The organism is Parabacteroides hominis (assembly GCF_014287585.1).
Classification (GTDB): domain Bacteria; phylum Bacteroidota; class Bacteroidia; order Bacteroidales; family Tannerellaceae; genus Parabacteroides; species Parabacteroides hominis.
Genome location: NZ_JACOOJ010000019.1, coordinates 1 through 95,433, shown reverse-complemented (window position 1 = coordinate 95,433; position 95,433 = coordinate 1). Strand labels below are relative to the sequence as shown.

The following is a 95,433-nucleotide window of genomic DNA, read 5'->3' as shown; positions in this document are numbered from 1 at the left end:
AGAAGCAGTGCGGAACATAACGCGGTTTGCACCTGTACCGTAGATGTACGGAAGTTCTTTGTTTGCATCCTTTGCAGCAGCAGAGTCTACAGAGTTCCACATATACAGACGGCTTGCAGGAGTTTCTTCTTCTGCCTTAACACCCTTCGTGATGTAGTAAGTGTAAGGAGCAGCATTGTCATAATGAGCGGTATCCAACCAGAAGATAAAGTCTAAGTTGCTATAAGCATCAGCCTTCAAATCACCTTCGCGAACAGCGATACCCTGATTAGCAGCGTTAACAGCTGCATAGTCGCCATTGATAGCCTGGATGCGTACGTGCTTCGGCAGAGATTTGTAAGAAGCAGGAGCAGACTGCGGTTTAACGATGAACATGTCGTTGCGAGCGGTCAGAGGTTCGCCGGAGATTGTCTTGTACTGAGTGCTTACAACCAGTTTCAGTTTCTCAGGAGTTGCTGTTTCATCATACAATACGTAAGTAGAATCAGCATCAACAGCGATCATAGTGAACTGAACCGGAGTACCGTTAGCTTCGCCATATTTACCGTTAGAGAATACATATCCTCTTGTTTCATCATAGATGATAAATGCGCTGTCGGCATCCATAACGGTGTAAGTTACTTTCTTCAAAGCATCAGCTACGCCATATTTGCTTTCAGCAGAAGGAACTAATGTATAAAGAACTTCACCTTCCGGAGCAGCTACTTTCAGTGTAGAGTCTTTTGTCATTACAATGCTCTGTCCTTCCAATACGTCTGCTGCAGAAGTGATGGTGAACTTGTTGTTCTTAGCATCGTTAGCTGTGATATATTTGTAGCCGATATAAGCGTTGTCTGCGTCTACGTCTTCGGCTGCTACCAACTGGATTGTGTCGCCGCCGATAGCGAAGATGTTGTTGTCTTTGTCTACAACGTTAGTTACACCCTGCCACTTAGCATCTGTTGTTGCACGGTTTTCAACTGTGTAATTGCCTTTGTCAACGCCAGCAGCTTTAGAAACTACGAATTGAGCAAACGGATTGAATGCCTGAGTTTTTGCTACATACTTAGCAGGATTAACTGGGCTTGCATCAAAGTATAAGCCATAATATTTGTTAGCAACACCTGCACTCTGTTCTTTCTTTGCATCAATTACATAATACAGACCTTCAGCGATTGTAGCATCACCACCGATTGTTGCGTCTTTGTCGGATGTTTTGATAGTGGCGATCAGGTTGCCGTTAGTTGCTGTAGCAGATGTGATTTCACCGATAGTCAAAACCTTTGTGTTAGAAAGTTTGCGGATTACCACTTGCTTAGCAGGATCAACAGCTTCTACTGTCATAGGAGATACGCCGTCTACATAGCTCGGTTTTTGAAGAGTTTTTGTAGTAACATCATCCTGCGCCAACCATGTCAAATCTTCGATATCCTTCAAATATGCTTTTACTGCAGCAACTAATCCCTCTTCTAATGCCTTAGTAGCGGCATTGGTGGAATATTTAACGGCGGCAATAGCATCGGTAACGTTTTTGGTTGAAATCGGATTTGGCTCAGAATCATTGCCTACAAAAGCATCTACAGCATCCTTAAGTGTCATTGAGGTATTATATACAGCCTGAGCTTCATCTGTATAATTGTTTTCTTTACCGTTTCCATAAGTCTCATAAATATTTTGACCTTTAGCTTTCAACGTTGTCGCAACAGCAATTTCAGTCTGTGTAAACTGCGGTGCAATCACCATAGAATCATTCGGAATGAAATAAGTCACCTTGAAAGCAGCGGTTGCCGAATGATGCTTGGCAGCCAAACGAGTATCGAAAGCAGGAGAAGCAGCATTCGGTTCAACAGCGATAGTGTCAACAATTAACTTATTGAAATCTTTCGATGGGTCATAAAAATTATAATCGACCAACAGATATTCTTTCTGAACTGTTTCTTCTGTTGCCGGAGCAATTACCCGTTTGTGTTCTTTTCCGTTTGTAAGATATAGAACATCGACATCGCCACTGAATGCAGATCCATCATTTTTGATTTTTGCATCAATAGCTTCCCACTTATTATCAGTCAACACATTCTTTTCAGTAGAAGATACATTCTCATCCGTAAAGAACAAACGACCAGCATTTGCTTTTACCAATGTGTTGAAGTCATTAGCTTTCAATATGACCTCCTTATCAGAAACTTCACCCATGTACAAAGTCGCATTGGCAGGAACAGTCGTTGTCTTTTCAGCAGCAAAAGTTAATGCACCTTCATTTGTTCCAATAGTAAAAATAGAGTCACCTTTAACAGCATAAAGACCGTTGCCTGATGCATAAGCCCATTCAGTGTTACCACCTTTTTCATTTGCAGTAATGTTAGCAGAACGTCCGCCACCATCGACATCCGATTGCAACTTAACTGACAACAATTGGCCAGACAAGCGGTTTGTAAATGAATAAGTATAAGTTGTTCCTGCCTGAGTAGTATGAGGAATCAACTTAACCTGCCATAAAGTACCCAGTAATTTATCAATATTACCGGACCAATCTGATGCTTCTACTTTTGCAAAGTCACCTTTATCATCCATTGCCAGGTAAGTGACTCCATCAGTTTCCGTTGACAAATGGATGAACTGACCGTCTTTCAAATCTGTAGGGGTAATATTTACCGCCATCACATTTGCAGACAGTCCACCTGCTACCAGAGCGGTAGCTAAAAGAGTAGAAAATCTCTTGTTCATAATCATTAAAAATTAATTGTTAATAAAATAGTGTTTAAAAATCCAACAACTAATTTCACGAAGGGGAGAACAACTCCCCGCGAATGATTATGAACGGGCATAAAAAAACGCGGGTCTATTGTCTATTATCAAACATAAGGCATCTGCAAAGCCCGTATACCAATAATAAAACAATAGCCCGCGCCTTATACGATATAACACACTCTTCCCATAACAATGGTAGATGAACTTATACGTAACCAGCGCAAGCATTTACTGTCTATTATTCCGGTATACTTAAAAATTTTGCAGATTTTTATGTTTGGAATAATCTCCGTAAAATGCTTACAATATGTAATTGATCCCGCGCTCCGTGAGCCGCTGCCCACTACGGAATCGTTGCAAAGGTAAATAGGTTTTCCGAATCAACAAGAAAAAATGCTCGTAATTTTCCAAAATATGTGGGTTACAGGACAAAACAATACTCTTTGGGCTTAGTTTAGGGATAAAATACGAGTACCTGATATACTTTGAATGAAGTGAAAAACAGTCTTAAACAGTATATTGATAGGTATTGATAACCAGTCTATTGCAGTTTCCCCCTGAAGGAAACGGAAATTCCCTCGGCAGGAAACGAGAGTTTCCTATGCTGGAAACATAAGTTCCCTCGTTAGGAAACGAGAGTTTCCCAGTAAGGGAACTGCATGAAAGTAAAAAGGCAATGGAACTAAATCATGCTGAAAGGAATCTGGGCAACTGCACCAAAATATGAGTCTGTGAAGTTGTTCCTATAGATGCCTGTCGCTTCCCGAAAAGGCAGGCATCGGTTGCCGGATAGATGCCTGCCTTTTTGCTGCTACCCTACAGGCTTTTCCCGGACAGGCTAAAGGCTGTATTTTTTAGCCTATAACCTGTATTTTATGGGACAGGAACCAATCCGATCCCTTATATGACAAAAACAGAAAACAGGGTTCACGGCGGTAAAAGGCTAATGGCCAGCGATTTGTTGTGAAGGCTGTGAAGGCTGTGAAACCGAATTACGATCATCCAATCCTATCGATCGATCCCGCCTTTTTTTACCTTGCATTCACAGGGTTCACAGCAACATGCTGATCTACAGAGTTTCCCGGACAGTGTGAACCCTAATTAAATAAAACAATCAGGGGGTATTTAGAGGATAATCTAAGAATATTTGAACCACGAAAAATGATTTATCAGTGAGCTAACAGACAAAGCTGCGCCTTATGCCGCAGGCTCTCTTTTGCCGTCTGCTTCAGCAGACGGTTTAAAAGGCCTGGAGGCTAAGCCTCTTCCCTTGTGGGCTTTAGCCCCTTTATGGATTATATTTAAAGGGGTTAAAACCCACAGAGGAACCGGCAAAGCCGGAACAATCATCTATCCGTCTGCTGAAGCAGACGGCAAAAGAGAACCTGCGGCACAAGACGCCTTGTCTGTTTGCTCACCCATAAATCATCATTTCTGTTTCAAACTTGCCAATATCCGAAACATTCTTCCCAATCCGTTGTCCGTTTATAAATAATATGTATATTTGTGGATTACGTATAATAACTAATAAAACAGTAACTATGAAAAAGGAAGAGTCAGATCTGAAAATCATGGAAGAGATGGAAAGAAAAAAGTTGCAGGACAGGTATATTCGCTTCGATTGGGCCATCAAGCGTTTGTTGCGCCAGAAGGCCAATTTCGATGTGCTCGATGGTTTCCTGACCGTGATGTTGAACGAAGAAATCAAGATCGTCGAAATCCTCGAAAGCGAAGGCAACCAGGAAAGCGCCGACGACAAGTTCAACCGCGTCGACATCAAAGCCTTGAACAGCAAAGGCGAAATCATCCTCGTCGAGATACAGAACACACGCGAACTGCATTACTTGGAACGCATCCTCTACGGCGTGGCCAAAGCCATCACCGAACATATCTCCATAGGTGAAGGCTACGAGAAAATCAAGAAAGTCTACTCCATCAGCATCCTTTATTTCGACATCGGTATCGGTACGGATTATATCTATCACGGCCAGAACCATTTCATCGGCGTGCATACGGGCGACCACCTGCGTGTCAACACGCGTGAACGTGATGTAATCGTCTCGCATCTTCCCGCCGAAATCTTCCCCGAATATATCTTAGTCCGTGTAAACGAGTTCGACAAAGTGGCTCTCACCCCTTTGGACGAATGGATCGAATACCTGAAAGACGGCACGATCCGTCCGGACACGACCGCACCCGGCCTGAAGGAAGCCCGCGAGAAGTTAAAATATTACTCGATGTCGCCCCAGGAACGCCTTATCTACGACCGCCATCTCGACGCCATCATGATCCAAAACGACGTGATCGACACCGCCAAATGGGAAGGGAGGATAGAAGGTAAAGCGGAAGGCAAAGCCGAGGGAATCGCCGAAGGAAAAGCGGAAGGCCTTGCAGAGGGAAAAGCCGTAGGCCTTGCCGAAGGCATGCGCCAAGTCGCTGCCAGAATGAAAGATACGGGCGTAGACGTCGCTACCATAGCAAAGTGTACCGGCTTAAGCGAAGAAATAATTTTGTCTTTATAAGGGGGCTATTCGTCTCTCGTTATTGCACGGTTTCCCAAAATCTCTGTTGTGAATCCGGACGAAAGGGAAGCAGGGGCAAGGCGATAGCTGACAAATGCAATGCGCTTACTGTCCGGCGCCCAGGAATTGACATTGATTGTTCCCTGTCCGCCGAATAGTTTGACTAACGTTTTCGGCTCTCCTCCCATGGCTGGCATAAGCCTGAGTTCCACATTCTTATTGGGAAGATGTTGTCCCGGTTCCAGGTCTCCTTTGTAATAAGTGATAAAGATAACGGATTTACCGTCGGGTGAGACATGGGGAAACCAGGAGTTACGGGTCTCATCGAACGTCATTTGGGTTTGTTCGGAGCCGTCTTTCTTCATTCTCCATACTTGCATCAGGCCGGTACGGACGGAATTGAACCAGATATAGTCTCCGCAAGGGGAATATTCGGGACCGTCGTCCAATCCTTCGGCTGTCGTGAGGCGTATTTCTTCTCCGCCCTCGACGGGGATGACATAGACATCGAAATTACCATTCCGTTCGGCACAATAGGCGAGTTGCCGTCCGTCCGGGCTCCATCCGTGCAGGTAACTGGGAGCCATCGGGGTGATCAGGCGGGGCGTTCCTCCCTGTATCGGAAGGGTGTAGACGCGGGATTTGCCATCTTCCTTCGTCCCGTGGCTGATGGCTATCTGCTTGCCGTCGGCTGCTATGACATGGTCGTTGTTGCATCGGGTGGCGAAGCCGGTGTCGATCATTTCCGGTTCGCCGGGTGAATCGGGTGAGAGTTTATACAGTTTGCCTCCGCTGTTATAGACGAGCCACCGTCCGTCGGGTGTCCAGTTGGGGGCTTCGACACGGTAAGGGAATTCTTTGACTATGGTGCGTTGACCGTTTGTCACGTCCAGCACTTCCAGTATGCTGGTTACGCTGTTCTGCTGGGCGGATGCGAGCGACGCGAAGGCCGCTAAAAGAATCATGCAACAGGTTTTCATAATGAATGAGAATTAATAGAACGCTGAAAGATACGAAAATTAGCCGGGCCGGTAATAACCGTAAGGGATTAATTCTTCTTTTTCCTTGATTTCTTTCAGGTAGCATTGGTCCAGGAGCAGGATGCGGTTTACTATTTTGTGCACTTCCCTGAAATTGTGGTCTGTCAGGATAATGCCTCTTGTCCGGGCACTTTCGGCGATGTGCATGCGTATTTCTTCCGCCGCAATGGGAGAGAGGCCGTTGAACGGCTCGTCAAGCAGGAGGTAAGGGGCTTTGCTGTAGAGGATAAGTTTGATTTCCAGATAACGCTGTTCGCCTCCCGAAAGATGGGCGATCTTGTTGTTGCGGACTTTGAACAGGAACCGGTCGCCGAGGAATTGCTTATATTGTTCTTTTGGGATGTAAAGCTCGACCGCTTGTGCTATGGTCAGATGGGGCGGGATAAAGTCGTGTTGAGGCAGATAGGCCACCATACCCGTTCGGTAGGCTGCTCCTTTGATCACTTTCCCATTTATGCGGATAAAGCTCCTGTCGCCTTTCAACGTCCCGAAAATAATGTTCAGCAAGGTCGATTTCCCGCTTCCGTTATGTCCGAACAGGGCGATGATATCCCCCGGACGGCAGCAGAGGTAGACGTCCGACAGGACAGTCTTCTCTTTGAATGCTTTCACGACGCTATCGACTTCCAGACAAGTACACATAACCGGATGATTTGATTAAGGATCAGACATAATGATGCGGAGATCACAAATGTGGCGACCAGAAGCTCTGCCTTGCTGATGCCTTTGTTGTAGAAAAAGAAGTATTTCTCCTTATACGACACTTCTTTATAAAGCAAATCCATCCCCAGCCCGAACGTGGGGATGAACAGCAGTGCGCTACCGACAAAATCCCTTGAATGGAGGATAAAAACCACGAAAGCAAGCGCCATCCCGATGACGATGCTGGTCAGCAACGTAGTGCGAAAGAAGGTCAGATAGAGGCGGAAGCGGGTCATTCAGTAAATAAGTAGTGTTACCATTTATTATACAGCACCACTTCGCGCAATCCCCGTACGCTCATGGTCGGGAACCAGATGTCGTCTGCTGTCAGGCCGCATTCTTCGACTGCCTGCAAGCAATATTCCAGTTTGCCGAAATCGGCATCGACATTATTCGTGCCGAAGGTGAACTTGATTCCACGTTCTTTGGCTTTGCGGATGATGTCGAAGCTCGGAATCTTGTAGCGTGCGTTGATTTCGAGTGCGATGTCGTGCTTTACCAATACGTCCAGGACGCGGTCGACACGCTCGTCAGTCCAGTATTTGGCATACTCTGCATTCAACTCTTCGGGCAGGAAGGTCGGATTGGCATAGATGTCAGCCGGTTCGTTAGTGAGTATTTTTACGGTCTGGTCGACCAGATGATCCATGTATTGTTCTTTTGTGACACCGTCGTAGTGCACCTCTTCCGGACGGTAGATTCGAGACAGCCGGCCTTTATGGTCCACAATGGTCATGCCGTCGGTAAAGAGATAGTCGAATACGCCTAAAGCCTCCTGTGAGAAGGTGGCTGTCCATTTACGCCCTTCGCCCTGTACGCCGCGCAGGAAAGGCATGTCTTTTACTTCGTTGTAGTATTCATACACTTCCTTGTCGTCGGCAAGCATACGTCCTACGCCACCTTCGCCAGCGTTAGGAGCTACGCCGTAGTTGATGCCGTAGTTCATCGACATGGCTTGCGCCATCTCTTTCGTAAGGCCGCCTTTCAAGTGCACGTGGTAGTCTATAACAGGGAAATTCTGCTGTTGGAAACGGATCACGGCATCGTTCTGCTCGTTTATTTGCGGCATTGTGTCGGATTTGTTCACTGCGTCTTTTTTCAGGCGTGTCATTTGGAGGTTGCGGAAGGTTACGTTTCCGTTTACGCCCTGCAACGCGATGGAACCGCGGCTGAGCAGGCGTCCGGCATATTCTTTTGTACGATAGGGATGTTCAGGCTCGGTATAACATACTACTGTCGTGTCGTTTATGGCAACCGATATGTTATGTCCGCGTACGGCGATCTCGAAATCGAACCATTTTCCGTCTTCTGCCAATGAACGGTAGAGGTTGCGCACGGATGTGAGGCTTCCGCTTTTGCGTGTGCCGTCGATGGCCCCGTTCCGGAATGCCACCTCATAGCCTGACTTCCCGTCGGTATGGAACAGCAAGGCCGCTTCCGCATTGTTTTCGGTGAGTGCTTGTCCGGTGAGCACGAAGTTTACATACTCGCCCTCGGCGAACCAGGTCGTTCCGGAGGCCACGGTTATTTCATTGCCGTCGGCAGTCCCCATTTCGGGACTGCTGAAACGGTTTAATGGTTCTGCAACGTTATATCGCACGCATCCGGCGAATACCCAGATGCTGATCAAAGCAATTGCTACTACTGTGCTGGTTTTCTGTATCATAATGTATTTTATTTAGAATGTTATACGTTGAAACGGAAGTGCATGATATCGCCGTCCTGAACGATATATTCTTTTCCCTCGACGCTCATCTTTCCGGCTTCTTTTACGGCTGATTCCGAGCCGTAGGAGATATAATCCTCATATTTGATGACTTCGGCACGGATAAAGCCTTTTTCGAAGTCGGTATGGATCACACCGGCGCATTGCGGAGCTTTCCAGCCTTTATGGAACGTCCAGGCACGACATTCGTCGGGACCAGCTGTCAGGAATGTTTGCAGGTTCAAGAGTTTGTAAGCGGACTTGATCAGGCGGGCAACGCCGGATTCTTCCAGACCGATCTCCTGTAAGAACATTTGGCGTTCCTCGTAGGTGTCGAACTCGGCGATTTCGCTTTCGATCTTGGCTGCCACGATCAGGATTTCGGCATCCTCGTCTTTTACGGCTTCGCGGACAGCATCCACATATTTATTGCCGTTGACTGCGCTTGCTTCATCTACGTTGCAGACATACATCACCGGTTTGTCGGTCAACAGGAACAGATCGTGTGCGATCTTCTGCTCGTCTTTCGTATCGAAAGAGACGGTGCGTGCGCTTTTACCCTGTTCCAGTGCTTCCTTGTATTTGCAAAGCACTTCATAAGCGATTTTAGCCTGCTTGTCACCGCCGGTCTGAGCTTGTTTCTGCACTTTGGCGATACGGCTGTCGATGGTTTCCAAGTCTTTGATCTGCAATTCGGCGTCGATGATTTCCTTATCGCGCACCGGATCGACACGGCCGTCGACATGAACGATATTGTCATCGTCGAAGCAACGCAATACGTGCAGGATTGCATCTGTTTCGCGGATATTGGCGAGGAATTTGTTTCCCAATCCTTCCCCTTTGCTGGCGCCTTTTACGAGGCCGGCGATGTCTACGATTTCTACCGTAGTAGGGATAACACGTTGGGGATGTTCGATTTCTGCCAGCTTGTTCAGACGTTCGTCCGGTACGGTAATAACGCCGACATTCGGTTCTATCGTACAGAAGGGGAAGTTAGCAGACTGTGCTTTTGCATTCGATAAGCAGTTGAAAAGAGTAGACTTTCCTACGTTGGGAAGTCCTACGATGCCACATTGTAATGCCATTCTATTTTGTTGTTATGATTTATTCAAACTCTGTTTTCAGACTGCAAAGATAAGGATTCTTTTGTATTTATGTTGACGGATAGCAGGCGAACCGAATATTTTACTTATGTTTGTGTACCTTTTAATTAATGTATTATGAACAGAAAACTTAAAGCTCTTCTTTGTGTTTTGTCATGTTCTCTTATGACGACCTATGCACAACAAAAGCCGGAATGGATGAATCCGGAAGTGAATGCTGTCAACCGTGCCCCGATGCACGCGCATTATTTCGCCTATGAAACGGAAGATGCGGCCCTGCAGGGTGAACAGCAAAAGTCCTCCAACTTTATGTCGATTGACGGAACCTGGAAATTCAACTGGGTGAGGGATGCCGATCAACGGCCGCTCGACTTCTATAAAGTTGATTTTAACGACAAAGGATGGGATGACTTCTCCGTTCCCGGCTTGTGGGAGATGAACGGCTATGGTGATCCGCTGTATATCGAAAGCGGATATGCCTGGTGCTATCAGTTCGAGAGCGATCCGCCTTATGTGCCGGTCGAAAATAATCATGTCGGTTCATACCGCCGGGAGATCGAACTGCCTGCCGGCTGGAAGGGGAAAGAGGTTTTTGCTCATTTCGGTTCCGTTACGTCCAATATGTATCTGTGGGTAAACGGTAAATTTGTCGGATATAGTGAAGACAGCAAGTTGGAAGCCGAGTTCAACCTGACTAAATACCTGAAACCGGGTAAGAACCTGATTGCTTTCCAAGTGTTCCGCTGGTGTGACGGGACTTATCTGGAAGACCAGGATTTCGTACGCCTTTCCGGAGTAGCCCGCAACTGCTATCTCTATGCCCGTAATCCGAAATATATCGAAGATATCCGGATTACCCCCGATCTGGATGCACACTATAAAGACGGGACAGTCCAGGTGGCTCTCAACTTGAAAGGAAGTGCTGTTGTGGACCTGAAACTGGCGGATGCCGAAGGTAATGTGGTTGCTTCCGAAGAGTTGAAGGGCAATGGTAAACTGAATACCTCTTTCGCTATCAAGGATGCCCGGAAATGGTCTGCCGAGACACCTTATCTGTATACGTTGACCGCTACTTTGAAAGACGGAAACCGGGTACTCGAAGTAATTCCGCAGAAGGTAGGCATCCGGAAAGTCGAATTGCGCAATAACCAGGTTTGGGTGAACGGTTCGCCGGTCCTGATCAAAGGTGTGAACCGCCATGAGATCGATCCGGACAGGGGTTACTGGGTGACACCCGAACGGATGCTCCAGGATATCCGGATTATGAAAGAAAATAATATCAATGCCGTTCGTACCTGCCATTATCCGGATGATAACCTGTGGTACGATTTATGCGATGAATACGGCCTGTATATGGTTGCCGAAGCCAATGTGGAATCGCATGGCATGGGGTACGGCGAAAAGACGCTGGCCAAGAATCCGGCGTTTAAGAAGGCTCATTTGGAGAGGAACGAACGGAATGTGCAGCGTAACTTCAACCATCCGTCCATTATCTTCTGGTCATTGGGAAATGAAGCCGGTTTCGGCCCTAACTTCGAAGCCTGCTACCGTTGGGTGAAAGCGGAAGATCCGTCACGTGCCGTACAGTACGAACAGGCGGAGGAGAATGAGTTTACCGATATCTATTGCCCGATGTATATCCCGTTTGACAGTTGCCTGAAACACCTGCGCGGTAATTACGGCAAACCGCTTATCCAGTGTGAGTATGCGCATGCAATGGGTAATTCCGAAGGCGGCTTCAAGGAGTATTGGGACCTGATCCGGAAAGAACCGGAATATCAGGGTGGCTTTATCTGGGACTTCGTCGACCAGTCTCCCCGTATGTTTACAAAAGAGGGCGTACAGTATTTCGGTTATGGAGGCGACTTCAATAAATACGATGCTTCGGGACAGAACTTCCTCGATAACGGTCTGATCAATCCTGACCGCCGCCTGAATCCGCATATGGATGAGGTACGCCACATCTACCAGGATATCTGGGTAACTCCGAAGGACCTCGAAAAGGGTGAAATCTCCGTTTATAACGAATACTTCTTCCGTGATCTGGGTGCTTATTACCTGGAATGGCAGTTGCTTGCCGACGGTGTGCCGGTACAGAACGGTATTGTCCCCAATTTGGAAGTTAAGCCGCATGAGACGAAGACAATGCATCTGGATTACGACCTTTCGCGTATCTGTAAGGACAAGGAAGTATTGTTGAATGTGGCTTTCCGTTTGAAACAGTCCGAAACTCTTTTGCCTTCCGGTTATCCGGTTGCCAAGAACCAGCTTTCGATCCGTCCGTACAAAACTCCTTCCATCGACAATGCAAACCTGGTGGAGAGCAATCAGCCTGTGATCACACCGGCCATTCAAGAAAATGATATCAACTACCTGATCGTGGAAGGGGATAACTACCGTGCCGAGTTTGCGAAGAAAGACGGGTTCCTGACGCTGTACACGGTGAATGGTGTCCCGATGATGAAGGAGGGCGGCAAGCTGACACCTAACTTCTGGCGGGCTCCGACCGATAACGAGATGGGAGGCAATATGCAGAAACTATATGCCGTCTGGCGTAATCCGCAAATCAAACTGGATAAGATCACCCGGAAAGCTGAGAACGGCCAGGCACTGATCGAGGCGGCTTATACCATGCCCGAAGTCTCTGCCAAGTTGTATCTGACTTATCAGATCAATAATAAAGGAACCATGAAAGTAACTCAGAAAATGGTTGCCGATGCTTCTGCCGACGTTCCGGATATGTTCCGTTTCGGTATGCGCCTGCAAATGCCGAAGTGCATGGATCGGATCTCTTATTATGGCCGCGGCCCGATAGAAAACTATCCGGACCGCAATAATTCGACCGATCTGGGAAGGTATAAACAGACGGTTGCCGAGCAGTTCTATCCTTATATCCGTCCGCAGGAAACAGGTACGAAGAGCGATATACGCTGGTGGAAGCAGCAGTCGGTTGCCGGTGACGGACTGAAATTCTTTTCCGGCAAGCCGGTTCTGATGTCAGCCATGAATTATACGGTGGAAGACCTGGACGACGGACCGGAAAAAGGGCAACGCCACTCCGAACTCGTTCCGCAGGTTGATTATACGAATGTCCTGATCGATCTGAGCCAGAAAGGATTGGGATGCATCACCAGCTGGGGCAAACGTGCTTTGCCGCTCGAACCTTACCGGATTCATTATGGTAATTATGAATTCTCGTTTATCATGCAACCGGTGTTCGGCGATTATGAATAGTTTTTACGGCTATCGTAACAGGGCGTTTATGATAGCCGTAACAATAAAGCCTCATCCTTCCTGCTCGGTGCAGGGTTCGGATGAGGCTCTTCATTTAACATTCAGAAAAAATATTGTTTGAGCGAATAAGCGGGAGAGGATTTGAGTATTTTAGTAATCCAGTATGGCCCGAACCTGCCGCTTTTCCTTTTTGGGGCATATATCGAGGCTGCTGTTTGCCATATTGAACGCTATTCCCAAGTCGATCACACTGTTGTCTTTGCACCAGTATTCCTCGTCGTATAGCAGGGTTCCCTGGCGCTTGGCAAGAAGCAGGTTAAATTCCCGTTGCCTGGTGTGCAGCAATACCAAATTGAGCATATCCGGCAAATGCCAGTTGTCTAACGTCCCTTCTGAAATAGATTCGCAATAGATCAGGGCATCGAAATAATCGAGTGTCTGTTCCCGTATTTCCATTACCGAACCTTTATAAGGGATTATATCGGGTTCTATATGCTGACCGGAAGAATCTACCCCGGCCTGTATAACCACGCCGTTCGCATAAATATCTCCGACTGCCGGAGCACGGAAGGGGGGAAGATGGATGCCTTGCGCGATCTGATACCCTTTTTCGGGGTAATAGTAAATGAAATGGCTTAGGGATGTCGTGAGGCGGATGGAACGGATGTGACTGGCTTCATCCGGGATAGCGATTGAAATACCCCGATTCAGTATCTCTGTATCCGGTGTTATGTAATGATACAGGGGAGCCTGTTCGGATGTGAATTCGAACGCCGCCTTTTGTACGGATGCCGGAAGATTGTCTGGGAATATGAAATACATAATTTTCCAATTGCTCCATCTGTTCCCTAAGATGGAAAACATAATAAAAGCGTGGGAACTGCCATCTATCCAAGCAAGAGGTATCGCCAAACACCTATCCAGCAGATAGACAACAGCCCACGCTTGATGTTTATATATTTATGTATATATACAAAAAACGTGAGGCAATTGTTGTCTACTGTCCTCGCTGGATGAAAAATTGGCGATTTTCTTGCTTAAGGACAATATGATAACGCTTCTGTTTTACTATGTGTATTGCAACTCTTTGCAATAAAGTTCACTACAAAGATAGTGTATAAATGATATGATTTATAAACTTTATGTGTTTTTGTTAATGGGCTTCCAGCCAGTTCACCCCTTCACCGCAGTCGGCGATCAGGGGAACTTGCAGTTTGATTGCATTTTCCATTTCATCCAACACGATTTGTTTCACTTTTTCCAGTTCGTCTTTGTAGACGTTAAAGTTCAATTCATCGTGTACCTGCAGGATCATCTTGCTTTTCAGCCCTTCTGTTTCGAAGCGGTTGAAGATGCGAACCATGGCAACCTTGATGATGTCGGCTGCACTGCCCTGGATCGGGGCGTTGATCGCGTTTCGTTCGGCATATCCCCGCACGATGGCGTTATGGGAGTTGATATCCGGCAGGAAACGTTTGCGCTTGTAGATGGTCTCTACATATCCTTTTTCTTTTGCTACCTCGATGCTTTCGTCCATATAGGCGCGGATGTCCGGATAAGTCTTGAAGTAGCCTTCGATCAGTTCCTTCGACTCTGCACGGGGGATGTTCAGCCGTTCGGCTAACCCGAATACGGAGATTCCGTAAATGATGCCGAAATTAGCCGTTTTCGCTTTCCGGCGCATGTCGGAAGTAACTTCTTCGACCGGAATACCGTATATCTTGGCGGCTGTGGCGGCATGGATGTCGGCTCCGCTACGGAAGGCTTCTATCATGTGGGCATCCTGGCTAAGGTGTGCCATGATACGAAGTTCGATCTGCGAATAGTCGGCGGAGAAGAAGATACAGTCTTCGTTTTCGGCTGTAAAAGCCTTCCTGATTTCGCGTCCCAATTCATCGCGTACCGGAATATTCTGCAGGTTCGGGTTGGTGGAACTGAGGCGGCCGGTCGAGGTGACTGCCTGGTTGTAGGACGTATGGATCTTGCCGGTTTCCGGGTTGATCAGTTCGGGCAGTGCGTCGATATAGGTGCTGAGCAGCTTCTTCAGCCCGCGATATTCGAGCAGCTTTTCCACGACGGGATGTTTGGAACGCATTTTCTCCAGTATCTCTTCGCTCGTGCTGTAGCTGCCTGTCTTCGTTTTCCTCGCTTTTTCTTCTATCTTGAGATGGTCGAAAAGAACTTCGCCGACCTGGCGGGCGGAATTGATGTTAAACTTCATGCCTGCCAGTTCGTAAATCTCTTTCTCCAACTTCTTGAGTGCGGCTGTCAGTTCTTCGGATGATTGTTTCAGGGCGACGGTGTCGAGCGTCACTCCCGTATATTCCATTTCGGCCAGTACATATATTAAAGGCATCTCGATATCATAGAAAAGGGATTCGAGTCCTTCTTTTTCCAGACAGGGGGCAAAATAGTTTTTCAGCTTGAGCGTAATGTCCGCATCCTCGGCTGCATATTCCGCTACCTGGGTGACTGGGACATCGCGCATGGAAATTTGTTTTCTGCCTCTCGGACCGATCAGTTCCTCGATACGTACCGTTGTATATTTAAGGTATGTTTCGGCAAGGTAGTCCATGCCGTGACGCAGTTCCGGATTCAGAAGGTAGTGGGCGATCATCGTATCGAATAGAGGGCCGGCTACCCGGATTCCGTATTTGCGGACGACAAGGATGTCGAATTTTATGTTTTGTCCGATCTTGAGCGATTTCGGATTTTGCAGGGCGGGGGAGAAGTGGGCAAGAACTTTGTCTGCCTCTTCGCGTCTTGCCGGAACGGGGACGTACCAGGCCTCGTTTTCCTTCACGGCGAACGACATTCCGACCAATCCGGCCTTCAATGGGTCTATACCATCTGTTTCCGTGTCAAAAGCAAAAAAATCCTGTTCGTCCAGAAATCGCCCTAATTCTATTCTTTTTTCCTCTGTATCAACAAGATGGTAGGTGTGAGGAGTGGATTTTAAGTTCGCGAGAGTCGAATATTTGGAAACAGCCGTAGGTTCGGTCGCAAATTCTTCAAAGAGCGAGCCTTGAATCGGGCCTGCGGGTACGGCTTTTTTCCTTGTGCCGGTTTTTGCCGGAGCAGGTGCGGCTTTGAACTCCGTTTTGACTTTTTCCGGCTCTCCGCCCATCCTGTTAATAAATGTTCTGAATTCTAATTCGGTGTAAATCTCTACGAGACGTTCTTCGTTCATCTTTTCCCGGATGCATTTGGCGGCATCGAACTGGATCGGGACATCCGTCTTGATTGTTGCCAGGAACTTGGAGAAACGAATTTGCTCCATGTTCTCCGTGACCTTCTTTTGAAGGGAACCTTTCAGCTTGTCGGTATTCTCCAAAAGATTTTCGATCGTTCCGAATTCGGTCAATAATTTCTGGGCGGTCTTTTCACCGACACCCGGACATCCGGGGATGTTGTCGGAACTGTCGCCCATCAGCCCTAAAAGGTCGATCACCTGGTCGACGGATGTCAGGCCGTATTTGCCCAGCACTTCGGGTACGCCCATAATCTCGTAGTCACCGCCGAAGCGGGGGCGGTACATGAATATATGTTCGGATACCAACTGGCCGTAGTCTTTGTCAGGTGTCATCATATAAACTTCGAAACCTTCTTTTTCTGCTTGCTTGGCAACCGTGCCGATAACATCGTCGGCCTCATAGCGCGGAACTTCCAGTATCGGGATATTGTAGGCTTCTATGATGTCTTTGATGAAAGGGACCGACTTGCGGATATCTTCCGGTGTCTCTTGCCGTTGCGCCTTGTACTGTTCGTAGGCTTCGTGGCGGAAAGTCGGGCCTTTCGGGTCGAAGCCTACCGCAATATGGGTCGGGTTTTCACGTTTCAGGACATCTTCCAGGCTGTTGATAAAACCAAAGATGGCCGAAGTGTTCATACCTTTGGAGTTGATACGCGGATTCTTGATAAAAGCGTAGTAAGACCGATAAATCAATGCATATGCATCTATGAGGAATAACTTCATCTCTTTTAACACGTTTTAGTGTGACAATTGTCGGTAAATGTACGAAAAAACTCGCTTACTCGATACTTTTTGTTACTTTTGCGCATCTTAGGATCAATTATGAAGGATAGAAGTAAAATAGAACAACCGGTTGCCGTAGAGTTTAAACGTTTTAATGATGAGTTTGCTGCTTCGCTGCGAAGTGAAACGAATCGTTTGCAATCGGCTATTGACCAGATACTGAATGCGAGCGGAAAACACGTCCGCCCCTTATTGGTACTTTTGACAGCTAAAGCATGCGGGCAGGTGACGGATAATACGATTAATTCGGCTGTTTTGCTGGAATTGCTTCATACTGCCACGCTTATCCATGATGATGTGATCGACGAGACAAAACAGCGTCGCGGCGTTCCTTCCCTGAATGCCATATTCGACAACCGTATTTCTGTCTTAGTGGGCGATTATGTCCTTTCCACCGCGTTGATCCGTTCTATCCAGACAGGTAATCTGCAAATCATAGGTATTGTTTCCAATCTCGGCCGCGATCTTTCGGAAGGGGAGATCAAGCAGTTGGAAACGGCCGAAGAAAGCATTATCGACGAATCCTGCTATATGCAGGTGATACGGAAAAAGACGGCCATGTTGCTTTCCGCTTGTGCCGAGATCGGTTCCATCTCTGCCGGGGCATCCGGTGAAATGGTGGAAAAATGCCGTGAGTTCGGCGAATACTTAGGTTACTGTTTCCAGATCAAAGATGATATCTTCGACTACTTCAAAGAGGCGAATATCGGCAAACCGACCGGCAACGATATCCGGGAGGGAAAGGTTACGCTTCCTTTGCTGCATGCTTTGCAGACGGGCAGGAGGGAAGAGGTGGACAATTTCCTTCATATCATAAATGAAAAAGACTTTACCACAGAGAATATAGATTTGCTGATTGATTTTGCGAAAGCGAACGGAGGTATCGAATATGCCGAACAGCGTATGCAGGAATATCGTGATAAAGCGGTCGAGGTTTTGATGACACTCCCTGAATCGGAAGCACGCGAAGGATTGCTGCTACTTGCCGATTACATCGTAGAGCGCCGTAAATAGGTTTTCGGTTTCTCGCGGTTTATCTGTCACTCTATCACTTTTCTCCTTGTATCCTTCGTATATCAACATGTCTTGAGTGTGATAGATGTCCTTTTCATCTATCACTGGTGTGTCACTCTCTATCACACTTTTCTTTCTATTCGTCCCTTCTCCCAAAGCCGAACCTTTCAAAGGGTGGATGGCACAGATTGCAAGTGAAAGAATCCTCTCCGTTGAATGCGCATAGCACCTTGGAGAAACTTCCGGAAGATACGGAAAAAGATGAATAAACTGCTTATATAAATACGACGACACCCGGATGTAGGCGATCCCTACATCCGGGTGTTCGTTTAGGGTAGATCCGGGTGTAGCGGGAGGGAACATCCGGATGTAGCCTAATTTATGTCGTTATCTTTGGAAGAAAAGACTATGGGTTTGTGAGAAATATCCCGTTGCTTTTCTTATTTTCCCAAACGGTGTTCGATGTCTTCTACCAAACTGCTGGCTCCTATGCGGAACAAGTCTTTATTCAACCAATCGTTTCCTAATACTTCCTTGACGATGGTATAGTAGCGGACAGCCTCTTCTGCCGTACGGATACCGCCTGCGACTTTAATGCCAACACGCTTTCCCGTGATGGAATGGTACTTTTTCAGAACTTGGCACATCGTGTAAACGGCTTCCGGAGTGGCGCCCGGATAGCCCTTCCCTGTCGACGTCTTGATGAAGTCCGCACCGGAATAGACCGCGAGGACAGCCGCTTTCTGAATGCTTTCGGGAGTCTGGAGAGCACCTGTTTCGAGGATGACTTTCAGTTTGGCATCACGGCAGTTCTCTTTGATCTCCTGAAGTTCTTCGGTAAGTTCGTCATAGTTCTCTTCAAGGAAATAGCCTAAGTTCATGACAACATCGATTTCATCGGCTCCCTGCATGACGGCCATTGCCGTCTCGGCAATCTTTATTTCCATGAAGGTCTGCGAGGAGGGGAAACCGCCTGCTACGGATGCAATCTTTACCTCCTGTGCGGAGAGGGCCTCTTTTACCGTTTCTACAAACAGGGGATAGGTGCAGATGGCGGCAACGTTGGGTACGTCGGGGCGGGTTCCTTCGAAATCGTTCACTTTGTCGACCAGCTTCCAGATGCTCTCTTTCGTGTCGATACTGGTGAGGGAAGTCAGGTCGATGAAACCGTGAATCTGCTTCAAAATGTCGGGAGTGAAGTTGTCGTTCCCATGTTTTCCGAGCAGTGTTTTTACCTGTCCGGCGACTTCTTCCGTCGTGCCGGCCGCCTCGAATTTGGCGAATGCCTGCTGGTATTTATTGGTGTGGAGATGTTCGGTGTCTTCATCGTGGTGGTGATGTCCGCATCTACATTCGTGATCGTGTTCGTGTACCATAATCTTATAGCTTTTTATTGTTTATATGTCGTTCTTTATCGCGGTTCGTTTTCTTTTGCAGATTCTTTTCGAAAGCAGCAGTCAGATCGACGCCTGTCTGGTTGGCAAGGCAGAGCAATACCCATAGGACATCGGCCATTTCATCGCCTAAATCACGGTGTTTGTCGCTCTCCTTGAAAGACTGTTCGCCGTATGTGCGGGCCATGATGCGGGCCAGTTCGCCGACTTCTTCGGTCAGGATGGTCATATTCGTCAGTTCGTTGAAGTAGCGGACGCCATACGTTTTGATCCAGCTGTCCACCTGCTCCTGTGCCTGTTTAAGCGTAATTTCTGCCATATCTTTTTATTCTTTGTTTTGTGAGTCGATCCAGATCGTGACAGGACCGTCGTTCACCAGTTCCACTTTCATGTCGGCGCCAAACGTGCCGGTCTGCACTTCCTTTCCGATCTGCAAGCCCATCTCGGCGCAAAAGGCCTCGTACATCGGAATGGCTATGTCCGGTTTGGAAGCATGGATATAGGAAGGGCGGTTCCCCTTCTTTGTGGAGGCGTGGAGGGTAAACTGGCTTACCACCATCACTTCCCCTTCCGTTTCGATTACAGAGCGGTTCATAACGCCGTTTTCATCGTCAAAGATGCGCAGGTTGGCAATCTTCTTGCACAACCATTCGATATCCTCCTGCGTGTCGCGGTCTTCAATGCCGACCAGAACGAGCAGGCCTTTCCCGATTTTGGACTTCAGCTGTCCGTCTATGATTACGGAGGCATGTTGTACCCGTTGTATCAATGTTCTCATATCTTTATTTTAAACCATTTAATAATGCTTTTGTTTTGGCTTCTCCGATCACTTCTTTCAGTTCGTCGAAGCTGGCTTCGCGTATTCGCTTTACGCTCTTAAAATGACGTAAAAGTAATACTTTTGTCTTTTCTCCGATCCCTTTTATCGCATCCAATTCGGATTTTGTCTGACTCTTGCTTCGCTTATCCTTGTGGAAAGCGATGGCGAAACGATGCACCTCGTCTTGTATTTGCGTGAAGAATTTGAACATGAAACTTTGTATCGGCATACCGATCGTTTCGGGAGGGAAGCCGAACAGGAGTTCCGAAGTCCGGTGTTTCCCGTCTTTTGCCAGCCCGGCAATCGGAATATCCAAGTGCAGTTCGTCCTGGATCACTTCGCGCACGACTTCCATTTGCCCCTTTCCACCGTCGGTGATGATCAGGTCGGGCAGGGGAGCCTCTTCGGCGATGGCACGCTGGTAACGGCGGCGCACGACCTCTTTCATGGAGGCGTAGTCGTCCGGACCGACAACCGTTTTGATGTTGTATTTCCGGTAATCTTTTTTCGATGGTTTCGCCATTTTGAAGACGACACATGCAGCCACCGCATCGCTTCCCTGTATATTGGAGTTGTCGAAACACTCGATATGAGCCGGTAATTTGGAGAGATGAAGCGTGTCCTGTATCTCTTTTAAAAGACGTGTGCTGCGTTGCTCCGGATTCAGTTTTTCCGCCTGTTTCAGCTTGTCGACCTTATATTGCTTTACGTTCATCTCCGATAATTCCACCAGCTTCTTTTTGTCTCCGCGCTGCGGAACGGTGATCGAAACGTTTTCCAGTTCTATATCCAGCGGAAAAGGAACGATGATTTCGCGTGCAGTGCTTTTAAAGCGGTTGCGCATTTCGATGATGCCTAAGCTGAGCAGGTCCTCTTTTGACTCGTCCAAGCGCTTTTTATATTCGAACGTATAGGCTTGCACGATCGCCCCGTTGCCGATATGCAGGTAATTGATGTAGGCGGAATTCTCGTTTTCGGCCAATGAGAATACATCTATATTGTGGAGCATCGGGGTAACCACTGTCGACTTGGAGCGGTAATTCTCGATGACTTCATACTTTTCTTTGATCTTTTGCGCCTCCTCGAACCGCAATTCTCCTGCCAGTCTTTGCATCTCTTCGTACAGATGCTTGCTTATCTGCGAAATATTCCCGCGTAGGATTTCCTTTATCTCGGAAATGTTTTGCTGGTATTCCTCTAATGTCTGCAACCCTTCGCAAGGCCCTTTGCATCGCTTGATATGGTATTCGAGGCAAACTTTATACCGTCCTTCCGCGATGGATTCGGGAGTAAGCGGGTATTTGCAGGTTCGCAAAGGATATAGCTCTTTCAGCATTTGCAGCATGACCTTTGCCGTATAGATGGAAGGGTAGGGACCGTAATAGCGCGAGCCGTCCCGTACGATATTCCGGGTTTGGAATACGCGCGGGAAATATTCGTTCTTGACAACGATGGACGGATAGGTCTTGTCGTCTTTCAGCAGCACGTTGTACCGGGGGCGATATTGCTTGATCAGGTTATTCTCCAAAAGAAGCGCATCTTCTTCCGTGTCGACAACAAAGTATTTGATGTCCCGTATCTGCTTAACCAGGACACGCGTTTTGTTGCTGTCGTGCTCTTTGTTGAAATAGGAGGAAACGCGACGCTTCAGGTTCTTTGCTTTGCCTACATAGATGATCGTTCCCTTCTCGTCGAAGTATTGGTAGCAGCCTGGCGATTCCGGTATGACGGAAAGGATGTTTTTTATATGTTCCTCGGTTGCGCTCATTTCTTTTTGCTTATGTTTCTGTCCTATTTTCAGTCTTTTACGCTATTGTTGTTAAAGTAAATGTTTCACGTGGAACATTCCGTCTTTAGCGCCCTAACATCACCAAAAGGATGTTTATGTCGCTCGGTGAGATACCCGGAATGCGGCTTGCCTGGGCAATTGTGTCCGGATCTATCCGTGTTAGTTTCTGGCGGGCTTCCGTAGACAAAGACTGGATCGAATTGTAGTCGAACTTGCCTTTGATGTGGATATTCTCCAGACGGTTTATCTTGTCGGCGATGATCTGCTCGCGGCGGATATAGCCGCTATACTTGATTAAGATTTCTGCCGCTTCGATGATCTCTTCCTTTCGTGAAACAGGAACCTTGTCCAGTTCTGTCCGGAATGCCGGAACCAGTTCCGCGATATTCTCCAACGTGATTTGAGGACGCGGAATCAGTTCGATCAACTTGCATCCGTGTGCGAGCGGGGTAGTGCCCAAAGCCTCCAGGCCGCTGTTTATATATTGCGGTTTGATGGAGTAGTTTTCTGCGAAAGAAATGATCGCGTCCCGGCTTGCCTTCTTCTCGTTCAGCAGTTCGTAGCGGTCCTGCTTTGCCAAACCGAGATGATACGACTTTTCCGTCAAACGCATGTCCGCATCATCCTGGCGGAGCAGGATGCGGTATTCTGCACGAGAGGTAAACATGCGGTAGGGTTCGTCGACGCCTTTCGTGACAAGATCGTCGATCAGTACGCCGATATAGGCTTCGTCTCGTCCTAACACGAACGGTTCTCCGCCGTGGCAATTGATATGTGCGTTTATGCCGGCCACCAATCCTTGTCCGCCGGCTTCCTCATATCCGGTCGTCCCGTTGATCTGTCCGGCAAAGAAGAGGTTGCGGATTAGTTTTGTTTCCAAATTATGGTGGAGCTGCGTCGGATCGAAGAAATCATATTCGATAGCATATCCCGGACGGTAGATCTGTATGTCCCGGAATGCCGGTATCTGTTGCAAGGCACGTAGCTGGATATCCAACGGAAGGGAGGAGGAGAAGCCGTTCAGGTAGTATTCCTGTGTCGTTTCGCCTTCCGGTTCCAGGAAGAGTTGGTGCTGGGGCTTGTCCGCAAACGTCACGATTTTCGTCTCGATGCTCGGACAGTAGCGCGGGCCGATGCTCTGGATCTGTCCGTTATACAACGGGGAGTCGGGGAGGCCTTCGCGCAGGACTGCATGGCAGGCTTCGTTGGTGAACGTTGTCCAACAGCTTAGCTGTTTCAGAACGCGGTGCGAGGTGTCCATATAAGAAAACTTATGGAAGTCGTTTTCTCCGGGCTGTTCCGCCATTTCATCGAAGTGTACGCTCCGTGCATCGATACGCACAGGCGTTCCGGTCTTCATCCGTTCGGATTTGATGCCTAATGAGACCAGTTGTTCGGTCAGTCCGGTTGCAGCCGGCTCGGCTATACGACCGCCTCTGATCTGTGTCCGTCCGATATGCATGAGCCCGTTCAGGAAAGTCCCGTTTGTCAGGACCACGCTTTTCGCATGGAACTCGACTCCCATATCCGTTTTTACGCCGCATACGGTATTCCCGTCGAGCAACAGTTCGCGTACGGTATCCTGCCAGATATACAGGTTCGGCAGGTTTTCCAGTATTCCCCGCCAGCATTCGATGAAACGGGCGCGGTCGCTCTGGGAGCGCGGGCTCCACATCGCCGGTCCCTTGCTTTGGTTCAGCATACGGAACTGGATGGCTGTCCGGTCCGTCACGATTCCCATATATCCGCCTAAAGCGTCGATTTCGCGGACAATCTGTCCTTTGGCTATGCCTCCGACAGCCGGATTGCAACTCATCTGCGCAATCTTGTTCATGTCCATTGTAATGAGAAGCGTCTTCGAACCCATATTGGCGGCCGCCGCTGCGGCTTCACAGCCTGCATGGCCGGCACCTACCACGATCACATCGTAATTGAAAGTCATTGTCCTAATTGTCTTTGTTTCTTTTGCAAAGATAATAGTTTGTACGGGATTTTTGTTATATTTGTGAGTCTTGGAATATCTAAGTAATCTAAAGGAATAAGAGTATGGAAACCCGGATATCTTCTTCTTCGATGGACAATGCCAATAAAATAAAAACGTCTGTCATGCTTCTGCTTTTATATGGCATCTGTATATTTCCGGCTTGGGATGGCAATCTGTCTGTTTTGTTAGGTTTGTTTGCCGTCAGTTCGATCCTTTGTATGCTTACTCGAGGATTTATGCCAAACCGTTTTATCGTGGATGGAGAAAAACTGGTGATAGATGCGTATTTTCGGAAGACGTATATAAACATAGAGGAAATCCTTTCGGCTCGCGAGGTCGACCGGCTGGATTTAGGAATAATGATCCGTTCATTTGGTGTCAGTTGGTTGTTTGGTGATCTCGGATATTTTTCTTCTACTGCTATCGGACGTGTAAAAGTTTTTGCCCGGCGTTCTGATAACCGTATTCTGATTACGACTTCCTGCCGTGGTAACTTTATCATTGCACCCGATGATCCTGAATTTATCCATTATCTGAACCAAGCGATACTTTGGAGATAGGGAGAAACAATACGATCCTATCCTATCATAACCGCCAGTGCAGCGTTTTACTGGTTCTGAGCATCTTATACTTATGATTATAAGTCTAAAAGAAATGTTATGAAAAAGTATGTACTTTTGTTAGGGCTGTTGATACAAGCTGTGTCGGTTTTGGCCCAGGAGGCGTCTGCCGGGAAGTCGATGTTCTCCGTTCATGCAGGGCCTTCCTGGTATTTGGGGAAAATGATCGGGATCACGAACAATTCCGACGCTTATCGGAATGGTTTACGGAATGGGATCGCCTGGGATGCCGACTATTATTTCTTGGGAGATAAATATATCTTCGGTTCGTTTAAGCTCGCTCCCGGACTTGTCTATCAGGGCGGGTGCTATAAAAACACTCATGACGAAAGTTCCGACAAGATACTGATGCATTATATTGCGCCTCAGCTTGCCTTGTTTATGGTTAAGCAGAAGTACAATCTGTCTTTATCGACCGGGGTGGGATATCAGCATTATAAAGATAGAAGTTTTGTGTACGGCAAGCCGCGGGATGTGTCAATGAATAAACTGGCCTATAATCTGTCGGCGGGAGGCGAGTATCGTCTTTCTCCGCTGGTGGGGATTTCTGCAAAATTGAATTGGATCGTTACCTCCTCCGAGAGCTATTCGGTCAGATATCACGGCCAGAAATGGCAGGTCGAATCTCCTGAATTGAGCGGTGGCGGAGGATGTTTCTCCCAATTATCCTTATTGTTCGGTATGAATTTACACTTTTAATCAGATACGGTTATGAGACATCTGTTATTTATCTGTTTGTTGCTATTTTGTGTGGCCTGTGAAGAGAATGAATCGGTCGACCCGACGGTCATGCCCGAAGCTACTACGACCGGGGCGAATACATTCGGTTGCCTGGTCGACGGCTGGGTGTATACAAGCGGCCGGTGGGGATTGCCTGGTGCGGAATATTTGGAGCGGGAAGATGGTTCCAGCATGACGGTTTCGGCGCAGGTCGGCATCGGTTCGTATATCCGTTTTACGATTGCCGATCCTAAGCAGGGCGAGACGCTTCCTTGTGTGAATGTATCTTTTGAAAATCAAAATATGGAAGATGGCAAGGCCTACATCTCCCGTATGTCGGACGGTGTGTTTAGCGGCACTTTCGAAGGAGGGCGCATTACGAAAGGCCGTTTCGATCTGAAATATAATAAGTAGAGACGCACGGCCGTGCGTCTCTACCCGTTTATAATTGCTTTAATACTTCCATCACATAGTTCCGCCGTTGGCGGGAAATGCTGACCGAGGCCCCGTCCTTCATGCGTATATATCCACCGTCGCTTTTGATGAAACTTTTGATTTCATCTAAGTTGATCAGATGCGATTGGTGGACGCGGAGGAAGTTGTAGGGTGTCAGCAATTCGTCGAACTCCTTGAGGGTTTTCGATACGATCAGTTTTTCCCCTGACTTCAGATAGAAGGTCGTGTAGTTGCTTTCCGATTCGCAACGGATGATGGAACCGATTTCTACAAACTCTATCTTATCGGCGACCGACAGGGCTATTTTCTTTTGCTTGTCCAATACCTGCGTGTTTTGCAGGAGGTTCTGCATCCGTCTGTTTTCCTGTTTCCGGAGGACGACCTGGACCGCCTTGTCTACGGCATGCGTCAGTTCTTCCGGGTCGATAGGTTTTAGTAGATAGTCGAGCGCGCTGAAGCGGATGGCCTGGATCGCATAGCTGTCGTAGGCCGTGACGAAGATCACTTCGAAAGGAATCTCCGGAAGACTGCCTAAGAGGGAGAAGCCGGTATCGTCGCCTAACCGGATATCTAAGAAAAGGATATCCGGTTTAGCTTCGGGCAGCACGGTACGGGCTTCGGTGACGGAGCTGCAAATGGCCGATATCCTGATTTGCGGACAATGCCTCCCGATCATGCGAAGCAGGTTCTCCCGGTTCCCTTGCTCGTCATCTACGATTGCTGCGGTTATTTTTGTATCCATATTTTGTCTTATAAAGGAATGGATAGCCGGACATGGCAACCGGAAACAGATTCCTTCTTCTGCCTGTTTTCGATCGTTATGCCGATTTCCGTATTGTACAAATCCTTTAATATCTCGAACTCGTTGCTGATGGCACGGATACCGAAGCCGCCTTCCGCTTCTGCTTCCATTCCGGGACCGTCGTCGATGATGTCGATGACCAACAACTGGTCTTGCAAAGATAATCGAATTATGATTTCTCCCGTACCGCGCGGAGCGATTCCGTGTTTGACGGCATTTTCGACGAAAGGCTGTATCAGCATCCCCGGAATCTCGATCGCATCCGGTTCGATATTTTTGTCTACCGTCAGCGAGTAGGAGAAGGGGAAACGAAGCTGTTCGAGCTTCAGGTAGAGCTGCAACTGTTCGATCTCGTCGGAGAGGGGGACCAGTTTCTTTTCGGAAGTCGCCAGCACTTTCCGCAACAGGCGTGAGAAGTCGATCAAGTATTTATTCGCCTCCTGATTGGCCGAGCGGTTGATCAGATTCTGGATCGAACTGAGCGCATTAAAAATAAAATGCGGGTTCATCTGGGAACGGATGGCGCGTAGTTCGAGTTCACGGATGCGGCGGCGGTTACGTTCTTTCTTTTGCTTTCCTTTCACCCTGAAATAATAAGCGATACCGATGATTGCCGCGATTAAAAGCGTACCTAATGCTCCTTCTTTGAATCCTTTTAGAAAGTCGTTGAAAGATTCGTCTTCCCGTTTCAGGTCGTTTTGAATGATTTCTAAGGCGGGGCTGGGATCAAATTTCCAATTCGTAAATTGGCGATAGAGGATGGTCCCGTCTTCACGCATCAGGATAGTCACGGTGCCGAGCCCCTTACGTCTTAATTCCTCTATCTGAAGATCGGAAATAGCTTTAAAAGGCTTTACCCGTTTGGCATTGTGAGATTGGAATTTTGAATATAATTCGAGTTGCACGATGGAGGCCAACTTTTCCGATTCGAGGCGTTTCTTGAAATCGAGTGCATTTTGAAGGTTTGGTGCTGGAAGACCTTGTTCCCTTGATAAAAACAGCAGGATGTATTTTCGGTCGCTTCCTTTCATTAGGTGCAGGCTATCGGCTATCATAAGGCCGCTTTCCCGGATATTTTTCCCGGCTTCGAAGGGCAATAGTTTATCGTATGCTCTTTTTACCTGATTGGTCAGGCTGGTATCCGGACAGGAGCGGATAAAATCGTTGTAATCCTCTTGAGTTTCAGCTAACGTTTTATCGTACATTAAAAAATGTAAATTCATTCCGTTTACTTGATATTTGGGAAAGCCGGAGAGGATATGTTTATTCAGAAAATAATCATCTGCCGGATTCAATAAATATTTTTCCTTCGCTTTTTGTGTTTTTAGATTCAGGTTATCTGCTTTCAATTCCTGTTTCTTATACATCGTGTAAACAGTCAAAAAATAAAAGTAAGCGACCTCCGGTCGATGCATGCTATATGCAAAATCGATAAGTGGATTGACCGAGACGAAATAGGGAGCTTGCCAGTCGACCAAGCCGCTTTTGTGCCAAACTTCTTTATCGCTGGCATACATATAGAGATGCAAGGCAAGCGCTCCTCTAAGATACTGTTCCGAACGTTCGAATACCATCCGCCAATAAGAATCCATATTCTTAAAATCTTTTGCTAATACATTTTGGAACAGAGATTCGCGGTGTTGGAAGGCTTTTTTCATTTGATCGGGAGATTCGAGGTCCGAAGGGTACATATAAAGGTCTGATTCGTACAGGTCGGCGAATCTTCGGTAGCTGTATTGGAAATTGTTTTGTTCGCTTCCCCGTCCCTGATAACGTCTTTTGTGCGTTGTGGCAAACAATTCTTTGTCTTGCGTGATGGAATCCCCCGGAGTAAGCAGGAGCGTCACCCGTTCGCCCACTTTGTGTTCGGTCGGGTAGGCTATGAATATCTTCTTGTGGACGGTCGAATCTTTGGATAAATCAAAATAGACATAGCTACACGTAAATTCCGTATTCGGAGGAAGGGAGAACGAGGCGTCGATGACCCGCGTGTTTTGTGCCAGCCGAGGCATCCCGTCTTCCTGCCAGCCGGTCAGGATATCCTGTGCCGCCGGTGCAAGCAGTTTGTCTAAGGGTAAGGAATCCTGGACAGTCGTTTCCGGATAGGCGGACAACCCTGCCTGTCTTACTCCGAAAGGAACATAGTTTTTCGAGTAAGAAAAGGTTGTTTCTTGCCTGTCTAAAGTATGTGCTTTCCGGCTTTTCCGATCGTATGTGACGCGCAGGAACCGTTTGCCGACCATCTCGTGATCGAACGTAAAGTCTTGCTGATAACGGCTGTCAAAATAGTAGAAACCGGGCTTCCCGGTATCGTTCCTGCAATCGTACAGGCTCTTGAGCGTATAATCAAGGGTGAGGGTACGTTCATTCAGATCCGTTACGGTCGCCTTAAAGATGACTCGTCGGATGTTTTCCGCCCGCCAGGGAATCTTTTCTTCGATGCCCGGAGCAACGTAGGGATAGTAGTGGACGGACTCGATTTCCACCCAATCGCCCTTTTTCAAAGAGTCGGGTGTATAGGGGACGAACGTTTCAGCCGAACCGCTGTTTACCAGAAAAAGGAGAAGCAATAGGAGTGCTGTTTTCATACCTGTAAAAATAAGATGAATAATTGAATTACCCTTCAAATATATCCCGTAAAGACCGCTTATTATTGACTTAATGAGCGGATGGTTGTTTTGAATGAGTATAAGGGAATAAAAACTTGTTGCATATTGTTGATTTTATTTCTGACTTTGTAAAAAAGGATGGAGTTATGAAAACTGTAGCAGAATACAAAGAAATACTATCCCACGGCACGGTTCATCCGGCTACTGTTTGGGGTGTTTTCGATCGTTTTTACAATAAGGCAGGAGATTTGTCATCTCATTCGATGTTTAATCAACATAATCACCGGATTGTCATCTTCTTCCAATGTAGCAGCCACTTCTTTCAATTTGTCTTTTAGCTTTCCCCCTTTATAATCCCGGATAAGATCCGATGCTTCTAAAAATTGGCAGGATGGGATTTTGCCGTTTAAAGGTTTTGATTTTAAGAAGGCTTCTTTCTTATTTACGTAATCAGAGTTATAGGCTCTATATCTGAATAAAGCTTTTTCCTGCTTGTCATATAATAGATCAATAGACGAGAATTCAATTGTTTTTTCAAGCGCTTCCATAAAAAAGTATCGATCCGTGAGCAAACTCGGTATAAGAAAGACTTCAGGATTCATGGATTGGCAGGATGGGACCCTTGCAATGAATGGTTTCAAAGCATGGTCTGGTGAATAGCTATACAACGTATCGGCTGAATATTCTGTTAATACATAATCGTTAAAATAAGGCATTATGGGATGAGATGTTTGTGGGTGATAGGTCATTTTCCTATCTTGAGACCAAACGACAATCGACTTTTTCTTTTCAAATGGTATTTGAATTTCTTTTGTAATGCGACCGTCTTGTTTGGATAGAAGTAAAAATGATTGCCCGGTATTGTTATGAAAATGATCGCGACAGATTAGGTTTTCCTGGTCAAAATTATACATTTCAAAAGGTAGCAAATCTCCTTTCCATGAGATTTTCCGTTTGAAATTACCTTCCAGGTCATATACAAGTATTTTCTTAGAAATATCGTTGACAAATATTTCTTCCTTTTCTTCATCTAATACGATTCTATTGAATAATGCATATTCTTCATTACCTTGTCCTTTTCGGTTAATCTTTTTCAAAGCTCTCCCTTTCCGGTCAAAGAGGAAAATATCCCCGCTAAAATTAAAGTTGGTCGCGACTATGACATTCTTGCCTACCGCCCATATATTACCTTGACAAAGAAATTCGTCCGTTGTCTCTAACGGGATATATTCAACATCCATAAAGTCTTGCAGAATCAGTTCTTTATAGGGATATTTTGCCGTGACATCTACCGTGATCAGATCATTTGTTGAATGTTTGTTTTCTACGCATCCTGCCATTAGAAGGAAGAGCATAGGCAAGAGGACATTTATACTTTTCATATTTGGAGATTTATCTTTAGGAAATAATAGATGCCTATATTTGATAAACGGTAGGAAAACGATTTTAGTATAGGGTGACCGCATCGAGGTTTGTCTCGTGGCTGTAGGCTCTCTTTTGCCGTCTGCTTCAGCAGACGGTTTAAAAGATTTAGAGGCAAAGCCTCTTCCTCTGTGGACTTCAGTCCCTTTCATCTATTGTATTAATCATCTATCCGTCTGCTGAAGCAGACGGCAAAAGAGAGCCTGCGGCACAAGATGCTGCCTTGTCTGTTTGCTCACCCATAAATCATTATTTATGTTTCAAATCTTCCAGAATATGAGTCTGTGAAGTTGTTCTTATAGATGCCTGTCGCTTTCCGAAAAGGTCGGTATCGGTTGCCGGATAGATGCCTACCTTTTTCCTGCTACCCTATAGGCTTTTCCCTGACAGGCTAAAGGCTGTATTTTTTAGCCTATAACCTATATTTTACGGGACAGGAACCAATCAGATCCCTTATATGACAAAACTAAAAAACAGGGTTCACGGCGGTAAAAGGCTAATGGCCAGTGATTTGTTGTGAAGGCTGTGAAACCGGTTTACGATCAGCCAATCCTATCGATCGATCCCGCCTTTTTTTATCTTGCATTCACAGGGTTCACAGTAACGTGCTGATCTACAGAGTTTCCCGAACAGTGTGAACCCTAATTAAATAAAACAACCAGGGGGTATTTAGAGGATAATCTAAGAAGATTTGAACCTGTAAATGATGATTTACAGGTGAGCTAACAGACAAGCCTGCGGTATAAGATTGCCCTGATTTTAATATATCCTAAGGGTTACTTTTTGTGTTTTACCAACATAACTACCCGATTGTCATCCTCATCCAATGTTGCAGCGACTTCCTTTAGTTTGCCTTTCAACTTTCCTTTTTTATAGTCCTTGCAGAGTTCGAAAGCATTTAGAGTAGCCCATAATTCGCCTTTGGAATTGATAGGGGTCAGCATAGACATATAGAATTCTTTTTTATAAGAATAATCGCCATTGTATATGATATAGTTAAAAAATTTCTTTCCCTGTGTATCGTACACAAAGTATGTTTTCGGGAATCCTTCTTGTTTACTAAAATCATATACATTTGTTACACTTTCCATAAAATAATAGCGATCGGAAACCAACCTTAAAACCGGATAAACTTCCGGATCCATGGTGTGAATAGGCGGTGTTCGTACAATAAACGGATGCAAACTGCAATCAGGCATTAATGTGTAAATCGTATCTGAAGAGGCCTCAAATAGAAGCCAATTACTCCCAAAAGGAATTATACTATTATACGGCCCAGGCCCTGCAGATGCTGTCACTACTCCATCAGGTTGTCTTAAAACTATATGAAATAATTTCTTCTCTTTAAATGGAATTTCAATTTCTTTCGTTATACTTCCATCTTGCTTCGACACAAGCAAGAACGGTATTTCATAATTAAACTTATCATAACAAATCAAGTTTTCCTTGTCATAGTCAAACATATCCAAATAAAACGAATTTTTCTCACTCTTTTGATTAAGACTTCGTTTGAAATTTCCTTCCAAATCATAAACTCTTATTTTTTTTGCATAGTTATCGTTTACAAACAGTTCTTCATTTTCTTCATCCAATGTAATACTTCTACACGATGTATATTCTTCCCCTCCTTGCCCTTTGCGGTTTATCTTACGGATAGCTTTTCCGCTCCGATCATACACAAAAATATTACCGTCACTCACATAGTTTGTTACGATTATGTATTTTTCACCAACCGCCTCCACACACCCTTGATTAACAAACTCATCATTTGTTTCCAGCGGAATATATTCCACATCCATGAAGTCTTGAAGAACCAGTTCTTTTTTGGAGGAATAACTTTTCGTTACATCTACTGTTATAAAACCATCAGTCGATGAATTACCTCCACATCCTGCCATCACAAACAGGATGATTATTTCTAAAAAAATTAATATTTTCATCTTCATATCATTTTATTTACTCTATTATTCTTTCACATGACAAAGATTTGCTGAAAACGGATGATATACACCAATCCCGGACATTCGGTTAATGTACCGTTAGGCATGGACATATGAATGAAATTGTGTTCCAATACTGTCAATATTTTTTTACTTTTTAGACTTCACCAACATAACCACCCGATTGTCATCCTCCTCCAATGTTGCAGCGACTTCTTTTAGTTTGCCTTTCAACTTCCCTTTTTTATAGTCCCTGCAGAGTTCGAAAGCATTTAGAGTAGCCCATAATTCGCCTTTGGAATTGATAGGGGTCAGCATAGACATATAAAATTCTTTTTTGTAAGAATAATCGCCATTGTATATGATGTACCTGAAAAAATCCTTTTCCTGTGTATCGTACACAAAGTACGTTCTCGGAAAGCCTTCTTCTTTACTGAAATCATATACATTCTTTATGCTTTCCATGAAATAATAACGATTGGAAACCAACTTTAAAACCAAGAAAGATTCCGGATTCATAGTGTGGACAGGAGGTGTTCGCAAGATAAACGGCCGCAAATTGTAATCGGGCATTAATGTGTAGATCGTATCTGACGAGGGTTCTAATAGAATCCAATTGCCATTAAATGGGATTATTCTACTGTATTCACCCGGTCCGGCAGCTCTTGTTCCTCCTTCATGTCTTAAAAGTTGAAGAAATAGCTTCTTCTCTTTAAATGGAGTTCTAATCTCTTTGGTTATGTTTCCGTCTTGCTTCGATACGAGTAGGAATGGTATCTCTTGATTGCATTCATCGTAACAAATCAGATTCTCTTTATCATAATTAAATATATCCAAATAAAACTGGGTATCACCATCTTGTTTCTGTTTGATACTTCGTTTAAAATTTCCCTCCAAGTCATAAACCTTTATTTTTCTTGCCAAGAAATCGTTTATAAACATTTCATTGTTTTCTTCATCCAATGTAACACTTCTACAAGAGATGTATTCTTCTCCCCCTTGCCCTTTACGATTTATCTTACGAATGGCTTTTCCGGTCCGGTCATACACAAAAATATCACCGTTATCCTTATAGTTTTTTACTAATATGAATTCTTTACCTACATCCTGTACAAACCCTTGATTAACAAACTCATCATTTGTTTCCAGCGGAATATATTCCACATCCATGAAATCTTGAAGAACCAGTTCTTTTTTGGGAAAAGAATTTTTAGTGACATCTACCGTGACCCGGTCGTCTGCCGTTTGATCCTGTCTTTTGCAACCTGTCGTTATTAACAGAATAGATAGAAAGAAAATAGTTGTGCCTTTCATGCCGGATAATTTATTATTGTTACCAATCCCTTATTTGCCTGTTTCCAGGATTAAGTTGATAATAGAGTTATAAATTCAAATCTATGTGATAATACCGGGAGATATCCGGCAAATGAGTAGATGGTCGTTTGGTATGAGTATTTGTGGTAGTGATAGCGAGTAATCGGTTTTGGGAGTATTGCTCCGGCAATCTCTGTTTTCACCGGAGCGTGTACAAACTTTTATCAGGCACACATATTATGCAACCCGTTCAGCAGCATCTTTCCGCCTAACAGAAAGGAAATACCTATAAGTAGAGAGCCGACAACGAGCAGTTGGATCGCACCGGCTTCCGTTCCGAGTGGAAATTCCGAATATTCGGATAGCAATGCAAAAAACATGAGTAACGAACCGAAAGTAAACAGCATCCCCAACAGGAAGCGGCTCCAGACATTCCTTTTTAGAAGCTGCATGATCAGTAAAGCGATAATGGCTATACAAAACAAAGTCATGAACATATTTCCCGAATGCCAATTGCCTCCATTGAACAAAATATGGATATTGCTGTGCGCCCAGATTGCAAAAAGCGCAATATACCATACTTCAGGAAGAGAATGAAAGAACTTTTTGAGATAATTTATTACAATCGATGTATTCATAATAATATATTTGATATCTATATCTGAATAAACGGCTGAGAGAAGGGTTTTAGTATAACCGCCATCCGCTTTTATTCATAGTTGCTCCGGAAAGTTTCACCGGTGAAACCCGGTCGATGTTTGAAAAAAAGATTCCCCTATCTGTAACTTCTCGGAAACCGGTGCGTCAAAAATAACAAAGAATTGAATTATTGAAAAGATCGGTGGTAAACTGGACGCTTTTACTTTCGAAATTGAATTGGAGCTTCCGAGTGTAAATAAACATATAAACAGTTAGATTATTACAAAATGAGAGGAATAAAACAATGTGCCGTTTGGCTGACCGGCTTTTTACTCATATCATGTTCCGGTGCAAACCGGACATTTGACCGGGGTACTATAAATGTCGTTGATGCTATGGAGAACCTTCAAGAGTTGAAAGTGTCGCAATTGGGAAACAAAATAAGGTTCATCCCTTTAGAAACCAACGACAGTGTCTTAGTTGCCAATCGTTGGAATCTTTTGGTGACCGATAAATATGCCATTATAAGCAATATGGAGCGTGGCAACAGCCAGAAATGTATGACATTTGACTTGAATACAGGGAAATATATAACTACCGTGGGGCATCCGGGACAAGATCCGGAAGCATACGGGTCCTGTGTCCCGGTCTTGGACGAGGCCGGGAGCGATGTGCTCTATTTCTTCAAGCCAAAAGGCATTGTGAAATATAGTATGGACAACCGTTTTCTCGGTTCGATAAAAATGAACCGCATGCTCACTTCTTTTCCATTGATTGAAGACACGGTGATGTCAACGGTACTGTCGGGAAGTAGCCCGGATGGTGGACGATACATTTCTTTCCTACGCATGAACCTGGAAGGAAATCTGATAGATTCTATGGCTGTTGCAGGATCGGGAAAGCCTGTCACGACATACACTCCTACGCGGTATTTCGATGCGTCCATATACGAGTCTCCAAGTTTGATGCCTTATAGTGGGCTGACATTCCATAAACTTAAAGGAAGGCGTGAAGATATGGGACACGTGGTGGAAGTAAAAGGTTCGGATCAGATGTGGCAGGCCGGCGGGTCTGTCCGTTTCCATCAGGCGTTCAACGATTCCATTTATGGTATAAGCGCAGAAGGTCCCTCGGTTACCTATGTGTTCGATACCGGTAAATGGCACTATCCGGTTGAAGAAACTGGAAAAACAGAAATCACATCTAATCATGCTTTTGTAACAGATGTGACAGAAACTAAGGACAAAATAGTGTTTGCCGTAAGTAAAGGCTGGTTGGGAGAGGATAACAAAGGCTATGTGGGGCTATATGACAAAAAGACCGGGACAACTATCATGGGAGAGATAGAAAAAGGTTTCCAGGACGACCTTGCCGGATTTGCGCCGTTCTATCCGGTGCGTACCAACAGCAAAGGGCAACTGATAGGAGTGATGACCATTGAAGATATCGACAAATGGTTGGAAAAACATCCGGATGCAGAGAGACCTCCGTTTTTCGATACACTGGCCGAAGATGCCAATCCGGTGTTGGTGATTGTGGAATAATCCGGGAAAGTTAACTTTCCCGGCATTCCTCCGGCAATATCGCCAGTGCTTTGTTCTCGTTGGCCTCCATGATCTCGCGTTCCCCAGGCCCTTTATCGTTGATGCCGCATAGGTGGAGGATGCCGTGGATGATGGTACGGTGGAGTTCCTCGTTGTAGGAGGTGTTGAAGGCTTCGGAATTAGTCTTCACCGTATCGAGGCTGATAAACAGGTCTCCCGATATCTTGTCGCCGCTGGTATAATCGAACGTGATGATATCCGTATAATAATCATGTTGAAGGTACTGGCGGTTTACTTCCAGTATCTTCTCATCGGAACAGAAGATGTAGCTGATATCGCCGACTTTCTTTCCGTATGTGGCGGCAACCTCTTTCACCCAGTTGCCGACCGCTCTCTTTTTGATTGCCGGAAGCTTGGTGTCTTCCGCGTAGAATGCTATTGCCATATTGTTATTCTTTTTCTATTTTATCTTACCGAATGATATGTTAAAAATAATTACCCGCTATACTGATTCCAAATAGATGCACTACTAATCCGATTTACATGGGGTGGCAGTGTCATTTTGATATTAGGTAAAAAACAGATACGTCATAGCTACCGCCGCAATCGCCCCGGCTAAATCGGCCAGCAGTGAACAGGGGATCGTATAGTAGGTGTTACGGATTCCGACACTGCCGAAATAAAGGGCGACGACGTAGAAAGTCGTGTCGCTCGATCCCTGCACGATGGAGCAGAGGCGGCCTATGAACGAGTCCGCGCCGTAGGTGTTCATCGCGTCCAACATCATGCCCCGCGCCCCGCTACCGCTAAGCGGTTTCATCAACATGGTAGGCAGACCTTCCACAAACTGCGTGTCCAGTCCTGCTGCCGCGACTCCCATGCGGATGCCGTCGATCAGGAAATCCATTGCTCCCGAAGCCCGGAAAACAGCAATGGCGACCAATACGGCGATGAGGTAGGGGATGATTGTCACGGCGGTCTGGAAACCTTCTTTCGCTCCTTCGATAAAGGTGTCGTATACGTTGATTTTCTTGCGGATTCCGCTGATGATGAATCCGCAGATGATGGAGAAAAGCAAAATGTTGGCAAACAGGGTAGAGTAGAGGGAGACCGACTGCTGGCTCATCATCCCGAAAAGCAACGCCAGACCGCCGATGAACGCGATCATACCGCCGAAGAAAAGCAGCAGGTTCCGTTGCAGGATGTTGATCCGTTGTTTGAAGCAGACTGCCAATATGGCGACCAGGGTAGAAGAGAAGGTCGCGAGCATGAGGGGCAGGAAGACATCGGCAGGGTTTGCCGATCCCATCTGTGCCCGGTAGGTCATGATGGAGACCGGGATCAGCGTCAGCCCCGAAGCGTTGATGCAAAGGAACATGATCATCGGATCGCTGGCGGAATCCTTCTGCGTGTTCAGCTCCTGCAACTCTTTCATGGCTTTCAGTCCCATCGGCGTAGCTGCATTGTCCAAGCCTAACAAGTTGGCCGAAATGCACATGAAGATGGAACCCGTTGCCGGATGGTCTTTCGGTATTCCCGGAAAGAGCTTGCTGAACACGGGCGCCGTCAACCGGGCAAACGCCTGTATCACGCCCCCTTTTTCCCCGATTTTCATGATGCCGAGCCAGAGAGCTAAGACTCCCGTCAGTCCGAGGGATATCTCGAACCCTGTCTTTGCCGAGGCAAAAGAGGCGTTGATGATGTTGGTAAAAACTTCCGTGTCTCCGCTGATGGCTAATTTGCAAAGTGCCACCACGAAGGCGATCAGAAAGAAGGCGATCCAGATATAATTTAGAACCATAGTAGTTGTTGACAGGTAATAAGATACTCGTTATTAGATTACAAAAATAGGAAATAATCGGGTTCCGCAGGAAAAAGAAGACGGGAAATGGCAGATTGTTTGCTTAGTTCCAAAAAGCTAATTACATTTGGAGGATAGTTCTTTGTGTTTAATCAATTCAAATTTAGTGTATAATATGACGAATAAAATCGGGTTAACCTTTCTGCTTTTCTGGTTTACTGTAATGGCTATTGCGGCCGATTATACCTACGAGCGTAATGTCCCGTACCGTGGAAATACAGGTGATGAATATGCTTCTAAAATGTGCCGGCTGGATATCGCTTACCAGCCGGGAGTCAATAATGTTCCGGTCGTAGTTTGGTTTCATGGCGGCGGATTGACCGGTGGCAGCCGGGAAATCCCTTCGCAATTATTGACGGATGGCATGGTAGTCGTAGGCGTTGAATACCGCTTGTCACCGCATGTGAAAACAATGGAGATCGTGGACGATGCCGCAGCCGCCGTTGTCTGGGTATTCGATAATATCGGAAAATACGGAGGCGACACCGCCTCTATCTATATTGCCGGCCATTCCGCCGGCGGCTATCTGGTCGATATGGTCGGGCTGGATAAGAAGCAGTTGGCGCGTTACGGGAAAGATGCCGACAAGCTCGCCGGGATCATCCCTTTCAGCGGTCAGGTAATCACTCATTTCGAAACCCGCAACCAGCGAGGATTGAAACCTTTGCAGCCGACAATCGACGAGACGGCTCCCTTGTATCACGTCCGTCCGGACTGCGCCCCTATCCTGATCCTTTCCGGCGACCGTGAAAAAGAATTGTATGGCCGCTACGAAGAGTCAGCCTATTTCTACCGCCTCTTCAAACTGCTCGGCCATCCCGATGTGACGCTTTACGAATTAGGCGGTTTCGACCACGGCAGCATGTGTGCAGCAGGCTTCCCCTTAGCCGTGCGGTTTATCCGTGACCATACACTTTCGAATCAACCCGAAAGTAACAGATAATTTTGTATTTTTGCGAAGTATTAAAATGTATAATAATTTAACTGTAAGCGGATAAATGATGATTTATGGGTGAGCTAACAGATAGAGCTGCGCCTCGTGCCTCAGGCTCTCTTTTGCCGTCTGCTTCAGCAGACGGATAGATGATTGTTAAAGTTGAATAAAAAGAATAGTTATGACAAAGATATTAGTCACTTACGACATGTTCCGCGAAGGTTTTACCGAGCTGGAAAGCAAGTATGAAGTTACTTTTCCGGAAGGAAGGGACTTCACGTACGAAGAAGTTTTAGAGATGATACCGGAGTACGATGTATTGTGCTCGATGTTCGATTTTCCTGTGAATAAGGAATTGATAGACCATGCTCCTAACCTGAAAATGGTTGCCAATTATGCCGTCGGCTACAATAATATCGACGTCGCTTACTGCCTTGAAAAAGGAATTACGGTGGCGAATACTCCTGATCCGGTGACAGCTCCTACCGCTAATCTCGCGCTTGGATTGATGCTCGACGTGGCACGCCGCATTACCGAATGCGACCGGAAACTGCGTATGGAAAAACAGGATATGAAAATCGGCGTCTTAGAGAATTTAGGCATTAACGTGACCGGGAAGACGTTAGGTATTATCGGTATGGGACGTATCGGGAAAGCCCTTGCCAAACGTGCGAATGCCTGTGGTATGGAGGTCCTCTATCACAACCGTCGCCAACTGTATGTCGAAGAAGAGACAAAGCTGAACGTGACATACGTTTCCAAGGAGGAACTCCTCTCCCAATCCGATTTCGTTTCCCTGAATGCCCCTTATACACCGGAAACCTACCATATCATCGGTGAAGCCGAACTGAAACTGATGAAACCGACAGCCGTCCTGATCAACACCGGCCGCGGTCCTTTGGTCGATGAAAAGGCTTTGGTGCAGGCTTTAAAAGACGGGACGATTCATGGCGCCGGCCTGGATGTATTCGAGTTCGGCGATTATCCCTCGCCGGAGTTGCTGGAAATGGAAAATGTCGTCCTGACGCCCCATATCGGGACGCAGACGCTGGAAACGCGTATTATCATGGCGCGTACGGTTTGCAACAATGTAATCGGATTCCTGGAAGGCGACCGTCCTGTGTCACGGGTGCTGCGTCCATGACGGCGGAGTTTGTGCTGAGTGAACTGCAATCGGTCGGTTCACCCGAAAAAGCCGCCCATCTGAGCCGGTTTTTCAAGACCGGACCGGGGCAATATGGCGAAGGCGACCGCTTTTTAGGAGTCGTCGTCCCGCAAACCCGCAGCATAGCCAAGGCCAACAAAGCGATGCCCCTCGATGAATTGCAGCGCCTGTTGGATAGTCCTTGGCATGAGGCACGCCTTTGCGCCCTCTTGGTTCTGGTCTATCGCTTCCAGGATAAGAAGACGACTGAAGCTGAACGGGAAAAGATGTATCGTTTCTATTTGAAGAATACCCGCCGCTGCAATAATTGGGATTTGGTGGATTTATCCTGCCGGGATATTGTCGGCGAATATTTGGTGGACCGGGACCGTTCCGTCCTGTATGAACTGGCTGCCAGCGATAACCTCTGGGAACAGCGGATTTCGATCGTCTGTACCTGGGCTTTTATCCGCCGTTCGGATTTTACCGATACATTAGTTTTGGCCGAACGGTTGATGACGCATAAACATGACTTGATGCATAAAGCCGTAGGCTGGATGCTTCGCGAAGTGGGCAAAAGAGACCGGGATACCCTCACCGGCTTTCTGGAACGTTATGCGACACAGCTTCCGCGTACGGCTCTCCGCTATGCCATCGAGCATTATCCTGAAGACCGGCGCCAGTATTTCTTAAAGATGAAGTAAGGGATGGACAAGCAACTGAAAGCGAAATTGAAGGAATGGGCCGGAACCTATAATGTGAAGTCTTTTATCCCCGATGACCCGGTTCAGTTCCCCCATCGGTTTACGGAGAAGCGGGATATCGAAATATCTGCTTTTATCACTTCCTGGTTCTCCTATGGACGCCGGGAGCTGATCCTCCGCAAGGCGGACTGGTTGCATAGCCGGATGGGTGGAAGCCCTTACGAGTGGATATTGTCCGGACGGTATCGGGAACTGGTTTCGGAGGTCCCGGCCGGCAAACGTGATACGTTTTATCGCTTTTATACGCATTCGGACCTGCGTGCCCTCTGTGACCGGTTGAAAGAGATATATGAGCGGTATGATTCGCTGGAAGACGCATTGGCTGCAAGCCCCTACCCGAATCCGGTCCTTAAGTTGCAGGATCTCTTTTCCGGCATAAACGGCATTCCGGTGATGAACGGCACTTCTGCCTGTAAACGCCTGGCCATGTTCCTTCGCTGGATGATCCGGACCGATGGAATCGTCGATTTCGGGATTTGGCAGACCGCCTTTCATCCCCGCCAACTGATTATCCCGCTGGACACGCATGTCCACCAGATTTCATTGGAACTCGGCTTGACGCAGCAACGAACCGCAACCCTGAAAACGGCGCTTGAGATAACCGAAGCCTTGTCGCATATCTTCCCGGATGATCCCTGCTTAGGTGATTTCGCCTTGTTCGGATACGATATAAATAAGAAAAAAGAGTAATGGAAAAAGAAAGAAATAAGATCGCTTCTGTTTGTGTGTATTGTGCATCCAGCACGCAAGTCGCCCCTGCTTATCAGGAGGCGGCTGCCGAACTGGGCCGCTTACTGGGTGAACGGAACCTGCGGGTGATCAACGGGGCCGGCAATTCCGGCCTGATGTGCGCCGTGTCGGATGCTACGCTGGCTGCCGGTGGAACCGTAACTGGCGTGATTCCCCGTTTTATGGTCGAACAGGATTGGTGTCACAAGGGGCTTACCGATCTGGTCGAAGTCGACAGTATGCACGAACGCAAACAACGGATGGCCGACCTCTCGGATGCCGTGATCGCCCTTCCGGGCGGATGCGGCACTCTCGAAGAGTTGCTGGAAGTCATCACCTGGAAACAATTAGGCTTGTATCTCAACCCGATTGTCATCCTGAACATAAACGGCTACTTCGATCCCCTTTTGGAGATGTTCCGAAGAGCCGTCGACGAGCATTTCATGCGCCCGCAACATGCAGGGCTTTGGGTGGTCGCCTCTACCCCCGCCGAAGCTGTCGGCCTGATTTATTCGGAACCACGTTGGGATACGGATATCCGTAAACTGGCTTTGGTGTAGCAACAGTCCGTATCTGTTTTGCCCGGTTCTATTTTATGCAATAGGCCTCTGTAAATTCAACTCTTGTCTTATCCGGGGTTTGGAGATTCAGCAACCAACGCTTTGTTTTACCGATGGAGGGACGGTTTACGGTTTGTCCGTTTCTCCTCTCTTTTAAGGTATAGATCGTTTCCTGCATATCCTCGACCAGGAAACATGGATGGCTGAAATTCTCATCACAGGGTGAATAGTGTTCGATATTCTCGGTACAGTCGCCCAGACCCAGGTATTGGATAACGCCGGGTTGGGTTTTGTCCAGCGGATATCTGACGATTTCTTTGCACTTCAGTATCTTTACCCAGAAAGGGTCCTGTTCGTCGATCTTTTCGGCGTATAAGCCTGCATGGTGCATCCGTTTGGATATTCTGTTTTCAGACAAGAATTTTCCTTTTGATTTCCGGTGCAGCCCGTCTGCTTTCAGATCGATAAATTCGACATTGTTTCCGGCTGCATCTTGCGTGACAATGACTTCGTTTCCTGCCCCGTCCGTGATACATGGAGAGACTTTCACTCCTTGCGCCTGCAAGTAGAGCAACATATCCCGTACCGACTCCGTTTCCAGCGATACGGAAACGAGGCGTTTCTTCTCTTTCGCCTGTTTGTCGACGATAAATTCTAAGAACTGGCGGTCGTTTATCTTGAACGACACGACTGTTCCTGAAGGAGACGGATAGGAAAAGGCTTCGTCAAACCCCAGGAAACGTCCGTAATACTCCCGTGCCATTTCCATATCACTCACGAGGAATGTCATTTTGGCAATTCCCCATACGGCAGGGCGTTTTGTTTCCTGGGCTATGAGCGAGCATATGGAAATCAATCCGGTGAAAAGGATTGTAAATATTCTTTTGTACGTCATGTCAGTCGATTATTTTGATTTGATATTGTTTCCCTTCAAAGGTAATAACTAATCCGTTGTATGTTCGTGTTACGTTGATTTTTACATTTGCCGGAACACGGCCTTTTGTCCCGTTTACATATACGACAACCGGAGTGTGAGGTGGTACGCCTGCTTTGCTTTGCCAGGAACAATAAGCTCCTAACCCTCCGAAAAGATGTGTATGTTCCCATCCCTTACGGGGCGTGAGCAAAGTGGAATACAGATTGCCTTCGGGTGTGAAAACGGCCTGTATGGTTGAGTAATAATCTCCGCCCTGAATACAGAGCCTTTGCCCGGATGGGGTTTCCTGTAACGTGCCGTTGTGAGGAATACTGATTCCATACCCTCCGACCGATAAGTATAACGGATCGGGATAATTATGCCAAAATACGTGAACCTCCCCGTCGTTTCCGATCAGTGTATGGGTAATCAGTTCGTCTTTCTGGAATTCCGGTGTGCGATCCTCTTTTCCGGAGGATTGCAGATGATATACGCTTGCGATATGATCCGGTTTTATAAATAACGCCCGGCTGCGTAACCTGTACATCCACTGTTTTCCGTCATAGGAATATCCGGTTCGTCCGGCCCCTATATCTTCTCCTCCTTCTCCTGTCAAGCAAAAGCCGATTGTGGCCGAATAGGCATGTTGGTTATATTTGATCGGACTTTGCCAGATCGTTCTGTCGAAAGGTTGTCCTGCCGGATATAGACGGGCGTCTCCGTCAACAGGGCTTACGTTGAGGGAAAACTGTGCTCCTTCGACGGCGACTTTTCCTCCGGCTATATCTGCCGGCATCGGTTCTTCTTTTGCCGTCCAGAACGGGTGGTTTTCCGGAAGTAGCAGGCAACACAGGCCATGCATGGCAAAATAAGGATCACCGGGGACAATATAGTTTTCAGCAAGGCTTTGGTTCTTGCCTAAATAGCCGATATTCAACAGTCCGTTTTCTCCCATGCATCCGTTTTCCCAGAAGTATTTTAAATCACCAGACAGAATCCGTCTGGCTGCTCCCGGCGACAGCGTGCTGTTCCCGTTTATCATAGCCCATCCGATGGCCGCATTACTGGCAAACCGGTATGTCAGTGACCTGCCCCAGGGAATATGCCCTCCGTTACGGGCATATTGGTAAGGTACGGTTTCCAGAAGACGCGAGGATATCTCTTGTATCCTTTTCCCGAATTGCTCTTTCCAGACGGGGTCGTATTGATAAACCATCTGATTGAATAGCTGGAATCCCCAAAAGTTATAATAATCGAATCCCCGGTTGTTGCCGTCTATGAACCAGCCGTCTCCCCTGTACCATCCTAAAAGCCTTTCCATCATTTGGGTATGATGCGCCCGGTTGGAGTCGATTCCGTTCCCGTATTTTTCGATAAGGCCGGTTGCAAATAAGTGGAAGAAATAGTGGTTGTTATGATAGGTCGTGTTGAATGATTGTTTTTGAAAGAAGTTGATCAGGTTCTTCTTCTGTTCGTTCGTGAGCGGATTCCAGAAACGTTCCGGACAGGCGTATATACCTAATGCGAATGATACGCCTATCTGGTCGTTTGGATCGGGATCTCCCCAATACCCTTCGCTTTTGGGATCCGTCCCCCTTGTAATGGCGTTTATAAAAGGTTTTGTGATGGAACCTTTGTATCCCGGAACTTCATCTTTGCCTGTTGCCGTCGTGTAAATGACGACACCAACCATGATGCGCTCCATGATTCTTGCCTGGTTCTCGTTTCTGAAATCTTCAAGTTCCCGGTAAGCACCGGTGGATTCGGGCAAACTGAATATGCCGGTTTCCGGATTTACATAGTTTAAAGCTCCGGCTATCAGCTGTTCGTTTATTTCCAGCCAGTGTGCTCTTGTATACCCTGTATACGGGCTTGTTTGCCGGTCTTCCTTTGCGTTTAAGGAGGAAGCGGACAACACGTCGGTTGAAAATAAACCGAAGCAGAGAATGAAGATAGATATAAAGAATTTTCTCATGGCATTAACTTAATTGATTATACGGACATTGTTTTCCACATGCCGTCTATATAATTATCCTGCATCCAGGGAAGATTCTCATGACGATAGAACGGTTCGAGCTGTACGGCCAGTTCTTTCATCCGTTCCGGCGACAATTTCTTGAAATTGCGAAGGATTTCCAGGTTGGAATTTACTACAGCCTTACTGTCCATGCCGATTACGACGGCATCCGGCCCTTTTAGCGAAAGGGCATATTTGACGAGATCGGGAGCGTGCAGTCCAGGGATCGTCTCCTTGGGACGTACAGCCTTCATGATGAGCACGCCCATTTTATTTTTCTTACCGGCGGGAACAGCTACTTCCTGGCGAGGTGAAGGTTGCTTAGGATTCCAATGGTTCATGGCGACGAGCATGCTGTCGAAATCTCCCCTGTTTGCCAATTCTTTCAAAGCTTGTGCATCCCCATGTCCGGAAAACCCGATAAAACGGGTGATGCCTTCCTCCTTTAACCGATGGAGAATGTCGATTAAATGTCCTTTACGGCTCATTTGGTTAACATCCTCGATAGATTGAACGTCATGTATTTTCAGCATGTCCAGTTTGTCCGTATTGAGCCGTTTCAAACTCAGTTCAATTTCTTTCATGGATTCTGCCGGTTCGCGGGCTGTCACTTTGGTTGAAAGGAATATCTCTTTTCGCCTGTATTTGACAACTTCTCCTACACGCACTTCACTGATAATATGCCGGGGAGATTTTTTCTTTCCCGGAGGAACTGCAATGGTATTATCGTAGGCATGCGCTGTATCCCAATAATAGAAACCGTTGTCGAGAGCATAGTTTAGCATCTCGTATGCTTCTTCGTCTTCGTCGATATGGCAGAACCGGCTTCCCAATCCCAAAACCATTTTGGGAATGATAACACCTGTTTTTCCCAGTTCCGTCGTCGGCAATCCTTTGGCATCATAAGGGTTCTTTATCCTTGCCATATCCATCGATACAGAAGCCAGGCTGTCTGCCGTGATTAATGAAATTCCCGCACCGACTACCCCTTTGATAAAATCTCTTCTGCTGAAATCTTCCATTTCTGTTTTTCTTTTAATTGCTGGATAATTTTGCCGGTTAACACCAGGCTAACCGGCAAATGATGTTATTTTCTTATTTCCATAGCGGATGTTGCTCCAGATTCGGATTTCTGCTTAATTCGTTAACCGGAATCGGATATACATAGTATTTTTTGCTTGTTCCGATATCGACTCCTTTACGGGCAACGCGCTCTTCCATGCAATTCATACGTTTATAATCATACCAAAGATGCCCTTCGTAGCATAATTCCACGACCCGCTCCCAGATAAGCGCTTTATTGAATGCGTCTTTGTCTAAATTGGAAAGACCTGCAAGACCTGCACGTTCCCTTACCCGGTTGATACCGTAGTATTTGTCATAGGAACCGCTGAATCCGGCAGCGTTATTGACCGCTTCGGAGTGCATCAGCAACACGTCTGCGTAGCGGGTGAAATGGTAGTTCAGGTTGGAGTTTTGATCGCCGACACCTGTCTCTTCCGGATCGATATATTTCCAGGTATGTACCAATCCTCTGTTTACGTCAAAGTCTTTTCCCCATACTTTTTCCTCTCCTGTTTTTGTGTCGATGAAGGATAGGATGATGTTGGTGGCAAGACGTTTGTCGCCCGGATTATTCTTCAACATATCTTCATAGAAGTTCATCGTCCCTCCGAATGAGGACCAGCCGGCCATACCGCAAACGTTCTGGTCACGTATGCTGGACATATTTACCCAATTCGATCCGTTCAGATTCTGCTGGAATTCGGCATCGAAGATGTATTCTTTGTTGTGCTCTCCGGCTTCTTTGAAATTCATGGCATAGTTGGAAGCCAGGTCGTAGCTTCCCGATTTGATGATATCTTCGCATTTTGTAGCTGCCAAAGCATAATTTTCTGTCTTGTTCCAAGGATATCCGGCCATTGTCAGATATGTTTTGGCCAGGAATGCCTGAGCGGCTCCTTTGGTGGCGCGTCCTACGTCTTTTCCGGTATATGAATCCGGCAATGCGGATTCTGCAAAAGTTAAATCTTCGATGATTTGTTTGAATACGGCATCGCTTGTCCCCATATTCGGAAGATTCTGATTATCCTGTTCGGATGCGGTAGTAAGCGGCACATTATCGAACAGGCGTATGAGATAGAGATAAGCAAGCCCTCTCATGAATCGCGCTTCTCCTTCCAGACGTTTGATTTTGGCCGGATCACCGCTGATACTCGGAATGTTTTCTATCGCTACATTCGTACGGAAAACGACCTGATAGAAAAATTTCCAGACTAATTCTATACCGTCCGTATTAGGAGTCCAGGTATAGAACTCGAATGCGAGTCGGTAAGGCACGGTCGAGGTTTGAGCGGATGAACATTCAGCCGGATATTCTCCGATCATTAATGCGGCCCGGTGGAACGAGATATCATTATCTTCAGAAGATACGAGCCGGCTGTATATGGCATTTACGGCGGCTTCCGCATCAGCTTCCGTTTTATAGAAGTTGTTTGGAGAAAGGAAATCGTATACGTCTTCTTCCAGGAATTTATCAAAACAGGAAGTCATTAGCCCCATTAAAATAAGGCTGGAAAATATGATTTTATAGATTGATTTCATAACAAATCTGATTTATGAGTTATTTAAAAAGCGATGTTTACTCCCATTGTAAAGACTTTACTTGTCGGATAGGCATTGTAGTCCACGCCTAACTGACGGTTATTTTGTCCCTTACTGTTCACTTCCGGATCAAAGCCCGAATAACCGGTTATTGTGAACAGGTTCTGGGCACTTACATAAAGCCTTAATGATTCGATGTATTTCCGGATCGGGAAACGATATCCCAGTACGATATTTTTCAAGCGGACATATGAGCCGTCTTCAATCATGTAAGATGACAACGGCAGATAGGCATGCGGTGCAAGGCGTGGGGCTGGAATATCCGTTTGTGTGTTGGTCGGAGTCCAGTAGTTCAGCATATCCCTGCGTTGTGAAGCAAATGGAGATACCATTGCATACTCTCCGCGTCCGAGGTTCATGATGTCGTTTCCAATGCTTCCGTTAATGAAGATACTTAAATCGAAATTCTTGTAGGTGAAGTTGTTTGTCCAACTGAAAATGAAATCGGGATTCGGATCTCCGATAACCGCCCAGTCTTCACGGTCGATTTTGCCATCTTGGTTCAGATCCTTGAATTTAGGAGAGCCTAAACCGTCGGTCGTTAATGCTTTCGGATGTTTGGCAACTGTTTCACCATTAGCATTGACGATAGTGGCATCCATCATTTCCTGGTTCTCAAAGACACCGTCATAAACATAGTATTTCCATATACCTACCGGATAATTTTCTTCCAGCCAGCTACCCTCTACTCTCAGGTGTCCGGAGAGGTATCCGTCCGGTCTGCCCGGTGTTACGTCCGGCATACTCAAAACCTTGTTCCGGTTCATGGAATACATAAGTGTGGTATTCCAGGTGAAAGCACCCGGTTTATTACTGGTGATCAGGTCATAGCTGACACTGGCTTCGATACCCCAGTTACGAAGTGTCCCGTGGTTGCTGAAGATGGAACCGAATCCGGAAGAAAGAGGGATTGATACGTTCCAAAGAAGGTCCTTCGTCTTTTTATAATAATAGTCGACATTGAAATTCAACCGGTTGTTCATAAAGCCGAAATCTACACCAAGGTCTAAGTTCGAGGTGGTTTCCCATTTCAAGTTTGAATTCGGAATCTTATTTGGTGCGAATCCGGTTGCCTTATCACCGCCCAGATTGTAAGAATATTGCGACAAACTGGCGACGGAAGAGTAACTTCCGAATCCCTGGTTACCGGTTAAACCGTAACTTGCACGTAATTTCAGGTTGCTGAGCCAGTCTGCCTCTTCCATGAATGCTTCTTCCGTAACGCGCCAGGCCAAAGCTGCCGACGGGAAGAATCCCCATTTGTTATTGACTCCGAATTTGGAGGAGCCGTCGGCGCGTCCAGTCAAAGTCAATAAATACCGGTCTGCATAGTTGTAGTTGATACGTCCCAGCCAGGATGCCATCTGGGAAGACCATCTGGACGAGGTCGGGGTTCCTTTGGTCGTGCTTGCCGAACCCATGCTGTTATCTTCCAAGACATCGTTAACAAAGCCGGAAACGATCGTCTTTCCCTTTGTTTCTTCGTCATACTGGATAGTCAGGCCGGCAACTGCGTTGATGGAGTGCTGTCCAAATTTTTTCTGATAGGTTAACAAGTTCTCGTTCAGATAAACCGAACGTCTGTTCCAGCCTTTGGTCGCGATGCCGTTATCACTCTCTCCCTGAAATACAGTAGAAGGAAGATAAGAGTCACGAAAAGCATTTGAATAGTCGGTACCTCCGCGTATTTCGAGTGCAAGTCCGTCCGTGAGTTTATTCAGATTAAATTTGATGTTGACATTTGCGATGACACGATTGATAGTCGACTTGTCTTTTGCCAGTTCTGCCAAGGCATAAGGGTTGCCTGTTGTTACTCCGTAAGGAGTCTGGTTCATGGTCGAAAATGTCCCGTCTTCGTTATAGACGTACATGGTGGAAGGGATTGCTAACGCTCCGTTGATCACACCACCCCCTTGTGCACCATCACCCTCGGAAAAGGCCACATTCGAAAAGGTCCGGCTCGCAGTCAGCGATGTCTGTACGTTGATCCAGTTCGAGATTTTAGAATCGACATTGGCTCTCAGGGATGCACGTTTCAGATCTGAGTTGATCACAATACCGTCCTGATCGAAGAAGTTTCCGGTGACGGCATATTGATTGTTTTCGGATCCTCCACTCAGGCTTATCTGGTGATTGTGCATGAGAGCTGTACGGAAAATCAAGTCTTGCCAATCCGTACTGTTATTCCGGTAGTAAGAGGGTTCTTTCCATTTCTCGTTTGCTCCTCCGTAAATAGGAGCAACGCCTCCGTTTTCGGCTGCAATATTAGACATGGTGGCAAATTCTTCGCCATTCATCATCTCCATTTTATTGGCAATGTTCTGGACTCCGAAATAACCGTCATACGTTACTTTGGTTTTTCCTGTTTTCCCTCGTTTGGTGGTGATCAGGACGACTCCGTTTGCTCCACGGGAACCATAGATGGCAGCGGATGACGCATCTTTCAATATTTCAATGGATTCGATATCATTCGGATTGATCGTTACCATTCCGTTGTTGGCGATTGCACCGTTCTGGTTCCCTTCTGCCATCGCTCCTGCCCCGACGGGGAATCCGTCGATTACATATAAGGGCTCGTTACTGCTGGAAAGAGAATTTCCGCCTCGTACACGGATGGAGACCTGGCCTCCCGGAGCACCGGATGTATTGGTGACCTGCACACCGGCAGCTCTTCCCTGGATACCCTGGTCTAAGGAGGTCATCGGCAACTTTTGCAATTCTTCCGATTTGATCGATGATACGGCGCCAGTCAAGTCGCTTTTCTTAACCGTACCGTAACCTACGACGACGACCTCTTCAAGAGCTTTGGAATCTTCTATAAGCGTAATGTCAATGGTCGATTTGCTTCCTACGGCGACCTGCTGTGGTACGAAACCGATGTAGGTAAATTCTAATATCGATTTACTGTCGGGTGCATCGATGGAATAACGACCCTCCAAATCTGTGACAGTACCTTGCGTACTTCCTTTTACAACTACATTTACACCGATTAGCGGTTCATTGTATGCGCTTTTTACGACTCCTGTCACTTTCTGTTGAGCAAACATAATAGTCGTGCTCAACAAAAAAGCAAGTATGATGCCAACTTGCCGAAATGATTCAATGATCTTTTTCATATAATGCTAATTTTAAGTTTAACAATGTTTGATTGTCTCCTTTGTCGAGCCTAAAATTATTGATAAGATCAGGATGGTGGTAGAATAAAACGGCCGTTAACTAACACTTTTTCGCATGTTGTTCTGTCTTGGGCTTAAAATGCCGATTTGTACAATTAAAATGCTCACGGGAAAAAGTAGAAACTATTTTTCTTGGAATAACGGGGGCCTTGTAAAAAGAGGGCGTACCCCTTTCTCGAAAAGCATGCATCCTCTTGTCTACTATCCTCCATTAGGTTCTTTATGATGCCGGGAGACAAATTCAGACGGAGATTCTCCGAATTCTTTTTTAAATATCCGTGAAAAATAAGAGGCATTGTCTATCCCTACCCGATCCATAACCATACTGATAGAGATATTTTCTTCCGTTAATATTTGGGCGGCCTTTCTTAGCCTGTAATTACGAATAAATTCGACAACCGATTGCCCGGTCAGGGCTTTTACTTTGCCATAAAGCGTACGTCGGCTCATTGCCAGGGTGGACGCGATCTGTAAAACGTCGATATCAGTATTGGACAGGTTCTTTTCAATAACTTCTGTCAGTTGTTTCATAAACTCGGCATCTCTTTTATTTATGGACGTGTCGGTATTGTCTGTTTGCGCAAAATAGTGTTTGGCATAATATTCCCTTATTCTTGCCTGTTGCTTGAAAAGATTGGATAGGCTTAGCAACAGGATTTGTTTGTTAACCGGTTTTTTCAGATAGATGTCGGCCCCGGAGTAGAGCCCTTCTATTTGATTCTCATCACCTGTTTTAGCGGTTAATATGACAACCGGTATGTGGGAACTGTCAATATTCTCTTTGATTTTTTTACTTAATTCGATGCCATTGATTCCTGGCATCATAATGTCTGTCAGGACGAGATCGATGTTCTTGTTTGCAAGCTGTTCTAAAGCTTCCCGGCCATTTGCTACTTCTTCAACGTTATAGTATTCCCGGAGAGTCTCTGCTAATAATTCTCTCAGATCATTATTGTCTTCCACAAAGAGAATGTTCTTTTTCTTTGAATCCGGTAAAGGGGTGGCAACCGGACTTGTCTCATGATCCATAAACCCGGAACCGGTGTCGAACTTATTCTCCGGATTATGGGAGTCGGCTTCGTTATTATGAAAGTCATCTGCTTCATAAACAGACACGTCGACAGGAAAACCGATCACGATATCGGAACCTAAATCTCTTTCACTGTAGACGGCAATATATCCTTTGTGCAGTTTAACCAGGCTTTTGACTAATGCCAGCCCGATACCTGATCCTAAATGCTGTGTCCCGCTCGATTCACTGACCCTGTAATAACGTTCGAATATATGTCCGATAGAGGCTTCTGAAATTCCGACTCCGCTGTCACTTATGACCAATCCGAAAAGATTTTGAGTTTCATCTCCCGGTTGGATAATGATCTTATTCGCATGCATGCTTGTGAAATTCCTGATGTTCGATAGGGTAGAGACTTTTATGTTTCCTCCTTCCGGGGTATATTTGAATGCGTTGTTGAGCAGATTCAGAAGTATTTTCTCCATTACTTTCTTATCAAAATAACAGTCTGCTGCAATAGACGGGTCTTGTTCTACCGTATACCGTATTCTTTTCTGTTCTGCCGATTCTGAGAAATCGGAGCAATTCTCCGATACAAACCGATTCCAATTATCGATTTGTATATTGAGTTTGATCTTATTGTTTTGCAAAGAACGGAAATCCATTACTTCGTTTACCAGAGCTAATAATCGCTTTGCATTGTTTTCAAGGATCGATATGTATTTCCCGGCGAGGTTCCCGGCTTTGATAGGCTCCAGTGCCGCGAGGATAAGCGAAAGCGGCGTCCGGAAATCGTGTGAGACATTTGTGAAAAATGTCAATTGTGCCTGGTGGTATTCTTCTTTTTGTTCCCGCTCTCGTTCTTCCAGGTAGTAGTGCATTTTAAGCTTGCGCTGGTAATTGTAGTAACGGATGAGTGCGTAGAGAATGATGGAAACTAAAAGAATATATGAGGCAATTGCCCAGTTGCTTAACCAAGGGGCCGGTTTGATAATGATTTTGAGGGTAGTCAGTTCACCCCATACACCGTCATTGTTGGCGGTCATGATTTCAAAATTGTATGTACCTTTTGGTACTTTGGAATAGGAAACAGATCGATGGCTTGCATCTGTTTCGATCCATTTGTCATCATATTTCTGTAGGCGGTATCGAAAACGGTTTTTATCCGGATTCAGATAGTTCGTAGATGTAAATTCGAAAGAGAAATTATTCTGGTTGTAATCGAGCACCAGTTCTTTTGTTTGAAAGATAGAAGATTTCAGAGGCGAATTCTTGGTGTTGGGAATGACGGGAATGTTATCGAGTAAAAAATCGGAAAGGATTACGGCCGGCTTATAGTTGTTATAAGAGATTTTGGACGGGGCAATAATGGAGAACCCTTCATTCCCTCCGAAATATAACTCCCCATTGGTTGATTTGAATGTGGAGAAAGGATAATAAGTTTGTCCCTGTGCCCCGTCGGCTTTATTGAACTGTTGTAGCCTGTCGGTTTCGATGTCCATACGGAATAAGCCGTTATCGGTCCCCAACCATATGTTCCCTTTGTTATCTTTATTGATACTATAAATGGAGTGGACTTTATATTTTGATAAATCAGCTTTTAAAGACAAGCTCCGGTTCGGGATGTCGTAAATAAGCAAGCCGTTTCCGTGTGTCCCTATCCATATGGACTGCTTGTCGTTGTCTACGTAGATTGTTTGGATATTCATGCCTTGTGGGTCCTTGATATCCGAATGCCTGTAATCTGCCACTTGTACATGGCGGGTCCGCACATTCATGGTTAACAGCTGATAGGCGGAAGCGATCCAGAGGGTATCGCCATTTCCCCTTCTGATATCGCTGATATTTCCATTCGATTGAATTGGAGGGGCCAGGAAATTAATATGTTCCGTTGTATTATCCTTGATTGATAAATAGGTCAGGAAGTTCCGGTTCATCAGATATTTTATCCAAAGCCCGGAATCGGCTTCGGCTACAATTCTTTCAACATGGTCGTTTATCAGCATGTTGTTGTTGAGTGTATAATGGGTAAAGTGTTCGCTCCGTGTATCGAGGCAATCCAAACCTCCGCGTGACATGCCTATCCACAATTTGTTATCGGTGTATAAAAGGCTTTGGATATTATCGTAGGAAAGGCTGTTTTTAGTAGGATTATATTTGAAGTGAGTAAAGGTTCCGGCCTGTTTATCATACCGGTTAAGTCCTCCGCCTTCCGTCCCGATCCATAAAGATTTTTCATCTTCGGCAAAACTGCTGACGACCGAATAGCTTAAATCGTCCGTTCTCCCGTTAAATGATTTCAAACTTTTCTGTTCGTCAAGGTTAATGAAGCAAAGACCTCCCGAATAGGTTCCGAACCATAGGCATCCTTGTGTATCTTCAGCGATTCTCCAAATAGAATTGCTGGGTAATCCGTAAGGATCAGTTTTCTCATATGAATAGTGAGTGAATTCGTCGGTTTCCGGGTTCAGGATATATATACCCCGTTGTCCTGTAATCCATATATGGTTAAATTTGTCAATGAATAGAGCTCTGGCGGAAACTCTCGTGTCTCCTGCCGGATAAAAGAAATCATATTGTTTGATTGGCTGATAGCTGTCGGTCGGAATAACGACCAGGCCTTTACTCTCGGTCAGGACATAGAGTAAGGAATCTGCTTGGATGATGTCGGCAATATTATATTCGGGAATATGAAGAACCTTCTGGAACCTGTTTCCCGTTTCGTCATATAAGTAGATTTTTCCTGTCGCCGTCCCGATATAAATCTTATTATGCTGGGTACAAATGCCCGAAACGTCGGGTATGTCGCTCGTTTCCGATTTTATAGCCGTAAACCGGAAGGTTTCCCGGTCAAACAAACCGACGGAGGAAGGATTGGATATCCATAACCTTCCTTTCATATCCTCTTTGATTAATGAACATCTTCCTGGTTGCAAACGGTCGAAATTATCGGTCAGTGAATTGTATTTGAGTAGTCCGTTGCTGGTTGTCACGTAAAGATCGCCTTCCTTGTCGATCTCCAATCTTTCGAAAGTCAGTGAGGCGAAGGGAATCGTTTTATTGATTTTTTCCGTATAAGGCTTAAAGGTATATCCGTCGAACCGATATAGATTGTTGACGGTCGTCACCCAGATAAATCCCCATTTATCTTGCCGGACATCGCGTTGCCCGTTTATGCTTAGCCCTCCGTCGGGGGATATCCGCCTGATTTTGTAGTTTGATTCTATTTTATTAAGATGGCTGCCTGATGCGGACAAATGTGCCAATGTTATGATAGCAAAAGAGAGAAGAAATATGATTTTTCTGGACATAGCAAAATAGTATTACTTTGATTCAACCGATAGTGACACAAAGTTATAGAAAGATATGACAAATAAATCATTCTTGATTGTTATTTTGAGTGGCCGGATATTTTCGGAGGAAGCATAAGTTCAAAAGCATTGACTTCCGGCGTGCGGATACCCGGCTTTAGCTCTCCGCCAATTATGATTACCGTGTTGGCATTGTTTGCGATGCCGGCGCCGGCACGTGCCAGTTCTTCGTAGTCGCCTAAGTGGGTCCAGTGTTTTGTGAAAGTATTGTATTGTAGCAGGGAGGTATTGAACTTATACCAGCCGGCAGGATGTAGCAGATAATCTGGTTGAGGGTGGTTAAGAGCGTCACGGAAACGGTCGTAGTTCACGCCTCCTGTCAGCAGGATGGAACTGTCGCCCGACGCGACGGCACAGCCTCCCGTAATGGTACGATAGGAACCGTCTGCTAAAGAAGGCAAGAGTCCTTCGTTTCTCCACTGTTTTGTCTCCGGATGATAAGAAAGTATGTCAGTGCAGACAATGGCTTCCTGATGGGCGGATGCCGGCTGGAAACCGCCTGCCAGATAAAGTCGCACGCCGTCCCCGGATTGCTGGGCTGCCAGGACGGGCTGTACGCGGGCAGGTCCGGGAAAGTCCGGAAGCCGTACCCATTCCTTTTGAGGCGATGGCGTTAGCTGTAATGAGAAGAGCGAGTTTGAACAGTCCGGATGCTTATTTCCCCCGGCGACATACAGGTAACCGTCGGCATAGGTGGCCGAGAGATTATCCATCGGCATGGGGAGTGACGGCAGCTCAGAGATATGCAGTCGCTGCTTTTTCCTGTCCCAATTCAGGAAAAAGACCTGCCCGGAAGCACCTTCCCGGTTATTTCCCCCGATCCATACGAGCCCTTCGGGTGTTGTGGCCGATGCCCCGTAGGCAAGCGGCAACGGCAATCTGCCGATCTTTCTCCATCCGGCGGGAGATCGGGCGGTCATATCTAATGCGTATATATCGCTGTAGTATTCTTTTGTACCCCCTTCGGACGCTGGTTTGCCAGGAAAGTTACACCCTCCGGCCACGATCAACTGCCCGTTGCTGACACCGGTGAACGGAGCGGAGATTCCGAGAGCCGGCTTGCCATCCGGGCCGGGCAGATCGGGCAACCGGAACCAACTGACCGGAGCAGCTTCCGAACGGAATGTCGAAGCCGGAAGCTCCGCTTCGTTCACTAAATTGGCACGGGTGAAAGGTTGCCAGCCGTAACGGACGAATTTCGGATTACGGATTTGACCGCTCCATACTTTTACGGTCTTTCCATCGATGATTTGTGCCTCTGCGGGGACGAATAAACCATCGTGCCCGGCTATCTCGAAAGTGCGCAGCCGGCCGCCGTCGGAACTGTGCATACCTTTTCCGTAATCGAATGTGACATAGGCAGCACCGTCCTTGAATGTCGCCGAGCGGTAGAGCGGGCCGGAAGGAAGGATATCGTGCCCGTACGTCTTATTGAGCGCCCAGTGAGCGAGGCGTTCCCCTATCTCCCGTTTGTGGCGCGGGTGGACATCTAAGGAATCGCCGTGATCGCTGCTGACCGCCATGCCGCTGTTGGGGATCGATTGAAGCATCCGTCGCTGGCTGTCCCGGAACCAGGGCCAACTGGGACGGTCGATGCTGGATAGTTGCACATAATAGAAAGGCAATTCTTCCGCCCAGTTCTCCCGCCAGTTTTTTGTCAGAAGATGGAACAATTTCTCATGCGCTTCCACATTGTGGGCGTTCGATTCTCCCTGATACCAGATGATCCCCCGTATCGGGAATTTTTCGAGCGGCTGAATGCCGGACTCGTATAAGTAGCAAGGCTCGTAAGGATGCCGTTGCTGCTTGTTCGCCGATTTTCGGATGTTGAGGGCGGCGCGTTCCCGTGCCCAGGCTTGAATGAGATCATTCTGTTTCCAGTCGTAGAGGATGTCCGGGAACTCAAATTCCAGGGTTTTGCGGTCTATCCAGGCCTCCGCCGGCGAACCGCCTATGGCGTTCAGGATAAGTCCGACCGGAACCTGCAAGCTGTCTGACAACATCTGCCCGAACGCAAAGGCTACGGCAGAGAAACGATTCGCCGTCTCTTCGTCGCATTCCTTCCATTCGGTATCCCGGTAATATTGAAGCCTGTTGAGGGAGTCCAGTGTCGAAATGTCCCATTCCACCGCATTTGTCGTCCACCGAGGCTTCATGTCGAAGAGGCGGATTTGCGGTTTCCGGGCGGCAAATTCCAGAAAAGCCTTCCGCTGGCTGTCGACGGCGCTGCTGACCTGGAACGCCATATTCGACTGGCCGGAACAAAGCCATACTTCGCCGATCAGGACATTAGTATAATCCAGTCTTCCGGATGCGGCTGAGATGCTCAACGTGTACGGTCCTCCTGCCTTCATCGGCGGCAGGGTGACCGACCATTTCCCGTCCGGAGCCGTTACCGCTTCGCCCTTCTGTCCGGCAATGCCGACCGTCACTTTTTCCCCGGCATTGGCTGTCCCGGCTATCCTGAGCGGTTTCTCCCGTTGGAGTACCATATTGTCCGAATAGGTGACAGGCATTTGCAAGTTCCCGTTGTCTACGCAGGTAACCTTGATCTTTTGTGCATGAACCGCGGCACTCAATACGATGAATAAACAGAACAGGAACTTTTTCATTTGCTTATCGTTTCTTATCGGAATATGTGACAAATATGAACATCCGGCTATTTGACCAGATCTGTTAATTTGACAGCCTGGAAAGTCATATGAGCGACGCTCGATTCATAGAAGATGCCGACCGTCTCCTTGTCGATCATGGACAGGCAGGAATAGCCCCAACCTTCGTCTTCGTCCAGTGTCACCTGGTTGGAGAGCGGCCAGGTCATGCCTCCGTCCGTACTTACCTTTATGGTGATATGGTTGCGTCCTTTCGTCGTGTTCGGATTGGAGAAGATCAGCAGGTCTTTTCCCGTGATGTTGTCTTTGGCATCCACGTGGATGAGGCTTGCCATACAAACCGGTTCCTGCAGGGCGCTGCGGCTGGACGGATGTTCGTACCAGGTCTTGCCTAAGTCGCGGGTGGTGGCCACGGCACGGCTGCCTCCCCGGTTGTCACGCATGTTCAGCATCAGGACACCCGGTTCGACTTCGGCTACCTGCGCCTCGGTCGTGTTCGTACGTGCCAGGTTATGCAGATGCCAGGTGGTTCCCCGGTCTTTGCTGTACATGATGCCGGCATTCGGTATGCGGGTGGAATCGATGAACTGGATCGGGAAAACCAGTGTCCCGTCTTTCATCGTGATACCCCGGCCCGGTCCCTGCAACAGGAAGTACCAGGAAGGATCTTTCACCTGCGGAGTGATATTGATCGGCCGGCTCCAGGTCTTGCCGTCGTCTTCGCTTTTGACAAGCATCAGCTGGGCGGTGCTGTCGGCCGACATGCCCGGCATGGAATTCCACCAGGCACGTCCGTTCCCCATCCCGTGCGTCCAGGCGGCCACGATCCAGATCGTATTTGTCTTTTCATCCACCAGGATAGACGGGTCGCCCACGCCATTCTGTGCGTGAGGCAGGCCACCCGTTTCGCCGAACGTCATCGCTACGCGCATCGGCTCCCAGGTCTGTCCCTTGTCGGTGCTGCGGCTTACTCCTATATCGACCATTTCCTGTAGGTCCACGCTGCTGTTGTAGCGGATATCGTACACGCCCAAGAGTGTCCCGTTATTGGTCGTCACCAGCCCCGGAATACGGAAAGCCGAAGCCCCGTCGTCACCGGCATGGCGGACACCGATTCCCATGCGGCGGACATCCGATTTGCCGTCCCACACGATTGTTGCCGGCATGTTGTTTACCTCCGCCATCGGCATCTGAACGGTAAAGGTGGTCAACAGGGAAGCCTCCGGTTTCATCTCGATGCTGATCCAGTAATAGTTGACTCCTTCCACCATCGGCTGGCTGCTGGTGAAGATCACGACATTGGTGATATCCGTCACCTCGCTCTGTTTAACGGAGTAGGAGGGATTGGCAGCCTTAGTCTTGCCTTCCGCATGGCTGGATATATAGGAAACCGGGCGGTAATGCTTTCCCTGCCGGGAAGTCGCTTCCGTTCCGCTATAGAAAAAGCGTAAAGCCTTTATGCCGTTTAAGTCGATCCCCTCTTTGAATTGCAGGGAAAGCTTGTTGAGTACATCTCCTTTGTGTGCCTGTATACGCATTTCCACTAAGATATTGTCTGTCCGGTCGATCAGTATCGGGATCTGCGGCTTTCTGACGAACAAGCTGTCGGCGGCAAAGACAGTTTGCATGAAGAGAAGGAGGCTGAAGTAAAGAAAGATTTTTCTCATGATGTTTTTTGTTGATTAGGTTATTTATAATAAGTTTTACTTGTCGGTCATGTTGACCGTTTTCGGGCGTAAGAAAATGACTTCCACCACTAAGGCGACGAATACCAAGCCGGCCATCATTGCGAAATCATGTCCTAAGTTACCGGCATCCGTCGATTCGCCCAACAGTTTTGTGATGATCGCCCCGGCAAAGACCCCGGTCATGTTCATGATGCCGTAGGCGGTCGCCCGGTAGCGCGGCGATACGAATTGGCAGAGGATCGGCATGTTGTTGGCATCGAAAATACCGAAGCCGATACCGAAACAGAGTCCGCCGCCGACAATCATGGCGAAACTGTCGCCGAACCCCAACAGCAGGAGTGCCGGAATAGTCAGGGCAAGCCCGATGGAACCGGTATAAATGCGTCCCCGTACATTCCGCTGAATCCATTTGTCGGATAAGATACCGCCCGCAATCACCCCGATGAAGGAAGAGATCGCGATCGTGAAGGTGGACAACGGCCCGGCCTCCGACATATCGATGGACAAATTCTCCGAGAACAAAGTCGGCAGCCAGTTTTTAGTCGCCCAACCCGGCAAGCTCGAAGTGGCGAAGTAGAGCAGGATGATCCAGAATGAAATGTTGACGAACAACATTCCCATTCCCTTTATCGCCGCTTTCACCGGACTTTCTTTCGGTCCGGGTTCCGAATCCAGTCTGGCGACCGTATGGTCTTTTTTCTCTTTCAGAAAAAGAATCAGGACGAGACTGTACGCGATCCCGATGATTCCGAACCAGTGGAACGTCGTTTCCCAGCTGTATGCCCCCGCAATGGTGGCTCCGAAACCACCCAATGCCTGACCGGTGTAAAGCCCGGTCATATGGATTCCGACGGCTAATGACCGCGTTTTTTCCTGGTGGTAATCCGTGATCAGCGAAAGTCCGGCAGGAATATATAAGGCTTCGCTGACTCCCATAATGGCGCGGAGAATATAAATCTGGTTGAAATCGGTCGAATATCCCATCATCAGCGTAACGAACGACCAGACGAAGAGACTGCCCACAATCAGCCATTTCCGGTTGATCCGGTCGGCTATCATGCCGGCGACCGGGCTCATCAGGCCGTATATCCACAAGAATACCGCCATCAGGCGCCCGAAGTTCGTGGCAGATTCCAGTTCGGTAATATCGATCATCATGGCAGACTTCATGGTCGAGAGCATCTGTCTGTCCATGTAGTTTAACAAAGCCACACCCCAAAGCAGGGCGACAACGATCCAGGGATAGTATTTCTTATTGTTTATCATAACCCGGATAGTATTTCCTTACATAAAAGATTACATTTCAGAAGCATCCGGGGAATGTGGAACGGGCCTTTATACATATTCCCTTTTGCCGGTTGCGAGAGTGTTCCGTCGTAATGGAAGTAACCGTACCATTCGCCATATTCCTTATCCGGGAAGCGGGCGTAGGTATATTCGTTGATCTGTTTGTGCATTTCCAGGTATTTGGGATCGCCTGTCGCTTCATAGGCATACAGTGTGGCGATGATGGCCTCGCACTGCGGCCACCAGAACTTCATGTCGTGCCAGTATTCCTGCTGCGGACGGTTCTTGCAATCCCTGAAATAGGTGATTCCACCGTGTGTTTTGTCCCAGCCCCATTCCCAGGACCAGTCCAGGATCGTGAGCCCCATCTGCTTCAGCTGCGGGTCCCAGTTCCGGTGTTTGGCCTCTTCGAGGATGAACCAGGCAGTCTCGATGGAATGGCCCGGATTGATGGTCCGGCCCGGAATCGAATCGATGAATTCGCCGTCCGGCCCGACCGTTTCCAGAATGGCTTTAAACTCCGGCTTCATGAAATCACGGCGCAGTTCGGCTATCGACTCGTCGATCTGGCGTGTCAGTACAGGATCGTTTATTGCCTCCCGGATGCGGGCGGCGGTGTCGATCAGGATCATGCAAAAGGAATGCCCTTTTGCTACGAATCCTTCTCTGAATTTGGGCTCTAATGCGCCCGGCGTGTTTTTGTAATAGAGAATTTGGTTGAACAGCTTGACCGCCTTTTCTGCGTAGCTCTTGTCGCCCGAAGCGATCGAATATTGAGCCATGGCAATTGCGGCAAACGTTTCGGAAAATACATATCGGCGTTTTCGTACGGGAGTTCCTGTTTTCGTCACCTCGTAAAACATGCGGCCATCGGTATCGAAACAATATTTCTCGATAAAGTCGATCCCGTTTTTGCAGGCTTCCAGCCATTCGGCCCGTTTTTCAAGGTTGTTATAAGCATAAGCGAGTATAAAGGCGAACCGTCCCTGGAACCAGACCGATTTGTTCGTGTCCAGCAGCGAACCGTCCCGGTCCAGGCAGGTGAAATAGCCTCCATTTTCTTTGTCGATGCCGTATTCCAGCCAGAAAGGCAGAATGTCGGTCAGTAAATCGTTTTTGTATTTTTCGCCCCAATATCCGAGGTATTCGGATGGTTTTGTAATGTCGTTCATGGCGTTTATGGATTTAGAATTTATTGCACCTGTCGAAAAAATGAATTGCTTCAAGCTCCGCTTTCATGGCGGCCTCTTCCGCATCCGTCATATTCTGGAACGGCGTCCGGTTCTTGCCCAGGTCGAGCCCGATCAGCTTCATGATCCGCTTGCCGCCCACGATATTGCCGCGATAATGGCAGATCACGTTGATTACTTCCTGTGAGAAGTTCTGGCGTTCGCGTGCCGTTTCGAGGTCTCCGGCGGCCCAGGCTTCGAGTATTCCGGTCAGTTCTTTGCCGTTGTAGTTGGTTGTCCCGCCGATGCCGCCTTGTGCGCCGCCCATTGCCAGGCATGGAAGGATCGTTTCGTCCTGTCCGTGAAGCATATCGAATTTGCCGTCTTTATACAAACGGCACTGGTTGTATTCGTAAAGGCTTTCGTAAGTATATTTGATGCCGGCGAAGTTCGGGATGCGCCCGTCCACCGCTTTCAGCAGTTCGACCATCGGCAGGAAAGCGCCGTTGAAAGCCGGGATATGATAGTAATAGAAAGGAAGTTCAGGTGCGCCGGAAGCAATTTCTTCGCAGTATTTCACCAATTCTTCTATCCGGTTCACTTTCGGAAAAGGAGAGGCCATGGCTCCGATTCCCCAAGCTCCGATCTTTTGGGCATGCGCAGCCAGTTTGTGGCTCGATTTTACGCAAGTGCTGCCTACGTGTACGATGACCTTGAATCCGGCAGGCGCCGCTTCCACCCATCTTTCGGCCAGTTTCATGCGCTCTTCGTCGGTCAGCATATAGCCTTCTCCCGAAGATCCGTTGATAAACACTCCCTTTAAACCGTTTTTAACCAGAAGCTTGGCATATGCTTCTATCGGTTCGTAATTTACTTCCCCGTTTTCGTAGAACGGTGTGAAAGGTGCATCAATTAAGCCTTTAATCTTTTCCATTGTGTTTCTTATTAGTTTAATCTTATTATATTTTTTTTAATTCGTTTTCGATTTCTTCTATCGAAGGTAAGGAACTTTCAAAATCTTTTGGAAAAAGGTTGACACCTTTAAATTCTGATATGCCAAGAGGTTGATTGTATCCTTCAAGAGAATATTGAGCAAATACATTATCCTTATTTTTACATATTAACAGACCAATTGTAGGATTATCGGTGTCACTTTTGAGAATGTGGTTGGTAAAAGAGACATAAGCACTGAGCTGTCCCAGATAGGATGGCTCAAATTCGGTTATCTTTACTTCTATTACCACGTAACAATGCAAACGGGTATTATAAAAAAGCAAATCCATAAATTGCTCTTTTGTGCTAACCTGTAAACGATATTCACGTCCCATATATGCAAATCCCGAACCTAATTCGATCAAAAATTTTGTAATATTACTTATAAGGGCATCTTTCAATTCTTTTTCCTTGAAATTTGTCGTTAGTTGTAAAAAGTCGAAATTATATGGATCTTTAAGCAATTCTTTAGCTAATTCGCTTGTTTGCTGTGGTAGTGTACAACTGAAATTTGTTACAGCTTTCCCTTGGCTTTCATATAAATCTGAATCAATGAAGTTAAGTAGCATAGATCTACTCCAACCCTGTTCGATTGTTTTATATACGAAAAATAAAGCTTTTTGCGGGATTTCTCTAAACTTATCAATCAATAGTTTTTGATGTCCCCAAGGAATTTCAAATATACACGATAATTGCGCCTCAGTTTGGGGCGTAATTCCAGTCAAAGGTTTGTAAAGGAGATAAAAATTCTTCATGTATAGAAGATTTCTTGGAGACAAACCTTTGATTCCCGGTAATGCGTTTTGTAAATCTGTACTAAGATTTTGTAGAAGTTTGTTACCCCATTTACTTTCAGCGTGCATTTCTACAATGTCACGACCGAGTGACCAATAGAACTGTAATAGTTCATTGTTCACTTTAACAGCAGCTTTTATCTGACTTTGCCTATATCGTTTGCTGAGTGTTTGTATCCATTCTGCGTAATTATCGTTTTGTCTTATGAGTTTATCCATTGTTGCTCTGATCGTTTAATTTTTTGTAATGTACAACTTTAGATGTAAAGATGTGCGGAACTTAATTTAATAATGTATCATACCAAGCAGTTTGCTTCTCGATAAGAGGCATGCTCCGAATGCGCCTGCTCTTTCTCCTAATTTGGATATTTTGATTTCCGTGTCCTGGTTGACCAGGTTGAGCGAATATTTACGGATGGCGCTCTTGATCGGCAGACTGATATACTCGCCTGCCAGTGAAAGCGTTCCGCCCAGTATGACCAGTTCAGGATTGAAGATGTTCATCAGCCCGGCAATGCCTTTCCCTAAATTTAACCCCATTGTTTCCAGAATCTCGATACAGAGCACGTCTTCTTTCCGTACCGCTTCGAGCAGGTCGCCGAGCGAGATTTCTTCTCCACTGTCTAACTTCTGGGCGAGTATGGTGTTGCTCCCTTCCCGGTGGCGTTCCATCAGGATGCGGTGGAAAGCCGATCCGGAAGCCTCTGTTTCGAGACAGCCTTTCTTGCCGCAATGGCACAGCACTTCGTTTTCGAACATGCAGAAGTGTCCGAACTCCCCGGAAAAGCCGGATTTTCCGTAGTATAAATTGCCGTCGATGATGATGCCCAGTCCCAGTCCCCACGCCATATTGACGAACAGGATGTTCTTTTCTCCCTGCACGGCTCCTTTCATATATTCGCCGTAGGTCATGGCCCGGCTGTCGTTTTCGATAAAAACCTTTGCCTGCAACCGTTCTTCGAGAATCTGTGCAAGAGGTTTTTCTTCGAAATAGAAAATGCTGTAGCTATAGCCCGATGCCGGATTTACGCGACCGGTGATATTGACTCCGACCGCTAAAATCTTATTCCGTTCAACAGGCAGTGAAACGATGAAATCGTCAATAATCTTGCAGAACTGCTCCAGCGAGGCAGGCGTATTTTCAAATTGGTACGGGATGTTCTCTTCGAGCTGCACCTTGTCGCCCTTGAAATCGATCGCTGCGATATTCAACTTGTCTTTCAGCATATCGACTCCCACGAAGTAGCCGGATGCGGGATTGAGGCCATAAATGTTAGGTTTGCGTCCCCCGTTGGTTTCCTGTTTTCCGAAGTCCAGGATATAACCGTCGTCCTGAAGTTCTGTAACCAGTTTTGTAACGGTCGGGATGCTCAGGTCCATTTCACGGCCCAGGTCGGCAATGGTCGCATCGCCATTGGCAATATAATAGTGGATGATCTTCTTTTTTAGAAGTTCGCTGCGGTTGTTGTTATCGGAAGACAGTAAAAAATTTGTGTTCATGGCTATAGAATGTTATAATATTGATATGGCTCTACAAAAGTATATAAAATTTTTTCAAATATGGGGTTGTGAAAATAAAAATTTCAGGGTAATCGTGCCGAAATATTCCATTTTGTTCCCTACGCTCGCTGTCGTGTAGAAAAAGGAGCTTGCAACAGCCGAAAAGTGGCATATTCTACGCAAGTTCATGTATGATGAAACTACAATAACCCCTCCTAAAAGACGGATATTTGTATTTTGCTAATATTCAGAACTTTGTCAAATATCTTGTTTCTTAAAAAATATTATCCTTGCGGATAATTTGAAATATATGGGGTATAAAATCAAATTTCATGCGCTACTGTTTCGATTTGGACCAACGGATATTTGGGAAAACGATACAATAAGCTAAGTATGACAAAAAGTTTAGTTTTAAGAATATTTCCTCTTCGAGTTAAAAAGACTCTTGCAGGTATATAAAACGATAAAAATGGAAACAAATCAAGGAGGACTTGACTCGGTCATGCTCCCATTCGTAATGCGTGAACTGGTTGAATTGGTTATGAAGAAAAAGGTGCTGTCTTTGGAAGATGCGCTGTATTATATCTATTCCAAGACACAGAATATATATTGGATACTATAACGACCTATATTCATAAAAAGAAATGAGACTATATCATGGATCAACAGTAACCGTGAAATGGCCAAGCATACGAAAAGGACGGAAAACTCGCATTACTGCTGAAGTTTGTTGAATCAGTTGAAGTGAGAGGCTGAGCAAGTCCGGCATATATCCGGATAAACAATTTGTCACAATGTCAGATTAACCATCTTCTGATTCGTCTGTATGGGGCATTTGCCGGAATGGTTACAAATAGAGCAGGGAAACAGGGTTTGCTATTGTCATTTTGTTTGTAAAATGGCCTATGGATTCATCTTTTGTTTCCGAAAAAACAGAATGATGCATGAAAAATGAATTGAAGTGTCAGTTGAAAGGTTGAAATTTAGTCAAAACGTCAATTATAAAAGCTCTTCTCCATCGGGTTAATGAGATGTTAAAATGGCTTTTAAAGGTCTTTCGGTAATCTTATACGCCCTCCTTTGTCTTTTGTTTCACATTATCCGGGAAAATCATTCAGATGATTTTCCGGATTCATCCGAATAGTTTGTTCGGAATATCCAAATGATTTTCCAAAAGCATTCAGACCATTTGAAAAATCATTTAGATGATTTGGGAAAAGAGCTTCAAAAACGGTTGCTCTTTAAGCTAAGAAGCCTGAAAACAGGAATGTTAATATCGTCAGAAATCTTAAAAACAAATCAAATTGACAGCAAAGAGCCTGTTTTTATGATAAATCGAGTAGTTAAAAGTATTGTCCCGATTATAAAAATGCGTACCTTTCCCTCCTGAAAACAACCGATCTAACAATATATCCGTATGAAAAAAATATTCTTGCTTATCTTGTTGCCCGTCAGTCTCTTCTTTTCGTGTGTAGGAGACCGGATCGCATCGGAAACGATGGACCGGGCAGAAATACTTTTAGAAGCAAATCCGGATAGCGCTTATATCTTATTGAATGAGGTAAAAACTCCCGATAGGTTGAACGAACGGCAGTTTGCACGTTGGTGCATGCTGTATTGCCGGGCGGCGGATAAACTATTCAAAGATATGCTATATACCGAACAACTCGACCGGGCGTTGGCTTGGTATAAAAATCAAGGGACCGCGGAACAGCGGGCTTGGATGGGACTTTATTTAGGACGTTCGTATGTGAAAGATAAGCTTTTTATCCCGGCAACGATGGCTTATTCTGATGCGTTGTCGTTGGCAAAAGAGAAGCATTTATATGATGTGGCTGGGTATATCTGTAGCTATATGGCAGACTTGTACACTTATACGGGCCAAAGAAGCGAAGAGCGGAGGAAGTTTGAAGAAGCGGCCGGTTTTTTCAAACAGACTGGCAACGAACGAAGTTATGCCTTTGCCCTCCGAGATGTGGCTAAAACATGGGCATTTGACGATTCTTTGTCATTGGCGCTTTGCTATATGTTGAGGGCGGATTCTGTTATTACAAGGCTTCAAGATTTAAGGGGGATTAGTTCGATTTCTAATGGTTTGGGAAATATTTATGACTTAATGGGCGATGTGGAAAAAGCGAGAGCCTATTATAGTAGAAGTTTAAGTTCTGATACGATGGATCAAGTTCCCTCTTATCTGGCTTTGAGTGATCTCTATTATAATGAGAGTCTCCTTGATTCAGCCCGTTATTATTTAGCATTAGCCACAGGTCCGTCATTGAACCCTTATACATCGATCGATTGCTTCTATTTAGGTTACCTTATCGAAAAAGAAGCTGGTGATACAGAAAAAGCGCTTTCTCTTTTGGAACAATATCAGGCAAAGAAAGATTCTTTATATGATCAACAAAAACAGGTAGATATCATTGATGCAGAGAAACGGCATGATGTGGTCACTGTCGTTCAAGACAATAAAAAACTTGTTGCAGAGAAACAGTTTTTGTTTGCTTTGGCTGTTATCATTTGCCTTTTGTTGATTGTGGGTTATCAGTTGAGGGATAGGAAAAGACGGCTTGAAATAAATCGGCAGCAACAGTTTTTAGAAGAGGAAAAAAATCGGCATGAGAAGCAAGAAACGGAACAGGAAGGTCGCCTTCGGGAGTTAACGGCAGAGATGGAAAGGAAAGCTGCTGCGCATGAGGATACAAGTGAATATAAGAAAGAAATCACCGTATTAAGAGTGGAAAAATTGAAGCAATCCTCTTTATTTGAAACAATGAAAGAGCGCTGTCGGAAAGTAAAACCTGATATCGAACAAAAACTAAACGAAGAGGAATGGAGAAGCCTGATTCGTCTGATTGATTCCCTTTTTCCGAATGTCAGCGTTTTTATGAAAGAAAATACGTTGGGTCTGACAAAAACAGAAACCAAGATCTGTTATCTCAGTTTCTTGGATTTGCACTTAAACGAGGAGGCTGTTCTTTTGGGAGTCAGTTCCGATTCGGCCAATAAGTTCCGAAGTCGTACTCGGCAGAAGCTGTGTCCGAATCAAAAAGGAAGCGATATAAATGGGTGCATCCTACAAAAAGGATGGTAATAGAGTAAATATGGGTATAAAAATAGGGACAGTTTTGTCTTCGGAAGTGTGGAATATGCAGGTAAAGGGCATTAAAAAAGGATTTTGGAAGGATTTAGATCGTTTGCGTAAGCTATATGAAGTAAATTTATGTATTTTATTATCAGTTTTATAGCAGCTGAGAAATAATTTTGTCCATATAAAAAGAGGGTTGTCCATATACCGATTTGTTGCATCCAATAATTCCCTCTATATTTACATCTAAAAATATTAAACATAATATGAAGATATTTAGAAAAATTGGATGTTTGCTGTTAATAGCGACATTTTCGTTTCCTTGCTTTGCCAAGAAACGAATATATCTGAAAGGGAAGTGGGATACTGCTCCTAAGTCTATTATCCCTAAACGGCCTATTCAAGCATGGATTGAAGACAACAACAAAGACTTGCTGTTGGAGTTTTCCGCTAATTTGGGAACGGTTGAAGTGATTGTGACAAATTTGGCGGGAGAAGTAGTATATAAACAATCTGTAGAGGCGCAACCTTCGGTGGTCATTTCTTTGGACGAAGAAGTGAAAGAAGGAAGCACTGTTATAATAAAAGAAGGTGAAAATTTGATTTATGGTCAAATTTGATTAAAAAAAATTTGTATGAACCATATTAAAGATGAATTATTATGAAATGTAACTTGGTTAATCTGTTTTTTATATTCTTATTAGGAATATTATTCTCTTGTGAAGAAAATATTATTAGTGATACGAAGCCGCGAATTGATGTGGTAACTAAATCTGTAGATACTGTTAATAGTTTTTCCTTTATTTATAATGGAGAAATATATGAATCTGAATATGTGTACAATAATGATAGTACTATTGTTTTCTTAAGTGATGTTGTAGAGTTTATTTCTAAACAATTAGAAAATAATGCTAATTTAGCTTCTTTTGTACATGAAGATGGAATGATAGAATATTTTGATAATGTAGATGAGTTACAAAAGGGTATTAATCCTTTATTACCTGAAGTATATGACTTAAATTTTACATCTAAGATAACTACTTCTGCAACATTAGTTGTTTTTCAAAAAGATAAATGTAAAGGACGTACTATTTCGTCACAATTAAATAGTAGTATAAAAAATGTAAAGATATCAACCGAGATATTGAATGAAAATAATATGCAGGATGAAATATCCTCTATTGATTTGGTATGTACATATATGATAAATGAATCTTCATACCCTGTTTATGTAGGACATGGAAACAAATGTATAGCAACATTTTATGAACATGAAAATTATTCAGGACATTCTATTTGGTTTGCTGTAGATCCAAACTCTCCACATTGCTATATACATTATTTTAAAAGTTATCCTTTATATCCAGGTTCGAGTAAAAATTGGAATGACAAGGTGAGTTCTTATACTTTTAGCTATGATTCCTATTAAGCGATATTGGTTTTGACATGAAAGCTGTAAAAGAGATCAACTATTTATCACATATATTTCAAAAGACTGTTTTTCATAAAGAAAGAACAGTCTTTTGGATATGGATGTCTTCTGGACTAATTTATGCAATAGTCAAATTGCTGATAGGTAAATATAATAACTATAAAATATTTGAAAATGTTTTTCCTCACGTAATTAACGGATTGCCTTTATATGTGGAGTATCCTACCGAATATTATGATGTAAACCATTATGGTCCGATCTTTGCGCTTGTGATTGCTCCATTTTCTATCTTGCCTGAATGGTTGGGGATGATTTTTTGGATTTTAATGAATACATATTTTCTTTTTTATGCTATTCGTCAGTTACCTTTCAATGAGAGTCAGAGGATTATAGTTTATTGGTATTCTTTGTGTGAGTTAATGACGGCGCAGGGGGTACAACAATTTAATATCTCTGTGGCAGCATTTATTATTCTCTCTTTTGTTTTAATTGAGAAAGAAAAAGAATTTTGGGCTTCTTGCTTGATTTTATTGGGAACATTAATAAAAATATATCCGATTGTAGGATTAGCTTTTTTCTTTTTTTCAAAACACAAATTGCGTCTTGTATTTTCCTGCGTTTTTTGGGGATGTTTGTTTTTGGTTTTGCCGATATTCTTCTCTCCGGGGACAGATTATATTTCTTCGCAATATATTGCGTGGTTGGAACGATTGGAAATCAAAAATGGCCTCAATATGTTCGCCATATCTCAAAATATTTCTTTATTAGGAATCGTACGTAAGCTCACAGGCTGTTCTTTTTATAGTGATTTGTGGCTGATTATACCGGGACTGATCCTATTCTTTATCCCTTATTTCAGAATTCAGCAATATAAATATCTCCGTTTTCGGCTCATGCTATTGGCTAATGTATTATTGTATGTCGTGTTGTTTAGTACAGGAAGTGAAGCAAGTGGTTATATCACGTTGATGATTGGTGTCGCTATTTGGTATATTTGCAGCCCTTCTGTCCATAAAAGATATAATCGTTATCTCTTTTTTACGACCTTGATTTTTGTTGCTTTATGTTCTACCGAATTAGTTCCTCCCGGCATTCGGCATCATATTATCGGACCATACGCCCTAAAAGCTTGGCCTTGCACAATCGTTTGCTTTACGATATGCTATGAAATGATTTTTTTAGATTTCAAAGACAAGGTTTGAAAGGGAATATTTTTAGTAATATTTGATAGGGGTTTTTCCCATTTTCCCTGTCATATCAACAAAGTCAAACCAATAAAAAGAGAGTTGATATGAAAAAGAGTGTGATGTTTTTATTGTTGAGTTTAGTGTGTTTATCTGTTTCCGCACAAAATGGGAAAGTGAGAAGTGGGATAATAGGTGGTGTTTCAATGGATTGGTATAAGGATGAGGCGATGTCTAAAGGCAAAGTTGGGTTTAATATACCGGATATGAAACCTTCTTTCCATGTGGGATATCAGTTGCAAATCGAATTGAAGCATCGTTTATCGGTGGACGCAGCCTTATTATATGGGCAGAAGCGGGGAGAAATTGCCTCGGTTGGCTATAAAGTAACCCCCGTTAAAGGCTACAAAAGTAAGTTTGCAAGAAATTACATGGCTTTGAACGGAGTTCTGAATTATAATCTGATCGGGGGGCTGAAGGTAGGAGCGGGAGTTGAGCCTACTCTCCATTTTAAGGATAATATTATGATTGGGAAGACAATCAAATCTGCCTTTGACGTGCCGGTCGTCGTCAAAGCCGCCTATGCTTTCAAATATTTCGATCTGGCCCTGACATACAAACAGGGTACTTGCAATGTAATGAAAGGAGTCCCTTATATGAAATCGGGGCGGACACGTGATCTGCAAGTTTCTATCTTTGTCCCGATTTCCATTAGTAAATGAAGCCGAACATCCATAAAGGAATTTCGTTTTGGTAGGCATATTCCATGTCGTCTTTTACTATATATCCTTCAACTGCATTTTTTATTTGTGCCTTTTTTTTATTTCGTCCGCCGACTTCGAAAGTGAGTCCGTCAATTTCAAAGTCGCTTATAGGGGATGAGGTGATGAAATGCCCTACACGCATCCAAGTAAAGAAGACGGTTTCACGAATATTGCCTATATCCGGGGGCGTGTCGGACAACATGTAGGCGATGTCTGTATTGCTGAGATAGATTTTGCCTATCTTTTCCAATACTTTTATGCCATTCGCTTTTTCGCGAAGCAGGTTGATGAGTCCGGCCTTTTCCAAGTAGAGCAGATAGTCGGGCAATGTGTTCCGGCTGATTTCCAGGTCGCGTTCCAATTTGGTATAATTAGGCTTGAATGGTACGCTTTGGGCAAGGGCATAAAGCAATTCTTTGTATTTATGTATTTCATCAATAAAAAGTTTTTTCCCGCCTTGTGTGTAAAACTGGTAGGCTAAATCGAAAAGACGATGATTGGTGAAATAGAAGTCATCGGCAGTGATATAGAGTACATCTTCAGGCTTTTCGTACTTTTTGATGTGTTGGAGCAATAACGTCGTTTTGCCTACTCCTCTGGAGCCGACAATAGCTATTAGTCTGCTGTCCCAGGCGATTTTATCGTGCAGGAAGCGGATGAAATCAGTAGATGCCAATTCCAATTGAAGACGAAAGTTTCTGTATAAGTTCTGCATCATTGTTATCTTTTAAGCTTTTCTTTGCTACAAAGATGATAAATTGCACGTTTCATTGTGCAGTTTTTGCCAATAATTGCATGATGCAACGTGCGATTTTTGAAAAACGGCCGGGTTTATTTCTTGTAACAAGTATCGCCACAAGTTCAGAACCCGGTAATTCTTATTATCTTTGCCTGTCAAAGTAATAAGAGTATGGAAGATGAATTTGATATAAGGGATGCACGGGTTCCGGAGAGCGAACGGGAGTATGAGAATGCGCTTCGTCCGCTTTCGTTTCATGACTTCAGCGGACAGGCCAAAGTGGTCGAGAACCTGAAGATTTTCGTGATGGCTGCCCGGATGCGTAAGGAGGCGCTCGACCATGTGCTGCTGCACGGGCCTCCCGGATTGGGAAAGACTACATTATCCAATATTATAGCGAATGAACTGGGAGTCGGTTTCAAGGTGACTTCCGGACCGGTGCTGGATAAACCGGGCGATCTGGCGGGGGTGTTGACTTCGCTGGAGAAAGACGATGTCCTTTTTATCGATGAAATTCACCGGTTAAGTCCGATTGTGGAGGAATATTTGTACTCGGCGATGGAGGATTACCGGATCGATATCATGATCGATAAAGGGCCGAGTGCCCGTTCCATCCAGATCGACCTGGCTCCGTTTACGCTGGTGGGGGCAACGACTCGTAGCGGTTTGCTGACAAGTCCGCTCAGGGCGCGTTTCGGGATCAATATGCACCTCGAATATTACGAGATGGAGACGCTGACGAAGATCGTGTTGCGCAGTGCCGATATCCTGAATGTGAAATGCGAGCTGAATGCGGCGCGCGAGATCGCTTCCCGTAGCCGTGGTACACCCCGTATAGCGAACGCGTTGCTGCGTCGTGTGCGTGATTTTGCACAGGTGAAAGGGTCCGGAGAGATCGATAAGGCGATTTCCTGCTATGCGCTGGAGGCACTGAACATCGACCGCTACGGTCTGGATCAGATCGACAATAAGTTGCTGACGACTATCATCGACAAGTTTAACGGCGGACCGGTAGGATTGACGACTATCGCGACTGCCCTGGGAGAAGATCCCGGAACGCTGGAAGAGGTTTACGAGCCTTTCCTTATCAAAGAAGGCTTTATCAAACGTACGCCCCGCGGCCGCGAGGTGACGGAGTTGGCTTATACCCATCTGGGACGTAACAAGGGGAGCGAACAAGGTTTTTTATTTGACTAAAAAGTTATGGCAGGAGGAATGAAGCGGCTCGCAGGGGAGACCGCAATTTATGGTGTCAGCAGTATTGTCGGGAAATTCCTGAACTGGATGCTGGTTCCGATGTACACGCGTGTATTGGCTACCGAGAGCGATTTCGGGATTGTGACGAATCTGTATGCCTGGACAGCCTTATTGATGGTGATATTGACGTATGGGATGGAGACCGGCTTTTTCCGGTTTATGAACAAGAAGGAGATCAAGCTCCCGATGCGGGTATATGCGACGACGTTGTTCAGCCTGGCGTTCACTTCCGTCCTGTTTATGGTGTTTGTGTTCAGTGCGCTGACGCCGGTCAGTAACTTCTTAGGATATGGTGCGCATCCTGAATATATCGGGATGATGGCGGGGATCGTGGCGGTGGATGCGTTCTGTTGCATTCCGTTTGCTTTCCTCCGGTATCAGGGGAAGGCGGTTCGCTTTGCGGCGATCAAGCTGCTGAATATATTCCTGAATATCGTATTGGTGATATTCTTCCTGATCGCTTGCCCGTGGCTGTATGAGCATGCGCCGGGATTGATCGGCTGGTTTTATGTGCCCGGCTATCAGGTGGAGTATATCTTTGTCGCCAATGTGGTTACTTCGGTGGTGACGTTCTTGCTTTTAGTGCCGGATATGATACCCGGATTGCGCGAGAAAGCCAGTTTCGTACTGTTGAAACAGATGTTGAAATACTCGTTCCCGATCCTGATTTTGGGGATTGCCGGTATCTTCAACCAGACGGCGGATAAGATTCTGTTTCCTTTCCTGTTTGCAGACAAGGACTATGCGAATACCCAGTTAGGGATTTATGGTGCCTGTTTCAAGGTGGCTGTCGTGATGGTGATGTTTATCCAGGCGTTCCGGTATGCCTACGAGCCGTTTATCTTTGCCAAGAATAAGAGCGACGATAATACGCGGGCTTATTCGGAGGCGATGAAGTATTTTATCATCTTTTCCCTGATGATCTTTTTAGGGGTGATGTTTTACCTGGATATATTGAAGTATATCGTGCCGGTGGAATATTATCCCGGACTTCGGGTGGTCCCGATCGTGATGTTAGGCGAGTTCTTCTTCGGGATCTATTTCAACCTGTCGTTTTGGTATAAGCTGATTGACCAGACGCAGTGGGGAGCTTATTTTTCGACGATCGGCTGCGTGGTGACGGTGCTGATGATCGTGTTGCTGGCTCCGGTTTACGGATATATGGCTTGTGCGTGGGCCTCTTTCGCCAGTAACCTGCTGATGATGATCCTCTCTTATGTGATCGGGCAGAAGAAGTTCCCGATCCGATATGATATAAAGTCGGCGGTGCTTTACGGCATACTGGCGGCCGCTTTCTATTTGGCGGGGATGTTGCCCCGGATCGATTCGGAAATCCTCCGCTTGGGTTACCGTACGGTTCTGCTCCTGGTGTTCCTGGCAATCGTCATAAAGCGGGATCTTCCGTTAAGCGAACTGCCTTATATCGGGAAGCGGTTTGCATCGAAGAAGATTTGAACCTGTAAATGATGATTTATGTTTCATATTTGCCAAAATAAGAACCTTTTTGTTATTTATAGGGATTTACCGGTAACCGCAGTACGAACCGGGCTCCTCCGGTATAGCTGGTATCCAGTTTGAGGGTTCCGTTGAGGCGTTGGGCGATCAGGCGGCAAAGGTAGAGGCCGAGGCCGGAGCCGGGGATGAAATCGTCGTTCTTGGTGAAACGTTCGAATATCCATTCACTTTTATCGACAGGGATTCCGCAACCTGTGTCCGTCACACTGATACACATTGTTTTTCCGGCATCATCGGTCTGGTAGGACAAGGTGATGCTGCCCTTTTCCGTGAACTTATAGGCATTATTCAATAAGTGAGAAATGATAATACTGAAATGATTCGAGTCCGAATAAATGAGATCGTTGTTCTTGTCACCTTCAACCTGGTAATTGATATCCGGTTTCTGTTGTAACTTTTTCAATTGGCTCATTTCGTGCCGGCAAAGCAAGTCGATATGAGTAGGTTCCAGCGGAAGAACATCATTGTTGCTATCCAGTTGGGCGATCACCAGCACGTCGTTCATCATGGAGGTGATATTGTTGCAGTTCGTATAGATGATCTTGCTGAATTCCTCTTTCTCTTCAGGGGTGACACCCTCGCCGGTGATCAGTTCGGCAAAGCCATTGATCGCGTTCAGCGGTGTGCGCACCTCGTGGCACATGTTTTTGATGAAAGCGTTCTTCATCCGCTCGCTTTCCTGTGCTTTTTCGCTGGCGATGATTACCAGCCGGTTCGACTCCTGCAACTCTTTATAGAGCGATTTGATTTTTCCTAAGCGGAAGAAAATATAAATTCCTACGCAGATTGCCAGGATAAACAGGGCAAAGAACATGTAAAGCTGGCTTTGGCTCTTGCGCAGTTCCACCTCCAGCGCTTTTTTCTCGATCGCCAATTCGTCTACATTTTTCTTGATTTCGAGGTCTTCTACTTTGTTTTCCATGCTCCTTGTACGGGCGGAATCCAACAGGGCGGTATATTCTTTGTAAGCTTCATAAGCTTCCTTATACCGGTGGAGGCTGTCGAGACAATCGATTTTGTCTTTTAATGTCAAGACAATGTTCTCCGTCAGGTCGAACTGGAAATCGCCGTGACGGAAATAGTGGATAACCGAATCGTTGTAATCTACCGCTTTCTGGAAATCCCTTATCGATTTATAGTAGTTGAGCGAAGTAAAATAGCGGTCATATTCGGCAGAGAATCCGGCATCTTCCGGATATTTCCTGTTCAGGTCGATGAAGTAATTGAAATAGTAGGTCGCCATGTCTTTCCCGACCGTTTCGGCAGAAGTCGCCAAGGTCGAGTAAGCGTTCAGCAAGTGCCGTTTGCTCGTGTACGGGCGTTTTTTCATTTCTTTCGTTTCCGCATAATCCTTTTGCATGTTCAGATAGCGGAGAGAAGCTTTTGCCCGGTCTTCGGGAGTAGCCTCCATAAGGCTCAATATATTGAATGGGTTCAGGCGGAACAGGTATGAGTAGCGAAGCGGGATGTTATCTGATAGCTTGATCAGGTTGTTCATGTACAGACAAACCTCTTTATAGATAGCGTCCTGGTTTTTCGGGTCGACCCGGTTGCTGTTTGCCATGCCGAGGAGATAATTGATCGACATTTTTTCGAGTACCGGCATGTTCTTCTCCGTTTCGAGTCGGAGCCGGTATTTTTCGATCAGTTTCATCCGGTCTTCCCCTTTGGTGTAATATACCACACGGACATCCAGGATGGTTTTCATGTAAGTAACCAGGAAATCGCGTGCTTTCCCCTTCAGCTCCCGTTCGGCTTCGGCAAGGTAGACGTTCGCACTGTCTTTTGCATCGGTGTTCACGTAGAAGCGCAGGATTTCGGTCAACGCCGCTTCTTTGTAGTAATCATTGTCTTTTTCGAGGGCGAGCTTATAGAGTTGTTTGGCATATTCAACCTGTTCTTCCTGGCGGGAAATATCCATCAGATTAGTCAGTGTTTCCAGCTTTTGCAAGGAAGATGAGGTAGATGACAAGGCTTCTTCCAATGAATCTTTCACTGCCGTATTCGCCGCCATCGTGAGAGGAAAGGCGATGATATATATCAGGAAAATGTAGTGTTTCATCTCTTTATATCGGAATTAATCAGATACATCTGTTGTTGTTTGTGTACTTATTGCGTACAAAGTTAATTGAAAATCAATAATTATTGAGAGATTTAACACGCTTATTTTATGTTCACAGCTCTTATTTTTTATTTCGAGATACTATTTCTATCTTTGTGCGGTTTAGGCGATATGATTAAACGGTTGTCAGGGAGTATTAGCCTTTGTTGAGGCCGTTTAGCGGGATGTTCTGATATAAACATTGATTTTAATAGGATGGAAAAAGGATTGTTGCACAAGCAGATTAGGGACTTCTTTGTCCGTAATTTCGATGTCCGCCAGGAAAAAGAAGATGAGCTCGAAACGATCGAGTCTATCAAGAAAGGCATAGAGTTTAAGGGGACGAACCTCTGGGTTCTGATCTTTGCGACCTTTGTTGCTTCGCTGGGTTTGAATACGAACTCGACGGCGGTGATTATCGGTGCGATGTTGATCTCTCCGCTGATGGGGCCTATCATGGGATTCGGCCTGGGGTTAGGGATTTCCGATTTCGATCTGATCAAGCGCTCTTTCCGCAATTTTGCCACGGCGACGGTATTCAGTGTCATCACTTCGACGCTCTTTTTCCTGATCTCTCCGATCAGCGAGGCGCAGAGCGAGTTGCTGGCCCGTACGCAGCCTACCGTCTACGACGTGCTGATCGCTTTCTTCGGCGGCCTGGCAGGGATCGTGGCCAGTTCGACCAAGAGCAAGGGGAATGTGATTCCCGGCGTGGCGATCGCTACGGCTTTGATGCCGCCGCTTTGTACGGCCGGGTTCGGGCTGGCGAGCGGCAACCTGTATTATTTCTTCGGGGCTTTCTACCTTTATTTTATCAATACGGTGTTTATCAGCCTGGCTACCTATGTGGTGGTCCGCCTGCTGAAATATCCGAAGAAGGTCTTTTTAGACAAGCAGCGCGAGAAGATCGTGACGCGATATGTCGGGGTGATCGTCTTCTTTACCATCGTGCCGAGCCTTTTCCTGAGCTATAACCTGATTCGTGCCAGCTACTTTAATGACCGGGTGCGGACGTTCGTCACCGAGGAGTTGAGTTTCCCCAACACGCAGATATTGAGCAAGACGGTGACCGACACCAGTGACAAGAAAGAGGTGAAAGTAGTCCTGATCGGCGAGACCGTGCCGGAAACGATGATTACGAATGCCCGTGCCAAGATGCCGAAATACGGCCTGAAAAACGTGGGCCTCGTCGTGCAGCAAGGTTTCGGGCAGGAAGCCACCGACATCAACGAGTTGAAAAGCCTGCTGATGCAGGACTTGTATAAGAATAGCGAAGAAGTCCTCCGGGCACAGTCCGTGCAGATCGATTCGCTGAAACGCGACCTTAACAAATATCACAGTTACAACCATCTTACGTCCGAGCTGATGCCGGAAATGAAAGTTCTTTTCCCTTATATCAAAGAAGTCTCTTGTGCGCATACCTATCTGATGGATATGGATAGCATTAAACCTGATACCGTCTTGTTAGTCTACCTGAAGTGTAAAGAAAAAGTGCGCGAGGCAGAACAGCAAAAGATTAAAGAATGGCTTGCCGCGCGTGTCGAACAAAAGAAGATCAAATTAATTATTGAATAACGAACAAAGAATGAATTTTATGAAGAAGTTGTGGGCAGTGTTACTGCTTCTCGTTGCTTCAGGCCAAGTGTTTGCCGATGAGGGCATGTGGGTGCTGAAAGAGTTGAATAAACAAAACCTGGAGAGGATGAAGGAGTTGGGATTTACTCCGTCTTACGAACAGTTGTACAGTGAAACTGACCCATGTGTAGCCAATGCCGTCGTGATCTTCGGAGGAGGATGTACCGGTATTACCGTTTCGAATGAAGGGCTGGTTTTTACGAACCACCATTGTGGCTTCGGTTCGATCCAGCAGTTGAGCAGTGTGGAACACGATTACCTGAAAGACGGTTTTGTTTCGCAGAGTAAGGAAGAAGAGTTGCCGGTTCCGGGCCTGACGGTCCGTTACCTGCGTGAGACGGTGGACGTGAGCGACCGTATCAATTCACAGATCGCTTCGATCAAGGAAGAGCACCTGCGCCTGGCTGCTGCCGACTCGATCGGGCAGGCGATGGCCGATTCTGTGGGAAACACGGAGTTCCAGGCTGCCGACGTTGTGCCTTTCTATAATAATAACAAGTATTTCCTGATCGTCTACGATGTCTTCAACGACGTCCGCATGGTGTTCGCTCCGCCCAGCTCGGTCGGTAAGTTCGGCGGCGATACGGACAACTGGATGTGGCCGCGCCATACGGGTGACTTCTCCGTGTTCCGCGTATATGCCGGCGCTGATAACAAACCGGCTGCCTACAGCAAGGATAACAAGCCCTACCAGCCGAAATACGTGGCCGAGGTTTCGTTGCAAGGCTACCAGGACACCGATTACGCGATGACGATCGGTTTCCCCGGCAGCACGGACCGTTACCTCTGTTCATGGGGCGTGCAGCAGCGTATCGAGGATAGCAACAAACCGCGTATTGAAGTGCGCGGCATCAAGCAGGCGATCTGGAAAGACGCGATGCTTGCCAGCGACGAAGTGCGTATCAAATATGCCTCCAAATATGCCGGCAGCTCCAACTACTGGAAAAACTCGATCGGTATGAACAAGGGCTTGGCTAACCTGAATGTGATCGACCGCAAACGCGAAGAGGAAGCCGCTTTTGCCGCCTGGGTGGCACAAGACCCGAAGCGCAAGGAAGTCTATGGCGACGTGTTGAGCCTCCTGGAAAAGGGGTATACTTCTTCCGGCGAATACAAAAAGATCTCCACTTATTTAGGCGAAGCGTTCCTGAGCGGCGCCGAGATCGTGAAGCTGGCCCGCATGGTCCAGAGCGTGGATGTGAAGGGTTCTACCCCGGAGGAGATCGATATTTTCCTTGAAGACAATATTAAGCCTTTCTTCAAGGATTATGACGCAAGCCTCGACCAGAAGGTTCTGGCTGCCATGATGAAGATCGTGAAGGAGCGGGTTCCGGCAGAGAATCTTCCGGATATCTACAAAAAGGTGGACAAGAAATATAAAGGCGATTACGCGAAGTATGCCGCCGATGTATTCAAGAAGACCTCTATCCTGTCTTACGACAATATCGCCTCCATGCTGAAGGACCAGAAGAAATATGCGAAGCTGAAGAAGGACCCGGCTGCCGAGTTGAGCCTGTCCGTCCTGATCTCCCTCTTCGAATTGCAGCAGCTCACGGGTGATTCTTATTACGATATCGCCAAGGGCGAACGCCTGTATTTCGCCGGCTTGAAAGAGATGTACCCGGAAAAGGCACTTTCTTCGGATGCCAACTTTACGATGCGTGTGAGCTACGGTTCCATCGGCGGCTACCGTCCGTACGATGCAGCCTGGTATGATTACTATACGACCGAGAAGGGTATCTTCGAAAAAGAAAATCCCGAAAGCGACGAGTTCTGGGTTCAACCGGAGATCCTCGACCTGATCCGCAGCAAGGACTTCGGCCAGTATGCCAACAAGGACGGAGAGTTGCAGCTTTGCTTCCTTTCCAACAACGACATCACAGGCGGTAACTCCGGCAGTCCGGTATTTGACAAGAACGCCCGCCTGATCGGCCTCGCTTTCGACGGCAACTGGGAAGCCATGAGCGGCGACATCGCCTTCGAACCGGACTTGCAGCGCACGATCAGCGTCGACATACGCTATGTGCTGTATATGATTGACAAGTGGGGGAAATGCCCGCGGTTGATTGAGGAACTGAAATTGGTGAAATAATCCGGAAGCAGATTCCCATAAATAGTAAATGCCACCTCTGGCCTTCGACCGAAATACTCGAAGCCCGGAGGTGGCATTTCCCGTATATCTCCGTTTGTTACTTCTCTACCGGTACATACAGTACCACCTTTTCGAAGTGTACGGACCAGGAACGTAACTCCTTTTTCTCCATTACCGGGCGGTATTTCAGGGAGAGGGAAAAGGAGCCCGACTCATCCAGCATTCCTTTTCCTTCCATATCACAGCTATGTTCCGTCTGTATCATAACTGTGCTTCTTCTGTATCACAGCTATGATATGAATAACGGACGGCAACCAAGGTGCAACATATTCCTGGAGAATCATACTGTGTACGGGGTAGTTTTTTGTAACCTTATCTAAAATGGGCGGTAACCATATCCAATAAATTTCGTTACTTTTGCAGGAAAGAAAACAAAAGACATACCATGAAAACATTGAACAACCTCATCATTTGTACCGGCCTCCTGGCGACAGCCTCCCCGGTGCTGGCAGCCGGCAAAGCGGAAGCGGCCGGCGAACGCCCGAACATCCTCTTTATCCTCTCCGACGACCATACCTCGCAGGCGTGGGGGATATATGGCGGAATCCTGCGCGATTATGTGAAAAACGAGAATATACGCCGCCTGGCAGCCGAAGGATGCGTGCTCGACAACTGCTTTTGCACGAACTCGATCTCCGCGCCCAGCCGTGCCACTATTATGACGGGGGCATACAGCCATCATAACGGAGTCTACACGCTCGAAGACGGGCTCGACCCGATGGCGGACAATATCGCCAAACAGATGCAGCAAGGCGGTTACCAGACCGCACTGATCGGTAAATGGCATTTGAAGAAACAACCTTCCGGCTTCGATTACTTCTGTGTTTTCCATGACCAGGGGGAATACTGGGACCCGCTGTTCAAGACCGCCGAAGGCTGGGTGGACGACGACCAGGGAAAGAGCGGGAAGGTGGAGAAAGGCTTCTCGACCGACCTGGTGACCGACAAGACGATCCGGTGGATCCGTTCGCGCGATAAGGAACAGCCCTTTATGATGTGCTGCCATTTCAAGGCGACGCACGAACCGTGGGATTTCCCCGAACGGCTGGCGCATATCTATGACGGGGTTACATTCCCCGAACCGGCAAACATGATGGAGTTCGGGCCGGAAGAGTCCGGGCGTACCTTCCCCGGACAGCCGTTGGAGGACATGGCACGCCGGTGGGGCATCGCGTCGAAAGATCCGGACTCGTGGTGGTGCAAGTACCCGGAACTGCCTTTCTCCATAGAAGGGATGAGCAAGGAAGACGCACGCCGGAAAATCTATCAGAAGTTGATTCGCGACTACCTGCGTTGCGGGGCGGCCATCGACGACAATATCGGCCGCCTGCTGCGTTTCCTCGACGAAGAAGGGCTGGCCGAGAATACGATCGTGGTGTATGTCTCCGATCAGGGCTATTTCCTCGGCGAACACGGTATGTTCGACAAGCGCATGATGTTTGAGGAACCGCTCCGTATGCCTTTTGTCATCCGCTACCCGAAGGAGATCCCCGCCGGAACGCGCAATAGCGACATCATCCTCAACACGGATTTTGCTTCCCTGCTGGCCGACTATGCCGGAGTGAACGCTCCGTCGTGCAGCGAAGGCCGCAGTTTCCGCGACAACCTGAAAGGTGAGACTCCGCACGACTGGCGGCAGTCCATGTACTACCGCTACTGGACGCATCACAAAATACGCCCGGCTCACATCGGCATCCGGAGCCATCGCTATAAACTGATGTTCCTCTACGGCGACCCGCTGAATGCAACGGGCTCGGATAAGGCTCCGGTCAACCCGTCCTGGGAATTTTACGACCTGCTCGCCGACCCGCACGAAAACCATAACGTCTACGGTTCCCCTACCTATGCCGGTGAAATCGAGAAGATGAAACGCGAGCTCCTGAAACTCCGCCGCGAGGTAGGCGATACCGATGCCGCAACCCCCCGGATGCAGGAGATTATGGATGAGTATTATTGGTAATTACCCTTTCTTCATCTTCTTGTACTCGCGCGGCGGCATCCCCATGACCTTGCTGAAGAGACGGGAGAAGTAGTAGGTGTCTTCGATGCCGATCTTGTAGCAGACCTGGTTCACCTTCATATCCGTGAAGTCTAAGAGCTGGCAGGCTTGCTGTATCTTCAATTGGTTGAAGTAGGTCAGCGGAGCATAGCCTGTCCGCTGGCTGAACAGGACGGAGAAGTGTGAGGAGGAATAGCCCGTGTGGGCGGCGATCTCCTGCAACGTCAGCTTTTTCTCGATGTTCTCCTTCATGAAATGGATGGCAGCCGTCACGATATCGTTCTTTTCCGTTTCGTGGCGGGCGGCATCCCGGTACTGTTGCAAGTAGCGCAAAGTGCCGAGGTAGTGGTAGAAGATGGAGCAGGCATAGAGCAAGTTCTCATGGCTGTAGCCCATTTCCAGCGTCCGGAGTATCTCTTCGAACATATCGATGCGGTTGCTGATGCGGGAGTGCATCCCCGGTTTGATCTCGATCGGGCGTGTGCACTGCCTGGCGAGATGGGGGGCTAACTTGCCTTTAAAATGAATCCAGTAGATCGTCCACGGGTCCTCCTCGTTGGCCCCGTAAGCATGCGGTTTCCCTGCCGGCAGGATGAAATATTGGTTGGCGGTCACGGGGTACATCTGATCTTCCGTTCGGAACCAGCCTGATCCTTCTATACAATAGATGAAGACGAACTGCGTGATCGGCTCCTGCCGTTCCCTGAAATGGTGCCACGCTTTCGGGTAATATCCGATGTCGGTAATGTGTAAAATGGAGGAAATAGGGTCTTCCTCCATTTCGTGGATAATGGACTGTGGAAGGACAAGCGCCCGCTCCCCGCTGAAACCGTCTTTTCTTCTGATCATAATACTTTGATTTGGGAATGATGCAAACTTACGATTAAAATCGGAAGATCGTCCATCTTTATAAATTTTTTATCTATTTATTCTTCCCGCAAAAGGCATTTACTTTGTATCCGTATCTTAATCATTCAATATTGGCAGGTAAATGTGATTTATCAGCGAGCTAACAAACGAGGTTTGCCTCGTAGCTGTAGGCTCTTTTTTGCCGTCTGCTTCAGCAGACGGTTTAAAAGGTCTGGAGGCAAAGCCTCTTCCTTTGTGGGCTTCAGCCCCTTTTATGGATTATATTTAAAGGGGTTAAAACCCACAGGGGAACCGGCAAAGCCGGAGCAATCATCTATCCGGCAAAAGAGAACTTGCGGCACAAGGCGCAGTCTTGTCTGTTAGCTCACCGGTAGATCTTCATTTGCCGCAAAAACTTAATAACTAATTATCATGAAACAAACAACAGGCTATTTGTTATTGATCTGTCTCGTCTCGGCAATGGGCGGATTGCTGTTCGGTTACGACTGGGTGGTGATCGGAGGAGCCAAGATATTTTATGAACCCTTTTTCAGCTTAGAAGGTTCGGCGGCCCTCCGCGGCTGGGCGATGAGTAGCGCGCTGGTCGGCTGTTTGGCGGGAGCTTTGCTTTCGGGAGCCTGGAGCGACCGCTACGGGCGTAAGAAGATGTTGATCGCGGCCTCTTTCCTTTTTGTCGCTTCGGCCATTGGGACCGGGGCGGTGGATCGTTTTTTCTGGTTCGTCGTCTATCGTATTGTCGGAGGATTCGGCATCGGCATTGCTTCGAACGTATCTCCGGTTTATATAGCGGAAGTTTCCCCCGCCTCCGTCCGGGGCAAGTTTGTTTCGCTCAACCAACTGACTATTGTGTTGGGTATCCTGATGGCTCAGTTGGCGAACTGGCAGATCGGCGAATATTTTACGGCCGGCAGCGAGATGTTGAGTGCGGAAAGTATCGAGTGGGCCTGGCGCTGGATGTTCTGGGCGGAGCTGGTTCCGGCGGGATTGTTCTTTGTCCTCTCCTTTGTGATTCCCGAAAGTCCCCGCTGGCTGGCTACAGCCGGACGGTCTGACGAGGCTGGTAAGATACTCGTGCGCGTAGGCGGTTCGGAGTATGCCGGACAGACACTCTCTGAATTAGGACAGTTGAACGAAGACAAGAAAGAAAAGGCCAATTGGGGCGCATTGTTGCAGCCCGGTGTGCGCAGTGTGCTGGTGATCGGGATCGTACTGGCTGTTTTCCAGCAGTGGTGCGGGATTAATGTGATCTTCAATTATGCGCAGGAAATCTTTTCGGCTGCCGGCTATGCTGTGTCCGATGTCCTGATGAATATCGTGGTGACGGGTGTGACGAACGTGATCTTTACGTTTGTCGCCATCTATACGGTGGATAAATGGGGACGGCGCACGCTGATGTTTGTCGGTTCGGCGGGGCTGGCGGTGATCTATTTTATTTTAGGGACCTGCTATTTCTTAGGGGTGAGCGGCTGGCCGATGTTGCTTTTGGTGGTTTTGGCGATTGCCTGCTATGCGATGTCCCTGGCTCCGGTGGTCTGGGTGGTGCTCTCCGAAATCTTCCCCGTCCGTATACGCGGGATGGCGATGGCGCTCTCCACCTTCTTCCTTTGGGTGGCTTGCTTCCTGCTCACTTATACTTTCCCGATCCTGAACGAGGCGGTCGGCGCTTCGGGCACGTTCTGGCTGTATGGCGGGATCTGTTTGGCCGGTTTCCTCTTTATACGGGCCAAGCTCCCTGAAACCAAAGGCAAGACACTGGAAGAATTAGAAAAAGAATTAACGAAATAACTTTAGAATATGGCAGAGAATGTAAAAGTTTGGGAAGAAGACATCCTTCTCCCTACCTACGGCATCGGTAAACCGGAAAAGAATCCGATGTTCCTGGAAAAACGCGTGTACCAGGGAAGCAGCGGGGTCGTATATCCGTATCCTGTAATTGAAAAGATCGAAGATACCTGTGAGGACAAGTCCTATCACGCCGTGTATCTGGAAAATGAATATATAAAGGTAATGATCCTGCCGGAACTCGGCGGACGGGTGCAGATGGCATACGACAAGATCAAGCAGCGTCATTTCATTTATTACAATCATGTGATCAAGCCGGCCCTGGTCGGACTGACCGGCCCCTGGATCTCCGGCGGCATCGAGTTCAACTGGCCGCAGCACCACCGTCCGAGCACGTTCCTTCCGGTGGATTATTCGATCGAGAAAAAGCCGGACGGCAGTGTGGTTGTTTGGGTTAGCGAAAGGGAACGTATGTTCCACCAGAAAGGTATGGCCGGGTTCACGTTACGTCCGGGCCGTGCTGTTCTGGAAATACAGGGGAAGGTGTACAACCCGACTCCTGTTCCGCAGACTTTCCTTTGGTGGGCGAATCCGGCGGTTGCCGTGAACGAGCAATACCAGTCGGTCTTCCCCGGCGATGTGAATGCCGTTTTCGATCATGGAAAGCGGGATGTCTCGCGCTATCCGATTGCTACCGGGACCTATTATAAGATGGATTATTCGGCAGGTGTCGATATTTCCCGCTATAAGAATATCCCTGTGCCGACGTCCTACATGGCGATCCGTTCCAACTATAATTTTGTCGGCGGTTATGAAAACGATACCCGTGCCGGTGTCCTGCATGTCGCCAACCACCATGTCTCTCCGGGTAAAAAGCAATGGACCTGGGGAAACGGCGATTTCGGGCAGGCCTGGGATCGCAACCTGACGGATGCGGACGGTCCTTATATCGAGTTGATGACGGGAGTCTACACCGACAACCAACCGGATTTCACCTGGTTGCAGCCGTATGAAGAAAAGACTTTCACCCAGTATTTTATGCCGTACCGGGAATTGGGAGTGGTGAAGAATGCTTCTTCCGACCTGTTGATGAACATCGAGCCGGAAGGAGAAGCACTGCGCCTGAAGATCTTTGCCACTTCTGCCCAAAAAGAGCTGCATATCGTGGTCACAAAAGCCGGAGAACAGATTCTGGATATTGTCCGCGACGTCACCCCGGAAGCAATCCTGGAAGAACTATTCCCAAGGGTAGAATTTACAGGCTTAAGGGTATCGGTTTATACCCTTAAGGGAAAACTCCTTCTATCCTGGGAACCCGAACCCAATGAGATAAAGGAAGTACCCGAACCGGCAAAAGCCGCTCTCGACCCGAAGGATATCCGGACGACGGAACAACTCTACCTGACCGGTTTGCATCTTGAGCAATATCGTCATGCAACCTATTCCGCAACCGACTATTATGAAGAGGCGCTCAGCCGTGAACCGGACGATGTCCGCAACAATAACGCAATGGGGCTGTGGCTGATCCGCAAGGGGCAGTTTGCAAAAGCCGAACCTTATTTACGCCGTGCTGTCAAGACGCTGACGGAAAAGAACCCGAACCCGTATGATGGCGAGCCTTTGTATAATCTCGGATTGTCGCTGAAATACCAGGGCAAGGCGGATGAGGCATACGACTGTTTCTATAAAGCCTGTTGGAATGCGGCCTGGCAGGATGCCGGGTATTATTCGCTGGCCCAGTTATCCGCCGCAAAAGGCAATTGGGAGGATGCTTTGTATGAAATAGATAAATCCCTGCTCCGCAATTGGCATAACCTGCGCGGTCGCCATCTGAAAGCTGTCGTTCTCCGTCATCTCGGACGTGTGGACGAGGCGTTAGACCTGATCCGGGAATCCCTCGCGATCGACCGCTTCAACTTCGGCTGTAGCTTTGAAGAGTATCTGTTGACGGGCGAGCAAGCTATCCTGGACGACCTGCTCGTGCGGATGCGTTCGGAAGGACATAACTACGAGGAATTGTCGCTCGACTATGCCTCTGCCGGCTGCTTCGAAGAAGCCCTGAAGGTGGTTGAGGCCGCTTGCGAAGTAGTTGTCTCGGAACGCACATTGCTGCATTATTATAAAAGCTGGTTCCTGTTATCCTTAGGCCGCCTGAAAGAGGCTGAAATGGCTATCTGCGTTGCCGAGCGCCAGCCGGCTGACTGCTGCTTCCCGAATGCCCTCGAAGCGATCGCGGCTTTACAGGCGGTGATCCGGTTTACGGACGTCGCCCCCAAAGCCCATTACTATTTAGGTAACCTGTGGTACGACAAACGCCAGTACACCGAAGCGATAGCCGAATGGGAGAAGTCGGTCGGACAAGACGATACGTTTCCGACGGTTCTCCGTAACTTGTCATTGGCCTATTTCAACAAACTGAATAAACAGCAGGAAGCAGTGGCTCTGCTCGAAAGGGCGTTCAGGCTGGACACACAAGATGCACGCATCCTGATGGAGCTCGACCAGTTGTATAAACGCCTGAACCGTCCCCATGCCGATCGCTTGGACTTGTTAGACAAGCAGAAAGAAGTGGCTTTCTCCCGTGATGACCTCTATTTGGAATATGTCACCTTATTGAATCAGTTAGGACGTTATGAAGAAGCGATCCGCATGATCGATGCCCGCCGTTTCCATCCCTGGGAAGGGGGAGAAGGGAAAGTCCCTGCCCAGTACCAGTTGGCACGTGTCGAGTTGGTAAAAGCCTGCCTGAAAGCCGGGGAGAATGAAAAAGCATTGGACCTGATCGAAGAATGTTTCATCTATCCCCATAACTTAGGCGAGGGGAAACTCTATGGCGCCCAGGAGAACGATTTCAATTACTACAAAGCCTGTGCTTTGCGAGCATTGGGACGTGAAGCCGAAGCACACGAACTGTTCTTGGCAGCCAGCACCGGGAATAGCCAACCGGCAGCCGCCATGTACTACAACGACCAGAAGCCGGATAAGATCTTCTACCAGGGACTGGCGCTCCGTAAGTTAGGACGTGAAGAAGAAGCCCGCGGGCGCTTTAACCGGCTGATCGACTTCGGTGAAAAGCATTTGTTCGACACCTTCAAGATGGACTATTTCGCCGTCTCGCTCCCCGATCTCCAGATTTGGGAAGACGACATGGACAAGAAGAACCGCATCCATTGCAACTACCTGATGGGGTTGGGGCATCTCGGACTCGGCAACCTCGACAAGGCAGAACGTTATTTCCGCATCGCCGCCGGAATGGACAATAACCACCAGGGAGTACAGATACATTTGCAAATGGTCGGAAACCTTTTATAGTGTAACGGGCGTGATATATGAATTACTTAAACTGATAGGATTATGAAGCAGGTAAACATCTTTTTATTTTGGGCCTCGATAAGCCTGATATTCTTTTTATCCTGTAAAGAGACTTCTTCCGAATTGTCTCTGGCAGGTGAGTGGCAATTTGCTTTGGACCCGGAGGATGCCGGAGTAGGGCAGGAGTGGCAAAATAAAGACCTGGGAGACGTTGTCCGTCTGCCGGGTTCATTACAAGAGCAGGGGAAAGGCGAAGATGTCAGCCTGGACACCCGGTGGACCGGACAGGTTGTCGATAGCTCCTGGTATAATGCGCCCGAATATGCCAAGTACCGGCAACCGGGCAATATCAAAGTGCCTTTCTGGTTGAACCCGGACAAGCATTATGTTGGTGCAGCCTGGTATCAGAAGAAAGTGAATGTGCCTTCCGGTTGGGAGAACCGCCCGGTCGTCCTTTATCTGGAACGGACGCATTGGGCGACAACCCTCTATATGGATGGTAAGAAAATGGGTGATCAGAACTCCCTTCAGACTCCCCACCGCTTTGTCTTAGACGGCCTGCAAGCCGGAGAGCATACAATCACATTGCGCGTGGATAACCGCCTTTATGCAGAGGTCGGAATAAATGCACATAGTGTTTCCGACCATACGCAAAGCAACTGGAACGGAATTATCGGGGACATCAGGCTGTCGGCAAAGCCTTTCCGGTATATCGAATCCGTCCAAATCTATCCGGATCTGAAGAAAAAGCAGGCTACATTAAAGATACGGCTGGCTGGAAATGCCGGCAAAGATAATTCGACTCTTTCCTTGCAGGCGGAAACCGCTTCTGGAAAACCTGTCGGTGAATTTGTCCAGGTGGAAGTCGATGCGAAAAACTCGGATAACTGTATCGAAGCGACTGTAGAGATGGGAGAAGAGATAAAAACCTGGTCCGAGCATACCCCGAATGTCTACAGGATGAATGTCTTATTGCAGTCGCCGGATGGAGTTGACAGAAAGGCCTGCGATTTCGGTTTCCGTGAGTTCAAGGCAAACGGTACGCGTTTCGAGGTTAACGGGCAGCCCGTCTTCCTGCGCGGTACGCTCGAATGCTGCATATTCCCGCTGACAGGATATCCCGCCATGCAAAATGATTATTGGGCTAAGATCTACCGTACCTGCAAGGAGTACGGCTTGAATCATGTCCGTTTCCACTCCTGGTGTCCCCCGGAAGCCGCTTTCCATGTGGCCGACAGTATGGGAATCTACCTGCAAGTAGAATGCGGCGGATGGGCGGAAGTCGGTAGCGGCAAACCGCAGGATCAGTGGTTGAAGGAAGAGAGCGACCGCATCCTCGAAGAATACGGCAACCATCCTTCCTTCTGCATGATGGTCTACGGCAATGAACCCGGTGGGGCAGACCAGGTGCGCTATCTTTCCGGTCTGGTCGATCATTGGAAGAAGGAAGATCCCCGCCGTGTCTATTCCAGTGCCGCCGGATGGCCGTATGTGGAGAATGCCGACTACTGGAACACTCCCGACCCGCGCATACAGGCTTGGGGTGCAGGCATCAACAGCATTATCAACCGGGAGGCTCCCCGGACGGATTACGATTTTGCCGGCAAGATCCGGGCAAACATGCCGACCGTCAGCCACGAAATCGGGCAGTGGTGCGTCTACCCCAACTTCAAGGAAATAGAGAAATATACAGGCGTACTGAAAGCCAAAAACTTAGAAATATTCAGGGAGACCTTAGCCGGTAAAGGTATGGAAGATATGGGAGAGAAATTCCTTTATGCCTCCGGGCGCTTGCAGACCCTCTGCTATAAGGCGGATATCGAAGCTGCTCTCCGTACACCGGGTTTTGCCGGTTTCCAACTGCTTGACTTGCATGACTTTCCCGGACAGGGGACAGCACTGGTAGGTGTGCTCGACCCCTTCTGGGAAGATAAAGGATATGTGACGGGTGAGGAATACCGCACGTTCTGTAACAGCACTGTTCCGCTGGCCCGTTTCCCGAAAATGGTCTGGTTGAATAATGAAAAACTGGAAGTCCCGCTGGAAATAGCCCACTTCGGCGAGAAGCCGCTTCCCGAAACAACGATCCGCTGGACTGTTTCGACTGCGGACAAACAGATCTTGAAGGAAGGCTCTTTCACGCGTGAGCTGCCCCTCGGCAATTGCATACCGGCCGGAACGATTGGCTGCGACCTTTCTGAGATCAAAGAACCTTCCCAACTTCTTGTCTCTGTCCAAATTGGGGACACGGATATACGGAATCAGTGGAATATCTGGGTCTATCCGGCAGTGAAAAAGACGGTCGATAATCTCCCGTATATCACGACACGTCTGGACCGGACGGCGCAGGATAAACTAAATAACGGCGGGTCCGTCCTGCTGTTGACCTACGGAACCGTCCCGTCTGAAAAGGGAGGCGACATAGCCGTCGGCTTCTCCAGCATCTTCTGGAATACGGCTTGGACCCGTGGGCAGGCTCCGCATACGCTGGGTGTCTGTTGTGATCCGAAACATCCGGCATTGGCAGCTTTCCCGAATGAGGGAATGAGCGATTATCAATGGTGGGATCTGATGAACCGTTGCGATGCCATGATCTTGGATGATTATCCGAAGGATTTCCGCCCGATCGTCCATATCGTCGACGACTGGTTTACGAACCGCAAACTCGGAATGCTCTACGAAGCCCGTGTCGGAAAAGGCAAACTGTTGGTTTGTGGCGCCGACCTGCAAAACGATTTGGATAAACGCCCGGCAGCAGCCCAGTTCCGGCAGAGCCTTTTGGAATATATGGCATCCGGATCGTTCAACCCGTCGCAGGAGTTAAAAATAGAAGACGTATTATACACTAAATAGGAGCAAGGAATGAAAAGACTCTCTATGTTATTGATCGGTCTGTTTGCCTGCCTGACGGTTCAGGCGGCACAGACCGACCGGATGGATCTTTCCGGGCTGTGGCGTTTCCAATTGGACCCGATGGGATTCGGCAAGACTCCTGGATCGGAATTGTATTTGAGTAAACTGACGGAAACGATCGAACTGCCCGGCTCTATGGACGAAGGGGGCAAGGGGATCCGGAATATCGTGGCACATGTGGACCGCCTGAGCCGCAAGTTCGAATATTGCGGACAGGCGTGGTATCAGCGTGAAGTCGTGATACCCGAAGAATGGGAAGGAAGAGAAATCATCCTCTCGCTGGAACGCTGCCATTGGGAAACAGCCGTTTTTGTGGATGGCGAACCGGTTGCGACCGATGAACGGCTTTCCACCCCGAACCGCTTTACCTTGACAAAACAATTGACACCCGGCTTGCACACCCTGACGCTCTGTGTAGACAACCGCCTGAAATACCCGATGGACCAGTGGAACCACGGGACGACCGAATACACGCAAACGAACTGGAACGGAGTAGTCGGCCGGATGGAACTCATTGCCAAGCCGTCTTGCTATATCGGGAAGATGGATATTTATCCCGATATCGAAGCGAAGAAGGTAAATGTACGCCTCGCCCTCCACGCTTCCGGGAACCCGGTAAAAGGAGAACTCACCCTCCGTATCCGGGAGAAGGACGGTAGAGAAGTCTGCCGGTCAGTAGTCCCCGTATCTCTTTCCGGCAAAGAAGGCAAGATCGAGCAGGAGCTTGCCTTGGGCAAGGATATGAAACTGTGGGACGAGTTTTCCCCCGCCTTATATGGCCTGACCGCTACACTTGCGACGGAGGCAGGCGAGGATATACGTTCGTCCGTCTTCGGTATGCGCCGCGTGGAACAAGGCCGGAACCATGTCCGTGTGAACGGTCGCGACATCCACCTGCGCGGTGTCCTGGACTGTTGCGTCTTTCCGCTCACCGGCTATCCGGCTACGGATGTGAAGGAGTGGAAACGCATCTTTCATACAGTGAAAGACTACGGTATGAACCATGTCCGCTTTCATTCCTGGTGTCCGCCGGAGGCTGCTTTCGATGCGGCAGACGAATTGGGACTTTACCTGCAGGTCGAACTTCCGATGTGGATCAAGGATGTCGGGCAATACCCCGCCCGCCGCGATTTCTTCGAGAAGGAGATGTATGCTATTCTCGATGAATATGGCAACCACCCTTCCTTCATCCTCTTTTGCAATGGCAATGAGAACGAAGGCGACTTTGCTGTCCTCGAAGACCTCGTGAAGAAAGGGCAGGCCCACGACAACCGCCGTCTCTATTCCGCCTCTACGGCTCGCACGCATGTGAAGTCTGACCAGTATTATACTTCCCACGTGGCTGCCAATGTCGGAGAAAAGAACAAACGCTGGATCACCGTCTACGAAGGCAAACCCTCTACCGACTGGGATCGCGGCGAAGAGTCGTCCATCGACGTTCCGGTCATCGCCCACGAAACGGGGCAGCGTTGCATGTACCCCAACTTCGAAGAGATGAAGAAATATACAGGCATATTGGAACCACGCAACTTCAAAGTCTATCAAGACCGGCTTGCCAAGAATGGCATGCTTCATCAGGCAGGTGATTTCTTCCGTGCCACCGGCGCTCATACCGTCCTCCAATATAAGGAAGTGAATGAAGCTTTGTTGCGTACCTCTACTTCCGGCGGTTTCCAGTTGCTCGGTCTTTCGGATTTCCCCGGACAAGGGAGCGCCTTTGTCGGTATCTTGGATGCTTTCTGGGAAAGCAAAGGGCTGGTAACCCCTGAGAAATACCGCGAGTCATGTGGCCCGGTCGTCCTGTTGGCGCGTCTGCCGAAGCGTACCTATACAAATGCGGAGACCTTTACTGCGAAGATGGGTATCTATCATTTCGGTCCCGAAACGATCCGCAAAGGCCAACTGGCCTGGCAACTCGAAAGTGAAAGCGGAGAGGTTACGGCAAGCGGTAAGCTAAGCCATAAGGAAATCCCGTTCAGCACGGTCGATTCTTTAGGCATTATCCATATCCCGTTGGACAAGATCACGACCGCCGGACGCTACACCCTGAAAGCGCGTATCGCCGGAAATATCCGTAACGAATGGGATATCTGGGTCTATCCTGCCGTCAAGCAGCCTGCGTCCGAAGGTTACAAATACGTCCGTCGGTGGACCGAAGCGAAAGAACTTCTTCAAAAAGGCGAGAACGTCCTGCTGATCCCGGACAGTTGCGCCGGACGGAAGACGCATTTCGCCAGCCATTTCTGGAACCCGATCATGTTCAACTGGAAACCGATGATCGTCGGAACGCGTATCGAACACCGACACCCGGTTTTCCGTGACTTCCCGACCTCCTACTATGCCGACTGGCAGTGGTGGGACATCCTGAACTACGCCACGGCTGTCGACCTGACCGATATGCGTGCCTTGACTCCCGTTATCCAGAGTGTCGATACCTACGAGGTCAACCGCAAGCTCGGTATCTCGTTTGAAGCCCGTGTCGGTAGCGGCAAGCTGTTTGTCCTCACGGTCGATCCGGTTAAGGATATAGAGAAACGCCCGGCCATGCAACAACTGTTGACATCGGTTCGCAACTATGTTGCCTCCGACCGTTTTGTCCCGGCAGTGTCCTTGCAACCGTACGAACTCGATGCTTTGTTCGATTACGGCAAGATCCATAACACTGAAACCCGGTCTGGCGAAGCCATTAAGCAATTATTAAATCAATAAATCCTTCGATGAAGAGGATGTATTAAAATTCAGTCTTTAAAATAACGAAGCCCCGAAGATGTCGATCACCTCCGGGGCTTGTTTTCTGTATGCTTTCGTCCTTCACAGGGCTACAGGCTACATTGAACTTTTAATTTCAATATACTTTAGTATTATTAATATTAAATCTGACCGCTTGTTCGCCTGTCGCAGGGTAATTGCCGTTTTCACGGTACGCGGCCAAACACTTTAGAATTATTTGATTATAAAATATCTTCCTGCCGGGGGATCAATCCCCCGGCAAGGGAAATTTTTTTGTTTTCTTTTATTTTACAATTGCTTTGACAGCTTCTTCGCCTTCGACAGCTACTACGACTACACCCTGGGGAGCAGCGATTACAGCGTTGTCGGAAGTAAGAACCGTGTTGGCTACTACCTGGCCTAAGATGTTGCTTACAACAACCTTCTTGCCGGCAGCGTTAGCGATCGTTACCTGGCCTTCGCCTGCGATAACGGCTACTTCAGATGTTGCGATTGTTTCGTTGTCTGTTGCAATTACATCGTCTGCAGAAACTTCAAGAACGTTTACGACAACTGCATCTTCTTTCGGACCCATTGCCAATACACCGTTGATGTTGTGAACGTAGTTCTTTCCATTTGCATTCTGGCATACGA

The 95,433-nt window shown here is 47.0% G+C and carries 66 protein-coding genes; 27 read left to right on the top strand and 39 right to left on the bottom strand.

Features of this window, described 5'->3' with window-relative positions:
* Positions 1-2,703 (bottom strand): hypothetical protein (locus H8S65_RS11735; protein WP_186930160.1); only part of this gene is annotated, 2,703 nt, incomplete at its 3' end.
* A 1,565-nt stretch (positions 2,704-4,268) separates the two neighbouring features.
* On the opposite strand from H8S65_RS11735, the gene H8S65_RS11730 reads away from it, so the two are divergent.
* Entirely contained in the window at positions 4,269-5,249 is a 981-nt protein-coding gene (locus tag H8S65_RS11730; RefSeq protein ID WP_186930159.1) for an Rpn family recombination-promoting nuclease/putative transposase, read from the top strand.
* A 5-nt stretch (positions 5,250-5,254) separates the two neighbouring features.
* Here H8S65_RS11730 and H8S65_RS11725 read toward each other — a convergent pair whose 3' ends face one another.
* The 5 genes from H8S65_RS11725 to ychF are packed head-to-tail and all read right to left on the bottom strand — an operon-like array spanning position 5,255 to position 9,781.
* Entirely contained in the window at positions 5,255-6,229 is a 975-nt protein-coding gene (locus tag H8S65_RS11725; RefSeq protein WP_186930158.1) for a TolB family protein, read from the bottom strand.
* Between the two features lie 39 nt (positions 6,230-6,268).
* The gene (locus H8S65_RS11720; protein WP_186930157.1) at positions 6,269-6,931 is read right to left on the bottom strand and encodes an ATP-binding cassette domain-containing protein; all 663 of its coding nucleotides are present in this window, start codon (positions 6,929-6,931) and stop codon (positions 6,269-6,271) included.
* Positions 6,898-7,227, bottom strand: coding sequence for a hypothetical protein (locus tag H8S65_RS11715; RefSeq protein ID WP_186930156.1), 330 nt, complete (start codon positions 7,225-7,227; stop codon positions 6,898-6,900). Before H8S65_RS11715 ends, H8S65_RS11720 begins: the two co-directional genes overlap by 34 nt.
* 17 nt (positions 7,228-7,244) lie before the next feature.
* A complete protein-coding gene (locus H8S65_RS11710) occupies positions 7,245-8,657 on the bottom strand; it encodes a DUF1080 domain-containing protein (protein WP_186930155.1) in 1,413 nt (470 codons plus the stop codon).
* 20 nt (positions 8,658-8,677) lie between these two features.
* Positions 8,678-9,781, bottom strand: coding sequence for a redox-regulated ATPase YchF (gene ychF / locus H8S65_RS11705; protein ID WP_186930154.1), 1,104 nt, complete (start codon positions 9,779-9,781; stop codon positions 8,678-8,680).
* 135 nt (positions 9,782-9,916) lie between these two features.
* On the opposite strand from ychF, the gene H8S65_RS11700 reads away from it, so the two are divergent.
* Positions 9,917-13,033 (top strand): glycoside hydrolase family 2 TIM barrel-domain containing protein, encoded by a 3,117-nt coding sequence (locus H8S65_RS11700; RefSeq protein WP_186930153.1) that lies wholly within the window; start codon positions 9,917-9,919, stop codon positions 13,031-13,033.
* A gap of 150 nt (positions 13,034-13,183) precedes the next feature.
* Here H8S65_RS11700 and H8S65_RS11695 read toward each other — a convergent pair whose 3' ends face one another.
* Entirely contained in the window at positions 13,184-13,855 is a 672-nt protein-coding gene (locus H8S65_RS11695) for a hypothetical protein (RefSeq protein ID WP_186930152.1), read from the bottom strand.
* 331 nt (positions 13,856-14,186) lie between these two features.
* Complete coding sequence (polA, locus tag H8S65_RS11690; RefSeq protein WP_186930151.1) at positions 14,187-17,009, bottom strand: DNA polymerase I; 2,823 nt, start codon at positions 17,007-17,009, stop codon at positions 14,187-14,189.
* A gap of 99 nt (positions 17,010-17,108) precedes the next feature.
* Here polA and H8S65_RS11685 point away from each other — a divergent pair, with 99 nt between their 5' ends.
* Positions 17,109-18,083 carry a polyprenyl synthetase family protein gene (locus H8S65_RS11685; RefSeq protein WP_186930150.1) on the top strand — a complete coding sequence of 325 codons (975 nt, stop codon included), beginning with the start codon at positions 17,109-17,111 and terminating at the stop codon, positions 18,081-18,083.
* 440 nt (positions 18,084-18,523) lie between these two features.
* On the opposite strand, the gene deoC is transcribed toward H8S65_RS11685, so the two are convergent.
* From deoC to mnmG, 5 genes are all read right to left on the bottom strand, one after another.
* Positions 18,524-19,459, bottom strand: a complete 936-nt coding sequence (gene deoC, locus H8S65_RS11680) for a deoxyribose-phosphate aldolase (RefSeq protein ID WP_186930149.1) — start codon at positions 19,457-19,459, stop codon at positions 18,524-18,526.
* Between the two features lie 4 nt (positions 19,460-19,463).
* Positions 19,464-19,796: a nucleotide pyrophosphohydrolase gene (locus H8S65_RS11675; protein WP_005645131.1), complete on the bottom strand. Its 333-nt coding sequence runs from the start codon at positions 19,794-19,796 to the stop codon at positions 19,464-19,466.
* A 6-nt stretch (positions 19,797-19,802) separates the two neighbouring features.
* Positions 19,803-20,255, bottom strand: a complete 453-nt coding sequence (gene dtd / locus H8S65_RS11670; RefSeq protein WP_186930148.1) for a D-aminoacyl-tRNA deacylase — start codon at positions 20,253-20,255, stop codon at positions 19,803-19,805.
* A 4-nt stretch (positions 20,256-20,259) separates the two neighbouring features.
* A complete protein-coding gene (gene uvrC, locus H8S65_RS11665) occupies positions 20,260-22,065 on the bottom strand; it encodes an excinuclease ABC subunit UvrC (protein WP_122343049.1) in 1,806 nt (601 codons plus the stop codon).
* 85 nt (positions 22,066-22,150) lie between these two features.
* On the bottom strand, positions 22,151-24,028 hold the full coding sequence (mnmG, locus tag H8S65_RS11660; RefSeq protein WP_122343047.1) for a tRNA uridine-5-carboxymethylaminomethyl(34) synthesis enzyme MnmG: 1,878 nt from the start codon (positions 24,026-24,028) through the stop codon (positions 22,151-22,153).
* A 104-nt stretch (positions 24,029-24,132) separates the two neighbouring features.
* Here mnmG and H8S65_RS11655 point away from each other — a divergent pair, with 104 nt between their 5' ends.
* From H8S65_RS11655 to H8S65_RS11645, 3 genes are all read left to right on the top strand, one after another.
* A complete protein-coding gene (locus H8S65_RS11655) occupies positions 24,133-24,630 on the top strand; it encodes a PH domain-containing protein (protein ID WP_186930147.1) in 498 nt (165 codons plus the stop codon).
* A 99-nt stretch (positions 24,631-24,729) separates the two neighbouring features.
* Entirely contained in the window at positions 24,730-25,389 is a 660-nt protein-coding gene (locus H8S65_RS11650; RefSeq protein ID WP_186930146.1) for a hypothetical protein, read from the top strand.
* A gap of 12 nt (positions 25,390-25,401) precedes the next feature.
* Complete coding sequence (locus H8S65_RS11645; protein WP_186930145.1) at positions 25,402-25,824, top strand: Riean_0653 family protein; 423 nt, start codon at positions 25,402-25,404, stop codon at positions 25,822-25,824.
* 28 nt (positions 25,825-25,852) lie between these two features.
* Here H8S65_RS11645 and H8S65_RS11640 read toward each other — a convergent pair whose 3' ends face one another.
* From H8S65_RS11640 to H8S65_RS11615, 6 genes are all read right to left on the bottom strand, one after another.
* Positions 25,853-26,608, bottom strand: a complete 756-nt coding sequence (locus tag H8S65_RS11640) for a LytR/AlgR family response regulator transcription factor (RefSeq protein ID WP_186930144.1) — start codon at positions 26,606-26,608, stop codon at positions 25,853-25,855.
* 8 nt (positions 26,609-26,616) lie between these two features.
* Positions 26,617-29,256 carry a sensor histidine kinase gene (locus H8S65_RS11635; protein WP_186930143.1) on the bottom strand — a complete coding sequence of 880 codons (2,640 nt, stop codon included), beginning with the start codon at positions 29,254-29,256 and terminating at the stop codon, positions 26,617-26,619.
* Between the two features lie 272 nt (positions 29,257-29,528).
* Entirely contained in the window at positions 29,529-30,659 is a 1,131-nt protein-coding gene (locus H8S65_RS11630) for a DUF4934 domain-containing protein (protein ID WP_186930163.1), read from the bottom strand.
* A gap of 816 nt (positions 30,660-31,475) precedes the next feature.
* Positions 31,476-32,639: a DUF4934 domain-containing protein gene (locus H8S65_RS11625; RefSeq protein WP_186930142.1), complete on the bottom strand. Its 1,164-nt coding sequence runs from the start codon at positions 32,637-32,639 to the stop codon at positions 31,476-31,478.
* A 150-nt stretch (positions 32,640-32,789) separates the two neighbouring features.
* The gene (locus H8S65_RS11620; RefSeq protein WP_186930141.1) at positions 32,790-33,953 is read right to left on the bottom strand and encodes a DUF4934 domain-containing protein; all 1,164 of its coding nucleotides are present in this window, start codon (positions 33,951-33,953) and stop codon (positions 32,790-32,792) included.
* A 224-nt stretch (positions 33,954-34,177) separates the two neighbouring features.
* Positions 34,178-34,591 carry a hypothetical protein gene (locus tag H8S65_RS11615; RefSeq protein WP_186930140.1) on the bottom strand — a complete coding sequence of 138 codons (414 nt, stop codon included), beginning with the start codon at positions 34,589-34,591 and terminating at the stop codon, positions 34,178-34,180.
* Between the two features lie 288 nt (positions 34,592-34,879).
* On the opposite strand from H8S65_RS11615, the gene H8S65_RS11610 reads away from it, so the two are divergent.
* Positions 34,880-36,136, top strand: coding sequence for a DUF4934 domain-containing protein (locus tag H8S65_RS11610; protein ID WP_186930139.1), 1,257 nt, complete (start codon positions 34,880-34,882; stop codon positions 36,134-36,136).
* A gap of 10 nt (positions 36,137-36,146) precedes the next feature.
* On the opposite strand, the gene ybeY is transcribed toward H8S65_RS11610, so the two are convergent.
* Positions 36,147-36,581: an rRNA maturation RNase YbeY gene (ybeY, locus tag H8S65_RS11605; RefSeq protein ID WP_186930138.1), complete on the bottom strand. Its 435-nt coding sequence runs from the start codon at positions 36,579-36,581 to the stop codon at positions 36,147-36,149.
* Between the two features lie 123 nt (positions 36,582-36,704).
* Entirely contained in the window at positions 36,705-37,937 is a 1,233-nt protein-coding gene (locus H8S65_RS11600) for a nucleoside recognition domain-containing protein (protein ID WP_186930137.1), read from the bottom strand.
* A gap of 175 nt (positions 37,938-38,112) precedes the next feature.
* Here H8S65_RS11600 and H8S65_RS11595 point away from each other — a divergent pair, with 175 nt between their 5' ends.
* From H8S65_RS11595 to H8S65_RS11575, 5 genes are all read left to right on the top strand, one after another.
* Positions 38,113-38,940, top strand: coding sequence for an alpha/beta hydrolase (locus H8S65_RS11595; RefSeq protein WP_186930136.1), 828 nt, complete (start codon positions 38,113-38,115; stop codon positions 38,938-38,940).
* A 172-nt stretch (positions 38,941-39,112) separates the two neighbouring features.
* Positions 39,113-40,075, top strand: coding sequence for a 2-hydroxyacid dehydrogenase family protein (locus H8S65_RS11590; RefSeq protein ID WP_186930135.1), 963 nt, complete (start codon positions 39,113-39,115; stop codon positions 40,073-40,075).
* On the top strand, positions 40,072-40,779 hold the full coding sequence (locus H8S65_RS11585) for a DNA alkylation repair protein (protein ID WP_186930134.1): 708 nt from the start codon (positions 40,072-40,074) through the stop codon (positions 40,777-40,779). Before H8S65_RS11590 ends, H8S65_RS11585 begins: the two co-directional genes overlap by 4 nt.
* A gap of 3 nt (positions 40,780-40,782) precedes the next feature.
* A complete protein-coding gene (locus tag H8S65_RS11580; protein WP_186930133.1) occupies positions 40,783-41,529 on the top strand; it encodes a TIGR02757 family protein in 747 nt (248 codons plus the stop codon).
* Positions 41,529-42,128 (top strand): LOG family protein, encoded by a 600-nt coding sequence (locus H8S65_RS11575; RefSeq protein ID WP_186930132.1) that lies wholly within the window; start codon positions 41,529-41,531, stop codon positions 42,126-42,128. Before H8S65_RS11580 ends, H8S65_RS11575 begins: the two co-directional genes overlap by 1 nt.
* Before the next feature lie 28 nt (positions 42,129-42,156).
* Here H8S65_RS11575 and H8S65_RS11570 read toward each other — a convergent pair whose 3' ends face one another.
* From H8S65_RS11570 to H8S65_RS11510, 13 genes are all read right to left on the bottom strand, one after another.
* A complete protein-coding gene (locus H8S65_RS11570; RefSeq protein ID WP_186930131.1) occupies positions 42,157-43,023 on the bottom strand; it encodes a VOC family protein in 867 nt (288 codons plus the stop codon).
* A 1-nt stretch (position 43,024) separates the two neighbouring features.
* Positions 43,025-45,019 carry a DUF2264 domain-containing protein gene (locus tag H8S65_RS11565; RefSeq protein WP_186930130.1) on the bottom strand — a complete coding sequence of 665 codons (1,995 nt, stop codon included), beginning with the start codon at positions 45,017-45,019 and terminating at the stop codon, positions 43,025-43,027.
* A gap of 17 nt (positions 45,020-45,036) precedes the next feature.
* Entirely contained in the window at positions 45,037-46,083 is a 1,047-nt protein-coding gene (locus tag H8S65_RS11560; protein WP_186930129.1) for an aldo/keto reductase, read from the bottom strand.
* Positions 46,084-46,156: 73 nt separating this feature from the next.
* Positions 46,157-47,665: a RagB/SusD family nutrient uptake outer membrane protein gene (locus tag H8S65_RS11555; RefSeq protein ID WP_186930128.1), complete on the bottom strand. Its 1,509-nt coding sequence runs from the start codon at positions 47,663-47,665 to the stop codon at positions 46,157-46,159.
* 23 nt (positions 47,666-47,688) lie between these two features.
* A complete protein-coding gene (locus H8S65_RS11550; RefSeq protein ID WP_186930127.1) occupies positions 47,689-50,841 on the bottom strand; it encodes a SusC/RagA family TonB-linked outer membrane protein in 3,153 nt (1,050 codons plus the stop codon).
* Between the two features lie 261 nt (positions 50,842-51,102).
* Positions 51,103-55,224, bottom strand: a complete 4,122-nt coding sequence (locus H8S65_RS11545; RefSeq protein WP_186930126.1) for a hybrid sensor histidine kinase/response regulator transcription factor — start codon at positions 55,222-55,224, stop codon at positions 51,103-51,105.
* A gap of 80 nt (positions 55,225-55,304) precedes the next feature.
* A complete protein-coding gene (locus H8S65_RS11540; protein ID WP_255489181.1) occupies positions 55,305-57,896 on the bottom strand; it encodes a cyclically-permuted mutarotase family protein in 2,592 nt (863 codons plus the stop codon).
* Positions 57,897-57,943: 47 nt separating this feature from the next.
* The gene (locus tag H8S65_RS11535) at positions 57,944-59,563 is read right to left on the bottom strand and encodes a sialidase family protein (protein WP_186930125.1); all 1,620 of its coding nucleotides are present in this window, start codon (positions 59,561-59,563) and stop codon (positions 57,944-57,946) included.
* Positions 59,564-59,599: 36 nt separating this feature from the next.
* On the bottom strand, positions 59,600-60,847 hold the full coding sequence (locus tag H8S65_RS11530) for an MFS transporter (RefSeq protein ID WP_186930162.1): 1,248 nt from the start codon (positions 60,845-60,847) through the stop codon (positions 59,600-59,602).
* Entirely contained in the window at positions 60,847-62,043 is a 1,197-nt protein-coding gene (locus H8S65_RS11525; protein WP_186930124.1) for an AGE family epimerase/isomerase, read from the bottom strand. Before H8S65_RS11525 ends, H8S65_RS11530 begins: the two co-directional genes overlap by 1 nt.
* A 13-nt stretch (positions 62,044-62,056) precedes the next feature.
* A complete protein-coding gene (locus H8S65_RS11520; protein WP_186930123.1) occupies positions 62,057-62,974 on the bottom strand; it encodes a dihydrodipicolinate synthase family protein in 918 nt (305 codons plus the stop codon).
* A 25-nt stretch (positions 62,975-62,999) separates the two neighbouring features.
* Positions 63,000-64,046 (bottom strand): PDDEXK nuclease domain-containing protein, encoded by a 1,047-nt coding sequence (locus H8S65_RS11515; RefSeq protein WP_186930122.1) that lies wholly within the window; start codon positions 64,044-64,046, stop codon positions 63,000-63,002.
* A gap of 66 nt (positions 64,047-64,112) precedes the next feature.
* The gene (locus H8S65_RS11510; protein WP_186930121.1) at positions 64,113-65,327 is read right to left on the bottom strand and encodes an ROK family transcriptional regulator; all 1,215 of its coding nucleotides are present in this window, start codon (positions 65,325-65,327) and stop codon (positions 64,113-64,115) included.
* 469 nt (positions 65,328-65,796) lie between these two features.
* Here H8S65_RS11510 and H8S65_RS11505 point away from each other — a divergent pair, with 469 nt between their 5' ends.
* From H8S65_RS11505 to H8S65_RS11480, 6 genes are all read left to right on the top strand, one after another.
* Complete coding sequence (locus H8S65_RS11505; protein ID WP_186930165.1) at positions 65,797-65,949, top strand: hypothetical protein; 153 nt, start codon at positions 65,797-65,799, stop codon at positions 65,947-65,949.
* A 795-nt stretch (positions 65,950-66,744) separates the two neighbouring features.
* Positions 66,745-68,421, top strand: a complete 1,677-nt coding sequence (locus tag H8S65_RS11500) for a tetratricopeptide repeat protein (protein WP_186930120.1) — start codon at positions 66,745-66,747, stop codon at positions 68,419-68,421.
* A 260-nt stretch (positions 68,422-68,681) separates the two neighbouring features.
* Positions 68,682-69,035, top strand: coding sequence for a DUF3244 domain-containing protein (locus tag H8S65_RS11495; protein ID WP_186930119.1), 354 nt, complete (start codon positions 68,682-68,684; stop codon positions 69,033-69,035).
* Positions 69,036-69,076: 41 nt separating this feature from the next.
* Positions 69,077-69,844: a hypothetical protein gene (locus H8S65_RS11490; RefSeq protein ID WP_186930118.1), complete on the top strand. Its 768-nt coding sequence runs from the start codon at positions 69,077-69,079 to the stop codon at positions 69,842-69,844.
* A gap of 17 nt (positions 69,845-69,861) precedes the next feature.
* Complete coding sequence (locus H8S65_RS11485) at positions 69,862-71,049, top strand: glycosyltransferase family 87 protein (RefSeq protein ID WP_186930117.1); 1,188 nt, start codon at positions 69,862-69,864, stop codon at positions 71,047-71,049.
* Positions 71,050-71,138: 89 nt separating this feature from the next.
* On the top strand, positions 71,139-71,753 hold the full coding sequence (locus H8S65_RS11480) for an outer membrane beta-barrel protein (protein ID WP_186930116.1): 615 nt from the start codon (positions 71,139-71,141) through the stop codon (positions 71,751-71,753).
* Here H8S65_RS11480 and H8S65_RS11475 read toward each other — a convergent pair.
* Entirely contained in the window at positions 71,743-72,510 is a 768-nt protein-coding gene (locus tag H8S65_RS11475; RefSeq protein ID WP_186930161.1) for an AAA family ATPase, read from the bottom strand. The two genes, H8S65_RS11480 and H8S65_RS11475, sit on opposite strands and share 11 nt — an antisense overlap.
* Before the next feature lie 195 nt (positions 72,511-72,705).
* Here H8S65_RS11475 and ruvB point away from each other — a divergent pair, with 195 nt between their 5' ends.
* Both ruvB and H8S65_RS11465 read left to right on the top strand, forming a co-directional pair.
* The gene (gene ruvB / locus H8S65_RS11470) at positions 72,706-73,731 is read left to right on the top strand and encodes a Holliday junction branch migration DNA helicase RuvB (RefSeq protein ID WP_186930115.1); all 1,026 of its coding nucleotides are present in this window, start codon (positions 72,706-72,708) and stop codon (positions 73,729-73,731) included.
* A 6-nt stretch (positions 73,732-73,737) separates the two neighbouring features.
* On the top strand, positions 73,738-75,246 hold the full coding sequence (locus H8S65_RS11465; RefSeq protein ID WP_186930114.1) for a lipopolysaccharide biosynthesis protein: 1,509 nt from the start codon (positions 73,738-73,740) through the stop codon (positions 75,244-75,246).
* Between the two features lie 52 nt (positions 75,247-75,298).
* On the opposite strand, the gene H8S65_RS11460 is transcribed toward H8S65_RS11465, so the two are convergent.
* Complete coding sequence (locus tag H8S65_RS11460) at positions 75,299-77,368, bottom strand: sensor histidine kinase (RefSeq protein ID WP_186930113.1); 2,070 nt, start codon at positions 77,366-77,368, stop codon at positions 75,299-75,301.
* Positions 77,369-77,623: 255 nt separating this feature from the next.
* Between H8S65_RS11460 and H8S65_RS11455 the strand changes: the two genes are divergently transcribed.
* Together H8S65_RS11455 and dpp7 are read left to right on the top strand one after the other, a co-directional pair.
* Positions 77,624-78,982 carry a TIGR00341 family protein gene (locus H8S65_RS11455; RefSeq protein WP_186930112.1) on the top strand — a complete coding sequence of 453 codons (1,359 nt, stop codon included), beginning with the start codon at positions 77,624-77,626 and terminating at the stop codon, positions 78,980-78,982.
* A 19-nt stretch (positions 78,983-79,001) separates the two neighbouring features.
* Entirely contained in the window at positions 79,002-81,134 is a 2,133-nt protein-coding gene (gene dpp7 / locus H8S65_RS11450; protein ID WP_363182467.1) for a dipeptidyl-peptidase Dpp7, read from the top strand.
* A 97-nt stretch (positions 81,135-81,231) separates the two neighbouring features.
* Here dpp7 and H8S65_RS11445 read toward each other — a convergent pair whose 3' ends face one another.
* Positions 81,232-81,399 carry an HU family DNA-binding protein gene (locus H8S65_RS11445; protein ID WP_186930164.1) on the bottom strand — a complete coding sequence of 56 codons (168 nt, stop codon included), beginning with the start codon at positions 81,397-81,399 and terminating at the stop codon, positions 81,232-81,234.
* 180 nt (positions 81,400-81,579) lie between these two features.
* On the opposite strand from H8S65_RS11445, the gene H8S65_RS11440 reads away from it, so the two are divergent.
* Positions 81,580-83,154: a sulfatase family protein gene (locus H8S65_RS11440; RefSeq protein WP_186930110.1), complete on the top strand. Its 1,575-nt coding sequence runs from the start codon at positions 81,580-81,582 to the stop codon at positions 83,152-83,154.
* Here H8S65_RS11440 and H8S65_RS11435 read toward each other — a convergent pair whose 3' ends face one another.
* The gene (locus H8S65_RS11435) at positions 83,155-84,042 is read right to left on the bottom strand and encodes an AraC family transcriptional regulator (protein WP_186930109.1); all 888 of its coding nucleotides are present in this window, start codon (positions 84,040-84,042) and stop codon (positions 83,155-83,157) included.
* A gap of 432 nt (positions 84,043-84,474) precedes the next feature.
* Here H8S65_RS11435 and H8S65_RS11430 point away from each other — a divergent pair, with 432 nt between their 5' ends.
* The 4 genes from H8S65_RS11430 to H8S65_RS11415 are packed head-to-tail and all read left to right on the top strand — an operon-like array spanning position 84,475 to position 94,779.
* A complete protein-coding gene (locus tag H8S65_RS11430) occupies positions 84,475-85,848 on the top strand; it encodes a sugar porter family MFS transporter (protein ID WP_186930108.1) in 1,374 nt (457 codons plus the stop codon).
* A 9-nt stretch (positions 85,849-85,857) separates the two neighbouring features.
* Positions 85,858-89,157 carry a DUF5107 domain-containing protein gene (locus tag H8S65_RS11425; RefSeq protein ID WP_186930107.1) on the top strand — a complete coding sequence of 1,100 codons (3,300 nt, stop codon included), beginning with the start codon at positions 85,858-85,860 and terminating at the stop codon, positions 89,155-89,157.
* 42 nt (positions 89,158-89,199) lie between these two features.
* The gene (locus H8S65_RS11420; RefSeq protein ID WP_186930106.1) at positions 89,200-92,010 is read left to right on the top strand and encodes a DUF8487 domain-containing protein; all 2,811 of its coding nucleotides are present in this window, start codon (positions 89,200-89,202) and stop codon (positions 92,008-92,010) included.
* A 9-nt stretch (positions 92,011-92,019) separates the two neighbouring features.
* Positions 92,020-94,779 carry a DUF8487 domain-containing protein gene (locus tag H8S65_RS11415; RefSeq protein WP_186930105.1) on the top strand — a complete coding sequence of 920 codons (2,760 nt, stop codon included), beginning with the start codon at positions 92,020-92,022 and terminating at the stop codon, positions 94,777-94,779.
* 304 nt (positions 94,780-95,083) lie between these two features.
* On the opposite strand, the gene H8S65_RS20930 is transcribed toward H8S65_RS11415, so the two are convergent.
* Positions 95,084-95,433, bottom strand: a 350-nt coding sequence (locus tag H8S65_RS20930; RefSeq protein WP_222616279.1) for a DUF6383 domain-containing protein, incomplete at its 5' end; no start/stop codon positions are given.

Bases quoted from the DNA above. Each gene is read 5' to 3' on its own strand.
- H8S65_RS11730 (WP_186930159.1), top strand. From the start codon at position 4,269: ATGAAAAAGGAAGAGTCAGATCTGAAAATCATGGAAGAGATGGAAAGA.
- H8S65_RS11725 (WP_186930158.1), bottom strand. From the start codon at position 6,229: ATGAAAACCTGTTGCATGATTCTTTTAGCGGCCTTCGCGTCGCTCGCA.
- H8S65_RS11720 (WP_186930157.1), bottom strand. From the start codon at position 6,931: ATGTGTACTTGTCTGGAAGTCGATAGCGTCGTGAAAGCATTCAAAGAG.
- H8S65_RS11715 (WP_186930156.1), bottom strand. From the start codon at position 7,227: ATGACCCGCTTCCGCCTCTATCTGACCTTCTTTCGCACTACGTTGCTG.
- H8S65_RS11710 (WP_186930155.1), bottom strand. From the start codon at position 8,657: ATGATACAGAAAACCAGCACAGTAGTAGCAATTGCTTTGATCAGCATC.
- ychF (WP_186930154.1), bottom strand. From the start codon at position 9,781: ATGGCATTACAATGTGGCATCGTAGGACTTCCCAACGTAGGAAAGTCT.
- H8S65_RS11700 (WP_186930153.1), top strand. From the start codon at position 9,917: ATGAACAGAAAACTTAAAGCTCTTCTTTGTGTTTTGTCATGTTCTCTT.
- H8S65_RS11695 (WP_186930152.1), bottom strand. From the start codon at position 13,855: ATGTATTTCATATTCCCAGACAATCTTCCGGCATCCGTACAAAAGGCG.
- polA (WP_186930151.1), bottom strand. From the start codon at position 17,009: ATGAAGTTATTCCTCATAGATGCATATGCATTGATTTATCGGTCTTAC.
- H8S65_RS11685 (WP_186930150.1), top strand. From the start codon at position 17,109: ATGAAGGATAGAAGTAAAATAGAACAACCGGTTGCCGTAGAGTTTAAA.
- deoC (WP_186930149.1), bottom strand. From the start codon at position 19,459: ATGGTACACGAACACGATCACGAATGTAGATGCGGACATCACCACCAC.
- H8S65_RS11675 (WP_005645131.1), bottom strand. From the start codon at position 19,796: ATGGCAGAAATTACGCTTAAACAGGCACAGGAGCAGGTGGACAGCTGG.
- dtd (WP_186930148.1), bottom strand. From the start codon at position 20,255: ATGAGAACATTGATACAACGGGTACAACATGCCTCCGTAATCATAGAC.
- uvrC (WP_122343049.1), bottom strand. From the start codon at position 22,065: ATGAGCGCAACCGAGGAACATATAAAAAACATCCTTTCCGTCATACCG.
- mnmG (WP_122343047.1), bottom strand. From the start codon at position 24,028: ATGACTTTCAATTACGATGTGATCGTGGTAGGTGCCGGCCATGCAGGC.
- H8S65_RS11655 (WP_186930147.1), top strand. From the start codon at position 24,133: ATGGAAACCCGGATATCTTCTTCTTCGATGGACAATGCCAATAAAATA.
- H8S65_RS11650 (WP_186930146.1), top strand. From the start codon at position 24,730: ATGAAAAAGTATGTACTTTTGTTAGGGCTGTTGATACAAGCTGTGTCG.
- H8S65_RS11645 (WP_186930145.1), top strand. From the start codon at position 25,402: ATGAGACATCTGTTATTTATCTGTTTGTTGCTATTTTGTGTGGCCTGT.
- H8S65_RS11640 (WP_186930144.1), bottom strand. From the start codon at position 26,608: ATGGATACAAAAATAACCGCAGCAATCGTAGATGACGAGCAAGGGAAC.
- H8S65_RS11635 (WP_186930143.1), bottom strand. From the start codon at position 29,256: ATGAAAACAGCACTCCTATTGCTTCTCCTTTTTCTGGTAAACAGCGGT.
- H8S65_RS11630 (WP_186930163.1), bottom strand. From the start codon at position 30,659: ATGAAAAGTATAAATGTCCTCTTGCCTATGCTCTTCCTTCTAATGGCA.
- H8S65_RS11625 (WP_186930142.1), bottom strand. From the start codon at position 32,639: ATGAAAATATTAATTTTTTTAGAAATAATCATCCTGTTTGTGATGGCA.
- H8S65_RS11620 (WP_186930141.1), bottom strand. From the start codon at position 33,953: ATGAAAGGCACAACTATTTTCTTTCTATCTATTCTGTTAATAACGACA.
- H8S65_RS11615 (WP_186930140.1), bottom strand. From the start codon at position 34,591: ATGAATACATCGATTGTAATAAATTATCTCAAAAAGTTCTTTCATTCT.
- H8S65_RS11610 (WP_186930139.1), top strand. From the start codon at position 34,880: ATGAGAGGAATAAAACAATGTGCCGTTTGGCTGACCGGCTTTTTACTC.
- ybeY (WP_186930138.1), bottom strand. From the start codon at position 36,581: ATGGCAATAGCATTCTACGCGGAAGACACCAAGCTTCCGGCAATCAAA.
- H8S65_RS11600 (WP_186930137.1), bottom strand. From the start codon at position 37,937: ATGGTTCTAAATTATATCTGGATCGCCTTCTTTCTGATCGCCTTCGTG.
- H8S65_RS11595 (WP_186930136.1), top strand. From the start codon at position 38,113: ATGACGAATAAAATCGGGTTAACCTTTCTGCTTTTCTGGTTTACTGTA.
- H8S65_RS11590 (WP_186930135.1), top strand. From the start codon at position 39,113: ATGACAAAGATATTAGTCACTTACGACATGTTCCGCGAAGGTTTTACC.
- H8S65_RS11585 (WP_186930134.1), top strand. From the start codon at position 40,072: ATGACGGCGGAGTTTGTGCTGAGTGAACTGCAATCGGTCGGTTCACCC.
- H8S65_RS11580 (WP_186930133.1), top strand. From the start codon at position 40,783: ATGGACAAGCAACTGAAAGCGAAATTGAAGGAATGGGCCGGAACCTAT.
- H8S65_RS11575 (WP_186930132.1), top strand. From the start codon at position 41,529: ATGGAAAAAGAAAGAAATAAGATCGCTTCTGTTTGTGTGTATTGTGCA.
- H8S65_RS11570 (WP_186930131.1), bottom strand. From the start codon at position 43,023: ATGACGTACAAAAGAATATTTACAATCCTTTTCACCGGATTGATTTCC.
- H8S65_RS11565 (WP_186930130.1), bottom strand. From the start codon at position 45,019: ATGAGAAAATTCTTTATATCTATCTTCATTCTCTGCTTCGGTTTATTT.
- H8S65_RS11560 (WP_186930129.1), bottom strand. From the start codon at position 46,083: ATGGAAGATTTCAGCAGAAGAGATTTTATCAAAGGGGTAGTCGGTGCG.
- H8S65_RS11555 (WP_186930128.1), bottom strand. From the start codon at position 47,665: ATGAAATCAATCTATAAAATCATATTTTCCAGCCTTATTTTAATGGGG.
- H8S65_RS11550 (WP_186930127.1), bottom strand. From the start codon at position 50,841: ATGAAAAAGATCATTGAATCATTTCGGCAAGTTGGCATCATACTTGCT.
- H8S65_RS11545 (WP_186930126.1), bottom strand. From the start codon at position 55,224: ATGTCCAGAAAAATCATATTTCTTCTCTCTTTTGCTATCATAACATTG.
- H8S65_RS11540 (WP_255489181.1), bottom strand. From the start codon at position 57,896: ATGAAAAAGTTCCTGTTCTGTTTATTCATCGTATTGAGTGCCGCGGTT.
- H8S65_RS11535 (WP_186930125.1), bottom strand. From the start codon at position 59,563: ATGAGAAAAATCTTTCTTTACTTCAGCCTCCTTCTCTTCATGCAAACT.
- H8S65_RS11525 (WP_186930124.1), bottom strand. From the start codon at position 62,043: ATGAACGACATTACAAAACCATCCGAATACCTCGGATATTGGGGCGAA.
- H8S65_RS11520 (WP_186930123.1), bottom strand. From the start codon at position 62,974: ATGGAAAAGATTAAAGGCTTAATTGATGCACCTTTCACACCGTTCTAC.
- H8S65_RS11515 (WP_186930122.1), bottom strand. From the start codon at position 64,046: ATGGATAAACTCATAAGACAAAACGATAATTACGCAGAATGGATACAA.
- H8S65_RS11510 (WP_186930121.1), bottom strand. From the start codon at position 65,327: ATGAACACAAATTTTTTACTGTCTTCCGATAACAACAACCGCAGCGAA.
- H8S65_RS11505 (WP_186930165.1), top strand. From the start codon at position 65,797: ATGGAAACAAATCAAGGAGGACTTGACTCGGTCATGCTCCCATTCGTA.
- H8S65_RS11500 (WP_186930120.1), top strand. From the start codon at position 66,745: ATGAAAAAAATATTCTTGCTTATCTTGTTGCCCGTCAGTCTCTTCTTT.
- H8S65_RS11495 (WP_186930119.1), top strand. From the start codon at position 68,682: ATGAAGATATTTAGAAAAATTGGATGTTTGCTGTTAATAGCGACATTT.
- H8S65_RS11490 (WP_186930118.1), top strand. From the start codon at position 69,077: ATGAAATGTAACTTGGTTAATCTGTTTTTTATATTCTTATTAGGAATA.
- H8S65_RS11485 (WP_186930117.1), top strand. From the start codon at position 69,862: ATGAAAGCTGTAAAAGAGATCAACTATTTATCACATATATTTCAAAAG.
- H8S65_RS11480 (WP_186930116.1), top strand. From the start codon at position 71,139: ATGAAAAAGAGTGTGATGTTTTTATTGTTGAGTTTAGTGTGTTTATCT.
- H8S65_RS11475 (WP_186930161.1), bottom strand. From the start codon at position 72,510: ATGCAGAACTTATACAGAAACTTTCGTCTTCAATTGGAATTGGCATCT.
- ruvB (WP_186930115.1), top strand. From the start codon at position 72,706: ATGGAAGATGAATTTGATATAAGGGATGCACGGGTTCCGGAGAGCGAA.
- H8S65_RS11465 (WP_186930114.1), top strand. From the start codon at position 73,738: ATGGCAGGAGGAATGAAGCGGCTCGCAGGGGAGACCGCAATTTATGGT.
- H8S65_RS11460 (WP_186930113.1), bottom strand. From the start codon at position 77,368: ATGAAACACTACATTTTCCTGATATATATCATCGCCTTTCCTCTCACG.
- H8S65_RS11455 (WP_186930112.1), top strand. From the start codon at position 77,624: ATGGAAAAAGGATTGTTGCACAAGCAGATTAGGGACTTCTTTGTCCGT.
- dpp7 (WP_363182467.1), top strand. From the start codon at position 79,002: ATGAAGAAGTTGTGGGCAGTGTTACTGCTTCTCGTTGCTTCAGGCCAA.
- H8S65_RS11445 (WP_186930164.1), bottom strand. From the start codon at position 81,399: ATGATACAGACGGAACATAGCTGTGATATGGAAGGAAAAGGAATGCTG.
- H8S65_RS11440 (WP_186930110.1), top strand. From the start codon at position 81,580: ATGAAAACATTGAACAACCTCATCATTTGTACCGGCCTCCTGGCGACA.
- H8S65_RS11435 (WP_186930109.1), bottom strand. From the start codon at position 84,042: ATGATCAGAAGAAAAGACGGTTTCAGCGGGGAGCGGGCGCTTGTCCTT.
- H8S65_RS11430 (WP_186930108.1), top strand. From the start codon at position 84,475: ATGAAACAAACAACAGGCTATTTGTTATTGATCTGTCTCGTCTCGGCA.
- H8S65_RS11425 (WP_186930107.1), top strand. From the start codon at position 85,858: ATGGCAGAGAATGTAAAAGTTTGGGAAGAAGACATCCTTCTCCCTACC.
- H8S65_RS11420 (WP_186930106.1), top strand. From the start codon at position 89,200: ATGAAGCAGGTAAACATCTTTTTATTTTGGGCCTCGATAAGCCTGATA.
- H8S65_RS11415 (WP_186930105.1), top strand. From the start codon at position 92,020: ATGAAAAGACTCTCTATGTTATTGATCGGTCTGTTTGCCTGCCTGACG.